The organism is Lysobacter capsici, assembly GCF_014779555.2.
Classification (GTDB): domain Bacteria; phylum Pseudomonadota; class Gammaproteobacteria; order Xanthomonadales; family Xanthomonadaceae; genus Lysobacter; species Lysobacter capsici.
Map to the genome: position 1 here is coordinate 1,382,558 of NZ_CP094357.1, position 115,343 is coordinate 1,497,900.

A 115,343-nucleotide genomic window follows, 5' to 3' on the forward strand; every position below is an offset into this window, starting at 1 on the left:
GGGACATGGACTGCGCGCGCCCGGCAAAACTGTCAGGCGGGCGTCAGTGCGGGGTCAGGTCACTGTCAGGATAGAGTCATCGGCCGCCAGGACGGTGCGTCGGGGGAGAGGAAAGCCGGATGCTGCGATCGCTGTTATGCGCCTGCCTGGGCCTGTGCGCCGCCTTCGCGGCCACCGGCGCCGTGCCCGAGGCGCCGCGCGCGCGCATCATCGGCGTGGCCGACGGGCTGCCGTCGAGCAAGGTCAACGGCATGGCTTTCGACCATGCCGGCTATCTGTGGCTGGCCACCACCGACGGCCTGGCGCGCTACGACGGCATCGGCATGAAGGTGTGGCGGCACACGCCCGGCGATCCGGGTTCGCTGCCCGGCAACGACCTGACCCTGGTCACGGTCGACGACCGCGACCGCATCTGGGTCTCGGCCGAGGGCCGCGGCCTGAGCATGATGGACGCGCGCCGCGCCGGTTTCGTGCATTACCGCCGCGCCGAGCAGCCGCGGATCGGCAGCGACGACACCTTCGCCGTCGCCAGCCGCAACGGCGAGGTCTGGTTCGGCACTTACGGCGGCGGCCTGCACCGGCTCGACCGCAACGGCCGCATCCACCGCTACATGCCCAAGGACGGCGACCCGCACAGCCTGCCGTCGCCGACCGTGCTGTCGCTGAGCTTCGACGACCACGGCGACCTGTGGATCGGCACCTTCAAGGGCCTGGCGCGCTGGACCGGCAACGATTTCGAACGCATCGCCGTGCCCGGCCCGGACCCGACCCCGTGGGTGATGTCGGTTACGCCGGTCGGCGATCAACTGTGGGTCGGCGCCAAGACCGGCCTGTACCGGCGCGAGCGCGACGGCCGCTGGACCGATCCGGACTACTCGGTGATGTTCGGCAATCTCAACGCGGTGCTGACCCTGGCGCCGGACCGCGACGGCAATTTCTGGCTCGGCACCCAGCGCAGCATCTGGCGCGCGGCGCCGGGCGCGGTGCCGTTGCCGGTGGCGCTCGGGCCGTCGCGACCGGCGCGTCCGGTGCAGCAGATCGTCGGCCAGGACGACGGTTCGTTCTGGTTCCCGCTGGCCGGCGTCGGCGTGGGCTATCTGCGTTCGGACTGGCGCCGCATCGCCCAGTACTCGCGCGAGCGCGGCACCTTGTCGAGCGAGCTGTACACCGCGGTGACGCCGTCCTCGCGCGGCGGCTTCTGGCTGATCGGCGCGCGCGGCGAGATCGAGCGGCTGGGCCTGGACGGCGTGGTCGAACCGGTCACCGACGGCCCGCACGACGCGATGGGCAAGGGCGGCATTCCCAATGCCGCGGTCGAGGACCGCAAGGGCCGGCTGTGGATCGCGACCAGCCGCAATAATCTGGTGCGGATCGATCCGTCGGGGATCTGGCGCGACTGGACCGTCGACACGCCCGAACCGGTGCTCGGCGGCGAGCCCGACCGGATGGTGATCGCGCCCGACGGCACGTTGTGGATTTCCTACCTCACCCAAGGCCTGCAACAGCGCGACACCGACAGCGGTCAGGTGCTGGCTTCGATCCTGGTCGGCAGCCAGCAGGGCATCGGCAGCGGCGATCTGGATTCGATGGCGTTCGCGCCCGACGGCGTGCTGTGGATCGCCTCCGGCCAGGGCCTGCTGCGCCGCGACGCGGCCGGCAACATCATGCGCCCGGTGCCCGGACTGCCGGCCGACCGGGTATTCGGTTTCGTGTTCGAAAGCGCGTCCAGCCTGTGGCTGCAGCGCTTGAACGGGCTGGAGCACTACACCCTCGACAGCCGCGGCCGCTGGCAGCTGGAATCGCGCGCCGGGGTCGAGGACGGCATTCCCGCGGTCGAAGGCACCGGCCTGTTTCGCGATCGCGGCGGCAAGATCTGGTTGCCGACCTCGCGCGGCCTGTTCCGCTGGGACCCGCTGCGCCGGCACCTGCGCCGCTTCGGCGTGCAAGACGGCATGAGCAGCCAGGAATTCCTGCGCCGCACCTCGGTGCTGACCCGCGACGGCGTGCTGGCCGCATCGTTGTCCGACGGCAGCGTGGTGTTGATCGACACCGCCTTGCCCGATCCGCCGCCGCGCCAGCCGCGCCTGCAATGGCATCAGCTCGACGTGCGCCGGCATGGGCGCTGGGTGCCGCTGCCGTTGCAGAACCCGGCGCGCGCGTCTGGCTCCGAGCGCGCCTCGCGCTACGAATCGATGCCGTCGCTGGCGCCGGACGATCGCGAGATGCGCGTGCAGATGCGCCTGCTGTCGTTCGACGATCCGCAGGGCAATCGCTATTACACCCGCCTGGACGGTTACGACAACGACTGGGTCTCGGTCGGCGAAACCGGCGAGCGCATCTTCGCCGGACTGCCGTCGGGCAATTACCTGCTGCATGCGCGCGCGGTCGACGCCAACGGCAACGTCGCCGAGGAACGCACGCTCGAATTCAACGTGCGCCCGCCGTGGTGGCGCACGCCGCCGGCGTTGGCGGCGTTGATCGGACTGATCGCGCTGGCGGTGTGGTCGGGCGCGGCGGCGTGGCGCCGCAGGCTCAAGCGGCGCTTGTCGTGGCAACGCGCCGAACACGAGCGCGAGGTGGCCAAGCAGGCGTCGTTGGCGAAGACGCGGTTTTTGGCGACGCTCGGGCATGAGGTGCGCACGCCGATGACGGGTGTGTTGGGGATGAGCGAGTTGTTGCTCGACACGCAACTGGACGAAAGGCAGCGCGGCTATACGCAATCCATTCGACGAGCTGGCGAACATTTGCTGCGGCTAGTCAACGATGCGCTGGATCTGGCGCGGATCGAGTCGGGCAAGCTGGAACTCGCCGACGAAGCCTTCGATCTGCGCGCGCTGGTCGATCAGGCCGCCGAGTTGATGCGGCCGCTGGCGCAGCAGCGCGGCTTGAGCTTCGAGGTCAAGGTCGCCGCGAGCGCGCCGCAGGGCCTGCGCGGCGATCCGAGCCGGGTTTGCCAGGTGCTGATGAACCTGCTGGGCAACGCGATCAAGTTCACCGAAGTCGGGCGGGTCGGGCTGGTGGTCGAGGCGCTGTCGCCGCGGGGCGTGCGTTTCGAAGTGGCCGACACCGGGCCGGGCTTGAACGAAGAACAGAAGGCGCGGCTGTTCCGCCGCTTCGAACAGGCCGAAGGCGCGCGCACCGCGGCGCGTTACGGCGGCAGCGGGTTGGGGCTGGCGATCTGCCAGGAACTGGCCGCGGCGATGGAAGGGCAGATCGCGGTGTACAGCGAGCCGGGGCAGGGGGCGCGGTTCGTGTTCGATTTGCCGTTGGCTGAGGTGGAACCGCCGCGGGTGGTCGGGAATTCAACGCCGGAGCCTTCTTTGCGTGGCTTGCAGGTGGGGCCGTTGGCTTTGCTTTTGGTCGAAGACGATCCGACCGTCGCCGAGGTGATCGCCGGTCTGCTGCGCGTGCAGGGCCATCGCGTGACTCATGTCGCCAACGGTCTGGCGGCGCTGGCCGAAGTGGCGACCGCGAATTTCGATCTGGCCTTGCTCGATCTCGATCTGCCCGGCATCAACGGGCTCGATCTCGCGCGCCAGTTCCGCGCCCAGGGCTTCGCCCAGCCGCTGATCGCGGTGACCGCGCGCGCCGATGCCGACGCCGAACCGCAGGCCAGCGCGGCCGGTTTCGACCGCTTCCTGCGCAAACCGGTGACCGGCGCGATGCTGGCCGATGCCTTGCGCGCGGTGTTGCAGCCGAGCGCGGAGCCGGCGGCCGACGAATAAGCCGGCGCGGCGATTCGATCGTTGAAAGACGCAGCTAAGCCTGCGCGACGTGAATCCGACGCTCATTTCGGTTCGCCGGATCGGCTCGCGTCAGGTTCCAGAGCGTCGCGACTCGAACCGCTGCAAGCGACTTCGCGACAACCCAGCGCGGCCTCGCGGCCGCCGTTTCGGCGCAGAACCGTGACGTCGCGCGTCTTTAGCCACGACTCGGCACGAATCCACGCCCCGCCCCGTGGCCCTGCGCGGCTGCGCGCTTGCGCCCGACCGGGGCCGTTGCGACGATAGCCTACCGGCCTTACCGGGAGAGAATCGCTCGCGGTCCAGGAGGAGTCCGTGTTGGGACGTAGTCTGTGTCTGCTCCTGCTGTTGTTGTTCGGCGCTCAGTTCGCCATGCAGGCGCAGGCTCGCCTTCCGGAAACCCCGCGCTTCCGCCGCTTCGGCCAGGAGCAGGGGCTGCCCAAGTCGGTGCTGGCGATGGAGCTCGATCAACAGGGCTATCTGTGGATCGCCACCGAGGACGGTCTGGCGCGTTACGACGGCGTCGCCTTCAGCACCTGGCGCCACACCATCGGCCTGTCCGGCTCGTTGCCGGACAACATGCTCGAAGACCTGTACATCGACGGGCGCGACCGGATCTGGGTCGCCAGCCGCGACGGCCTGGCCTGGCTCGGCAGCGATCGCAAGGAATTCGTCCGCGTCGCATTCCGCGGCGCCGATGCTTCGTGCAGCGACGATGTGTCCTATCTGACCGGCACGCCCGACGGCGCGATCTGGACCGCGACCTACGCCGGCCACATGTGCCGCATCGCCCCGGACGGCCGCAGCGTGCAGCGCTTCGTGCCCGGCGTCGGCGCCGGCGCGCGTCTGCCGTCCGGGCCGATCACCGCCTTGCTCGCCGATGCGCGCGGCCGCCTGCTGGTCGGCACCTTGCACGGCCTGACCCGCTTCGAAAACGAGCGCTTCGCACCGATCGGCCGCGACGAAACCGCCGGCGTGCGCATCGGCGAGTTGTCGCAGGACGTCGACGGCGCGATCTGGGTCGGCAGCCAGCGCGGTCTGTTCCGGCTCGACGCCGACGACCGCATGACCCCGGCGCCGTGGCAACTGGGCGAGGAAGCGGCCAACGCGATCGTGATCGGCGATCTCACCGGCGGCCGCTGGATCGGCACCACCGCCGGCCTGTACCGGGTCGACGCCGACAACAACGTGCGGCTGTTGCAGGACGATGCCGGCGACGGGCTGTGGGATCGCCGCAGCGGCCTGATGCAGATGCTGCGCGACAACGAAGGCGGGATCTGGTTCGTCACCTATTCGCAAGGATTGGTGTACCTGCCGCCGGACTGGAACCGTTTCGCCTCGATCACCTCGGTCGGCAGCAGCCAGATCGACCGGCTCGACGCGCGCGACATCGCGCCCGACGGCGACGGCGGCTTCTGGCTGCTGACCGCGACCGATCTGTACCGATTGCGCCGCGGCAGCGGCGTACTGGAAACCGTCGCCGACAGCCGCGGCCTCGGGCTGAAGTGGATGCACACGCTGTTCCTGCGTCCCGACGGCACGCTGTGGATCGGTCATTCCACCGGCCTGAGCCTGTTCGATCCAACCACGCGCCAGGCGCGGGCCTGGCCGTTCGCGGCTTCGCCGTCGGCCGCATCGCAAGACCTCGGCGCGACCGTGTGGTTTCTGCACGAATTGCCCGACGGCGGTCTTTGGCTGTGGTTCTCGGACGGCTCGGTGCATCGCTACCGCGCCGACGGCACCGCGCTGCCGCCGGGCGAGGCCGAACGCGTGCTCGCGAGCAGCGGTTTCGTGACCGGCGCGGGCACCTTCGTGCAAGGTCCCGACGGCCAGCCCTGGTTCGCCGGCGTCACCGGACTCAAGCGCTGGGACGGCCAGCGTTTCGTCGCCGTCGCCGGCGGCGACATCGACGACATCCAGGTGATGAGCTTCGCCGGCCCGCAGCGCCTGTGGCTGGCGCGCAGGGGCGCGCTGGAGGCCTACCGCTGGCAGGACGGCCGCCTGCAGCCGGAACTGCGCATCGACAACAATGCCGGCTATCCCGACACCAATGTCTCGGGCCTGCTGGTCAGCCGCAACGGCACGGTCTGGGCGACCACCGCGCGCGGTTTGCTGATGATGTCGCCCGACGCCAAGCGGTTGCGCCTGTTCGGCCTGGGCGACGGCATCCCCAATGTCGAACTGACCCGCACCTCGCCGCATCGCGGCGCCGACGGCGTGGCCGCGGCGCTGTCGCTGGACGGGCTGGTGTTGTTCGATCTGGACACGCCGTTCCCGGCCGCGCGACCGCCGCGCCTGACTCTGGAAAGCATCAGCGCGCGACGCGAGGAAGACGAATGGTCGCTGCCGGTCGATCGCGGCAGGATCCAACTGGAATCCGACGATCGCGACCTGCGCGTCGTCGCGCGGCTGATGTCGTTTCTCGATCCGCGTTCGCACGTGTATCGCTTCAAGCTGGAAGGCTACGACCCGGACTGGATCGAACAGCGCGCCAACGGCGAGCGGGTGTTCTCGCGCCTGGAACCGGGCGACTACCGTCTGCTGGTCAAGGCCGCGGGCGCCGACGGCATCTGGTCGGAACCGGTCGGATTTTCGCTGCACGTCAAGCCGCCGTGGTGGCGCGCGACCTGGGCGCAGATCGTGTTCGTGCTGATCGCGCTGGCGTTGCTGGCGATCGGCGCGATCGCCTATCGCCGCCGCCTGGGCCGGCGCAGCGATTGGCAACTGGCCGTGCACAAACGCGAAGTCGCCGAGCAGGCGTCCGAGGCGAAGACCCGCTTCCTGGCCACGCTGGGGCATGAGGTGCGCACGCCGATGACGGGGGTGCTGGGGATGAGCGAGTTGTTGCTCGATACGCCGCTGGATGAGAAGCAGCGCAGTTACACGCAATCGATCAGACGCGCCGGCGAACACCTCTTGCGCTTGGTCAACGACGCGCTGGATCTGGCCCGGATCGAATCGGGCAAGCTGCAACTCGAAGACCGCGCGTTCGACCTGCGCGCGATGGTCGAGGAAGCCACCGAACTGATGAAGCCGCTCGCGCGCCAGCGCGGGCTGGCGTTCCGCATCGACATCGCCGACAGCGCGCCGCAGGGCCTGCGCGGCGATCCGAGCCGGGTCCGGCAGATATTGATGAACCTGCTCGGCAACGCGATCAAGTTCACCGAGCAAGGCACGGTAAGCCTGCGGGTGGAGGCGCTGGCGCCGCGCGGCGTGCGTTTCGAAGTCGCCGACACCGGGCCGGGCTTGAACGAAGAACAAAAGGCGCGATTGTTCCGCCGCTTCGAACAGGCCGAAGGCGCGCGCACCGCGGCGCGTTACGGCGGCAGCGGACTGGGCCTGGCGATCTGCCAGGAACTGGCCGCGGCGATGGACGGGCAGGTGGCGGTGGTCAGCGAGGCGGGGCAGGGGGCGCGGTTCGTGCTGGATTTGCCGTTGCTCGAGGCGGAGGTGCCGGCGCCGGTTGCAGGTTCAACGCCGGAGCCTTCCTTGCGTGGCTTTCAGGTCGGCGCGCTGGCTTTGCTTTTGGTCGAAGACGACGCCACCGTCGCCGAAGTCATCGCCGGCCTGCTGCGCGCGCAAGGGCATCGAGTCAGTCACGTGCCCAACGGCCTGGCCGCGCTGGCCGAGTTGGCGACGGCGAATTTCGACATGGCCTTGCTCGATCTGGACCTGCCCGGCATCAACGGACTCGACCTTGCGCGCCAGTTCCGCGCCCAGGGCTTCGCCCGGCCGCTGATCGCGGTGACCGCGCGCGCCGACGCCGAGGCCGAACCGCAGGCGCTGGCGGCCGGCTTCGGCGTATTCCTGCGCAAGCCGGTGACCGGCGCCATGCTGGCCGAGGCGATCACCACGGTGCTTGCGCGCGCGGACGGCGATTGAATGATTGCACTGGGTTGCATGCCGCATGGATGCGTCGAACCGCAATGGACAGCCACCGACACGCGACCGGCATCGGTCCGCGTGCATGGCCTGCGCTGGGCGTGGCTGTTGCTGGTCGCGCTCGCGTCGGTGCTCGCATCGGTGTGCGCGCCGGTGTTCGCCGGTCTGCCGGAAACGCCGCGCCCGCGCCAGTTGACCGTCGCCGACGGCCTGCCGTCGAACACCATCAGCCGCATCGCCGAGGACCGCTTCGGCTATCTGTGGATCGCCACCAGCGAAGGCCTGGCGCGTTACGACGGCATTTCCTATCAGGTCTGGCGGCGCGAACAGGGCCTGCGCGACAACTACCTGTGGGCGGTGCATGTCGACGCCCACAACCGGGTCTGGATCGGCACCGGCCAATCGGGCCTGGCGATGCTCGACACCGACCGCAAGACCTTCCGCTATTACAACCGCGCCAACACCGCGGGCATGGGCGACGACACGGTCTGGTCGATCGCGTCCACGCCCGACGGCGCGCTGTGGTTCGGCACCCAGCACGGCGGCCTGCATCGCATGGCCAGCGACGGTTCGGTCACCCGCTACATGCCGCGCGAAGGCGATCCGCGCAGTCTGCCCAGCGACGGCATTTCCAATCTCGCCGTCGCGCCCGACGGCAATCTGTGGATCAGCACCCTGGCCGGCGCGGCGCGCTGGACCGGACGCGATTTCGAACGCGTGCCCGAGCACGCGCTCAGTTCCGATCTGGTCAACACGATCAGTTTCGAAGCCGACGGCACCGCCTGGTTCGGCACTCCGCACGGCGTCGGCGTGCGCCGCCCCGACGGGCGTTACGAGGCCAAGCCGTGGGCGCAGGTCGCGCCGAGCATGAACGTGCTCGACGTGTTGCGCCGCGATCGCACCGGCCAGTACTGGTTCGATCTGCCGCAAGGCCTCGGCATCGGCAGCGTCGACGGAATCAGCGTGGTGCCGTTGTTCAGCACCGCCAGCCAGGGCCTGGTGCGGCCGAGCTGGTCGGGCGCGTACGAAGATCGCGAAGGCGGTCTGTGGTTCGCCAGCAATGGCCACGGCCTGTGGTATCTGCCGCCGAACTGGCGCCAGTTCTCGGTGTTGACCCGCAGGCTGGAGGATCCGACCAGCTTGTCGAATGCGCACGTGCGCGGCATCGCGCCGGCGCGCGGCGGCGACATGTGGCTGGTCGGCAGCGGCGGCGTGCTCGACCGGCTCGATCCGGAAAGCGGAAAGATCACCCACGTCGCCAAGGATTTCAGCGGCAACCTCGGCCTGGAACGGGTGCTGGAGGATCGCCACGGCATGGTCTGGGTGACTTACTACGGCGGCCTGGCGCGGATCGATCCGGCCACCGGCGCGCACCGCAACTGGAGCGACAGCGATCGCCGCGATCCCGCGCCCGGCGGCACCAGCGAACTGGTCGAAAGCCAGGGCCTGCTGTGGGTGGTCGGCAGCGACGGCGAACTGCAGGCGCGCGACGCCGACGGCCATGTGGTCGATGCGTTCAAGTTCGGCGAGCGCGGCCTGCCCGAGTATCTGACTTTGGAACTGGCCGGCAACGGTCTGGACGACGAGCTGTGGATCAACGGCTCGCAGGGGCTGTGGCGTTTCAACGGCAACACGCGCCGGTTCGAACGCGTCGCCGGTTCGCCGCAAGTGCAGATCGATGCGTTCGCGCTGGAAGGCCGGCAGCGGGTGTGGATCGCGAGCTTCGGCGAACTGACCGCATACCGCTGGGACGGCCTGCGCCTGCGCCGCGAATTCAGCCTGGGCACGCGCCAAGGGATGCCGTTGACCGATGCGCGCGGGCTCACCGTCGACAGCGCCGGACGCTTGTGGATGACCACCACGCGCGGTCTGGTGCGGGTCGATCCGCAGGCGCGTTCGGTGCGCGTGTACGGGGTCAAGGACGGTCTGCCGAGCCAGGAATTCGCCGGCAAACCGGTGCCGCGCCCGGGCGACGGCCGCATTCTGATCGGCAGCCCGGAAGGCCTGGTCCTGTTCGATCCGGCGGTGGTGCGGCCGGCGCGGCAGGCGCCGCCGCTGGTGATCGAAACCATCGAAGTGCGGCGCGGCAATCAGCGCGTCGCGTTCGCGACCAACGCCGGCGTGGCCGCGAACGCGCCGGCCGATGCCGACGCGCGCGCGGGCGCCGGCCGCGCCACCGCCGATGCGATCGCCGCGGCGGGCGCCGCGCGTCGTTCCTCGGTGCCGGCGGTGCACATCGCCGACGGCGATCGCGATCTGCGCATCATCGCGCGGCTGCTGTCGTTCAACAACGCGCAGACCAATCGCTACCGCTTCCGTCTGAGCAATTACGACCCGGGCTGGGTCGATGCCGGCGCCAACGGCGAGCGCCTGTTCTCGCAGCTGCCGCCGGGCGATTACCGGCTCGAGATCATGGCCAAGACCGCCGACAACGTGTGGACGCCGGCGCAGGTGATCGATCTGCACGTCGATTCGCCGTGGTGGTGGAGCTGGTGGGCGCTGGCCGGGGCATTGGCGCTGTGCGCGCTGCTGATGCTGTGGGTGTTGCTGGCGCATCGCAATCGCCTGCAGCGGCGTTTGTCGTGGCAGCGCGCCGAGCACGAGCGCGAAGTGGCCAAGCAGGCGTCGTTGGCGAAGACCCGGTTTTTGGCGACGCTCGGACATGAGGTGCGCACGCCGATGACGGGTGTGTTGGGCATGAGCGAGTTGTTGCTCGATACGCAGCTGGATCAGAAGCAGCGTAGTTACACCCAGTCGATTCGCAGCGCTGGCGAACACCTGTTGCGGTTGGTCAACGATGCGCTGGATCTGGCCCGGATCGAATCGGGCAAGCTGGAACTGGCCGACGAACCGTTCGATCTGCGCGCGCTGGTCGACGAGGCCAGCAAGCTGATGGCGCCGCTCGCGCAGCAGCGCCGTCTCGCCTTCGACGTCATCGTGGCGGCGAACGCGCCGCGCGGGCTGCGCGGCGATTCCAGCCGGGTCTGCCAGGTGCTGATGAATCTGCTCGGCAACGCGATCAAGTTCACCGAGCAAGGCACGGTCAGTCTGCGGGTCGAGGCGCTGACGCCGCACGGCGTGCGTTTCGAAGTCGCCGACACCGGGCCGGGCTTGAACGAAGAACAAAAGGCGCGACTGTTCCGCCGCTTCGAACAGGCCGAGGGCGCGCGCACCGCGGCGCGTTACGGCGGCAGCGGTTTGGGATTGGCGATTTGCCAGGAACTGGCCGCGGCGATGGAAGGGCATATCAGCGTTTATAGCGAGCCGGGGCAGGGGGCGCGGTTCGTGTTTGATTTGCCTTTGGCTGAAGTAGAGCCGCCGCGGGTGGTTGGGGGTTCAACGCCGGAGCCTTCCTTGGGTGGCTTTCAGGTAGGCGCGCTTGCTTTGCTTTTGGTCGAAGACGATCCGACCGTGGCCGAAGTGATCGCCGGCCTGCTGCGCGTGCAGGGCCATCGCGTGACTCATGTCGCCAACGGTCTGGCCGCGCTGGCCGAAGTGGCGACCGCCAACTTCGACATGGCGCTGCTCGATCTGGACCTGCCCGGCATCAACGGACTCGACCTGGCCCGGCAACTGCGCGCGCAAGGCTTCGCCCAGCCGTTGATCGCGGTGACCGCGCGCGCCGATGCCGACGCCGAACCGCAGGCCAGCGCGGCCGGTTTCGACCGCTTCCTGCGCAAACCGGTGACCGGCGCGCTGCTCGGCGAAGCGATCGATGCGATGCGCGCGAAGCTGGCGCCGCGACCGGGTTGAGCGCGGCGTCGGGCGCATGCGCGCCGATTTGCCCGTCCACGCCGTGCGTTCGACGAGGCCCGACCTTCCACGCCGCATGAGCGCCGTTTCGCGCCGGCCCGATCCGGTTTCGTCGTCGCCCGCTTGACAATCGCCGGGTGTCTGCACTGTACTAGATCACATAGTACAGATGGCGAGCCGCCCATGAGCCGTACCCAAGCCCTGACGATCCAGATCGCCACCGGCGATTCGCGTCCTATCGCCAGGCAGATCGTCGACGCGGTGCGCATGAAGGTCGCCACCGGCGAACTCGATGCCGGCCATCAACTGCCCAGCGTGCGCGGTCTGGCCCAGCAACTGACCATCAATCCCAACACCGTCGCCAAGGCCTACGCCGAACTGGTCGCCGAAGGCTGGCTGGAAGCGCGCCAGGGCCTGGGCCTGTACGTCGCCCCGCAGCGTCAGCGGCTGAGCCAGGGCGAGCGCGAGCGACGCCTCACCGACGCGATCGCGCGCTTCGTCAACGAAGTGGCGGCGCTGGATTACCGCAACGCCGAAGTGCTGGCGCGGCTGCGCCAGGAACTGCAGGCGCTCAAGCCGCGCAAAGCCGGCTGATCGGCGCGTTTCGATCCGCATACCCCTTCACCGCTGCCTGCAAGGATCCGGGCCATGGCCGTCATCGCGCCGCATATCGCCGCACCGTATGTAATCACCGCCAACGACGACGGCGAGTACGTGATCGAAACCCGCGCGCTGAGCAAGCGCTACGGACGCAAGCTCGCGCTCGATGGACTGGACCTGCGCGTCCCGCGCGGCCGTATTCACGCCATCGTCGGCGCCAACGGCGCCGGCAAGTCGACCCTGTTCCGGCTGCTGCTCGGTTTTCTCGCGCCCAGCAGCGGCAGCGCGCGGATCCTCGGCCGCGACAGCCAGCGGCTGACCCCGGACGATCGCGGCCGCATCGGTTTCGTCAACGAAGAACACACCCTGCCCGAATGGATGAGCGTGGCCGCGGTGATCGCGATGCAGCGGCATCACTACCCGCGCTGGAACCAGGCCACCTACGACAGCGTCGCCGGCAACTACCACCTGCTGCCGGAACAGAAGGTCGGGCAACTCTCGCGCGGCGAACGCGCCGGTTTCAACCTCGCGCTGGCCATGGCGCAGAGCCCGGAACTACTGATCCTCGACGAACCCACGCTCGGCCTGGACGTGGTCGCCAAGCGCGCGTTTCTCGAATCGCTGCTGCACACCAACCTGAGCGAGCGTTGCACGGTGATCTATTGCTCGCACCAGATGGAGGAGATCGAACGGGTCGCCGACAACCTGATCGTTCTCGAACGCGGCCGCCTGCGCAACATGTCGCCGCCCGACGAATTCTGCGCGCGGGTCTGCCACTGGATCGCCGAATTCCCGTTCCGCGCGCCCGAGGCCGCGCTGGTGCCGGGGTTGCTGCAGGTCCAGCAGATCGACGGCCTGCATCACTACCTGGTGCTCGACCAAGGGCCGGATTTCGAACATTTCCTCTACGCCGCCGGCGCGCGCAGCGCGCATGGCATGCCGGTGAGCCTGGACCGCGCGGTCAACGGCCTGCTGGCTCAGAACCACATCGGCGCCGGCCGCGGTTGAGCCGCGAGGCATTCGGGAGTTTGCTCATGATCGATCTGTTCAAGGCGCAGCTGATCCGCTTTCGCTGGTGGCTGGCGGCGTTCGGCTTCGCCCATCTGGGTGTGCTCGCCTTCGTCAGCCGGATGATGGATCCGCTGCAACAGCGCTCGGGTTTGTACAACCTGATCGGCGTGCTGTATTTCGTGCTCGGCCTGCTGTTCGGGCTGTATCAGCTCGGCGGCTATCGGCGGCCGAACGCCTGGCTGAACCTGATGCACCGACCGCTGCCGCGGCGCGCGATCGGCGCGGGGGTGTTCGGCGCCGGCGCGTTCCTGCTCGCGCTGGCGGTCGCGCTGCCGGTGCTGGCGATCGTCGCCGGCCAGTACGCCTGGACCGCGCGGGTGGTGGATACGCGCCATTGGTGGTTGCCGGTGGCGGCGTGGTGCGTGGCGATGGCCGGCTATCTGTTCGGCGCCTACTGCATGATCGCGGCGCGCCGTTACGCGGTGCTGGTGCTGTCCTTGCCGCTGTTGCCGCTGTACAGCGACGCCGCGGGCGGCGCGATGATGGTGATCCATGCGGCGGTGTTGATCTGGCTGACGGTCCTGGTCGCGATCGCGTTCAAGCCCGACCTGAGCGCGCCGCCGCGCGGCCTCGCCGCCAACCTGGCGGTTGCGTTGCCGGTGCAGGCGATGATCTATGTGCTGTTGTGCGTCGCGATCAATCTGGGGTTCCAACTGGGCTGGATCGCGATCGGTTCCGATCCGCTCAACAGCGGCGCGCCGCCGAAGGGCGGCTTGATCGAGTCCGATCGCGCCAAGGGCCCGGAGTTGATCATCGCCGGGCTGGCCGCCAGCGCCGATGCCGATGCGAGGCTGTGGCGCGAACAGGCGCGTATCTCCGAGGTCTATCGGATCGGCCCACGGCGCCAGCCGTTGCCGACCCGCGGCGAATTGGTCACGGCCGAGCCGCAGATCATCGGCGATGCGTCGCGCAATCTTCTGTGGAGCTACAGCGACGACAGCGGCTACTTCCACGGACGCGACACCCTGACCCGGCGCGCCGCCGGCACGCTCGGCGTCAGCATCGTCGGCGACGACGCGCAGCGGCCGCTGCCGTCGCCGCCGCTGCCGGTCGGCGACGGCTATGTGTTGACCGAACACGCGGTCTACCAATACGACCCGCACGATGCGCGGCTGCGCTTGCGCATGGCCTTGCCGGGCAACGAAATCCCGGTGGCCGCGCCCGAGCCCGCCGGCGACAGCACCTTGCTGCTCAGCGATCGCGCGCTGTACTTCTTCGACTTGCGCGGCTTCGCCGAAAACGTCGATGCGCCCGCGCCGTTGCCGCGTCAGCGCATCGATCTGGCCGGACCGGTCGGCAACCTCAGCGGCGTCGACGTGCTCGAAATCGGCGACGGTTATCTGGTTTCGATGACCTACGGTTCGCGCAATTTCCAGACCCTGGGCGACGGCTACCAAGTCGTGTTCAAACTCGGCGAGGACGGTCGCGTGGCGCAGGTCGCGCGGCGCGAACTCAGTCCGGATTTCCCGGCGCTGTTGCGCTACCGGCTGTACTGGCTGTCGCCGGCGATGCAGGCGCTGGAACACGCGGCGGTCGGGTTTCTCGCCAGACCGCAGCCGTTGTACGCGGTCGAACCGCCGCCGGTGCCGGACAACATCAGGATGCATGCCTTGGTGCTGTGCGTGTTGTCGTTTTTCCTCGCCTGGAACTGGAGCGCGCGCATGCGCCTGAGCCGCGCCGAGCGCTGGGCCTGGATAATCGGCTGCGGCTTGGTCGGCATCCCCGCGCTGCTGAGCCTGCGGCTGATCCACCCGCTGTCGCCGCGGCGCGAACCGGCGATGCAGGCCGTACCGATCGCGGCGCCCGCCTGACACAGGCTTCGAACGACGGCGCGGTGTTTCGCGCCGCACCCAATGCCGCGTTTCGAAGGCTTTGCGTCGAACCCGGCACCGAATCCATCACCGGCCACGCGCCGGTTTCCCAGGAGTTCGCCATGCATTCGTCCCCGCGCCGGTGGGTGGCGCCGTCCCGTCGTGCGTCGTTGTTCGCCTCGTTGTGGCTTTGCTGCATCGCGTTACCGGTTTGCGCGGCATCACCGGTTGCGCGTCAGGCCGGCGGATGGAACGAGGCTGCCGTCGCCGTTGCCATCGCGGCCGAACATCAACGAGCGATGGCGCGAACCCATCCGCGCGCCGATTTTCTTGCCGAACCGGTGATTCGCTCGGTCGCCCTGTCCGCCGATGGCCGCGTCTTGGCCTGGTTGCGCGAACGTGGCCGCAAGCGCGAATTGTGGGTGGCGCCGGTCGAAGCGCTGAGCGCGAACGGCGCGGTCGGCGCGGCGCCGGCGCGCCGGCTGCTCGCCCACACCGAGGCCGAGCGCGTGCTGTGGCTGGCGGATCGGCGCCATCTGCTGCTGGAGTCGCCGCGCCAGTTATGGGCCCTGGATGCGATCGGCCGCAACGGTATGCGCTTGCTCAGCGAGCTGGGCGAGCGCGAGCGTCGCGAGTTGCGCGCGATCGACAGCGCAGCGCGCGCAAGCGTGGTGATCGGCGAACGGCTGGATGCGCCGCGCCGCTATCGCCTGCTGCGGATCGGCCTGGATGGACGCACCCGAGTGCTGTACGAAAGCGGCGACGAAGTGCTGGGCTTCGCCCTGGACCCGCAAGGACGCGTCGCCTTCGTCTCGCATGCGCGCGAGGAACAGCACGTCGTGTTCCGGGTCGATCGCGCCGGCGGCCTGCGCGATGTTCTGCGGTGCCGCCAGTTGCAACGCTGCGGCCCGCTGTCGACCACGCCGGACGGACGCGGCCTGTGGTTGCTGGGCGATGTCGGCGGCGATCTGCGCGGTTTGCAGCGCCTCGATCCCGATGGCCGATTGCTGACCGTGCACAGCGATCCGCGCGGCATCGCCGATATCGACGAGGCCGCGCTCGATCCGGTCGACGAACAACCCTTGTTCGCGCTGTACGACAGCGTGGATGCATCGATCGCGGCGACCGATCCGGCGCTGCGCGAGCCGGTCGAAGCGCTGGCCCGTCGTTTCCAGGGCCGGCGCATCGACCTGAGCATCGGCCGCGGCACCGATGCGCGCTGGCTCGTGCGCGAAAGCGGCAGCCAACTGCAGGCGCCGCGCTGGCATCTGTACGATCCGCGCAGCGGACGCGTCGATGAGATCCTGCGTGACGACAGCGCGCCGCGCATCGGCGAGGCCGAGCTGGCGCGCAAGATCGCCTTCAGCTACCGGGCCAGCGACGGATTTCTCCTGCGCGGTTTCGTATCCTTGCCGCCCGGCGCCGATCCCGCGCGCACGCCGCTGATCGCATCGATCCACGGTGGGCCGTGGAATCACGAACGGCCCGGCTACGACGCGCATACCCAGTTCCTGGTCAATCGCGGCTACGCCGTGTTCGAGCCGAATTTCCGCGGTTCCACCGGCCACGGCCGCGCCTATCAATTCGCTCCGCAGGGCGATTACGGCAACGGCCGGGTGCAGCGCGATATCGTCGATGGCGTGCGTTATCTGCTCGGTCGCGGCATCGGCGACGCCGACCGCGTCGGCATCGTCGGCGCTTCGTTCGGCGGCTATTCGGCGTTGCTGGGCGCGACCTTCGAACCGGATCTGTTCAAGGTCGCGGTGGCGGCGGTGCCGTGCGTCGACTTCGGCCGCAATGCGCGCGATATCGCGCTGCATCCCGAGCTGGGCCTGATGTCGGGCATTCCCCTGCAGACCAGTTTGCGTTTGTTGCGGATCGATATCGAGGACCACGCGACGATGAACCGCCTGCATGCGCAATCGCCGCTGGCGAACCTCGCCCGGCTGCGTCGTCCGGTATTGCTGCTGGCCGGCGCCAAGGACCAGAAAGTAACCTTGCGCAGCATTACCGACTACGCCGCGCGCCTGCGCCTGGCCGGTCGCGATGTCGGTCTGCTGGTCGATCCCGACGCAGGCCATTCGACCCGCGCGCCGATCGCGCGCGAAGCGCAGATGTATCTGAGCGAACGCCTGCTGCATGCGCGGCTCGGCGGCGTATCGGCCGCGCCGCCGAGCGCCGCGCTGCGCGACTACCTGCAGCGCAATCTGCGTCTGGCCAACGGCGAGCTTCGCGATCTGCGGCCGCGCAGCGCACCCGATCCGGATCGGGTCGCGACCGGTTCGCGTTGATTGCGGAAAAAAGAAAGCCGGCGCAATGCCGGCTTTCTTCGCTACGACCGCGGCTGACTCAGCGCGCGCTCAACTCATGCACCGCCTGCACCAGCACGCCGACGTGGTCGGGATTCATGTCCGGCGACATGCCGTGGCCGAGGTTGAACACGTGGCCTTCGCGCGAGCCGGCATTGCCGTCGCGGTAATCGTCCAGGGCGATGCGCACTTCGTTGCGGATCGCCTCGGGCGTGGCGTACAGGGTGACCGGATCGAGATTGCCCTGCAGCGCGACGCGCGCGTCGATGCGGCGCGCGGCTTCGCCCAGGCCGATGGTCCAGTCCACGCCGACCGCTTCGGCGCCGCTGGTCGCGAGTTCTTCCAGGTAAGGATCGTTGCCCTTGCCGAACAGGATCAGCGGCGCGCGGTCCTCGGCTTCGCCGCGCGGCAGTTCGGCGGCGATGCGCTGCAGATAGCGCAGCGAGAATTCGCGGTACATCGCCGGCGACAGCACGCCGCCCCAGGTGTCGAACACCTGCAGCGCCTGCGCCCCGGCGAGGTGCTGGGCCTTGAGGTATTCGATCACCGCGTCGGTGACCACGCTCAGCAGTTGGTGCATCGCCGCCGGATCGTTGAGCGCGAGCGATTTGACCTTGGAATAGTTGTCGCTGCCGCCGCCTTCGATCATGTAGCAGGCCAAGGTCCACGGGCTGCCGGAGAAACCGATCAGCGGCACCGAGTTGTCGAGTTCGCGGCGGATCGTGCGCACCGCGTCCATCACGTAGCGCAGTTCGGTTTCCATGTCCGGCACGGCGAGCCTGGCGATGTCGTCGGCGCTGCGGATCGGGCGTTCGAACTTCGGACCTTCGCCGTCGGCGAAGTACAGGCCCAGGCCCATCGCGTCGGGCACGGTGAGGATGTCGGAGAACAGGATCGCCGCGTCGAGCGGAAACCGGCGCAGCGGCTGCAGGGTGACTTCGCAGGCCAGTTCCGGGTTCTTGGCCAGATTGAGGAAGCTGCCGGCCTGGGCGCGGGTGGCGCGGTACTCCGGCAGATAGCGGCCGGCTTGGCGCATCAGCCACACCGGGGTGCGGTCGACGGGTTGGCGGCGCAGTGCGCGCAGGAAGCGATCGTTGGTGGGGGCTTGGCTGGTCATTGGGTCGGGCGGGGCCGGTTGTTCGGAAAGGTGTGGGGTGGGTGCGGGGGCGCTTGTGGAACAAAAGCGAATCCCCCCTGGCCCCCCTTTTACAAAGGGGGGAACCCGGTAGGTGGGGTCGTTAGTGCGGAAGGCTTCGCGGGTGTGTCGGAGTGCGGGAGTGCAGCGATTGCGGCGCGGTACGAATCCATCCGAGGCGCCGCGACTACGAAAGCCGCGCCCCACCCAGAACGATTCCCCCCTTTAAAAAAGGGGGGGCAGGGGGGATTTGCTCTTCCCACCCGACCGATTCGACCCCACACCTGCATCATCGCGGCGCTTCGGCGCCCTGACTGAACATCAACTGGAACCCGCGCTTGAGCTGCTGATCGCGCGCCTGTTCCAGCGCCTTCAAGGCGCCGTCGTGGTCGAGGAACACCTCGCGCCGGACCGTGCTGCGGCCGCCGATCTGGCCGGTCTCGCGCACCAGGGTCCAGCCGCCGAGTAAGTCGGGCTGAAGCATCAGTTGCACGAAGCGCGGGGCTTCGCGGCCGTCGGGCCGTTGTTGAAGGAGTAGGCGCACCGGCCGATTGTAGCGGCTGCGGGGCGGCCTCCGGGTGGGCAGGGTGTCGCGGTCCCCGCGTGGCTGCGTTGCAGCCATGGCGCGATCGGCCGCGGCGCCCCCCCCCCGCGCCGCCGGTCTTCACACCCCGCGAAAGCCGCGCCGGTACGCCGACGGCGAGGTCCCCAGCCGCGCGGCGAAATGCTGGCGCAGCGAGGCCGCGGTGCCGAAACCGGTTTGCGCGGCGATCGCGTCCAGCCCGTGCTCGCTGGTTTCCAGCAGCCGCTGCGCGCGCGCCAGGCGTTGCCCGGCCAGCCATTCGCCGACGGTGGTGCCGGTGGCGTCGCGAAAATGCCGGGTGAAACTGCGCCGGCTCATCAACGCGCGTTGCGCCAGCGCATCCAGGCTATGGGCCTGATCCAGATGCGCCAGCGCCCAGGCCAGCACCGCCGCCAGTCGGTCGTCCTGGGCCGAGGCCGGCAACGGTTGCTCGATGTATTGCGCCTGCCCGCCCTGGCGGTGCGGCGCGACCACCAGCCGGCGCGCGACCCGATTGGCGATCTCGGCGCCGTGCCGGCGCCGCAACAGGTGCAGGCAGCAGTCCAGCGCGGCGGCGGTGCCGGCCGAGGTGGTGATGCGGCCGTCGTCGACATACAGCACGTCGCGTTGCAGTTCGACCCGCGGGTAGCGCGCGGCGAAGTGTTCGCTCCAGCCCCAGTGAGTGGTCGCGCGGCGGCCGTCGAGCAGGTCGGCCTCGGCCAGCACATAAGCGCCCAGGCACAGGCCGACGATATGCGCGCCGCGCTCGTGCGCGCGCCGCAGCGCCTTGAGCAAGGCCTCGGGCGGACGCTCCTCGCCGTCGCGCCAGGACGGCACGATCACCGTATCGGCCCAGTCGAGCGACTTGAGCCCATGCCGGGTCGCGATGTCGAAACCGGCGCGGGTGCGCAGCGGCGCCGGTTCGGCCGCGCATACGCGCAAGTCGAAGGGCGGCAGATCGCCCTCGCCGCGGTTTTCGAACACCAGGCAGGGCACGGACAGGTGGAACGGGCTGATCCGGTCGAAGGCGACCACGGCCAGGCGGCTCATCGCGATGTCGGTATTCATGGCCCGATTCTATCGAATATTGTCGTTCGGGCCACTATCGGGTCGGGCGGCGCGAGCGAACAATGAGCGCCACTTCCTTCCTCTTCTTCTTCGGAGCACGGCCATGAGCATCGAAACCCGCAAGCGCGCCCTCGTCGTCATCGACGTACAGAACGACTACTTCGCCGACGGCCTGCCGATCGAATACCCGCCGGTCGAACGCACCCTGCCCAACATCGGCCGGGCGATGGACGCCGCGCGCGCCGCCGGCATCCCGGTGGTCGTCGTGCAGAACACCGCGCCGGCCGGTACGCCGGTGTTCGACAAGGCCTTGCCGGGCTGGCAGCTCAACGAAGTCGTCGCCAGCCGTCCGCGCGATCACTACATCGAAAAGAACCTGCCCAGCGTGTTCGCCGGCACCGACTTCCAGGACTGGCTGCAGGCCAACAGCATCGACACGATCAGCGTGATCGGCTACATGACCCACAACTGCGACGCCTCGACCGTGTTCGAGGCCGCCCATCTTGGTTATCACGTCGAATTCCTGCACGACGCCTCGGGTTCGCTGTCGTACGAAAACAGCGCCGGCTTCGTCAGCGCTGAGGAAATCCACCGGGTGTTTTCGGTCGTGTTCCAAAGCCGTTTCGCCGCGGTGGCGAGCACCGACGAATGGATCGACGCGGTGCGCGGCGGCGCGAGCCTGCAGGTCGATAATCCGTATGCGTCGAATCAGCGGGCTCGCGCGCGCAACAAGATCGCGGCTTGATTGGGTGGGTTGTTCGACGGATTGAGTAAAACGAAGAAGCCTCGCGCAAGCGAGGCTTCTTCATTATCTGTGGATAGAAGGCGACAGCGGCGGCGCCGAAGCGACGGCTTTTCAGTTCTGCGCCAAAACGCCCAACACCGCCTCGTCCGCCACGCCCGAGACGATCCGCGCCGCGCCGGCCGCGTCCCACAGGATGAAGCGCAGGCCGGTGGCGTCGGCTTTCTTGTCCAGGCGCATGCGCGCGAGCAGGGCCTGCGGATCCAGGCCGGCCGGAATCGCGGTCGGCAGGCCCAGGCGTTCGAGCAGGCGCTGCAGGCGATCGGCATCGGCCGAACCGGCGCGGCCCAGCGCGGTCGACAGCCGCGCCGCCAGCACCATGCCGACCGCGACCGCTTCGCCGTGATTCAAGCCGTCGCCGGTGGTGCCGGCATAGCCTTGCTCGGTTTCGATCGCATGGCCGAAGGTGTGGCCGAAATTGAGCATGGCGCGGTCGCCGCGTTCGAACGGATCGCGCGCGACCACTTCGGCCTTGTAGCCGCAACTGCGCGCGATCGCCTCGGCCAGCGCCTCGTCGTCGCGCGCCAGCAGCGCGTCGGCCTGCTGTTCCAGCCACACCAGGAAACTCGCGTCGAAGATCGCGCCGTACTTGACCACTTCGGCCAGGCCCGCGCGCAGTTCGCGCTCGGGCAGGGTGCGCAGCGCGGCGGTATCGGCGATCACCGCGCGCGGCGGATGGAACGCGCCGACCAAGTTCTTGCCGGACGGCAAGTCGACCGCCGTTTTTCCGCCGACCGACGAATCGACCATCGCCAGCAACGTGGTCGGCAATTGCACGCAGTCGATGCCGCGCATCCAGCAGGCCGCGGCGAACCCGGCCAGATCGCCGACCACGCCGCCGCCGAGCGCGATCACGGTCGCGTCGCGGGTCGCGCCCAACTCGGCCAGCGCGTGCAGGCATTCGCCGAAACGGGCCAGGGTTTTCTCGTGCTCGCCCGAGGGGATCACGAAGCTCGCCACGCTCAGCTGCGGCTTGGCCGCGGTCAAACTGGCGTAGACGCGCTCGAGATAGAGCGGGGCGACATTGCGATCGCTGACGATCAGCGCATGCCGTCCGCGCAGCGGTTTGGCCAGGCACGCGCCGTCGTCGAGCAGGCCGGGGGCGATCTCGATGCTGTAGCTGTTGTCGCCTGCGACTTCGACCTTGCGGACCGCGCTCATGCATTGACCTCGGAAACGGATGGGGACGGCGGCGCGGCGATGCGGCGCCAATGACGATCGAGCGCGACCGCGAGCTGGGTGGCGGCTTCGGTCGCGGTCATCGCGGCGGTGTCGAAACGCAGGTCGGCGACTTGCGCGTAGTAAGGCGCGCGCGCCTGGGCCAGATCGCGCAGCACCTGTTCGCGGTCGCCGCGCGCGAGCAACGGCCGGCTGCGGTCGGCGGCGAGGCGTTCGAGCTGCTGCTCGACGCTGACCTGCAACTGCACCACGAAACCGCGCTCGCGCAGCAGGCGGCGGTTGTCGGCGGCGAGCACCGCGCCGCCGCCGGTCGCCAGCAGCAGGCCGTCGGCCTGCAGTAGCTCGGTCAGCACCGCGCTTTCGCGGGCGCGAAACCCGGCCTCGCCCTCGTGTTCGAAGATCGCGGTCACGCTGGCGCCGGTGCGCTGCTCGATTTCGCGGTCGGCGTCGGCCAGGCGCAGGCCGTAGCGCTCGGCCAGGCGCTTGCCGATGCAGGTTTTGCCGGCGCCCATGGGGCCGACCAGGATCAGATTGCTCGCCGGATTCATGCCGCGATTGTAGGCCAGCCCGGCCCGCGCTTGCGTGGCCTTAACGCAGGTCGGCCTAGGCTCTGCGTTCCGTCGCCGCCCCGCGCGCGCGGCGGCCGCGTCGACCCAATCGTTTCATCCATAACCGATTCCAGGAGAAAGCCCATGTCGGTCGCCAAGGTCATCGAACTCAACAGTTCCTCCACGCTCGGCATCGAGGACGCGGTCAAGACCGGCCTGGCCAAGTGCGCCGAATCGGTCAAGGACATCCAGGGCGCCTGGATCAACGACATCAAGGTCGTCACCGACGCTGCCGGCAACGTGCAGGAATGGCGGGTCAATCTGAAGGTTACGTTCGTGGTGAAGTAAGTCGCGGTGACGCGAGCTGTCGCGCGGTCTTCGCGCGGATCGGCCTTCGGGCCGGAACGATGACCCCGGGGTCCCGCAGCGTGGGGCGTCGGGGTTTTGTTTGGCGGGGTTGGTTTTGTTCGTAGGCCCGCGAAGTCTCGCCACATCTCTTTTTGCTCGTCATTCCCGCGAAGGCGGGAATCCAGGGCTCTACCTAATCTGAGGCGCGATGTCTGGCTACACCGCTTTTGCTCGTCATTCCCGCGAACGCGGGAATCCAGCGACTTGAACGTAGGTCAGGCAGGCGTCGTCGTTACCGTTGTCGCGCCAAAGTCACTGGATTCCCGCCTTCGCGGGAATGACGGTAGGAGAGGGCGCGGTTATCGCAGCATTGTGGGCAGGGAAGAAATGCTGATTGAGTCTGAACAGCAGCCTTTTTTACGCTATTTCCATCAAACCCCACGCACCCATCAAACCACCCGCCGCCCCTCATCCAACCTCACCGTCCAATCCGCGATCCCCGGCAACTCAGCCAACGCTTGCCGGCTGACCCGCTCGAACAGGCTCACGAACCCTTCGACCTGCTCCCGCGTCATCGCCCGTCGCCGCGGCCGTTTCGCCTGCATCGCCTGTTCCTGCTGCCAGCGCCAGTCGGCGACGATCTCGAACCCCGGCGGTTGCAGAAACAGCAGCCGGTCCAGGCGCGACCACAGCGCCGGATAGGCCTGCGCCAGCGCCTGGTTGCAATACGCGCGCCACACGCCGTCGCGATCGTGCTCGCGTTCCAGCGCGTTGATCGGAGCCGACAAGGCAGCTGCATCCTGCGCCGGCGTTTTCAGGAACCAGCCCTCGAATACGGTCAGATCAACTGGCCCGACGCGGCGCCAGCGCGACGGCGACACGCGCGTATCGCGCAACTTGTCGAAACGCGGCAAACGCGTGGGCTCGCCCGCGCGCAGGCGGTCGAGCACTTCGCAGCCCAAGACGAGATCGTGGGTGCCCGGCGGCCCGCGCGTGGCCAGCAAGGGATGCACCGCGCGGCCCAGGCGCAGGCGTTCGCCGCGACCCAGATAGAAATCGTCGATCGACAACACCGAGGCGGACAGCCCGCGCCGCCGCGCCAACGCCGCCACCTGCCCGGCCAGCGTCGATTTGCCGCTGCCCTGCAGGCCGCAGATCGCATAGATTCGCGCCTCCGCCGCCAGCGCATCGTCCAGCACCGCGGCGACCAGCGCGGCATCGAAACCCGCGTCGGCGGGGCCGTTTTCGACGGACGGATGCAGGCGCGGCGACATGCGATCACAATAGCGCAATGACCACGACCCACGACCTGCTCAACGAAGCCCTCGCCACCTTCGACACCTTGTTCGAAGAAGCCCGCGTCGCCGGCGAGCCCGACCCCACCGCGATGACCGTCGCGACCGCGTCGCTCGACGGCCGTCCGTCCGCGCGCACCGTGTTGCTCAAGGCGCACGACGCGCGCGGTTTCGTCTTCTACACCCATCTCGACGGCCGCAAGGGCCGCGAATTGCAGGCCAATCCGCACGCGGCGCTGCTGTTCCACTGGCCGCGGGTGCGGCACGCGGTGCAGGTGCGGATCGAGGGCGCGGTGGAAATCGTCGGCGACGCCGAGGCCGATGCGTATTTCGCCACCCGCGCGCGCGGCAGCCAGCTCGGCGCCTGGGCGTCGAAACAATCGGAAACCCTGGAAGGCCGCGACACCTTCGAACAACGCCTGGCTCAGGTCGAGCAACAGTTCGAAGGCCGCGAGATTCCGCGGCCGCCGCGCTGGACTGGGCTGCGCGTGCGCGCCGAGAAGATCGAGTTTTGGTACGGCGCCGATTTCCGCCTGCACGAGCGCTGGCTGTACGAATCCGATCGCGCCGGCGAGTGGTCCAAGCGGATGCTGTATCCGTGAAAGCCGGTTGGCGCGTGCGTCGCGCCGAAGCGGCGGATCTGGCCGCGTGGTCGCTATTGCGCGAAGCGTTGTGGCCGCAGGAAGACGCCTCGCGCCACGCCGACGATATCGGTCGGATGCTGTCGCGTCCGCACAACGCGGCGGCGTTTCTCGCCTTCGACGCCGACGGGGTCGCGCGCGGCTTCGCCGAGGCGTCGCTGCGCGGCGATTACGTCAACGGCACCGACGGCTCGCCGGTCGGTTTTCTCGAAGGCTGGTACGTGCAGCCTGAGTTCCAGCGCGAAGGCGTGGGCCGGGCCTTGATCGAAGCGGTGGAGCGCTGGACCGTGCAATGCGGCTGCAGCGAACTGGCCTCCGACGCGTTGCTCGACAACCTCGATTCGCATCGCGCGCACGAGGCCTGTGGCCTGCGCGAGACCGAACGCGTGGTGTACTTCCGCAAGCGTTTGCGCGACGACGGCTGAGCGGCCGCCTCAGCGTGATCAGCGCTCGCGCTTGTACCAGAACGCTTGGTCGATGCGCGCCATGCCGGCGCGTTCGTAAAACCCCACCGCCTCGGGCACCGAGGCCAGGATCAGGCTCACGGTCGGGCCGAGCTGGCGGCGGGTTTCGTCGAGCAGACCCTTGCCGATGCCCAGGCCTTGCGCCGAGTGCGACACGGCGAGTTCGGACAGATAGCACGACCACGAGAAGTCGGTGAAACAACGGGCCACGCCGATCAATTCGCCTTGCGCGTGATCGCGGCGCGCGGTCACGATCAGGTTGGCGTGGTCGAGCATGCTCTGCAGACGCGGCGTGTCGTCGACCGGGCGGATCGCGCCGAGGCCGGAGTCGACCAGCACGCGGCGGAAATCGGCGACATCGATGGTGGCTGCGCGGGCGTAGACGATGGCGGACGATTGGCTCATGCGCGGCAAGATCGCATCGGGGCGAGGGCGGGGCAACTGAGCTTCGTCATGTTCGGGATTCGGGATCGGGAACCCGTGGCTTTTGGCTTGGGATCAAGATCGAGATCGGGGTTTGGGATTCGCGACTGGCTGCGAACCCCGCAGCTTCGAATCGAGCTCCGAGGTTTTTTGTGGGCGGGATTGAAACCCATCCCACAAAAGACTTCGCAGACCTTTCAGGTTTTGAACGACTGGCGGAAGAAGCGACCGAGATTCGGCAAGCGGGGATAGCGCCCTCAGCCGGCCCTTCGCTTAGCCCACCCCTGAATCACCTCGCTCAACGCATCCAACCCCGCGGTCAGCGCCGCCGGTCCGGGCTGCAGGATGATCGGCGACTTGATCTCGTGCAGTTCGCCGTCGCGCACCGCCGGCACCTCGCTCCAGCCTTCGCGCGCGGTCACTTGCTCGGGGCGGAATTTCTTGCCGCACCAACTGCCCAGGATCAGCTCCGGCGCGCGGCGCACCACTTCCAGCGGATCGGCCAGGATGCGGTCGCGCGCGAGCGACATCGCCGCGTGCTCGGGAAACACATCGTCGCCGCCGGCGATGCCGACCAGTTCCGACACCCAACGGATACCGGTGATCTGCGGCGTATCCCATTCCTCGAAATACACCTTCGGCCTCCGCGGCAGCGCGGCGGCGCGTTCGCGCGCGTCGGCGATGCGCTGTTCCAACTGCGCGACCAGCGCGCCGGCGCGGTCGCTCGCGCCGACCAGCGCGCCGAGCCGATGCACGTAGTCGACAATGCCCTCGACGCTGCGGTGATTGCTGATCCACACCTCGATGCCGTGCTTGATCAGCGCGCTGGCGATGTCGGCCTGGATATCGGAAAACCCGATCACGAAATCCGGGCGCAGCTTGAGGATTTCGCCGATCTTGGCGCTGGTGAAGGCGCTGACCTTGGGTTTTTCCTTGCGCGCGATCGCCGGGCGCACGGTGAAGCCGCTGATGCCGACGATCCGGTCCTGCTCGCCGAGCAGGTACAGGGTTTCGGTGGGTTCCTCGGTGAGGCAGACGATGCGTTGCGGGCCCATGCGGCCTTTGCGGTGACGAAGGAAGCGCGATTGTCGGTCAGCGCGGGATTTGGCGCGAGGTCGCGGCCTGGCTCGCGGCAGGGCCGTGCTGCGAAACCGCGCAATTTGGCTGCACTGCAGCAATTAATCCGCACAAAGCCCGCCGCATTCAGCCCAATCCCGCCCGTTCATCACAATTCACCCCCGTATGGTGCGCTGCGGCGTGCCAGAACCATACCCATTCGTACAGTCGGCTCGTCAGTACCGCTGACGTCCACACACGATCGGGAGGGATCATGTCGCGACTCCGTTTAGGCCGCCTGCTCGGCGCGCCGTTGCTTTGGGCCGGGCTGTTGCTGGCCAGTGCGTTTCCGGCCGCGGCCGACGACTACACCAAGACCCGCTACCCGGTGGTGCTGGTGCACGGCCTGTTCGGTTTCGATTCCATCGCCGGGATCTACGGCTACTGGTTCGGCATTCCGCAGGCCCTGAGTTCCGGCGGCGCCAAGGTGCATGTCGCCCAGGTCACCGCGGCGCAGTCCAACGAAGTGCGCGGCGAGGAGTTGATCGATCAGCTCGAAACTCTGCAGGCGCTGCACGGCTACAGCAAGTTCAATCTGATCGGCCACAGCCAGGGCGGCCCGACCGCGCGTTACGTCGCCGCGGTGCGTCCGGACCTGGTCGCGTCGATGACTTCGATCGGTTCGCCGCACGCCGGCAGCAAGGTCGCCGATTTCGTCGGCACCGCCTTGCCCGAAGGCTCGCCGTTGCGCCCGCTGGTGGCGTCGTTCGTCAACGCCTTCGCCGATCTGATCGGACTGGTGTCGGGCAGCAACACGCCGCAGGACTCGCTGGCCGCGTTGAAGGCGCTCGACAGCGCCGGCTCGGCGCGGTTCAACGCGCGCTATCCGCAGGGCAAGCCGAGCACCGCCTGCGGCGCGGGCGCGGCCAAGGTCAACGGCATCGGCTACTACTCGATGGGCGGCACCTCGCGTTCGACCAACGTGTTCGACGGATCGGACGTGGCGATGGTCGCCGGCGGCCTGTTGTTCAGCGGCGAAGCCAACGACGGTCTGGTCGGCCGTTGCTCCTCGCATTGGGGCCAGGTGCTGCGCGACGACTACGACTGGAATCACCTCGACGAGGTCAATCAGATCGCAGGTTTGCGCGGGGTGTTCAGTTCGAGCCCGACCAGCGTGTACCGCGCTCATCTCAACCGCCTCAAGAACGCCGGTCTGTAATCGATGCGGCCGAAGGCGCTCACGATCGCGGCGGGCCTTGCGCTCGCCGCGGTCGTTTCGGCGTGGTGGTGGGGCTCGGCCCCGTGGATCGGTTCCAAGCCGCTGGTCAGCGAGGTCGATGCCGGTCCGATCAGCGATCCGGGCGAATCCGCGCCGCAGGACGAACGCACCGCGATTGCGTCCGCGACCGCGCTGTCGTCCGGCGATTCGCTGCGCGATACCGAAGTCGATGGCGCGCTGCGCCTGGACGCCGGCGGCCAGCCCTTGCCCGATCGCGAACTGCGCCGCTTGTTCGATTATTTCCTGGCCCGCAGTGGCGAGCAGTCGCCCGAAGCGATCCGTTCGGCCTTGCTCGGGTATTTGCAGGGACACGCGCCAGCGCCGGGATTGCGACCCGAAGCGCTGGCGACGGTGCTGGCCTGGTTCGACGCCTATGTCGCCCTGGAACGCGACTCGATCAGCATCGCGCAGCGCGAAACCGAGCCGGCGGCGGCGATGGCGCGGGTGCGTGCCTTGCGTCGCGAACGTCTGGGTCAGGTGCTCGCGGACAACTGGTACGCGCAGGAAGAACGCGACTACGACCGCGCCGATGCGCGGCGCAAGCTGTGGGCCGATCGCAGCCTCGCCCCGGCTATCCGCGAACGCCGCCTGGCCGAACTCGACGCCGATCTGGACCCGCAACAGCGCGAACTGTAGGCGCAGAGCGCGCAACTGGACGTGGCGATGCAGCAAAGCCGCGAGTTCGAACGCAATCGCACCGATGCGGGTACGCGTTTCGTCGAGCGCGAAGCGCTGTATGGCCGCGAGGCCGCGCAACGTCTGGCCGAGCTCGATCAACGCAAGGCGCGGTGGAACGACCGCGTGCGCAGTTACGCCGCGCAACGCCAGCGGGTGCTGGCCGATGTCGGCCTCAGCGATGCGCAGCGTCAGCAGCGCTTGTCCGGCTTGATGCAGGGATTCGATCCGAACGAACGTCGGCGGGTGGATGCGCTGACGCGTAACGGGATGTTGCCGGGGCAGTGAGGTCGGGCGATTGGTTTCGTGGGTGTTGCTTGCGCCGTTGGTGAAATGGCGTGGTCGCGGCTCGCGCCGCTCCTACAGGGAGCCCATGTAGGAGCGGCGCGAGCCGCGACCGCGAAACTACGCATGCATCGATGCCCTGAGGTCGTAGCGACGGCTAAGAAAATAAGGTCTATTCGAGCCGCGCCGCGATGCAACCTCAGAAAAAATCGCGATTGAACTTCAACACATGCCGCTTGCCGTCCTCGCCCAACACCGTCACCTCGAAGCGCAGCGTATCGGGCGGCGACACCGTCGCCACCCCGACGTAGTCGAGCAGCTCGCCATCGCGCATTTCGCGCACGACCACCTGCTGCTTGCGGCCGAGCAGGTCGCCGACATCGATGGTGACCTTCGCCGGCAACGACACCGAGGTCGCGTCGTCGCCCTTGCGCAGCGACACCACCACCAGCACGGTGCGCGCGTCGTGGGCGGCGCCGTAACGCTGGGCGATGGCCGGCGACAACTGCCCGGTCTGGATCGCGCTGGCGCGAATGCTGACATCGCCCGCGCGCACCACTTCCTCGCTACGCGCGGCGTTGCCGTCGGGCTGCCGGGCCGAGGGCTCGCGCCCGCAGCTCGCGAGCATCGCCACTACGCAAGCGGCGATGAAATATCGGGCGACGCGGTTCATTCGTTGGCCGCCGACAGTTCGCGTCCGCGCCGGGTCGCCGCGGCGATGGCGCTATCGACCAGATCGCGGAAACCGCCCGCTTCGAACGTCTCGATCGCGGCCTGAGTGGTGCCGCCGGGCGAGGTCACGCGCGCGCGCAAGACTTCGGCGGGTTCTTCGCTTTGGGTGAGCATGGTCGCCGCGCCGAGCAAGGTCTGCCGCACCAGCGCGCGCGCCGCGTCGGCCGACAGGCCTTGCGCCTGGCCCGCCTGCTGCATCGCTTCGGCGAGCAGAAATACGTAAGCCGGACCGCTGCCGGAGACCGCGGTGACCGCGTCCATCTGGGTTTCTTCATCGATGCGCACGGTCGGCCCGACCGCGTCGAGCAGGCCGGCGGCCTGATCGAACCGCGGCGCGGCGGCGGCATTGGCGTACAGGCCGGTGATGCCCACGCCGAGCAAGGCCGGCGTGTTCGGCATCGCCCGCACAACCGCGACCTCGCCGCCGAGCCAGCGGTCGAGCTGACTGGCGGTGATGCCGGCGGCGATCGAAATCGCCAGCGGCCGTTGCGCGCGCGCCTGTTCGGCCAGGGACGCGCAGACTTCGCGCATCACCTGCGGCTTGACCGCCAGCAACCATACCGACGCGCCCTCGGCCGCGGCCTGGGCGTTGTCGAAACAGGCCACGCCGAAATCGCGCTGCAGCGCTTCGCGCAAGGCCGCGACCGGCTCGGCCACGCGGATGTCGCCCGCCGCCACGCCGCGCGCGACCAGGCCGCCGATCAGGCTGCGCGCCATATTGCCGCCGCCGATGAAGGCGACCGGGCCGATGGGAAGGGATGAGGGTTCGGACATGAGCGACCACGCGGTTGAAGAATCCGGCTCAGGATAACAACCGCGGTGGCTGTCCGCGGCTGCTTGGCCCGTGATCGCCGCGCTGTGCATGCGTTGGCGAATGCGGCGATCGACAGGCGTTCGAGCCGGCGCGGGCGTGCGCGGGCCACGCCTATCCGTCGGGTCTGTTCGATCAGCGCGGCGACGCGGACGAATCGAGCGCTGTCCGCATGCCGAAGCCGGTCGAGCGCACGGTGCTAACCTGCCTGCAGACGATCGATCCTCTCATCCCACCGTTTCAGGTCACCGCCGCCATCAGCATCAGCCTCTACTACGACGCGAAACGGGACTGTCGCTTGAACGACGCCGAAAACCGGCGACTGGATGCGATCGTCGCCGAATTCGGCAAGTCCGCCGAGATCGAGCGCCATGAGGCGTCAGGCAAGGGCCTCAACTGGGAAAGTTTCACCCTGTACGACGCGGACGGACTGCGCGACGGCAAGGTGCTGGCCGGCGCGACCAAGCTGCCCGACAACAAGGCGTTCGCGGTCCATCAGGGCGCGCGCCACTGGGTCGATTGCCTCAACCGGATCCGCCGCGAGGTATTGGCCGACGCGGTCTGGAGCGTGCAGATCGACGACAAGGCGCTGCTGTGGACGACAAGCGCGGCTGGCACGACGAGGCCTCCGACGGACTCGCCTCGTTGTGGCTGGGCTGCCTGCTGAGCGCCCCGTTCCGGCTGTTCGCTCGCTGAGCGACGTCACTGGCCGCATCCGGGACGCGCCGGCAGCATTTGCCGATTCCCGATTCCCGATTCCCGATTCCCGATTCCCGATTCCCGAATCCCGAATCCCGAATCACCCCGCCGCCCGAACCCGCGCCCCGAACAAGGCCGTGCCGATCCGCACCATCGTCGCGCCCTCGGCGATGGCGATCGCATAGTCGTCGCTCATGCCCATCGACAAGGTATCCACCGCCGCGCCGTGCTCGGCCGCGAGCGCGTCGAACAGCGCCCTGGCCTTGGCGAACGCCGGCCGCCGCAGCGCCGGGTCGTCGTGCGGGGTCGGGATCACCATCAGCCCGCGCAGCCGCAGCCGCGGTTCGGCCGCGATCGCCGCCGCCAGGGCCGGCGCGTCCTCGGGCCGGCAGCCGTGCTTGCTGGCCTCGTCGTCGATATTGACCTGGATCAGCACGTTCAAGGGCGCCGCCCGCGGATCGCGATGGCGGGCCAGGGCGGCCACCAGCTTGGCCCGGTCGACGGTCTGCACCCAATCGAACAGCGCCGCCGCCTGCGCGGCCTTGTTCGACTGCAGATGGCCGATCAGGTGCCACTCCAGCGCCAGACCGGCCGCGGCGGTGCCGGCCAGGGCCGCGTGCTTGGCCGCGGCCTCCTGGACGTAGTTCTCGCCAAACGCCGTTTGCCCCATCAAGGCCAGATTCGCGACCGCGGTCTCACCTTGGGTCTTACTGACCGCAAGCAATCGAGGAACCGGCCTGCCGGCGTCATGCGCCGCGCGCTGCAACTGATGCAAGATATCGTGCAAGACGTGCTCAGGCACGAGGGGAATCCTGTGATGAAGGGGCTGGATCGGCCATGCCGTTCGGGGGCTATACTGCCTCTTGGGGGTGGTTTGGTTCCAGCTTAGAGTTGCATCTGACCACAAAGCGGCTGGGCCCAATGTGGCTGGCTTTAACGGACCCGGCTGACGGGTCCCTGCAGTGCGGGGAGCACGCATGGATATCGCCGAACTACTGGCGTTCTCGGTTAAGAACAAAGCATCCGACTTGCATCTGTCCGCGGGCCTGCCGCCGATGATCCGGGTCGATGGCGACGTGCGCCGGATCAACATCCCGGCCCTGGACCACAAACAGGTCCATGCGCTGGTCTACGACATCATGTCGGACAAGCAGCGGCGCGACTTCGAAGAATTCCTCGAGGTCGACTTCTCCTTCGAAATCCCCGGCCTGGCGCGCTTCCGCGTCAACGCCTTCAACCAGAACCGCGGCGCCGGCGCCGTGTTCCGTACCATTCCCTCCGAAGTGCTGACCCTGGAAGACCTCGGCTGCCCGCCGATCTTCCGTCAGCTCATCGAACAGCCGCAGGGCCTGATCCTGGTGACCGGGCCGACCGGCTCGGGCAAGTCGACCACGCTCGCGGCGATGATCGACCACATCAACAAGAACGAGTACGCGCACATCCTGTCGGTGGAAGACCCGATCGAGTTCGTGCACACCTCGCAGAAGTGTCTGATCAACCAGCGCGAAATCCACCGCGACACCCACGGGTTCAACGAGGCCTTGCGCTCGGCGTTGCGCGAAGACCCCGACTACATCCTGGTCGGCGAGTTGCGCGACCTGGAAACCATCCGCCTGGCGCTGACCGCGGCGGAAACCGGCCACTTGGTGTTCGGCACCCTGCACACCTCGTCGGCGGCCAAGACCGTCGACCGCATCATCGACGTGTTCCCCGCCGGCGAAAAGCCGATGGTGCGCTCGATGCTGTCGGAATCGCTGCGCGCGGTGATTTCGCAGGCGCTGCTCAAGAAGGTCGGCGGCGGCCGTACCGCGGCCTGGGAAATCATGGTCGGCATCCCGGCAATCCGAAACCTCATCCGCGAGGACAAGGTCGCGCAGATGTATTCGGCCATCCAGACCGGCCAGGGCTACGGCATGATGACGCTCGATCAGCATCTGCAGGACCTGGTCAAGCGCGGCATGATCCTGCGCCCGCAGGCGCGCGAGTACGCGAAGGACAAGCGCCTGTTCGACTGATCGCGCGCGCCGGCGCCGCGCTGCGCGCGCCGGCTCGAGCCCTCGGACGAATCGGCCTTGGCACGATTCCCCCTTTAGCTCCAGACCTCCCGAGGAGGTAGCCCCATGAATACCCCGGCCCCGACCAACCCGACCACCGCCTCCGGCGCGATCGATTTCACCTCCTTCCTCAAGCTGATGGCGCACCAGCGCGCCTCGGACTTGTTCATCACCTCGGGCATGCCGCCGTCGATGAAGGTCCACGGCAAGATCAGCCCGATCACCCAGAACCCGTTGACGCCGCAGCAAAGCCGCGACCTCGTGCTCAACGTGATGAACCCGCAGCAGCGCGAAGAGTTCGAAAAGACCCACGAGTGCAACTTCGCCATCGGCGTGACCGGCATCGGCCGCTTCCGCGTGAGCTGCTTCTACCAGCGCAACCAGGTCGGCATGGTGTTGCGCCGGATCGAGACCAAGATCCCGACCGTCGAAGAACTGAACCTGCCGCCGATCATCAAGACGCTGGCGATGACCAAGCGCGGCATCATCTTGTTCGTCGGCGCGACCGGCACCGGCAAGTCCACCTCGCTCGCGGCGATGATCGGCTACCGCAATCTGAACTCGACCGGCCACATTATCACCATCGAAGACCCGATCGAATTCGTGCATCGCCACGAAGGCTGCATCATCACCCAGCGCGAAGTCGGCATCGACACCGACAGCTGGGAAGCCGCGCTCAAGAACACCCTGCGCCAGGCGCCGGACGTGATCATGATCGGCGAGGTGCGCACCCGCGAAGGCATGGACCACGCCATCGCCTTCGCCGAAACCGGCCACCTGGTGCTGTGCACGCTGCACGCCAACAACGCCAACCAGGCGATGGACCGCATCATCAACTTCTTCCCGGAAGACCGTCGCAACCAGTTGCTGATGGACTTGTCGTTGAACCTCAAGGGCGTGGTCGCGCAGCAGCTGATCCCGACCCCCGACGGCAAGGGCCGCCGCGTCGCCATGGAAATCCTGCTCGGCACCCCGCTGGCCCAGGACTACATCCGCGACGGCGAAATCCACAAGCTCAAAGAGCTGATGAAGGACTCCGTGCAGCTCGGCATGAAGACCTTCGACCAGGCCCTGTTCGAGCTGTACCAGGCCGGCGAGATCAGCTACGAAGACGCCCTGCGCTACGCCGACTCGCAAAACGAAGTGCGCCTGCGCATCAAGCTGGCGCAAGGCGGCGATGCGCGGACTTTGTCGCAGGGGTTGGATGGGGTTGAGGTGGCTGAGGTTAGGTGAAATCAGCTTGTTCACGAAGAAGCCCGGCAATGCCGGGCTTTTTTGTGGCTCCCGTCAATGTCGCGAGCTTTGAGACAGTGGTATGTGACTGTTTGCAATACGTAAGGCTCGTGTCTTGAAAGTTTGCATACGCGACTGTGATCATCTGTCTGGGACTTCTCCAGACCATGGTCTGGCCGCGATTCCTCGACATGCTTGGCCGACAGCGCATGCACAACCACGGATGTTCCGCCCTTCCCCGCGGATCTCTTCACCGGATGAATGACATGGTTTCCAGCGTTTCTACCCGCGCTCTGCTGCTGGCTTGTCTGGCTTTGGCGGCAACACTTGTGCCCAATCTGTCCCAGGCGGCCGATCGGTACTGCGCCAATCGCTACATGCCGGTGAGCCAGGAGTCGGCCTGCTTCAAGACCAAGGCCGAAGCGGAACAGTTCATTCGTACCGAGCCGGCCACACCCAGTGGTAACTCGCTGTTGGAGTTGAAGTCGACGACAGCGGGCGGTGGGAATTTCTCGGAAACCTACGCCGTAAAACCGGTGGCTCCCACGTTCTATGGAGATTATTACGTAGCCGACGACGAGTGGGGCAAGGGGCTCGGTTGTAGCTCGAACGGTGTGTTGCAACCGAATGGTCAGGTCGCTTGTGACGACGAAGATAAATTGGCGGCTGACATCAACGCCTCGTATACCGTCCCTGTCGTGGATCACTATTACGAGGGTTCTTACTATCTAGAGAATGGACCGGGTTGGGGAAACAGCGGGCAGTACGTTTATCTGCGACGCGACTATCCCTCGAACAATCCGAGCGCGCGCAAGTACTTTGCAAGGCTGTCCGCCAATGCTCTTAGATCTTGGCGTGTTCGACGCACGGATTGGTTCAAGTGCCCGGAATTATTCAAGGGAACATGGGCAAACCCCAGCGTCGACAAATGGCCCTACGCCTGCGCCAACACTTCGCGCGGCGAAATCTATTGGAAATCCGCTCAGCACGACTCATGCTGCAAAGATGGCAATCCCGCGGTCGCCGCAACCGGCAATAAGGAATATCGCGAATCCGATTTCGACTGGGAAGGCGGGGCATTCTCGCGCGCCTACAACTCGATCAACGACTTGGTTCTGCAGTCCGGCCTGACCGATAGCTGGGCGCATTCGTTTTCCACTCGGCTCATGATGTCCGCCGGCGCGCCGCAGATATGGATCACACCCGAAGGTTATCTCGAAGCGCTGAAGTTCAATTCGACCACCTCGTCCTACGCATCGACCAATCGACCCGGCGTTGTCCTGATCAAAGAGTCCGATGAGGTCGCCGCACAGCGTGGCCGCTGGCGTCTTTCCGCGGCTTCGCAGGGCTTGCAATGGTTTAACGACAGTGGGCGCCTGGTCAGCTTCGATCGCGCCGGTCGAGCTTTCTTTCTCGATTACTGCACCGATAGCGATGTCCAGTCCGGAACCTGTTTGGCTGCCGGCGATCTTCTCAGGGTCAGGAGCCCGTCAGGCCGCTCACTCAGCTTCGTCTATGCCGCCGCGATTGCGCCGCAACTCGATGACAACGGCATCCGTCTCGCGCGAATCACTGCCGATGGCGTGGTTCTGGCTGAGTATGTTTACGATGGTTTGGGGAGACTGACGCATGCCAGCAAGGCGGGCGACAGCGCAGGCGAGGGCAGGGAATATCTCTACGCCGAGGTTGGCCATCTGTGCCGCAACGCCGCCGGCACCACGGTGCCGGGATGCAATGTCGGCAATTTCAGCCATCACCTGACCGGTGTAATCGACGAGAACGGACAGCGCTACGCGACTTACGATTACGATGAATTTGGTCGAGTCGTGGTCAGCGATCACGCGGATGGCGCCGGCAAGGTCACGCTGACCTACGATGCTTCTGGCGGGACCACCGTGACGCTGCCGACGGGATCGGCCAAGGCTTACACCTTCTCCACGGAAATTTTTCGTCAGCCGACCAAGGTCGCTATGTCCGTCACCGACGGCTCGGTGGCCGGAACGGACACCGCGTTCTATAGCGGAAACCGGCGGCAGTGGAGCGAAGACGCACGTGGCATGCGGACCCAGTATACCTACGATCATTTTCACGAGCTTACGCGTAAGACCGGACTGGCTTCCGGAAACGGCAATGTAACGGCGTTTACCCGCACCACACAGACGGACTGGGTTCCGTCCTATTCGCTGCCGAGCGAACGACGCATTCTGGACAACGCTAATGCGTTGGTCGCCAAGTCGAAGTGGACCTACAACGATCGCGGCCAGGCCCTGACGTCCACGCAGGTCGATCCGGCCACCGCAATCGAGCGAACCGTAACCACGGCGTACTGCGATCCCAGCGACGTGACGGCCGGCATCTGCCCGGTCGTGGGGGCGGTCAAGTCGGTCGATGGTCCTCGCTCCGACGTAAACGATGTCGCCAGCTATACCTACTACGCGAACGATGACGCCGCGTGCGCCACGTCGCCGGCGACCTGCGCCTACCGCAAGGGCGATCTGTGGAAGATCACCAACTCGCTGGGACACGTTACCGAGTTCCTGCGTTATGACTACAGCGGCCGTTTGCTGTCGAGCAAGGACGCCAACGGTGTCGTCACCGATATGGAGTACCTGCCGCGCGGTTGGCTGGCCAGCACGAAGGTGCGGGGCACGAATGCAAGCTCCGAAACCGATGACGTGATCACCCGCTACGAATACGACCTGATCGGGCAGGTCAAGAAAGTCATCCAGCCCGACGGTGCCTTCATTCGCTACGAGTACGACGCGGCGCATCGCCTGACCGATATCTACGACAACGCCGGCAACCGCATCCACTACACGCTCGATGCCGCCGGCGCACGTACCAAGGAGGACACCAGCGACAGCACCGGCGCGCTGAAGCGCACGTTGTCGCGGATTTACAACCAGCTCGGCCAGCTGAAAACCGCGAAGACGGCCTACGATCATCCGACCGGCTTCACCTACGACGCCAGCGGTAACGGCGATGTCACCACCGATGCCCTGGGCCGCAAGGTCGACAACGATTACGACCCGCTCAACCGTCTGGCCAAGACGCTGCAGGACGTCGGCGGCATCAACGCCAAGACCGAATTCAAGTACGACGCGCTGGACCGGCTAACCAAGGTCACCGACCCGAAGAATCTCGATACCACATACTCCTACAACGGCTTCGGCGATCAGGTGCAGCTGACCAGTCCCGACACCGGCGTATCGACCTACACCTACGACAGCGCCGGCAATCGCAAGACCGAAACCGACGCGCGCAACATCACGCGTACCTACAGCTACGACGCGCTCAACCGCCCGACCGCCGTCGCTTACCCGACCACCAGCCTCAATGTCGGTTACGAGTACGATGCCGTGCCCACCGTTTGCGCGGTGGGCGAGACCTTCGCCAAGGGCCGCCTGTCGCTGATCACCGATGCGAGCGGCAGCACCCAGTACTGCTACGACCGCTTCGGCCGCATGGTTCGCAAGGTGCAGACCACCAACGGCAAAGTGTTCGTGGTGCGCTATGCGTACACACTGGCGGGGCAGCTGAGCAGCCTGACCTATCCCGACGGCGCGGTCGTAACGTATCAGCGCGACGCGCAAGGCCGCATCAGCCAGATCGACACCAAGCGCGCGGTTGCCGGCCAGACGACCGAAGTGCTATTGAGCCAGGCCACGTATCACCCGTTCGGCCCGACTGCGGGCTGGACCTACGGCAACGGCCGAACCTTCGCGCGACCGGTCGACCTGGATTACCGCACCATGGCCGTCATCGACCCGTCTGCCGGCGGCCTCTCGGTCGGCTTCGGCTTCGACGCGGTCGGCAATATCGACAAGCTAACGCCGGCGGGCGCGACCAATGCGCTGTTGACCTTCGGCTACGACGCGCTGAATCGATTGACTGCATTGCGCGATGGGCCGACCAACACGGCGATCGAGGCGTATACCTACGACGCCACCGGCAACCGACAGAGCGTCACTACGGCTAGCGGCACCAAGACGTATACGTATCCGGTCGACAGCCATCGTCTGATTCAGGCTGGTCCGGATAGTCCGCGTAGTTACGACGCCAGTGGCAATTCCATCCAGATCGGCGGCAACAGCTTTGTCTACAACGATGCCGGTCGTAGTAGCGAACTCAAACAAGGGGCCACCCTTGTTCAGACCTATGTCTATAACGGTAAGGGTGAGCAGGTTCGCAAGTATACCGCGGCCGATAATCGTTACACGGTCTATGACGAAACCGGCCATTGGCTGGGCGACTACGATGGAAGCGGGAACGTGATTCAGCAGGCGATCTGGATGGACTTGCTGCCTGTTGGCTTGCTGGATGGAGCTCAGTCGCAACAGATGCTTTATTACGTGGAGTCTGACCACTTAAGCACGCCGCGTAGTGTCATCAACCCCGCTTCGAACGTAGCGGTTTGGCATTGGGATTTGAAGGGCGAGGTATTTGGAGGGAGTCAACCCAGTCAAGATGCCGATCAGGATGGCAAGGCGTTCGTTTTAGACATGCGTTTTCCCGGTCAATTTATTAACTCGATATCTGGGCTCAGCTATAATTACTATCGCAATTATGATCCTGCTTCTGGGCGTTATGTTGAAAGTGATCCTGTTGGCCTCGCTGGCGGATTCAGTACGTACTCTTATGTATTTGGACGTCCCTTGCAGTTCATTGACCCGCGAGGTTTGGAGTCACAATGCGTCAATGGCGAAAACGCCATACGCGAATACAATATTGTTACAGGTAAAATCGAGAATATGGGTTATCGAGCGGCTGTATTTTGCAATGGCGGCGGTGGGTCGTGTAAGTACGCCTGCGTGAATGATAAGGCGAGGTGCGATACCCAAGTGGCTCTTTATCCATATGCCGCCGCTGCTGCGTGTGTCCTAATAAGTGGCGGGCGAAGTGGTGGGGTGGCTGGTTATAGAGCAAGCACGGCGTGTGGTTTTTTTACCGCGTCTATTGATTCCAGTAAGCTTCCGGATGCTTGTCGCTATATTTACCGCCAGTGTGTTGATCGATGCGATAATTGCGTGAAAGACTAGTTTTTGGACTAAGAGAATGAATTTATTTAAGACTTTTTTTTGTCTGGCGACTTCACTGATTCCTGTGGTTGGGGTTTTGCTCTTAGTAGGGGGCGAGCGGTTGTTCGCATCGGCGGAGGGGCGGGCAATATTTTTCTTGTCGCTGATAGTTGGAGTTATAATTCCGAAGGCTTTGAATGGCCGGAGTGGTGGCGGCTAGAAAATTTGTTTAGTTCGCTCCCGGCGACGTTCTCCAAGACGCTCTGCACGAGATCTTGGATAACGGAATAGGGGCGAAGTGGACTTTCGGAAATATTCTCTCTCGCTCCTGTTCGCTCGCCGAAGCGGACCGTCGATCTCAGACCACAAAGGTGGTGAAGACAAGAAGGTCGGGATCAGGCTGAGTTTCGCGACAGCGCCATGTCAATCGCCGCGACGATCAATCAAAACTTGATCCCGGCCCGCGCCCCAACATACCCGGTGACATCCCCGGTATTCGTATCCACGCTTACACGCCCCGTCAGCCCCACCGAGGTGGCGCCCTGGTTGAAATTCAGGCCGGTCTCGCCGGTGACATTGCTGACCCCATCGCGGCCGAAGCCCACGGTCCCTCGCGCATAGCCGCTGAGGTTTTCGGAGAAGTCGCGGGTCAGGCCCAGGCTCACGTTGCCGTTCTGGAAGCCCTGGGCGTTGAAGTTCGCGGTGCCACTGAAATCGAAGGCGTTGAGGTTGCCCAGGTCGAGGCTGCCCTTGACGGTCGCGCCGTAGTTCGGGGTCGCCTCGGGGCCGAACGGGCCGGCGGTGGCGCTGAGGTTGAAGCTGCGCAGGTCGTTGCTGTAGCCGATACTCCCGCTCACGGTGACGTTGGCCGGGTCCAGGCCGAAGCGGGCGTTCATGGTCGCGTCGAGCGAGCCGGTGTAGTTCAGGCCGACGTTGATGCCGACGTTGCTGATATCGGTGTTGGCGATGTCGGCGGCGTTGAAGCCGTCGATGCTGAAGGTCGGCGAGAAGGCGTTGAATTCTTCCACCGTCGGCGGTGCCGGGTTCGCGATCGCGGAAAGGGCGACATCGGCGTAGGTGGCGTTGGTCGGAACGCCGCCCAGCGTCGTCAGCGAGGAGAAGTCGAGCGCGGGTGTGTTGATCTGCATCGCGTTGAGTTGCGACAGCGCGCTCATCGGCACGCTCAGGTCGACCGGCGCGGCTTCGACCGTGGTCAGCGCGGGCGTCGGCGTGGCGTTTACCGCCGAGGCGGCCGCAGCGGCTTCGGCCGCGCGTTGCGCTTCGGCGGCTTCGTTGGCGGCCTGGCTTTGTTGAGCGGAGGCGGCGGAATCGTGCGAGGAGCCCGAGACTCCGGAACTTGCGTCTGCCATGAGAGTGCTCCTTGGGATGGGTCCCGTGAGAATCAGCCCTGATGAAAACGGTTTCAGTCAGCTCACCGTAGCAAGTCCCGCGGGTTGCAGAAACCTGGGGGCTGCCCTAGCCGCGGCGCGATCGGGGCGATGCGGGTTTTGGCTGGCGGCGACGCGAGGTCGGTCGCGGTCCTGCAACTGTCGTCCGAACCCGGGTGGTCGAATGCGTAATAGTTCGCTCGGTCGCTATCGGGCGCTATTCCGACGGCATCGCGCGCGAACCGGACGCCTCATAAGGATCAAGCCGAAAGCCCTGCGTCTGACGTGATCGCCGATCCGCGCGAAGCGCCCCGACGCCCGAGACACGCGGCAACCGCGACCGCTCGCCCCGATCGGCAATCCGCCGCCGTGCCCGCCACGTTCCCTTTGCCCGGGCGGTGATGCCTAATAACCGTGTTACCACGAAGACACCGCAACGCGAGAGGACAACGACGTCGGCGCATCGCCGGATCGAACGACGCATGGCCAAGGTACTCATATTGGGCCCCCGAGCCCCTGCGGCGTTGGAGCTTGCGCGTCGCTTCGATCGCGCGGGATGGAGCGCCCATGTCGCCGACAGCGTGTCCTGCCGCTTGAGCGCGTGGTCGCGCTCGGTGGCGCGCGCGCATCGCTTGCCGCCGCCGCGTTCGCAAGCCGGCGAGTTCGTCGCGGCGTTGGCGCGCATCGTCGCCGCTGAAGGCATCGATCTGATCGTGCCGACCTGCGAGGAAGTGTTCTTCCTTTCGCGCTATCGCTCGGCCTTGCCCGATGGCGTGCGGGTGCTGGTCGACGACTTCGAAACCTTGCGCGCGCTGCACAGCAAGCGACACTTCCTCGAACTGGCGCGCGACTGCGGCGCCAATGTGCCCGACAGCGCGATCGTGACCCACATCGACGAAGCGCGCGCATGGGCCGCCGGTGGGTCGCTGGTGCTCAAGCCCGAGTACTCGCGGTTCGGCGTGCATGTGCGGTTGTATCCGCGGGGCATGCCGGCCGATGCAGCGCCGTTGGGGCTGGCGCAGGACTGGGTGGCGCAGCGCTATTACCAGGGCACCGAGCTGTGCTCGTACAGCGTCGCCGATCGTGGCCGCTTGCTCGCGCATTCGGTGTACCGGCCGAGCTACCGATTGCGGCGCAGTTCGAGTTTCTATTTCGAACCCAGCCCTAATGCGGCGATTCGCGAATTCGTCGAGCGCTTTGTGGCCAAGATCGGTTTCACCGGACAGATCTCCTTCGACTGGATCGTCGGCGATGACGGTCTGACCACCGTGCTGGAGTGCAATCCACGCGCGACCAGCGGGGTCCATCTGTTCGCTGACGACGACGCGCTACCAGCGGCGCTGATGGGCGAAACCATGGAGTGCATCGAGCCCAGTCGGCCTCAGCCGAAGATGCTGGCCGGGGTGATGGTCAGCGCGGGTTTGCTGCAGGCGATCGCGCAGGGCAACGTGAGGACGTGGTGGCGCGATTACCGGCGCGCCGACGATGTGCTGGCGGTGGCCGGCGATCGACGCCCGCCGCTCGGCGGCCTGGTCGACATGGGTTCGTACGCGGCAACCGCTTTGCGCCAGGGCTGCAATCTGCGCGAGGCGGCGACGCGCGATATCGAGTGGGACGGCGAGCCATTGCCGGAGCTATGAAGTCCTCGGCGTCCAGCGAGATCGGGTCGTTCAACGCACGCGCGCAAGCGTTCGCGCGGATCCACGCGGAGACGTCATCGGCTGCGTTCGCCGCCAACTTGCACACCCAGGTCGAGACGTTAATCGCGGGTGAGGTGATGTTCCCGGTCACGGTGAACGATGCGCAGGCCGGCAATGCCTGGGTCTGTTCGCCGCACACGACCTACGGCGATTACGCGCTCGAAGAGGCGATCCGCTACGCGCCGCGTTGGCTGTCGCCGGCGTTGAACCTGCTGGGTCGCGGCAGCAAGGCCTGGCTGCGATCGGCGCGGATCGATCGCGCCGTGGCGATCAACAACTGGCTTTTGTCGACCAATCTGTATCCGCCCTTGCCATCCGTGCCGCTGGCGAACCTGTTGCAGCAGGCGCTGGCGCGTTGGCCCGGGCATGCGATCTGGCTGCGTTCGCTCAACGATCTCGAACATCACGATTGGCTAACCGAGTGCGAACGGCTGGGCTTCGCGCTGATCCCGAGCCGGCAGGTGTATCTGTTCCACGACGTCGCGCGCTTGGCGCGCGAGCGACACAATCTCAAGGTCGATCTGAAACTGGCCGCGAAACAACCCGGCCGCGCGCGCGACGGCGATATCGTCGATGCCGACTATCCGCGCATCGCCGAGTTGTACGAACGGCTGTACATGGACAAGTACTCGCGCTGCAACCCGCACTACAACGCGCAGTTCATGCGTCAATGGCATCGGGCCGGTCTGCTGGAATTCGACGGCTATCGCGACGAGGCCGGCCGTCTGCTGTGCATCGCCGGCCAGTTTCGCCAGGGCCACACCCTGACCACGCCGATCGTCGGTTACGACACCGCCTTGCCGCAGCGCATGGGCTTGTATCGCCTGCTGACGGCCTGCACGTTCGAACACGCGATCGCTGGCGGCTTCGGCATCAATTTCAGCGCGGGCGCGGCGGGGTTCAAGCGTCTGCGCGGTGGGGTGCCGAGCATCGAGTACAGCGCGGTGTATATGCGCCATCTGCCTCGCCCGACGCGACGGGTTCTGACGATCATCTCGGCGCTGACACGGCGAGCCGGCGTGCCGATCATGCGCAGGTTCGAGTTGTGAGGGCGGTTTATCGCCCCAAGCCCACGCAAACTGGGCGGACGATATGCGCGGTGACGGCAAATCGCGGGATAATCCAGGCATGACAACCTGGCATGCCTCGCACTACGCACGCTGGTTTCCCGCGCTGTGCACGGACCGCCTCGGCCATAAACCGGCGGCGGTCACCGTGCTCGATCGACCGATCGTGCTCGGCCGCGCGCGCGATGGGCGGTTGTTCGCGTTGGAAGACCGCTGCCCGCATCGGCATGCGCCGCTGTCGGTGGGGACGCTCACTGAGTCGGGCATTGCGTGTCCGTACCACGGCTGGCGCTTCGATGCTGACGGCCGCTTGTGCGAAATTCCCGGTATGCCGGCGGACTGTCCTTTGCCGCAGGTACGTGTACGCAACATCGCGGTGCGCGAACAGGATGGCCTGATCTGGCTGCGCCTGGACGGGCGCGACGAAGGCGCGTTGCCGCGCATGTTGAACGAGAACTCCGCAGGTTCGCGGCGGTTCCTGTGGCAGACGCAATGGCAGGCGCATGTCGTCGATGCGATCGAGAATTTTCTCGATCCGATGCACACACATTGGATTCACCCCGGCCTGGTGCGCAGCGGCGGCGAACGGCAGCCGATGACGGCGCGATTCGAACCCGACGATGCCGGGTTCAAGGTGATCTATCGCGATCAGCCGCGGCAGTCGGGTCTGTTGTACCGCCTGTTCGAATCGCCGCGCGAAAGCGAGCAGGCCATCTTCGACGCACCGGGCAGCGCGCAGATCGAGTACCGCTACGTCAACGGCGGGATCGTTCGCATCAGCCTGCATTTCACCCCGCAGACCCGCGACATCACCTCGGTGTTCGCGAGCTTGCACGTGGAAAACCGTTGGGCGCCGGCGTGGCTGGTACGTCGTCTGGTGTGGCCGTTCCTCAAGCGCGTCAACGATCAGGACGCGCGCATGCTGGCGATGCAGTCGGCCAATCTGCAGCGCTTTCCGGGCGTGCGCGGCGCATCGACCCAGCTCGATCTGGTGCGGCCGTGGGTCGAGACGTTCTGGCAGACCGGCGAGGCACCGGCCGATGAGCAGGCCCACGAGGCGCGGATCCTGCTGTAAGGCCGATGCCGGGGCTCAGTTCAGTGCGAGTCCGGCGTTGGCTTCTTGTCCGCCGCGACCGCCGCGGAGGTCTTGTCCGACTTCATCGCCAGCCGCGTCTTCGCGCGTTCTTCCTCAGAATCCATTTCGAACTGCACCAGCTTGCCGTCGTCGCCGAACTGGAAGTCCGACCAGCGGCGCGGCACCGCCTTGACTTGCCCCGCGCGCATCGCCGGGGCGACGGTTTCGGCGCGATCGCCGAGATAGCTGCGGCCGATCTTGTCCCACAGGCCGTCTTCCAGGCTATAGACGAAGCAGGTCGCACCGTATTGCACGGTGTTGCACAACAGGTAGTCGTTGCGGCCGTTGTGGTCGAGGTCCGGCGTCATCAGCACGCATTGCGAATCGGCATTCAGACAGTCCGGCGTGGGCAGCCGTTGGGCGATCAGGGCCTGCAGCCACACCGTATCGGGTTGATCGGCGCCCGGCGCGATCTGGATATGTCGCAGCGCCGCAGCGACGGTGTCGGCCTGGGCCTGGACGCGATCGTCCATGCTGTATTCCCACGGATTTTTCATTTTGAGCACGCGTTCGAGCTTGGCGCTTTGCTTGTCGCCGGCGAATCGCGGATCGCTGCGCAGGCCCTGCAAGGCTTCGTAGCCGCGCCGGCCGTTCTGGAAACGCAGGTGGCTGAGGTCGAATTCTTCCGCCGGGGTGCGGCCTTCGCGCAGACGCGCGAGTTGATCGTTGACGGTGAGGCGGTGCGGGTCGAGCACCAGCGAGTTTGCCGCGACCGCGAACGCCATGGCCACCAGCGAGACGATCACGTTGACCCGCATCAGCCCGTGCAGCCAGCCCAGGCGCGGTCGCAATGCGGCCCAGGCGTAACCGAACGCGTACGCGGTCAGCACGACCGAGGCGATCACCGCCCACAGGCGTTCGGCGGTCCAGCCGTACTGGCCGATGCGCAAGGCCAGCGCGTACAACCCCAGCATCGCGTAAATCGGCAGGATCAGCAGCGCCGCTTCGACCACTCGCCGCAGCCAGCGCGGATACGGCGGCTCGCCGTTGCCGTCCTGGTACACCGCGTTGACGAACAGCACCATCACCGCGATCAGGCACATCAGGATCAAGGTCGCCGAGCGGGTCCGCCACAGCGCGTCCAGGCCGGTGAACGGCAGGCTGATCACGAACAAGATCGCGATCACCGCGACCAGCGGCAGCAGCCCTTTGAAGATCGCGAACAGAATCTGCCGCGCGACCTGCACCGGCCGCTGCTGGGTGCGGCCGACCAGCACGCCCAGGCCGATCATGATCCCGCTGGCGAGATGGATGAAGCTGCGCATGGTGAACAGATCGGCGAAGAACTGGATGCCGATCAGCTTGAACAGCACCGCGCACAGGCCGAGCACCGCCCAGCAGATGCCGACGAACACCGCGGTCAACAGCAAGGTCAGCGCGTTCTGCCAGCCGTGCTCGAACAGTTGATCGTAGGACGCGCGCCAGCGGCCGCTGTCCAGGCGGCATTGCAGATAGGGCAGGGCGATGAACAAGGCGATCGCCAGGCTCGCGCCGAACGGCCACAGCACCGCGCTGGCGCTGATGTCGGGCGCGCCGGTCGCGCTCCAGCCGGCCCACCACGCCAGCAGCAGATAAATCGCGCCGATGCCGACCGCGTGTTGCCAGAAGCGCGCGTCATTCAGGCGCTGCACCGACAGTATCATCATCGTCGGCACCGACAACACGATGACGTAGCCGCACACTTCCAGGCCGCTGTTGGCGAACGGGCCGATCCGCAGCAGATACAGCAGCAAGCCCTGCAACAGCGCGACCAGGACGATGAACGAGCGCGTGGCGGCGGACAGGGTGGAGGGCGAGGTCATGCGGAATCCTTTGCGATCAGCTTGGTAAGCGGCGCATCGCGCGGCGCGCGCCGGGGCGGCGCGCATCGCGATGTCGTCCATGACGATGGGGCGGGCGTGACGGTCAGCGGGTCTTCTTCGCCGCGGGCTTGGCGCTCGCGGTTTTCTTTGCGACGGGTTTCTTGCTTGCCGCTGGTTTGGCGGCTGCTTTCTTGGCCGGCGCCGGCTTGCCGACGCTCTTCTTGGCGACAGTTTTATCGACGGCCTTGGCGGGCGCGGCCTTTGCGTCGCCGGCTTTCCGCGCTGTGGATCCGGCGGACTTCGAAGCGGGCTTCAGTGCCGCGGCTTGTTCGCGCGCTCGCCGCCAGTACGGCTTGAGCTTGTCGATGCGCTGATAGGCCGGGCAGCTTTCGCGATGCGCGCCGGGCAGGTAGCTCAGACTCATCAGGAATTCGTTGGTGATCTCGCCGCCGGTGAAGCGGAAGGTCTTCTTGAACAATTTGATCCAGTCGGCTTTCTCGCGCGGCCGGCCGTCGAGCATTTGATGCGCATCTAGCCATTGGGCAAAGCCGCCGTGGCTGGCGCGCAGGCTCTGGATCACCTGGGCGTTGTGGATCGCCGCATCGACCTTGAGCCGGTTGCGGATGATGCCGGCGTCCTCGAGCAGGCGCAGGCGCTCGGCCTGTCCGTACGCGGCGACCTTGTCGACCACGAAACCGTCGTAGGCGCGGCGGAAGCCCTCGCGCTTGCGCAGGATGGTTTCCCAGCTCAGCCCGGCCTGGTTGATTTCCAGGATCAGGCGCTCGAACAGGTCCGATTCGTCGCGTTGCGGGAAGCCGTACTCGCGGTCGTGGTACTCGCCATGGACGGGATGGTTTGGGGCGATATTGCAGTAGCCCGACATGAAAGCCTCGAAGGAGCGCGCTCGAACCGGCGCGGCACTGGATTGTCGGCGCGCCGCCTGGGCGAATCCAGTGGCGGCGCGGATCGGTGGGCCGCGGACCGCCGCCGGGGGCGGGCGCCGGCGGCTCACGCCGGCTCACGCGCCGCTCGGGCGCGGTCTATCAAGGTTTGGGCGGGATTCGACCGGGTCGGGCCGGAGCCCGCCCCGGGCGGACATCGGCCCGCGGCCGAACCCGAAGCTGCGCGCCAGCACCCGTTTTCGCGGCCCGCAGCCGCGCCCGGCACGTTAGAATGGGCCATGCCCGTGATGCCGACACCCCTTGCCAATCAGGTCCTGATCGCGCTGTCCGCGCTGGCCGATACCAATTTTTCGCGCAGCGTCGCCTTGATCTGCCAACACGACGACGACGGTGCCATGGGCATCGTGGTCAATCGTCCGTCGGAATACACGCTCGGCGAAGTGTTCGGACAGATGGGCGTGGACGGCGGCGACGAATCGCTGCGCGCGCAGGTCGTGCTGGCCGGCGGCCCGGTTCATCCCGAGCGCGGCTTCGTGCTGCACGACGGCGGTACCCGCTGGGATTCGACCCTGGTCATCGGCAGCGGCCTGTACCTGACCACCTCGCGCGACATCCTCGAGGCCATGGCCGCGGGCGAAGGCCCGGACAACGCCGTGGTCGCGCTGGGTTGCGCCGGCTGGGGTTCGGGCCAGCTCGAACACGAAATCACCGAGAACGATTGGCTGACCGCGCCGGCCGACGCCGAGCTGCTGTTCGAACTGCCGCTGGACGCGCGCTGGCAGGCCGCGGCCGGGCGCATCGGCGTCGATCTCGCCCATCTGGCCGATTACGCCGGGCACGCATGAGCTCGGAAGCGAGCCATTCGACCATCCGCAGCGACGGCACCGTGCTCGGATTCGATGTCGGTTCGCGCCGGATCGGGGTCGCGGTCGGCAGCGCGTTCGGCTATGGCGCGCGCGCGCTGGCGGTGATCGACGTGCACGGCGGCGGCCCGGACTGGGGCGCGATCGATCGCGTGCTCAAGGAATGGCGCCCCGATGGTTTGATCGTCGGCGACCCGATGACGCTCGAAGGCGGCGACCAGCCCGCGCGCGTGCGCGCGCTGAGCTTCGCGCGGCAATTGCGTCAGCGTTACAAATTGCCGGTGGTGATGGTCGACGAGCGTTCCAGCTCGGTCGAGGCCGCGCACCGTTTCGCCGCCGATCGCGCCGAAGGCCGCAAGCGCCGCCGCGACGCCGAAGCCCTCGATGCGGTGGCCGCGGCGGTGATCGTCGAACGCTGGGCGGCGTCTCCCGGCGACGCCACCGATATCGACCTGATTCCGCCCTGACTTACCCGCCCGCTCTCATCAGTCCGCTCCCATGAATTCCTCCGTTTCCCCCGCTGGTTCGCGCCATCTGCTGAGCCTGCGCGACAGCACGCGCGCATCGCTCGACGCCTTGTTGATCCGCGCGCAGGCCTTCGCCGAAGGCCACTACGACAGTCGCGCGCTGGCCGGCATCGCGGTGTGCACGTTGTTTTTCGAGCCGTCCACGCGCACCCGTTTGAGTTTTCAGCTGGCCGCGCAGCAGCTCGGCGCGCATGTGCTGAACTTCGACGCGTCCACTTCGTCGACCAGCAAGGGCGAGACCGCGCTGGACACGCTCAAGAACATCGAGGCGATGGGCGTGCGCGGTTTCGTCATCCGCCATCGCGAGGACGGCGCGGTCGCCGCGCTCGCCGAGCAGGCGCGCGAAGGCACTTGCCTGATCAATGCCGGCGATGGACGCAGCGCGCACCCGACCCAGGGCCTGCTCGACATGCTGACCCTGCGCCAGGCCAAGGGCGCGGATTTTTCCGCGTTGCGCGTGGCCTTGATCGGCGACGTCAAGCATTCGCGCGTGGCGCGCTCGGACCTGCAGGCGCTGCGCGCGCTGGGCGCCGGCGAGATCCGCGTATGCGGCCCGGCCTCGCTGTTGCCCGACGACGGCACCTTGGACGGCTGCGTGGTCACCCAGGATTTCGATGCCGCGCTGGACGGCGTGGACGCGGTAATGATGCTGCGTCTGCAGCGCGAACGCATGGAAGAAGGCCTGGTCGCATCGCTGGACGATTATCACCGCGATTACGGCCTGACCGCGACGCGCCTGCGCCGCGCCGCCGCCGATGCGGTGGTGATGCATCCCGGCCCGATGAACCGCGGGGTCGAGATCACCGACGAAGTGGCCGATGGTCCGCAGTCGCTGATTTTGACTCAGGTCGCCAACGGCGTGGCGGTGCGCATGGCGGTGCTGGAAACCCTGCTGAAGGGCTGACTTTCGCCGCGTCGGGTTGATGCGGCGGCTTACCTGGATATCGACATGATCGTGAAAGACAGCAACGGCACCGTGCTCGCCGATGGCGATTCGGTGCTGCTGATCAAGGACCTGAAAGTGAAAGGCACCTCGGTGACGCTCAAGCGCGGCACCTTGTGCAAGAACATCCGCCTGACCGACGAGGAAGACGAGATCGAGTGCAACGTCGACAAGGTCAAGGGGCTGGTGTTGCGGACTGAGTTTTTGAAGAAGGCGTAATCGCGCGGGGAGAGAAAATCCCCGCTATCGCTTGAAAGGCGGAAGACAGGCGGTGACGCCGAAGATGCATGTCGTCGCCGGCAGCTGATTGCCGGTATGCGCGTTCCCAGGTAGCGGGTATTCGCGCTTGTCTCCGCCTGGTTTTTTCGACGGCAGGCAGGCTCATCGCCGCTTCGCCTCCTGGCGATAATGCACGAAGCTGCCCACGCAAGCGCCATCGAGCGCATTGGGATAGATCGTCGTAAAACTTCCCGGCGGATGCGCCTCGTATACGACGGCCTGATCTTGCCTGGGGAACGCGCGTGCACCGGTACGGGTGGCCGCCCGGTCAATCGGGAAACACGGTTTCGCCGCCAGGGTCAGGCTGATCCCGAAAATCTTGCCGCCCGCGGAATGCGAACGAAGCCGGAGCAGTTGGGCGTCGCCGACGGCTTTGTCCGCCGCGTCCAATCCGGCGGTGCGCGCCTGTTCCAGTTCGGCCGAGGCCTTTTGCAGATCGGCGGGCTCGCTCGATAAAAGCAGATCCAGCACGCGCGAAAAGGCGACGCGACCGGAGGCTCGCTCGGCCTCGTCGGATTGCGATTCGGCGGGCGTGGCGCGGTCGAGACTCAGATGCCCCAGGCAAGCCCTGTCATGGCCCTGAGCCGAGAACCCGCCGCGCACACCGATCGCTTCGAAAGCGAAACCGTCATCGTGCGCGAACGCAAGCCTCGCATAGGTCTTGGCTACGACCTCGCTCAGGGCGATGCAGTCCGATGGCGCAACCATCAGCGTCAGACCGGTGACGCTGCCGTTTCGCTCGTGGATTGCCCACTTGGTTAGCCGGGTGCCGTCCGCCAGCGTGACGGGGGCGTCGCTGGCCTTCAGCTCGCCGTTCTTGCGCAAGACTTTGACGATGTCATCGAAGCCGTCGCCGCGCTGGGTCGTGATCGAGGTCAGAGCATCGAGCAACAAGCCGTTGTCTGGAGTCCGGGAGGCTGGCTGCGTGTTTGCGCACGAAGATAATGCGCAGGGCAGTATCGCCAGGCCGCTCACCTTGAGTGCGTCGACGCTCATTGCATCCATCTTCGCTAACAGCGCTGTGCGGTGCCTGATGAAAGAATGTTCACGGCCGATGTTGCGCGAACACCCATGGCCACAACTCCGCCGTCGCATACGCCGGGTCCCAGGAGTTATGGTCGGCGTCGGGAAATTCGGTGTAGCGCACGTCGGCGCCGGCGCGCTTGAGCGCGGCGCTCATGTCGCGCGAGTAACGCGGCGGAACCACGTCGTCCTGCGCGCCATGGAAAATCCAGAACGGGATGCCGCGCAGCTTGCGCGCGGCGGCGTCCAGGTCCAAGGCTCCGCCCAGCGCGGCGATGCGCTCGGCGTCGTAGGCCTTCGGCGGGTCGTAGCCTCCGCAGATCGGCACCACCGCGGCGAAGCGGTCGGGTTGCATCAGGGCCAGTTCGTAGCTCGCATAACCGCCCATCGACAGGCCGGTCAGCACGATGCGCTTGGGATCGGCGTTGAATTCGGCCTGGGCGCGGTCGAGAATTTTCAGCGCGGTGCCGGCGAAACGGTCGGCATCGATCTGGTCGGTGTGCATCTGCGGGAACACTACGATCGCCGGGAAGTCGTCCATGCGTTCGCGGATGATCGGGCCGAGCCCGACCTCGACCTGCTTGCGGTTGTCGTCGCCGCGTTCGCCCGAGCCGTGCAGGAACACGATCAGCGCGGGCCGTTCGCCGCCGGCCTTGAGCGAGGGCACGAACACTTGATAGCGATGCACGACACCGTGGTCGAGCACCAGTTCGCGGCTCAGGAAACGGCCGTGTTCGCGTGAATCGGTCATGGCGGAGGACTCCGGAGGCGGGGTTCGCGGCGACGGCGCATGGCTGCACGCGGCGATCAGCGCGATCGAAGCGGACCACAACAGCGCGGCGGCGAATCGCAGCGGGCGGCAACGGCGCATCGGCATCCTCCGGGGCGGGATATCCGCATCATCGGTTGCGGCCGTCAACGATTCAAGCGCGTGCCGGTTGACTGTCGCTGACGAATCGCGGCGATGGGCCACGATCCGCAAGGGGCGGCCGATTCAGGCCCGCGCGGCCAGACGTTCATGCAGCAACCGCTGCGCCGCCAGGATCGCTTCGGCGCTGAGTTGGAACTTGCGCTTCGGCCCGCTGTTCGCGGTCCACGCGAAGCGGCGCCACAGCGCCAGCGGCACGCCGTTTTCCACGCTCCAGCCTTGCAGACGGCGCAGCAGGGTTTCGGTGTAGGCGTACAGCGCCAGCGCTTCGCGCAGGTCGGCGTCGCGCATCAGCGCGCTCACTTCGGATTCTTCGAGCAGGCGTTCGTGTTCAAGCGCCAGGGCATCGAGGCAGTCGCGCATGCGGCGGTCGGCGCGGCGCTGGTCGCCGTTGCTGAGCGGGCGCGAGCGCAGGCTCGGTGCGTGGATGAACCAGCTGCACATCTGGCAGAAGCAGTGCGCATCCGGTGAATACCGGCGCAGGCCCGGCTCGGCGACCAGACGATGGCCGTCGCTCAAGTAACTGGCGAACAGATTGCAGAATTCGCTCAGATGCTCGCGCTGCGGGCGCGCGTCGGGCGGAAATTCGCCGTAGTGGCGTTCGATCCATGCGGCGGCGGCGCGGGGATCGTCGGCGTAGGCGTGGGCGGCGTCGAATGCGATGAAGCCGCGCTGGATGCCGTCGGCCATCCATCGCAACAGCGCGTAGCTGCGTGCCTGCAGGCCGACTGCGTGTTCGAGAGCGTCAGGTTGGAACATGCGCGCAAGCTTAGTGCGCGGGTTTGCGAGGGGCGATGCCGCTGGTCAGGGTACGGGCGGCTGGGGCAGAGGCGTGGCGTTATGGTTCGCCGGCTCTCACTACTGTCATCCCCGCGAAGGCGGGGATCCAGAAATTTCACAGTCATGCCTGGATGAAGCCCTGGATCCCCGCCTTCGCGGGGATGACGAGCTTGAAGATGACGAGCGGGATGACAAACTGGATGACAAGCGGATGACGAGCGTATGCGGTCATGCGAGCGCATGCGGCGCGCCGTGCCGATCGAACCCGACGATTTCAATTCAACAAGATCACCGTCGCCAACCCCAGGAAGCTCAGGAAGCCCATCACGTCGGTCAGCGTGGTCAGCATGACGCCGCCGGCCAGCGCCGGATCGAAGCCCAGGCGCTTGAGGGTGATCGGCACCAGCACGCCGCCGGCGGCGGCGGTCAGCATGTTGATGGTCAGCGCGGCGCCGATCACCAGCGACAGGCCGGGCTGGCGGAACCAGATCAGCACGATCACGCCCAGGATGATGCCGAGCACCAGGCCGTTGATCAGCGCGACCGCCAGTTCCTTGCGCAGCAGCACGCCGAGGTTGGAGGCGCCGATCTGGCCCAGGGCGAGGCCGCGGATCATCAGCGCGAGCACCTGGGTGCCGGCGTTGCCGCCCATGCCGGCGACGATCGGCATCAGCGCGGCCAGCGCGACCAGTTTGGCGATGGAGTCTTCGAACTGGCCGACCACGCTCGCGGCCAGGAACGCGGTGCACAGATTGATCGACAGCCAGATCAGGCGACGGCGGAACGCGCGCCGCACCGGGCTGAACAGGTCTTCGTCCTCGTCCAGGCCGGCCGCGCTCAAGGCCTGGTGTTCGGCTTCTTCGCGGATGATGTCGACCACGTCATCGATGGTGATGCGGCCGAGCAGGATGTTGTTGTCGTCGACGACCGGGGCGCTGATCCAGTCGTGATCGGAGAACTGGCGCGCGACTTCGCCGGCGGTTTCGCCGACGTCGATCGCGGGCTGTTCGTCGTCGATCAGTTTGTTGATCGCGGTGCCGGGCTCGTGGGTGAGCAGCGCGGCCAGGGCGATGCGGCCCAGGTATTGATGGCGGCGGCTGACCACGTACAGGTGATCGGTGTGCTCGGGCAGTTCGCCGCGCAGGCGCAGATAGCGCAGCACCACGTCGATGGTGGTGTCGGCGCGCACCGTCACCACGTCCGGGTTCATCAGGCGGCCGGCGGTGTCTTCCGGATAGGACAGGACCTGTTCGAGCCGCTCGCGGTTCTCGCGGTCCATCGACTTGAGCACTTCGTCGATGACCGTGTCGGGCAGGTCTTCGACCAGGTCGGCCAAGTCGTCGATGTCGAGGTCTTCGACCGCGGCGACGATTTCGTCGGTGTCCATGTCCGCGAGCAGGCTCTCGCGCACTTCCTCGCCGACGTGGACCAGGACCTCGCCGTCGTCCTCCGGATCGACCAGGCCCCAGACGATGACGCGCTTGCCCGGCGGCAGCGATTCGAGCAGGTTGCCGATCTCGGCCGGCGACAGCGTGTTGACCAGCCGCCGCACCGGACCCAGCCGCCCGCTGTCGAGCGCGTCGGAAAGCAGGCGCAGCTGACGTGCGGTCTTGTCGTGGCGGACGGCTTCGGCCAATGCGGTACTTCCTGGCGGGTGACGGACGCGGCCACGAAGCCGGCGGGGGTCAAACGATCACCCCGCCATTATCTCTTGTGGCGCTGTCAAAGCCCAGACTAGAAGCCGGGCGCGCTAGGCAGGGTGACGACGCGGCCGCGTGCCGTTGCGCCACGCGCGCGGGGCGGCCGCGTCGAGCGCTTCGGGCCGCATGCGCGATCCAGGCCGGCCGGCCTGTCGACGCCGAACGCCGACATCCGCTGCGATCGCATGGCCATGCCGGCGCGCGTCGAGCGATCGCATGCGCGGGCCGACGCCTCAGGCGAAAAAAACGGCCAGAACGATGAGCCGATCCGCTCCCCTTTTCCGAGTCATGTCAGGCAGCCCAGATGCGCGCCGCCGATGAGGCCTTGCCCGGGAGGGACCCGCCCAGTTGCCCACCGTCATTGAAGACACCTGCTCATCCATTTCGATCGGCCGTTCGCCGATTCGAATCACTGCCTAAGGACGATGTCATGAACAAGCTTTTGTTGATCGCCGCCGCTTTGCTGGTCGGGGCTCCGCTGCTCGCCTCGGCGACGGCGTATGTGCCGCGGCCGTCGTATGCCGGGGTGTACCAGACCTACAACCCCACGATCACCGATTATTTCTATACGACCAATTACCCCGAGTCCTATGCCTCGCTGTCCAACGGCTACAGCAGCCAGGGCGTGCCGTTCTACATCGAACAAACCCCGCAGGCGCATACGATCCCGCTGCATCGCTACTGGAAGGGCGCGCCCAGCACCGAGCACGTCTACATCACGCCCGACCAATACCCGCAGGACCTGGTCAACGTCACCAATGCCGGCTACACCTATCAGGGCATCGCCGGCTACATCTATCCCAAGTCGCTGGTCGACAATCTGGCGCCGCAGTTGCTCGGCGGGATGGTGCCGCTGTATCGCCTGGCCAAGTTCAATGGCAACAACAACGATCTGCAGCACAAGTTCACCATCTCCGAGACCGAGAAGAACACGTTGATGGCCGATGGCTGGAGCTTCGATCACGTCGAAGGCTACGTGCCCCGGTGGACGGTCAACGCGCAGTTCCTCGGCGGCTATCCGGCCTTCACCGGTGGTCACGTCATGACCCGGCGCTGCGGCCCCAGCGGTCCGTGCCCGGGCGGCGCGTCGTTCCGCAACGGCTACAACGGCTACAAGTTCGTCAACTCGACCAGCAAGCCGGCCGGCAAGACCACCCAGGTCATGACCTTCGATCTGTTCACCCCGGACTATTTCGCCGCCGGCCAGAGCGATCACATCGCGATCGGCCTGCACGGGCACTGGAACATCGACCTGAGCAATATCGACAACAGTTCGAACCCGGCCAACAACCACCATGCGCTGGGCGTCATCATCGGCGCCTCGTCGTGCGGCATCAACGTGCGGGTCGAAGCGTTCTGGCCCACCGGCAACAACCTGTCGGCCTGCAACGGTCAGGGCAATCTGCTCAACAACCAGACCTACCGCTTCCGCATCGCGGTCACCGACGCCGGCATGATCAGCTACACCGTGCACAGCATCAGCCCCAGCGGCATGGTGATCGCCCAGGTCGCCAGCGACGTGGTCAACGGCAACAGCTTGTTCACCGCGCCGGGCTACGGCTTCCCGGCCGCCGACACCGGTTATTTCATGGTCCAGGCTACGATGGACCAGGCCGATTACTCGGTCTACTTCAGCAACCTCAACGTGACCTGGCAGTAAGCGCCAACGCACGCAATGCGGCGGAAACGGGCCTTCGGGCCCGTTTTCGTTCGCGGCGGTTGTCGTGCGTGACGCGAGGGCCACGCGCAGTGCGTGGCGGTGGGCTCAGGTCTTGTTGAGCCAGGCTTCGATGCCGGCGCGGTCCTTGGCCCGCAACAGCGCCGGTGCGCGCTTGCGCAGCGATTCCAGGTCGAGGCCGCGGATCGCCCGGCGCAGTTCCAGCAAGGTCGCCGGATGCAGGCTGAATTCCTCCAGCCCCAATGCCAGCAACAGCGGCGCGAAATTGGAATCGCCGGCCATTTCGCCGCACACCGCGACCGGTTTGCCGCGCGCCTTGGCCAGCCGGATCACGTCGCGGATCACCCGCAGCACCGCCGGATGCAGCGGGGTGTACAGATCGCTGAGCGCTTCGTTGTTGCGATCGACCGCGAGCAGGTACTGGACCAGATCGTTGGTGCCGATCGACAGGAAATCGATCAGGCCGATGAAGCCGGGCAGGGCGATCGCCGCGGCCGGCACTTCGATCATCGCGCCCAGCGGGGTGTGCTCGGCGATCTCGTGGCCCTGCTTGCGCAGGTCGGCGGCGACTTTCTTGAGCAGCTTGCGGACCGTGCTGACTTCCTCGGTCGAGCTGATCATCGGCACCAGCACCCGCACCGGGCCGTAGCCCGAGGCGCGCAGGATCGCGCGCAACTGGGTTTCGAGCAGGCCCTCGCGCGCCATCGACAGGCGCACGCCGCGCACGCCCAGCGCCGGGTTGGGTTCGTCGCGCAGCGCCAGGCCGGTCTTGTCGGCCTTGTCGGCGCCCAGATCGAGGGTGCGGATGGTGACGGTGCGGCCGGTCATGCCGAGCACGACGTCGCGGTAGACGCGGAACTGTTCGTCCTCGTCGGGCAATTCGTTGCGCTGCAGGAACAGGAATTCGGTGCGGTACAGGCCCACGCCGGCCGCGCCGAGCGCATGCGCCTCGGCCACGTCCTCGCGCGATTCGGCGTTGGCGTACAGCTTGATGTCGACGCCGTCGAGGGTGCGGGTGGGCTCGCGGCGCAGGCGGTGCAGTTGCTTGCGTTCGCGCGCCAGCTCGCGGGTGCGCGCGCGGTGCGCGCGCAGGTCCTCGGCATTGGGTTCCAGGATCACCGTGCCGGTGCCGCCGTCGACCACCAGCGCATCGCCGTCGTTGATCTTAAGCAGCGCATGCGCGGTGCCGACGATAAGCGGCAGGTGCAGGCTGCGCGCCAGGATCGCGCTGTGCGACAGGGTGCTGCCGGCGGCGGTGACGATCGCCATGACCCCTTGCGCCTGCAGCTGCGCCAGTTCGGCCGGGGCGACGTTGTCGGTGACCAAGATCTCGCCCGCGACTCCGGACGTGTCGTGATCGCGGCGATGCAGCGCGGCATGGATGCGCCCGATCACCTGATCGATATCGTCCACGCGGCTGCGGAAATACGCATCGTCCATCGCTTCGAACACCGAGGCGATGCGGTCGCGTTGCAGGCGCAGGGCGTAGTCGGCGGCGTAGTGGCCGGTGCGGATCAGTTCGTCCAGGCCCTGCAGCAGTTCGGGGTCGTCGAGCAGCAGTGTGTGCAGGTCGAGGAATTCGCCGACTTCGTGGGCGAGCGCGCCGTGCAGGCGGTCGCGCAGCGCGTGCATCTCGCTGCGCACGATGTCGATGGCGGTGTGCAGGCGCGCGAGTTCGGTTTCGACCTGGCCGGCGCCGATGCGCTCCTCGGCGACTTCCAGCGCGTGCGGCAGGCGGACCCGGGCGCGACCGAGCGCGCTGCCTCTGGATGCGCCGTGACCTTGGAATAGCTGCCGCATGCGCGCCTCCGGCTCAGCTGTCTTCGTCGAAGCGACGATCGAACAGCGCCGTGACCGCCTCGGCGGCGTTGGCTTCGTCCTCGCCCTCGACCCGCAGCTTGACGTGGGTGCCCTGGCCGGCGGCGAGCAGCATCACGCCCATGATGCTCTTGGCGTTGACCTCGCGGCCCTTGGCGGTGAGCGTGGCGTTGCTGCGGAAACCCGACAGCACCTGCACCAGCTTGGCGGTGGCGCGGGCGTGCAGGCCCAGTCGGTTGGAAACGGTGAGTTCGCGTTCGATCATGTCGGGGTCCTCAGGCAATGGTCAAACGCAGCGTGCGTGGCGGTGCGGGTGTGCGTTGGTGCGGTCGCGTCATGCGGTTTCAGGTTTTCCAAACAGGGGCTTCCAGCGGTGTGGTGATCGGGGGCTTGCGCTCAGGCATCGTCGAGTATCACACCGTTGCGGGCGCCGGCCGCGGCGACCGCGGGCAATTGGTCCAGTTCGAGCTCGGCGTAGTTCATCACCCGCAGCAGCATCGGCAGATTCAAGGCCGACACGCGGCGTACCGGCGTGCCCAGGCGCGCGACCCGCGCGGCCAGGTTGTTCGGCGAGGCGCCGTACAGATCGGTGAGCACCAGCACGCCGTCGCCGTCGTCGACCCGGCGCAGGGCCGCGCTCGCCGCCGGCAGCAGGCTGTCCAGATCGGCATCGAACGGCACCTCCAGCGCTTCGGTGCGCAGCGGCAGCGGATTCAACAGACGTTGGGCCACCGACAGCAGTGCGCTGCCGATTCCGGAATGAGTGATGAGCAGGACGCCGACGGACATGGCTCCAACTTAGCAGAGCACGGTGACAGGCCGGAAGCTCCCCGTGCGGTGTTTGCGCGTCCGGCCGCGTTCTCGTCCGGGCGTCGGTCCGGTGAATGCGCCGTGGCGCCTGGCGATGGCTGGATTGCCGCTCGCGCCGGCGGCGTCGTTGCGCCACTGGAACAGCGTGTCGGATGCATGCCGGCTGGATGCGCGAGTCCAGGCATGCGGTCGGCCGCCCCGTCCGTGCGGCTTTCGGCAGGGTCGTGGGGCGAGCACAAAAAACGGGCAGCCATATGGCTGCCCGTCGGGTGGATCGAACCGCCGCTTACTGCTTGGGCGGGGTCTGGCTGTCGGCCGGCGGCGGTGCGGTCGGATCGTTGGGCTGCGGGTTCGCCGGCGGCATGTCGTTGGGCGGCGTGTCGGCCGGCGGCGGCAGTTCGCCCGGCGGCGTGGTGTCGGCGGGCGGCGTGGTGGCCGGAGCGGTGGTGTCGCTCGGCGCGGTCGCGGCGGGGCCGGCGGCGGTCGGCTCGGTGGGCTTGTTGCAGGCGCTCAGCAGGCCGGCGGCGAGCAGCGCGCTCAGGATCGCGGCGAGCGGACGCGGACGGGGCAGGGGAATGTTCATCGGAATCCTTTGCTGATCGGATCAGCGCTGTGTGGGAGATGGGGCGTCGCGACGCAAGTGCGACGCGGATTATTTTTCGTCGACCACCTTGCCGCGCTCGGTCGGCTTGTTCTGCCCGGCCTGATATTCCGTCGACGACAGCGCGCCGTCGCCGTCGAGGTCGTGGATCGAGAAATTGGCCGCCAGTCGCGCGTCGAGCGCGGCTTCGTCGCGGCTGATCCTGCCGTCGCCGTTGGCGTCGAGTTCGGCGAAGGTGGCCGGGCCGATCGCATCGTTCGGCGCGGGCGGGGTGCGGCTGTCGCCGCGCTGGTCGTTGACCGGCGGTTCGGTGCGCTGCATCGAGGTGTCGGGCGAGGTGCTCGGGTTTTGCGGCCTGTGTTGCGCGAGCGCGGTCGAACTCAGGCTCACGGTTGCAAGCGCGAGCAGGCACGCGCTCGTCAGCGGTCTCAGTGTCTGGCTGAGGCTGCGGGTCATGGGGTTCATGTCGCGGCTCCGTAGCGGGGAAGGCCGGAGACTCGTCTCCGTGCGATTCGACCCTACGTGGACGCATGCAAGCATCGCGGCACGGCGATGGGAAAATTTCGTAAGACGACGCGCGCAGCTGGCGAACGGCTCATGGGCGATTCAGTCCGGCGTGATCTTCGTGCATGACCGCGCGCATCGCCGCGCAGGCGATGCTTATGCGCCCGGTTAAGCGATATGGCTGCGCGATTGCGACAGCACGCGCGCTTTCACTTAATCCAATTCGCGATGATGCACCGCGACTTCGTTCCAGCCGCGCGTGCGCGCGTGCTCGGCCAGGCGTTCGGCCAGATACACCGAACGATGGCGGCCGCCGGTGCAGCCGAAGGCGATGGTCGCGTAGCTGCGGGTGCTGTCGGCCTGCAAGCGCGGCAGCCAGGTGTCGAGGAACTGGCTGATCTGCTCGACGTACAGATTCACGTCGGCCTGCGCTTCCATGTAGTCGCGCACGCCGCCGTCGCGGCCCGACAGCGGGCGCAGCGCCGGGTTCCAGTGCGGGTTGGGCAATGCGCGCGCGTCGAACACGAAGTCCGCGTCGGCCGGCACGCCGCGGCGATAGGCGAAGGATTCGAACAACAGCGACATGCCCGCTTCGCCGCCCAGGCCGAATTCGGTGATGACGTGGCGGCGCAGCTGGTGGATGTTGAGCTCGCTGGTGTCGACGATCGCATCGGCGATCTGGCGCAGCGGCTTGAGCACCTGGCGTTCGAGCGAAATCGCATCGGCCAGGGCCAGTCCGAACTGGCTCAACGGATGGCGTCGGCGGGTGTCTGCGTAGCGCTTGAGCAGCACCGCGTCGCTGGATTCGAAATACACCAGCTTCGGGTCGGCACCGAGCGCGCCGACTGCCGACAACCACTCCGGGATGTTGGCCAGATCGCTATGGCGATTGCGCACGTCGATGCCGACCGCGAGCTTGGTCGGCATGCCGTCCTCGGCCTTGATCACGTTCTGCACGAACTGCGGCAGCAACTCGGCCGGCAGATTGTCGACGCAGTAGAAGCCCAGGTCTTCGAAGGTGTTGAGCGCCACCGACTTGCCCGAGCCGGACATGCCGCTGACGATCACCAGGGTGAACATGCTCGGTTCGAGCAGGCTGGGTTCGAGCGCGGGCGCGGTGTTCGGGCCGGGGGCTTGGGGGGATGTCGTGCTCACGATTCGCCGCGCTCCAGGAAATTGCTGTGCCGGGCGATGAAGGCCGCGGCCGGGTCGAGCCCTTTCATGCGCAGGCTGTGCAGGCGCGTGGCCGCTTCGGTCAGCACCGCGAGATTGCGGCCGGGCATGACCGGCAGGGTGATCATCGGCACGTCGAGATCGAGCACCCGGCGCAGGCCGCTGTCGCCGGTGAGGCGTTCCATGCCGGCCGGCTTGGGTTCGCTCATCGGCTTGGTCAGATGCACGATCAGGCGCAGGTACTTGTTGTTCTTCACCGCGGTGTCGCCGAACATCTGGCGGATATTGAGCACGCCCAGGCCGCGCACTTCCAGCAGGTCCTGCAGCATGTCCGGGCAGGTGCCGTCGAGCACGTCGGGGGCGATCTGGGTGAATTCGGGCGCGTCGTCGGCGACCAACCGATGCCCGCGCGTCACCAATTCGAGCGCCAGTTCGCTCTTGCCTGATCCCGATTCGCCGGTGATCAACACCCCGATCGAATAGATCTCCATGAACACCCCGTGCAGGGTGATCTGCGGCGCCAGCGCGCGCGCCAGGTGGTATTGCAGGTGATTGAGCAGCTCGTGCCCGCGCCGCGGCGACACCCACAGCGGCGTGTCGGTTTCCTCCGCGGCGATGCGCAGATCCTCGGGGCAGGGTTGGTCCTTGCTGATGACCAGCGCCAGCGGCCGGAACTGGATGATCTTCTCGATCGTTTCCCAGCGCAGCCGCGAATCCAGGCCGTCGAGCCAGGTCAGTTCCTCGGTGCCGAGGATCTGGACCTTGTTCGGGTAGATCGCATTGAGATACCCGGCCAGCGACGGCCGTCGCGCGACCGTATTGACCGCCTCGACCAGCCGCCCGTCGCCGCGTTGACCGGCCAGCCAGCGCAGCGCCAGGCGGTCGCGCTGCTGTTCGAACAGTTCGCCTGCACGGATGCTTTTGCTCATGGGGCAAGTTTACGAGCAAAGGGCGGTGGTGTCGCATCGGGGGCGCGCTCCGTGCGCGATAACCATGCCCACTTTGTAAAAGGGGGCGAGCGCCCGGCGCGGGTTCGAGGTTGGGTCAATAGCTCAGCGCGGGGATTCGCTTTTGCTTTCGGGGGAGTTGTGGAGCAAGAGCAAAAGCGAATCCCCCCTGCCCCCCCTTTTACAAAGGGGGGAACAGCCAAACCAGGAAGGGGAACGGGTAAGTCATGTCGCGCTGAGATGCGCGACATCGACTCGCTCTTCGTGCGCGCTACCCATGCCCACTTTGTAAAAGGGGGCGAGCGCCCGGCGCGGGCTCGAGGTTGGGTCGATAGCTCAGCGCGGGGGATTCGCTTTTGCTCTTGGTCGAGTTGCTGAGCAAAAAAAAGCGAATCCCCCCTGGCCCCCCTTTTACAAAGGGGGGAATCGGTAGGTTGGGATAAGGAGATCTGGATGAGGTTGGAGGCGGGGCGTCGAGTCGCCCGAAACTCAAGCCGCGCTACGCCGACAATAATCCAGCAACCGATAACTCAACTCGGCCTCGTTCGGCGCGCCGCGCAAACGTTCGCGAAAGGCCTCGTCGGCGAAGCGCTCGGCCAGTTCGGCCAGCAGTTGCAGATGCTGCTGCACGTGATGCTCGGGCACCGCCATCGCCAGCACCAGATCCACCGGCTGGCCGTCGGCCGCGCCGAAATCCACCGGTTGCGCGAGCCGCAAAAAGGCCGCACGGCTGTGTTCGAACAGCGGCGTGCGGCCGTGTGGGATGGCCACGCCATGGCCGATCGCGGTACTGGCCAAGGTTTCGCGTTCCTGCAGGCCTTTGCTGAGCGCGGCGGTCATCCGTAGATGGCCTTCGCAAAGCAGATGGGCAGCGGTATCAAGCACTGCGTTGCGATCGCCGGGGTGTTCCAGGATGACAACGCGCTGTGCGCTCAACAATTCGTAAAGCGGCATGGCGGTGTGCTTGAGTGGCTGGCGGAAAGCGGGCGCGGAAGGACGGGAGGGGTCAGCCGAATTCGCCGCTGCGGGCGAGGCTTTCGCCGCGATGATGATCGACCTGCTTGCTCTTGTGCTTCATCAATGCGCGGTCGAGCTTGTCGGCGAGCAGATCGATGGCGGCGTACATGTCGATGGTGGCGGCGTCGCAGTGCAGGGTGCGTCCGGCGATCAGGACGGTGGCTTCGGCTCGATGGTCGGGCTTGTCGAGGCTGAGCTGGATTCGCACGTCGAAGGGTTGGTCGTAGTGGCGTTGCAGACGGGCCAGCTTGGTTTCAACGTAATCACGCAGCGGAGCGGTGACTTCAATCTGCTGGCCGTGGGTTTCGATACGCATCGGGGACCTCCTTCACGTCGCGGGTGAATGCAGAAACGTGTTCCGACCGGTCTTGCCGGACCGAAACGGAACCGGGTGACGCCCTGGCCGCGAATAACCGACCAGGGAGTCCAGCATCGCATGCTGAGCCTGCGGCGCAAGAGGCCGGCGTAGCCCTTTGGTCTTATCCCGGGCGGAAATGCTTGATCGGCCAAGCGTTTTCAAAGGATGTAAAAGTTTTGAAATGGCTCGACTCGGCAAGGTCGGGCGTTTGCGCGGGGCCGGTGAGATCGGGTGAGTCGGCGCTGCAGCCCTTGGCGGATAAAGATTGCGCAGTTTTCCGGGCGCGTGACCGCGGCCCGGCGCGGCGGGCGCGGGGCAGTGACGGGTCCGATGAGCCGATGTTACGGCCGTGCGAAACGGCCGCGCATGCCTCGGCTTCAGGCCATGCGCACGCGATCTTGCGAGGACGGAATGCTCATCGCTTCGCGGTACTTGGCGACGGTGCGGCGCGCGACCGGCACGCCGGTGGCCTTCAAGGTTTCGGCCAGGCGCGCATCCGACAGCGGCTTGCGCGGATTTTCCGCTTCGATCAGGCGCCGGATCATCGCCTGGATCGCGGTGCTGGACGCTTCGCCGCCGGCGCCGGTGTCGATGCCCGAGGCGAAGAACGCGCGCAGCGGCATCGTGCCGCGCGGGGTGCGCGCGTACTTGCGCGCGATCGCGCGCGAGACCGTGGATTCGTGCAGGCCGACTTCGGTGGCGACTTCGCGCAAGGTCAGCGGTCGCAGCGCGCTGTCGCCGAATTCGAGGAACGCGGCTTGTTGCTTGAGCAGGCAGCGCGCCACTTTCAACAAGGTATCGCCGCGCGCTTCCAGACTCTTGAGCAGCCAGCGCGCCTCCTGCAGATGGCCGCGCAGATAACTCGCGTCGGACGCGCTGGCGTGGCGGATCATGCCTTCGTAGCCGCGATGGATCGAAATACGCGGACGCATCGATTCCGACAACGCGACCCGCCACAGGCCTTGCTGACGCCAGATCACCACGTCGGGCGTGACGTAGGTGTCGGTGGAAATCGCGCCCATCTGCGCGCCCGGACGCGGGTCGAGTGAGCGCAGCAATTGCACCGCGGTGTCGACCTGGGCGGTGTCGAGCTTGAGTTCGTTGGCCAACCCGGCCACGCCGACGCGCGGCAGGCGTTCGAGCGGGCCGCTGGCGATCTGCGCGGCCAGCGCCTTGCCCGGGGTGTCGTCGGGCAAGGTGCCCAGTTGCAGGTTGAGGCATTCGCCGAGCGAACGCGCGGCCACGCCGACCGGATCGAAGCGCTGCACCTGATGCAGCACGGTGGCCACTTCGTCTTCGCCGACGGTGAGTTCCGGCGCGAGCGAGGCGGCGATCGCGTCCAACGGTTCGCGCAGGTAACCGTCGTCGTCGATCGCCTCGATCAGGGCCACGCCGATGCTGCGGTCGCGCTGCGACAGCGGGCTCAGGTGCAATTGCCACAACAGGTGATCGAGCAGGGTCTCGGCATCGGCGACCTGTTCGGCCGCGGGCGAGTCTTCGTCGTGGTCGGAGGGGCCGACCCGTTCGTACCAGGTCTCGCCGTCGTCCATGGTCCACTCGGGCTCGGCGACCGGCGCTTCGGTGCTGCTGCCGGCCTCGCTGCCGCCGCCTTCCTCGCCGCTGGGCACGACCACGCGCGGCTCGTCCTCGGCCGCGGACGGTTCGGTCCAGTCGAGCAGCGGATTGCTTTCGACGGCGGTCGCGAGCTCGGCTTCCAGTTCCACCGCCGACAACTGCAGCAGGCGAATCGCCTGACGCAATTGCGGCGTCATCACCAGCTGTTGTCCGAGTGAGGCTTGGAGGCGGGGCTTCATCATCGATTGCAGACGCGACCTGAATAGGCGACCTGAGACGGCGGCCGAGTCGCGCGTCGCGGGCGTCGTTACGCGCCCGGCAACCCACAGGTTACAAGCGGAACGTTTCGCCCAGGTAGACGCGACGGACATCGGGATTGGCCAGCAGCGCGTCCGGAGCCCCCTGCGCGAGCACGCCGCCGTCGTTCAGGATATACGCACGATCGCAAATGCCCAAGGTTTCGCGCACGTTGTGGTCGGTGATGAGGACACCGATCCCGCGATTCTTGAGGTGGCGCACGATTCGCTGGATCTCGCCGACCGAGATGGGGTCGACACCGGCGAAGGGTTCGTCCAGCAGCATCAGGCGCGGGCGTGCAGCCAAAGCGCGTGCGATTTCCACACGACGGCGTTCGCCGCCGGACAGGCTGGCGCCGAGCTGATCGGCGACGTGGGTCACCTGCAGTTCGTCCATCAGGCTGCCCAGCTCGCGTTCGATGCCGGCGCGGTCGAGGTCGTCGCGCAGTTCCAGCACCAGGCGCAGGTTGTCGGCGACGCTGAGCTTGCGGAAGACCGAAGGTTCCTGCGGCAGATAGCCCACGCCGTACTTGGCGCGCGCGTACATCGGCTCGGCGGTGATGTCCTTGCCGTCGAGCACGATCGAGCCGGCGTCGGCCGGCACCAGGCCGACGATCATGTAGAAGCAGGTGGTCTTGCCGGCGCCGTTGGGGCCGAGCAGGCCGACCACTTCGCCGGCGTCGAGGGTCAGGCCGAAGTCGCGCACGACTTCGCGCTGGCGGTAGGCCTTGCGCAGGCCTTGAGCGACCAGCATCAGCCGCCTCCCTTGGCCGGCGCGGCGGTCTTGCTCTTGGGCTGCAGGCGCATGTTGACGCGGCCGCCGGTGCCGCCGCTCTCGATCTGGCCGGTCTTGGAGTTGTAGACGATGCGTTCGCTCTTGATCGTGTCGCCGGCTTTGTCGACGAAGGCGTTGCCGGTCAGGATGATGATTTCCTTCGGCATGTCGTAGTCGACCTTGTTGGCGCGGCCGGCGAACGGCGAGCCGTCGTCGAGTTGTTGCTTGATGGTGACCTGCGAGCCGGTCATGGTCACGTAGGTGACCTCGCCGTTGCTGCGCTTGAGGTCGGCCTTGGCGGCGTTGATGACCAGGGTGCCCTGGACGATCTTGACGTTGCCGGTCATCACGCACGGCGCGGTGTCGTTGCTGACCGAGCAGTTGCTGCTGTCGGCGTCGATGTCGGTGGGCTGATTGCGATCCGAGGAGCGCGCGAGCACGGCCGCCGGCGCCAGTGCAACGGCGACCAGGCACAGCGCGAGCAAATTAGCGAGCTTTCGCTTCATAGCGGACCTTGACGTTGGGAATGATGACGTTCTTGGTTTCGAGATCGGCCTGCAATCCCGAGCCGTTCATTGTAATACCGGGCTGTATCATCTTGACCGGAACGGCCGAAGTGGCCTTGTTCGCGTCGGGGAACACGTTCAGTTCCTCGCTGGTGATGTTGATCGGCTTGCCTTCGGCGTTGGTGCTGTCGGCATGGACCTGGCCGCGCAGGCGCACCTCGTCGGCCTCGGCGCTGACCCAGCCGCGCTGCGATTTCACTTCCCACGGGCCGCCGTTGGCGCCGGGCTTGGCCGGGATCAGGAACACCGGGGTGGTGATGTCCATGGTCTTGACGTTGGGGTCGCGGGTCAGCTTGGGCGCGCGCAGGGTGAACGATTCCTTGCCCTGCTTGTCGAGCACGACCGCTTCGAAGTCGTTGAGCACGTAATCCGGACGCGTGCTGGTCGGGCCGGAGACCGGCTTTTCGCGCTGCGACCACAGCGCCCAGCCGCTGAGCGCGGCGGCGGCGAGCAGGATCAGGGTGAGCATGCCGCGCCAGCTCATCCCAGCGCTCCGGCCAGGGCGTCTTCGGCGTGGCCTTGCGCGGCCAGCAGCAGATCGCACAGTTCGCGCGCCGCGCCTTCGCCGCCGCGCGCCACCGTGCGCCAGTGCACCCGCTCGCGCACCCACGGGTGCGCGTTGGCCGGCGCGACCGCCAGGCCGACGTGCGGCAGGATCCGCAGGTCGGCGAGGTCGTCGCCCATGAAGGCGACCTGTTCCAGGGTGAGCCCCAGACTTTCGGCGATCAGCTTGACGCAGACCAGCTTGTCCTTGACCTCGCCGTGCGAGGTCGCGCCGAGTTCGGCGGCGCGGTGGGCGGCGATGGTGCCGCCGCGCGCGGTCACGAAATGCACGGCGATGCCGACCTTGCGCAGCAGCGCCAGGCCCTGGCCGTCCTGGACATGGAAGCTCTTGTACTCGCGCCCGGTGCTGTCGAAGGTCAGCCGCCCGTCGGTCAAGGTGCCGTCGACGTCGAAGCAGGCCAGCCGGATGCGCGCGGCGCGTTCGCGGATGGCGGCGGGGTAGTCGTTTAGGTGGCTGTAGGGCACTGGGTTCGGGAATAGGGAATGGGGAATTGGGAATCGGAAAGCGTTTGCCCGGCGAGCGGAGAGATCGCGAGGAACCGCTTTCCGATTCCCAATTCCCGATTCCCCAATCCCGGCCGTTAAACCACTCTGGCCCGCAACAAGTCGTGAATGTTCAGGGCACCGACCACGCGGCGTTCAGTGTCCACGACCAGCAGGCCGCTGATCTTGTGCGTTTCCATGAGCTGCGCGGCTTCCACCGCGAGCGCGTCGGCGCCGATGGTCTTGGGCGAGCGGGTCATGACCTCTTTGATCTGGGTCGAGCGCAGGTCCACGCCGGGGTCGTCGAGGGTGCGGCGCAAGTCGCCGTCGGTGTACAGGCCGATCAGGCGCCGCGCGTCGTCGACCACCGCGGTCATGCCCAGGCGCTTGCGGCTCATCTCGACCAGGGCTTCGCTGACGCTGGCGTCGGCGCCGACCGTGGGCACCTCGTCGCCGGCATGCATGATGTCGGTGATGTGCAGCAGCAGGCGCCGGCCGAGCGCGCCGGCCGGGTGCGAACGGGCGAAGTCGTCGGCGGTGAAGCCGCGCGCCTCGAGCAGCGCGACCGCGATCGCGTCGCCCATCGCCAGCGAGGCGGTGGTGCTGGAGGTCGGCGCCAGCGCCAGCGGGCAGGCCTCGGCCGGCACGCTGACGTCGAGGTGGACGTCGGATTCGCGGGCCAGGGTCGATTGCGGCCGTCCGGTCATGCCGATCACCGCATTGCCCTGGCGCTTGAGCACCGGCAGCAGCATCAGCACTTCGTCGCTTTCGCCCGAGTAGGACAGGGCCAGGACCACGTCGGTGTCGGTGATCATGCCCAGGTCGCCGTGGCCGGCCTCGCCCGGGTGAACGTAGAACGAGGGCGTGCCGGTCGAGGCCAGGGTCGCGGCGATCTTGCGCGCGATGTGGCCCGACTTGCCCATTCCGGTGCAGACCACGCGGCCCTGGGCGCGCAGAATCAGCTTGCAGGCGGCGGTGAAGTCGCCGTCGATACGCGCGGCGACCGCGGCCAGGGCCTGCCCCTCGATCTCGAACACGCGCCGGCCGCTGGTGGCCAGGCCGGCCTCGGTGGCGCCGCTGGGATCGAGCAGGGACGGTGCGGGACTGATCATAGAAATCGCCGTTTCGAAGGTCGCCATTTCGGACCGGAGGGCTTTCCGCTAGGCTAATCCGTCAATTCTAAGCGGTTCGCCCGTCCAGCGCCGTGCCCCGCGGCAGATCCGCGCCGGACCGGGGCATCGCCCATTCAGCCGGCTTCCGTCCCGTCCAGCGCGTCTGGGCCGGCCCGGTCGCCGCTCCGTCCACCGTCCGGCCCCGCCGGTCCGTCAGTTCAAAGGCTCCCGATACGTGAACGCCGAAACCATCCGCACCCTGATCGAAAACGGCCTGCCTGGCGCGCAAGCGCGGGTCCAGGGCGACGACGGCGTCCATTTCGAGGCCACGGTCGTGGCCGAAGCCTTCCGCGGCAAGCTGCCGCTGGCGCGCCACCGCCTGGTCTACGCGACCCTGGGCGAGCGCATGGGCGGCGAGATCCATGCCTTGGCGTTGAAGACGTTGACGCCGGAAGAAGCCGGGAATCGGGAATAGGGAAACGGGAATCGGAGAGCCGCTTTGTCGCTTCTCCGACTTCACCGCGACCTCATTCAACCTGATCGATCCGCTTTTACCATTCCCGATTCTCCACTCCCTATTCCCGGCTCCCAAACAATGCAAAAAATCGTGGTCGAAGGCGGCCAGCCGCTCAACGGCGAAGTCCAGATTTCCGGTGCCAAGAACGCCGTCCTGCCGATTCTGTGCGCGACCTTGCTGGCCGACGCGCCGGTGACGATCCGCAACGTGCCGCGCCTGCACGACGTGCTGACCACGGCCAAGCTGCTGGGCGAGCTCGGCGCCGGGGTGAGCAGCGAGGGCGCGACGATCACGGTCGATCCGACCACGGTCAACAGCCATGTCGCCCCGTACGAACTGGTCAAGACCATGCGCGCCTCGGTGCTGGTGCTCGGCCCGCTGCTGGCCAAGTACGGCCAGGCCGAAGTGTCGCTGCCCGGCGGCTGCGCGATCGGTTCGCGTCCGGTCGACCAGCACATCAAGGGCCTGCAGGCGCTCGGCGCCGAGATCTCGGTCGAGAACGGCTACATCAAGGCCCATCGCAACGGCCGCCTGAAGGGCGCGCGCTTCGTCTTCGACGTGGTGAGCGTGACCGGCACCGAGAACGTGCTCATGGCCGCGGCATTGGCCGAAGGCACCAGCGTGATCGAGAACGCGGCGATGGAGCCGGAGGTCGTCGATCTGGCCGATTGCCTCAACGCGCTCGGCGCGAACATCGAGCATGCCGGCAGCGGCCGGATCATCGTCCACGGCGTCGAGAAACTGCACGGCGGCAGCCACGACGTGCTGCCCGACCGCATCGAAACCGGCACCTTCCTGGTCGCCGCGGCGATGACCGGCGGCCGCGTCACCACCACCCGCAGCCGCGCCGACACGCTCGATTCGGTGTTGGACAAGCTGCGCGACGCGGGCGCGACGATCGAAGTCGACGGCGACCGCATCACCCTGGACATGGGCGGCCGCCGCGTGCGCGCCGTCGATCTGGTGACCGCGCCGTACCCGGCGTTCCCGACCGACATGCAGGCGCAGTTCATGGCGCTCAACTGCATCGCCGAGGGCGTGGGCGTGATCAACGAGACGATCTTCGAAAACCGCTTCATGCACGTCAACGAACTGCTGCGTCTGGGCGCCGACATCCGCGTCGACGGCCACACCGCGGTGATCCGCGGCGCCGCCAGGCTCAGCGGCGCGCCGGTGATGGCGACCGACCTGCGCGCCTCGGCCTCGCTGATTTTGGCCGGCCTGGTGGCGCAGGGCGAGACCACGATCGATCGCATCTACCACCTCGATCGTGGCTACGAGAACATCGAGGAGAAGCTGTCGGGGTTGGGCGCGAAGATTCGGCGCGTGGGGTGATACCTCGCATGGCGTGCGGCGAATGGATCGCGGCGCGTGGATCGCGGGGAGAGTGGGTTGCGGCGCGTGGGTTGATGCGGCTCGTTAACGACACCTAGTGCGTAGCATTCCCTCTCCCGCTTGCGGGAGAGGGCCAGGGTGAGGGCGCTTCTGCTCTTTGTTCAAACAGCAACGGCATTCGCGTCTGCGGCGCTTATTCCCTCACCCCAACCCTCTCCCGCAAGCGGGAGAGGGAGCCTGTTGCTCGCTTGCTCGGGCGAACGCTTGAGGCGGTCGGACTGGTGTCTGCAGCAACAAAAAAGCCCCGCGATCGCGGGGCTTTTTGTTGCTCGCATGCATCGGTTACTCGCCGCGACAAGCGCCGATCAACGCACCGCCTGCACCCGCAGATCGATCGCATCGCTGCCGTTCTCGCGCTGCAGAATGCGCGCCGGCACCGGCATGCCCGGCACGACCCAGGCGATGGTTTCCTTGTCGCCGTTCTTGCTCGAGACCTTGGTCGCCTGCTGCGACTTGCCGCCGACCGTGATCGCTTCCTTGCCGACCACCGTGTAGCTCAGTTGCTTGACCCGGCCGTCCTCGACCATGCGGTAGCTCATCGGCTTGCCGGCGTTGGCGTCGCGGACCAGGGCCAGGTTGACCAGCAACGCGTCGAGGTCGCCGCTCTGCAATTTGATCGGGCCGGCGCGCTCGGGCTTGATGTCGCCGGTCCAGGTGGCGACGCTGCGCGACCAGTCGTAGGCGGCGTTGACCGACTTCTTCTTGGTCAGCACCTTGCTCGAATCGCTGCCGCTGACCGGGCGCAACTGGCCGTTGCTGTCCTCGAACACGGTCGACTGCTGCAGATCGGCCAGCGGGCTGGTGATCGACAGGCTGTACTTCCAGCGGTTGCCCTCGGCGGCGACGGTCATGCGGCCGTTGCCCTGCATGCCCATGTAGCTGGCCGAGTAGTCGGCGCTGAACGGCTTGACCGCGAGCGCGGGCGCGCTGACGACGGCCAGGGCCGCGGCGAGCACGGCCAGGCCGGTCTTGAAGGTGCGGACCGTTACGGTGCGGTCGGTGGTGTGGCTCATGATCCGTTGACTCCTTTGTATTCGACCAGGCGCAAATCGTAGGTGTCCTGGCCATCTTCGCGCTGCAGGATGCGCACGGGGGTGGGAACGCCGTCGACCACCCAAATGGATGTTTCCTCGTTGCCGCTCTGCACGCGGTTGACGCGCATCGCGTTGAAGCTCATATCGTCGACCTTGACGCCTTCCAGGTCCTGGCTCACCAGGTATTGATGGGGGCGCAGGCGGCCGGAATCCACAAACCGGTAATTCAGGGTCTTGCCGGGCTGGGCGTCGCGGACCACCGCCAAGTTGATCAGCAGCCCGCTCATGTCGCCGTCCTGCAGCGCGATCGGCTTGCGCCGGTGCTCCTTGATGTCGCCGGTCCATTGCGCGGCATGCTGGGCCCAGTCGTAGGTGCCGGTGATGATCCGCTTGGAGAACAACACCTTGCGCACCATGGTCTGGCTCAACGGCCGGTAGGTCTCACCGACCAGGTCGAACAGCGTGCTCTGCTGCGCGGCCGCGCCGGTCAGGCCCATCATGCCGTGCTCGGCGCGGATGTCGAGGTCGATGCGCCAGTGGCCGCCCTCGGGCTTGACCTGCATGGTCGCGTCGCCGAGCGCCTTGCCGCCGTTGAAGACCTGGTAATTGGCCACGAACGGCTCCAGCGCGAACGCGCTGCCGGGGAGGGCCGCGCCGGTCAGCGTGGCCAGGATCAGGGGCAGGAGGGACTTCATGACGACGCGGGCGAGTCCTGGGGCGCGCACAGGCGCAGGGATTAGGAATGCGTTGTGGAACCCGACGTATTCGGCGCACGGGCCGCGGCGTTCAGGCCGCGATGCCGGTCGCCGGATGGGTCAATCGGCCGGCGAAATCTAAACGCAGCGGCGTAAATAGCGGATGACCGTCGAGGGCCACGGTTGCGCCGTGTTCAGCCAGGCGGCCATCGACGGCCAGTCTCATCACCGCCAGCAACAACGGGTGCTCCACATCGAGTACGCGCGCGGCCAGGGATTCGGGTGTATCTCCGGCATCGATCGCGACCACGGCGTGTGCGATCACGCCACCGGCGTCGAGCTCGGGGATCACGAAATGCACGCTTGCGCCGTGTTCGCGTTCGCCCTCCTCGATCGCCCGCGCATGGGTGTGCAGGCCGCGGAACTTGGGCAGCAGCGAGGGATGGATGTTGATCGTGCGGCCGCGGAAGCGGTCGACGAAGGCGCTGCCGAGGATGCGCAGGTAGCCGGCGCACAAGATCCAGTCCGGACGCACGGCCGCGACCGCTTGCGCGAGATCGGCGTCGAAGGCCTCGCGGCTTGGGTAATTCTTGGGGCTGGCCGACCAGCGCAGCGGCTGCGCGACGCGTTGCAGCGCGGCCGCGGCGGGTTTGTCGGAGAACACGCCGACCACCTCGGCCGTCAGGGTGCCGGCGGCGATGGCGTCGAGCACGGCCTGCAGGTTGCTGCCGCGGCCCGATGCGAGGACGGCGATGCGGGGGAGCGGCTGGGGCATGCGGGCCGGGCGATGGGGCGGGGCTGCATTTTAGGCGATATGGGCGGTGCCGATGGCGGCCCTCGCGCCGGCCCTCACCCCAACCCCTCTCCCGCAGGCGGGAGAGGGACCTAAGCGGGGGCATCGGGTTTTGGTTGTTTTCCCTCTCCCGCTTGCGGCGACCGAAGGAAGTGCAGAGCTGAGAGGGTTAGGGTGAGGGCCGCCCCGTCAGAACTTCGCCTCCACCGAAACGAACCACTGCCGCGGCGCGCCGGTCAGCAAGGTCTGGAACGTGCCCCGCGGGTCGTAATCGCGAAACCCGTTGCTGCCGAGCGTGGCGATGTAGGTCTTGTCGAGCAGGTTGTAGACATTGAGCCCGACCCGCAGCGATTGAATCTGGCCGACATCCTTGCGCTGCCAGCTCACCCCCGCGTCCCACAGCCAGAACGCGTCGGTGCCGGCGTCGTTGCTGTAGGTGTAGTAACGCCGGCCGGTGTACTTGCCGCCCAGGCGCAGTTCGACCTCGCCCACGCCATAGCTGACTTCGGTCGCGAACAACTGCTTGGGCGTATCCACCATCTGCTTGCCGCGTACCTCGACCAGCTTGCCGCTGCTCAGATAATTCGAGCGGTACTGCGAATCGTTGTAGGCGTAACTCGCGAGCCAGCGGAACTGCGCGGTCGGCGTCCACACGAAGGCGAACTCGCCGCCGAGCGTGCGCGCCTTGCCGACATTGGCGAACTGGTTCGGACAGCTGACCACGCCGGGGCAGGGCACGATCACCAGTTGGCGATCGTCGAAATTGACGCCGTACAAGGTGGTCGACAGCTGGTAATGGTCGTCGCCGTAACGCCAACCCAGTTCCAGGGTCTTGGACTGTTCGGGTTTGGCGCTGGCGCGGCTGAGGTCGAACGAAGCCTGAGTCAGCGACCACGCGCCGTTGACCCCGGGCCGGAACGCAGCCTGATTTTCGGCGTAATTGGCGAACACGTCGCTGTGTTCGTTCAAGCTCCAGGCCACGCCGAGCTGCGGCAGGAAGTTGTCGCGCGCGCGCAGCCGTCCGCCGGCGCGGCCGGCGACCACGACGGTGCCGTCGGTAACCACGTCCTGGCCCTTGAAGCCGGCGCTGACGGTCAGGCGATCGTCGAACCAGCGCATCGTGTCCTGCACGAACCACTGGCGGGTGCGGGTGTCGAAGCGCTGGCGGAACAGGCGCTGGGCGAATTCGCTCTGATCGAAGAAGCGCTGGTCGTCGATCGGCCCGGCGATGTTGACGAAACTGCGGCCGGCGCCGTGCACGCTGTCTTCGAACCACACGCCGCCTTCGAGCGTGTGATGCTCCAGTTGGTAACTCGCGCGCGCGTTCAAACCGCTGCGTTCGATGTCGTAACTGGTGATGCGCAGCGCCATCGGGATCGTCGGCGAACTGATGTACGGCGTGAACCAGTGGCCCTGGCCTTCGTTGCGATGGTAATAAGCGGTCGCGTCCACGCGCAGTTTTTCGCTGAGGTCGAATTCGCCCGAGATGCTGGCCAGATCGTCATTGCGGAGGCCGCGCGCGAGGTAGTACGCATCGTCCTTGGTGGTCACGCAGCCGCTGAACTTGCCGTTGGCCGCGGCCAGCGCGCGCTGCCAGTCGGGCGCGTAGTTGTCCCAGTCGTAGCCGCAGCGGCGGATCAGGTCGAGCGACAGGTCCGGATCGTCGGTCTCGTTGCGGCGCGAGGTCGACAACCACGCCGCGATGCGGCCGTTGTCCCATTGATACACGGCCTTGCCGTTGAACTGCCGCTGCTCCTGCACGCCGGCGCCCTTCCAGCGGTCGGCCTGATTGTTCATGCCCGACACGTAGGCGCTGAAGCCGTTGTGCTCGCCGGTGTCGACGCGGACGAAGGCGCGCATCGTCGCGTTGTCGCCGTAGGCGAAGTTGGCGCGCGCGCCGAACTGGCTCTGCGGGTCGGCCGAATGCAGCAGCAACGCGCCGCCGAGATTGCTGGTCGAGGGAATGCGCAACGCGCCCGCGCCCTGGGCGAGTTCGAGTTCGGCGATGTTTTCCGGCAGGATCGCGCGATTGGGCGACAGGCCGTTGTTGTTGGCGTAGCTGTTGTCGCCGAGCGGGATGTCGTCGAGCGCATAGCCCAGTTGGTTCTGGGCGAAGCCGCGGATCGCGATGCGGTTGGACCATTCGTAACTGCCCCACGGATCGGACGATACGAAATGCACGCCGGGCAGTTTCTCCAGCACCTTGACCGGGTTGGTGCCGAGTGCGACGGCCTGCAGTTCGGCCTTGCCGATGCGCTGCACCTGACGGGTTTCGCGATGGCCGACCACCGAGATCGTGTCGAGGGTGGCCGGATCGCCGGCGCCGCTGTCGAGCGGCGCGCCGCTGGCGGCGAGGCTGGCGGTCGCGTGGGTGTCGCCGGCATGGGGCGCGGTAGCGTCGGTGCTGGCGGCCGGCGCGGTTTCGGCGCGCGCGGTCGGCGCGAGCGTCGTCATCGACAGCGCGGCGAGCAAGGCCAGCGCCAGGGGCGTGCGGATCGGGGTAATCATCGGGGTCTCGTGCATTGCGCGCCACGGTGCGGCGTGATGGCGGCATTACAACGGTCGCAGATGAAGGCTTGCGCGCGCGGGACGGACCGCGTGGCGTACCTGTCTAGTGGCTCGTTCGGGGAGGCGGGTTCAGGTTGTTTCGAATGCCTCGATTGGTTCCCTCGACACGCTATGTTCCCTCTCCCGCTTGCGGGAGAGGGTTAGGGTGAGGGTGTGCGAGTTGCGATGTGTGCATCGATAGCTCTTGCCCTCACCCCGGCCCTCTCCCGCAAGCGGGAGAGGGAGATGAGCGAGGCAGCGCGGGCCGTGGCGGATCTCAATACCGCCGCTCACCCCGCACCCAAACCGCCTCGACCTGCGGCAATCCGTCGACCACGCGTACACGCAGCAGATCCGCGCGCAGCCCCGTAGCAATCTCGCCGCGATCGCGATAGCCGATCGCGCGCGCGGGCGTACGCGTGACCATCGCCACCGCGCGCGCCAGGCCGATCGATTCCCAGCCGCCGAGCTGGAACGCCGCCAGCAACAAACTGCCGGGCACGTAATCCGACGACAGCGCATCGAGCACGCCGGCGCGGGCGAGGTCGGCGGCGGCGACGTTGCCGCTATGCGAACCGCCGCGCACCAGGTTCGGTGCGCCGGCCAACACCTGCAACCCGGCCGCGTGCGCGGCGACCGCGGTGGCGAGGTTGACCGGGAATTCGGCGATGCAGGCGTTGGCTTCGACCGCTTCGGCGATGTGGATCAATTCCGAATCGTCGTGGCTCGCCAGCGGCAATCCCAGTTCCAGCGCCAAGGCGATCACCCGTTGCCGATTGGCATCGGCGTGACGGCGTTGCAAATCCTGCAGATGGCGCACGCGCGCATCGAACTGGTCGTCGTCGCGGGCGTTGCCGTGACGCGCGCTGTAGGCGCGGTAACGCTCCAGATCGTGGAACTGGCGCTGGCCCGGGGTGTGATCCATCAACGACAACAGCCGCAGCGCGGGCGTCGCGAGCAAGGGCTGCAGACGCTGCGCCAGATCGGGGCAGGGCAGTTCGCAGCGCAGATGCACGGCGTGTTCGATGCGCAGGCTGTGCGCGGCGCGCGCATCGGCCAGCGCGCTCAGCACCTGTTGCGGATCGACCGCTTCCTCGGCGTCCTCTTCGCCGACCGAGATCGCGTTGAGCGCGGTGGTGATGCCGGCGGCAAGCAGTTGCGCATCGTGCGCGCGCAGCGCGGCGGCGGCCGGCCAATGCGCGCCCGGACGCGGCAGCAGGTGCTTTTCCAGGTTGTCGGTGTGCAGCTCGACCAGGCCGGGCAGCAGGTAATCGCCGTCGCAGTCGATCGCCGCGGCGTGCGCGATCCGGCCTTCGCCGATCTGCGCGATCGCGCCGTCGGCGATGCGCAGGTGGCCGTGCGCGATCGTGTCGGGCAGGACCAGGCGGGCGTTGTCGAGCAGCAGATCGGGCATCGCGGTGGGCGTCCGGTGGCGGAAGGGCGGAATTTGTCATGGCCGTGCAACGCGCACGCGCTCTCATGGCCACGGGTGCGGTACTCGACCTGTCTAGTCAAGCAAGCGCAGATGGAGGTTGTGTGACAGCCACTGGGTCCAAACACACCGGGTTAAAGCAGGCCGGTCTCAAACAGGCGCGCCCGATCAAGGCGGGCGACGCTGCGACTGCGTCCGTCGATTCGGCCGATGCCGAGTCGGCGCCCGCCGCGCCCGCCGAGAACCTGACCCAGCGCGACGCCGCGCAACCGCTGTGGCAGCAGATCGAAACCGCCCTGCTCAAGCAGATCCGCTCCGGCGCGCTCAGCGAAGGCGACCGGCTGCCGTCGGCGTTCGATCTGGCCAAGCGTTTCGGGGTCAACCGCCACACCGTGCGGCGCGCGATCGAAGCGCTGGAGGAACGCGGCTTCCTGCGCACCGAAACCGGGCGCGGCAGTTTCGTCCAGGAGCATCCGTATCACTACCCGATCGGCCGCCGTACGCGGTTCGGCAAGGCGATGCACGATCTCAATGTCGAAAGCCGCTACCGCCTGATCGAAACCGGCCTGCAGACGCCGCCGCGCCAGGTCGCGCGCTCGCTGGGATTGATCTCGGGCGAACGCGTGCATCGCGTGGTCTATTCCAGCGAAGTCGAGGGCCGTACCGTCGATCACAGCGAGGCGTGGTTTCCCGCGTCGCGTTTTCCCGGTCTGGACCGCGTATTCGCCGAGCAGTTGTCGGTGACCCGCACCCTGGCCGAATTCGGCGTTCACGATTATCTGCGCAAACACACCTCAGTGATGGCGCGCTTGCCCGGCGCCGAAGTCGCGCGCGTGCTCGGGCAATCGACCCGGCGACCGGTGCTGTGCGTGCATTCGCTCAATGTCGATGCGCAGGGCGTGCCGGTGCAGTTCGGGGTGACTTCGTTCGCCGGCGATTGGGTCCAGTTGATGGTGATGACCGAAACGTGACAGGTAGCGGCCCGGCCGCGCGCGTTGCGCGGTTTGGGTCACATGCGCGCGCGCAGACGTGGCCTAGGCTCGCGGCTCCTTTCACCGCAGGAGCCTCGCAATGTCCCGTCGCAGTTTGCGTTTCACCACTCTGGCCCTGGCTTGCGCGCTCGCTGCGCCGGCCCTGGCGAAAACGCCGAAGGTGTTGTTCATCGGCACCGACGGTTTTCGCGGCGATGTCTACGGCACGATCGCCACGCCGAATCTCGATGCGCTGGTTGCCGACGGTTACCTCGGTCGCGAAGGCCTCACCGCCGATACCGCGATCAGCGGCACGGGTTGGTCGTCGCTGTTCACCGGCGTGGAGCGCGACAAGCACGGCGTCTACGACAACAGTTTCAGCGGCAAGAACTACGCCGACTGGCCGGACGTGCTCAGCCGGATCGAGCGCGTCGCGCCGAGCAAGAACACCGCGGTCGCGCTGGCGTGGTCGCCGCTGGCGACGCAACTGCTGTGGACCGGCGTGGACACGGTCTACGACGCCGGCAGCGACGCCAATGTGTTGAGCAAGGCCTTGCAACTGCTCGGCCAGGCCGCCGGTCCGGACGTGCTGTTGCTCGACTTCAACGAACCCGACGGCGCCGGCCATGCCGGCACTTATTTCAATCGCGATGCGAGCGGCTACACCGACGCGATCCGCGGCGTCGATGCATCGATCGGCAAGCTGATGACCGCGCTGCGCGCGCGGCCCAACTATGCCAACGAAGACTGGCTGGTGATCGTCGGCACCGATCACGGCGGTTCGATCCACCATGGTCACAACACGCCGGAGGATCGCAAGACCCTGATCGCCTTCAGCGGCGAATCGGTGCCCAAGCTCGGTCTGGAGCCGCTGCGCTTGGCGCCGCGTCAAGTCGATGTCGCGCCGAGCATCCTCGCCCATCTGGGATTGGTGATTCCCGCGGGCCTGGACGGACGGCCGATGCAGCGGCCCGCGCGCGAGGCCGCGCCGGCGTTCGGGGCCAATCTGCTCGCCAACGGCGATGCGGAGTATTCGGTCGGTCGCAGCGATCGCGGCTACGACAGCGACGTGCCGGGCTGGCGCAAGGGCCGCGGCGGGCAGGTGGTCGAGTACGCGCGCTATACGTGGTTGCCGGCGCCGCTGGCCGGCGGCGGGCGCAATCTGTTTATCGGTCGCGATACCGGCAAGAGCAATACGCTGAGTCAGCGCGTCGATCTGCGCGGTCTGGATCTTACCCAAGCACGCTTCAAGCTGTCGGCCGACCTCGGCGCCGCCAGCGGCCATCGCGCTCGCGTGCTGCTGCGCTTCTACGATCTGCGCGGGATGGCGAGTTTCGGCGCCGGCGGCAGCGGGCATGTGTTCCGCGGCGGCGACTACTACAAATATGACATCGCCGCCGATCGCGTGGTCAGCGGTTATCCGCAGCCGATCGCGACGCAATGGCCGGGCCTGGATCGGTTCGCCGGTGGCGCGCGCGATCTCGACGCGGCGTTCGAGGCCGGCAACGGCAAGGTGTATTTCTTCAAGGACGCGCAGTACCTGCGTTACGACCTCGCCGCGGGCGCGGCCGATCCGGGTTATCCCTTGGCGATCGCCGGCAATTGGCCGGGCCTGGAGAAATTCGCCGGCGGCGCGCGCGATCTAGACGCGGCGATGTTCGTCAGCCGAAGCAAGCTGTATTTCTTCAAGGGCGATCAATACATCCGCTACAACCTCGACAACGATCGCGCCGATGCCTATTACCCGGCGTATCTGTCGGAAAGCACCTGGCCGGGCACGGGTTACTGGCCGGCGTACTGGTCGGGCGCGCTGAACTTCGCCAGCGGCAAGTCGTATCTGTTCAAGCCCGGCGAGTATCTGCGTTACGACCGCGTGCTCGATCGCGCCGACGCCGGCTATCCGGCCGCGATCAACGCATCGAACTGGCCGGGCCTGCAGGCGCTGTACGCCGGCAGCGCGTTCGAACTCGCGCCCACCGGCGGCAGTGGCGCGCTGCGCAACTACGAGCTCACTGGCGCGGTGCCGAAGGATGCGCAATGGGCTGAGGTCGAAATCCGTTTCGAGCATGCCAATGCGAACGGCGACGCGTACGCCGATCGGGTGCATCTGAGCTTGGAGCGCTGAGCCCGCAACCGGTCTGGATCGGCTCGATCCGGGCCGCCCGCGCAGGCCGTCGCGACTGTGACGGCCTGCGCGGATTGGTCGGTCGAGAGAGGCGGACAGCGCTGAACCAGCGCAACCCTCGCTTTCGCTCCGCGCCAGGATCGGCAAAGCTGCGCTCTGCGGCAGCCGGGAGCGGGGCGTGGGCGAACACAGGGCGAAGCGTTGGGTGGGTGCGGTGTGGGCGGGAAGTTGGTCGTTGGCGGTGGCGGCGATGGGCCCCGCGGCGGGTACGGACATGGCGGCGCAAGGCGCCGGTGTCGCCGCGCCCGTCGATTCGCCGTCGCGCTGCCAAGCGGCGCCCGCCGCCGCGCTGCCCGCGCCGGCGCAATGCCTGCGGCGTTTCGGTATCGAGCCCGGCGGCAGCGAGGCCTCGGTCCTGGAAGCGCTGTACGCGCGCAGCATCGAATTTCAGCATCGCAGCGATTTCGTCCAGGCCTCGGCGGCGCTGGACTGCGCCCAGGCGAGCGCCGGCGATCGCGCCGGCGGCGCGCTCGAATACGAGTTGCTGCGGCGTCGCGGCGTGATCGACTACCGCAACGAATGCCAGGTCGAGGCGCTGGCCAAGTTCAAGCAGGCGCTGCAACTGGCCCAGCACCGCGAAGACCGCCCGGCGCAGTCGAAGATCTGGAACAACATCGGCTCGACCCTGCGCCGGCTCGGCGACTACCGCGGCGCGCTGCAGGCGCTGATGTCCAGCCTGGAACTGCAGCGCAGCCTGCCCGAACGCGATTCGGGCCCGGCCTTGAACAACATCGCCGACCTGTACCGCGACTTCGGCGACACCGCCGCCGCGGTGCGTCATTACGACCAGGCCCGCGCCGAATTCCTGCGCGCCGGCAACCGCATCGAAGCCGCGCACGTGCTGGCCAGCCAGGGCGTGCTGGCGCTCGACGCCGGCCAGATCGGCCGCGGCCAGGCCTTGCTGGAACAGGCGCGCGGCGAACTCGACAAGGCCGGCGACCGCACCTATGTGCTGCGCGTCCACGCCGAACTCGGCCGCGCCGCGATCGCCCGCGGCGATCTGGTCCAGGCCAAGCGCTGGACCGACAGCGGCCTGGCGATCGCCGCGCAGGCCGGCACCGCGGTGCCGGCGCCGCTGCAATTGCAGGCCGCGCGCGGCGACCGCCTGCGCGGGCAGGCGCGCGCCGCGCAGTTGCGGGTGCAGACCGCGCTGGCCGCGCTGGCGCCGCAGGACAGCGACCGGCCCGCCTTGCTGACCGAACTGGCCGACGATTTCGAGGCCCAGGGCGAATGGCCGCGCGCGCTGGCCGCGCTGCGCGACTCCGAAGCCGCCGCGCGCGCCTTGCGCGAGGCGCGTTACGACCGCGAGATGAAGTGGCTGCAACTGCGCTTCGAGACCGCCGAGCGCGACCGCACCATCGCCGCGCTGGCCACCGAGAATCAGGTCCGCGCGCTGAGCCTGAAGCAGCGCACCCTGGCGCTGTGGCTGACCGTGGTCTCGGCGCTGGCGGCCTTGCTCGGGCTGACCGTGTTCTTCCTGCGCCGCCAGCATCGGGTGCGGGTGGCCGAAGCGGCGCGGCGCGCGCGTCTGGCCGAGGAGGTCGAGTACTACCGCCGCGCCGCCGCCGATCTCGGCGTCGACCGCGCGCGTCTGCAGGCCGCGTTGGACAGCCGCGACGACGCGGTGCTGATCCTGGACGTCGCCGGGCATGTGCTCGCGGCCAACCGCAGCGCCGGCGAATTGCTTCAGCACCCGGGTGCCAGCGCATTGTCGGGACGCGCGTTCGGCGAATTGCTCGACGAAGCGGGCGCGCACCGTTTCGCCCAGGCGCTGGAACGGCTGGACGAATCCTCGGCTCCGCAGCGTTTCGATTTCCGCCTCGGCGCCCGGCGCGACGCCTTGAGCGCCCAGCTCAGCGAAAGCGGGCAGGGCGAGGGCCTGATCGTGCTCGGTCTCAAACCGGCCGCCTCGGCCAGCGGCGTCGCCCCGGCCGTGGCCGACGGCACCGAGCACGAACCGCTGAGCGTGGAAACGCCGGCGCTGGCCGACGACGACGAATTGCGCCAGTCGTTCCGGCGCGCGTTGGTCGAGCTGATGCTCGCGGTGGTCGAGGCCTGGGAACGCAGCACCGGCCAGGGTCGGCTGGAGCTGGCCGAGAAGAGCCGGATCTGGCGGGTCACTGTCGACGACGGCCGCCTGCGCGCGCGCGCTATGGAACGCTATCTGAGCCTGTCCAAGCTGCCGCGCCAACCGCGTTGGCGCGACGTGCTGCGTTCGGGCTACTACGTGCTGGCCGAATGCAGCCTGGACGAATCGGTGCGCGGCGAACTGCAGCGTCATGTCGACGCCGTGCTGGCCTATACGCGACGCCACGCGCTGGTGTGAGCGTTCCCTGCCCTGACAGCGGTTGAGCCACCAGCGGGCGGCGGCGCGGTTTACTCGGTGGTTGCCGTGTCGATCGACATCCGGTTACGGGCTGCGCGCCGGCAACTTGATCGGCGTGCTCGGCGACGGCAGCCGGCAGATCAGGCAGACGCCCTGCAGATCGGGCGTGCCCGGGCCGAAGCTGTAGGCGGTGTGGTGCAGCTGCGGATCGTTGTAACTGGTCGGCGAGGTCACCTGGGCCACGCTGCCGGGCACGATCTGTTCGCAGTAGTCGAACGCGCGCTTGGTCGCGACCGACCAATGATCGTCGACGATGCCGCAGCTCTTGGGCGTGCACACGCCGCCGCCGGCCTGGCTTTGTTCGGCGTAGGCCATCAGGTCGCGCGAAGTGAATCTGAACGATCCGACCACCACCATCTGCGCGCCTTCCACGCCGCAGGTGCCGTCGGTGTTGTGCGCGCTCGCGCTGCCGCAGACCAATGCCGCGGCCAGAACCAAACTCTTGAGTGTCGTACGCATGATCGCCCCCTGTGGCGAGTGCATCAGGAGCGGCCAGCCTACGAACCGCGCGCCACCGGGTCCAAGCAATTCACGGGCACAAAGCGGGAACGTTTCGGCCCGAATCCGACGCAGGCCCGATCGGTGTGTGATCGGGTTGGCGATCGGTCGCGACGACCGGGCCGCGGCGCGGCGAAATCTTCCCGCCGTGTCCCGATTCCGTCCCGGATCGTTCCTCGCAAATCCGCGCGCCAGGGCGGTAAATGGAATGCGTTCCCGCCGCACCGTTCGCCGCCCCTGGCCCCTCCCGGCCGCCGCGACGGACACGCTGGCGGGGCATCGTCGACAGGGGCGCGTCGGCGCGCAGGGGCCTTGAGCACCTGCGCCGGCCGACGCGGTCGATCCATCTCACGAGGGCGCCGTTGCGACGCATCGAACAGTTCAACCGCGAGCAGGAACTGCTGATCGAGACCATCGAGGCCATGCCCGGCGCGATCGTCGAAGGTCAAGGCGGCGGCCGCTAGCCGCCGGAGATTTCCACCGCATCGCGCCACGAACGGCACGCTCCCGGTCGTGGCGCGGTGCGGCGGATCCGCGGACCCGGCGGCGCGCCGTCGCTGAGGTCGGCAACGAGGTTCAGGTCCGTCGGACCAGGCGCAGGCATTCCGTGGCTCCCCTGTGGGCCTCACGGACGGAGGCCGGGCGCCAGTGCGACGGACCGGTAAAGGCATAGGGAAATGCCGCCCGCCCCGCATCGACACGGACGTCGAGGCGGTCGGTAGCGCCGCGCCATGCGCGGCCGCTGGCGGGGAGCGGCTGGTCCGGTTGGGGGAGCCAGCGGACCGGGCGCAGCGGGCTATGGCGGATCAGGACGCCATAGCCCGCGTTGGATTTTTTTGGAGCCGGGAATCGGGAGTCGGGAATCGGTTGAAGCTGGAGCCGAGGCGTTCGAGTTCCGACGCTTCCTTCCGGTTACCGGCGAACCGCTTTTCCGATTCCCCATTCCCCATTCCCGGGCCGCGACTAGCGTCCTTACGCCGCGCGACGCATCGCACCATAGCGGCCCTCAACAATCTCCTCGGCCAGACCGAAACTCAACGTCATCCCCAGCCCGCCGCCGCCGACCGCGTTGACGATGGTCACGCCGGGCGCCGCTTCGGCGACGAATTCGCTGCTGCCGTCGGTCAGCTTGGGATAGATGCCGTGCCAGGTCTGGATCACGCGTGGGTCGGGCAGGCGCGCGAAGCGGGCCAGATAATCGAGCACTTTGGCGTTGATGGCGTGCTCGTCGAACGGGTCGTGGGTATGCGCGTAGGCGTGCGAGTCGCCGATGGTGATCTCGCCGCGGCCGTTCTGCGCCGCCATCACGTGGATGCCCAGTTCGATCAGGTCGCCGAATTGCGCCTCGTAGCGCGCGCGCAGCGGCGCCACGTCGGCGGCTTGCTGGAAACCGGCGTAATGCACCAGCGACAGGCCGCCGCATAGCGCGGCGCCGAGGCGGAAGCCGTCGGGTTGCGGCGCCAGACGCATCATCTGCAGCTTGCAGCGGGTCAGCGGCGCGGCGGCATACAACTGCGGATAGAGCTGTTCGAACTCCGGGCCGCTGCACACGAACACCTGATCGGCGTCGAAACGCCGCGTGCCCGACCAGGCGCGACCGGTTTCGACTGCGGTCACCGGCACGCGCCAGTGAAACTCGACGCCGTAGCGTTCGTGCAGATACGCCGGGATCGTGCGCAGCGCTTCGCGCGGATCGACGATCATTTCATCTTGGTTGAACAGCGCGCCGCGCAATCCTTCGCTGACCAAGGCCGGCGAACGCGCCAGCGCCGCGTCGCGATCGAGCAGGCTGCACGGCCGCATCGCGCGATTGGCGTGTTCGTACTGTTCCAGCACGTCCCACTCGTCCTGCGCATAGGCCAGATGCAGCGAGCCGCAGGGGTCGTGCCACAGCCGCGCATCCTCGATCAGCTCGCGCCAGATCGCGCGCGAACGCAACGCGCGTTCGTAGGCCGCGCCGTTGGGTACGCCGATCGGCCAGATCATGCCGAAGTTGCGTACCGATGCGCCGACCGCGCGGTCAAAGCGCTCCAGCACGGTGACGCGGTGGCCGCGCACGGCGAGCGCGCGGGCGATGGACAGGCCGACGATGCCGGCGCCGATGACGAGAGCGGAAGGAGCGTTCATGCGATGGTTTCGAAAGACTCAGACGGGCGCGAGCGCCGCCGCGGCGACGCGACGGGTGACGCGATGGTGGAAGTACAGCGCCGAAGCGATCAGGCATGCGCCGCCGATCATCGCCAGCGTCAGCACGATCTGGGCGAAGAACTGGGTCCACGACAGCTGCACGCCGGAAAATTCCTTGGTCAGCAGCACCGCGACGCTGCCCAGATAGCCGAAGGCATCCGACAGGTACATCAGGAAGCCGACGTTGCCGGCAACGCGGAAGGTCGCGATCAGGCGCTCGTAGAACACGCAGTTGAACGGCACATAGGCCAGATACAGACCGAAGCCGACCAGGGCCAGCCACCACAGCGGCGGCAGCGCGCCGGCGCGGAACGCGAGCGTGCTGATGCCCGCCACCGCCAGGCCGGCGAACATCAGCCCGTGCAAGGCCATCAGGCCGCGCAGATTGTCGCGGAACCACGTCAGTCCCGCGGTCAAGGCGAGCACCGCCAACGCGATCGGCGTTTCGATCAGCGCGAACACGCCGGCATTGCCGCCATAGCCCAGATCGGCGAACAACTCGGCTTCGAAGTTGTCGCGAAAATCGCGCACCACGGTCAACGCGACATAGCAGCCGATCATCAGCACCAGCCCCGGCAGGAAGCCGCGCACGAAGGCCATGCGTTCGGCGCGGCTCATCGGCTGGCGTTCGCTGCGTTCGCGCCGGTCGTCGGCGTCGGGCTCGGGCACGCGTTCGAGAAAATGCACCGCGATCAGCAACAGCGGCAGAAACAGCAGGCCGGTCACGAACGGCATCCAGAACTCATCGACGCCCGACAGCAGCAGCCATTTGCCGACGCTTTTGACCACGCCGGAGGCCATGATGAAACTCGAAGCGAGGATCGCGCCCATCGCCTCGGTGGTGCGGCGGCCTTCCAGGTAACTGAACACCAGGCCCCAGACCATGCCCAGCGGCAGGCCGTTGAGGAACAGGAACGGGATGTTCCAGGGCGCCGGCGTCAGCGCGAACCCCAGCAGCGCCAGCCAGGCGATGCCGATCAGGCTCAGCAGCAAACGCGCGCGGTGTTCGCGGCGCAACCCGCCGATCACGCCGATACCGACGAACTTGCTGCACATATAGCCCAGGATCTGCGCGACCACCAGCCAGACTTTGTAGTCGACGCCGAACAGCGGATGCCCGGCGAACGACGCGGCGGCGAACGGTTTGCGGAACGCGTACATGCAGGCATAGGTGACCAGCGCCGCGCCGCCGGCGAGCAGGGTCACCTGCCACTGGCGCGCGCGTTCGCTGGTCGGGGCGCGCAACGCGTTCATGCGGCGGCGTGGCGCGCGTCGCGGTCGGACGCATCCAGCCCCAGCAGGGCCGGCAGTTCGAACAGGCCATCGATGATGCGGTCGGGCGCGTAGGGCTCGAGTTCGGCACGGGTGAACGCGCCGGTGGTGACCGCCACCACCAGGCCGACCCGGGCCGCGCGGCCTTCGCCGATATCGACCTCGGTGTCGCCGATCTTGATCACCTGGGCCGGATCGTCGATCCGCAGGCGTTGCATCAGCGCGTGGATCATGTCCGGCGCCGGCCGGCCCTGCGCGACTTCGTCGCTGGCGATCAGCGCGTCGATGCGTTGCGACCACTGCAGGCGCTCGACGATGGCGTCGGCGATGTCGCGCGAAAACCCGGTGTTCAGCGCGACCTGGATGCCGTTCGCGCGCAGTACCGCGAACACCGATTCGGCGCCGGGCAACGGCTCGATGCCGGGCCATTCGCGATAGCACACCAGCATGCGCTGGACGAAGTCGGCATGGATCGCGGCGATCCGCGGGTCATCGGCCTGTGTACCGAGCAGCCGCGCGATCGCCAGCGGCTTGGGATAGCCCATCAGCGGCCGGCAGGCCTCGTGGTCGATCGGGTGGCCGGCGGCGCTCATCGCGCCGACGAAGGCCTGGGCGACGAAGCCGGGGTCCGACACGGTGGTGCCGGCGATATCGAACAGGGCAAGGCGGAAGGTCATCGCGGCGGGACGCACTGGGGAACAGGCGTCCAGCATGGGCGGCGTGCGCAACCCGGTTATTACAGCGCGGGGACAAGTGGGTGAACCTGTCTAGTGCGTCGGAGCGGGGCAGTAGCCGACCCGAGCGGGCGGGCGAGGCCCGATCCGGCCAGGCGGATCCGGTATCAGCCCTCGCCGCGCGACAGGGCGCCAAACCGCGGCAAATCGTAGAGATCGGACGTGGCGCTGGCTCGCAGGCATGCGCTTACCACCGGCGCCAGCCACAGCCCGTCGTGATCGTCGTCCAGCACGCTGGGCTGGAAGCGCTGCATCAAGCCGCTCGCCACTTCCAACGCCAAGCGTGCATTCTCGCCGTGACGGGAGGACAGGCAAAAGGCGCTACGTGGCGTAGCGCCGAGCAAGGCGACCAGCGCTTCGCGTTCGGCGGGTTCGTACTCGGCAAGCTGTTCCTGTTCCGAGTAACGTTCGAAATAGCAATATCGTTCACCCGAGCGGATGGTTTCGCTGGAGCCGTCGCGATTGAATTCGAAGGCCCGGACCGCCGCTTCGATCTGTTCGGAGTCGGCCTGGCCGAAATACAGGATCACTGAGTCCATTGACGGCTCCGTTTTCTGGCCGGGATCACCGTGCGGTCCGTTTCGCGGCCGCCGCAAAACTACTTCGTCCGATCGAAAAGCGTCGGCGCCGAAAGCCCCGTCCCCAAAAGACCTCTAGTTCCGTGATAGCCACGACGAAATCGGGCATCGACGATGCCCGTCGCATCAAAACGCCAAACGCGCCCGCAGCTGCGTTACATCGTCGGTCCATGCCGCGTAGTCGTCGCTTTCTTCCCACAGCGCGCGCAGTTCCGAGTGCGGGCCGAGGATGCGATCGATCGCGCTGAGCGCGTCGGCGATCAGCGCCGCATCGGGCGAGGGCCGCATCTTCGAGATCCAGATCATCAGTTCTTCCTGCTTGCGCGCCGCGCCCGAGGGCCGGCCGATCGCGGCGGCGATCAGTTCGCTCGCGGCCAGCGCCGCGGACGCCAGGGGCGCGTCCACTTCTTCATCCGGCTCGACCTCCAGCACCGCGGCGATGGTTTCGCGCACCAGCGCCAGGCTCTGGTGATCGCTCAGTTCGTCCAGCCAGTCGGCCGCGTCGTCGTTGTCGAATGTGGTGAAACCCCAAGCGCCCATCGTGTAATCCTCTTTTTGAATAATGCATTCCGCCCTCGGCGGAAGGTGAAACGGTGATCTTCCCGGGCTCAGGTCCGCCCCGCGAACATCGCTTTCACCGACGGTCGGTTTAACACGATCAGGGTGAATACGCCCAGCGCGGTGCCGAATGGAATCTGCATGCACGACACCGCGGCCACGACGATGCACAAGGTGAGACTGCGCCGCTGGCTCAGACGGCGCGCGGCCATCAAGGTCAGGATGCCGCCGACGATTCCGATGAACATCATCGCCGCGGCCAGGCCCAGCAGCACCCAGCCCGATGCGGTGTCCTGGGTCGCGGTATCGGCCGGCAGCGTGCCGTTGAGCAGGCCCAAGCCCATGAACGCGTACAGCGCGCCGATCAGCAGCGGCAGCAGATTGAAGCTGGAGAAAACGTAATACAGGATGCTCAGCGTCCTCAGGTACGACGCGTCGCGCGGATCTTCCGTCGTCATCGGTTCGTGGCTCGTGTGGATCGGAACGTTCATCGCGGGCGGCGGGTCGCTGTCGATGCGCGGCATCAGCCGGCACCGCGCAGATACGCCTGCAGGAAATCGACCAGCGCGGCGACGTCGCGATCCGACAGCTCGACCGGATCGCCCGCTCCGCTCAGCGCCTTGATATGGATCGCGTTGTCCTGCTCCACCCAGGCGCGCAACTGCCCGTCGGACAATGCGATGGCGACGGGCGCGCCGTCGCTCATCAGGCCCGCTCGCCGAACAAGGCGCGCACCGACGGACGATTGAGCACGATCAGGGTGAACACGCCCAGCGCGGTGCCGAACGGAATCGACAGGCAGGTCACCGCCGCGACGATCTGGCAGAACTTGAACCCGCGGCGTTGGCGCAGGCGCTGGCCGACCATGAAGTGCAGCGCCGCGAACAGCAGGCATAGCAGGGTGAAGAAGACGAAAAAGCCGATGATCATCGGCAGCGCGGCATCCATGTCGGCGTTGGGGCCGCTTTCGGGCGCGGCGCTGAACACCGCGCCCATCAGCACGCCGTAGAACCCCATCAGCAGCACCGAAAACGCGTTCAGGCCGGCGAACACGTAGTAGAAGATCGCCAGAATCTGCAGATGCGAGGCATCGTCGGGATTGGCGGCGGGCGGCGGCGAGTGCGGTTGCGATGAAACGGGCGGGTAGTCGGACATCACGGGATCCCCCTGGGTTGGATGCGGCGGTTGAAATGTCGGAAGCGTTCGCGCCGCCGATCGGAAGTTACTTCGCGTCGGCGGGCGCGGATTCGAACACGGCCCTGATCGGCGCCTTGGTCAGCACGACCAGGGCGAACACGCCCAGCGCGGTGCCGAACGGCATCGACAGGCAGCTCACGGCGCTGGCGACCACGCAGAACATATAGCCGCGACGTTGCCGCAGCCTGCGCGCGACCATCACGAACAGCGCCGTCAGGATCATGCCGAAGCCGATCAGCGACACCGCCACGCCGACGAACAACCAACCGACCAGCGCGGCGTCGTGCGCCGGCTGTCCAGGCTGCGCCGGAAGCATGAGGATGCCGATGCCGGCGATCAGATGGATCACCGGAAACAGCGCGAACAGCGCGGTGATGCCGGCGAGGACGTAATAAAGGATCCCGATCGTGTCGAGATGAGCGAGGTCCTGCGCGGACGGCTCGGCGGCGACCGATGCCGTCGCCGGAAGGGCGGGCGGCTCGGCTGGAATAGGGGCGTGGTCCATGACGCGGTGGATCTCCTGTGTGGCGCGTTGCGGGCGCGCGGGCCGGGCCTGGGGCCGGACCGCGCACGACTCGCGGCCATGCTGCGCCAAGCCGCGGCGTGCGTCGAGTCAGGCCGGCGCGGCCGGCGTGTTCAGCGGCGGCCGCGCGGCCATGCCGCCAGCGAACCCAGCGTGGCCAGGAACATGTCGGTGTGCGCGTCCCAGATGTCGCCCTGCTGGCCGTTGTAGGACTCCGCGTCCTCCGGCGACATGGTCAGCGCGATGGCCCATTCGATCCATTCGTAGATCAGGCTGGTGCACATGATCGCGGCGACCGCGAGCGTGAAGGCCTGACGCGCCGACAGCGCCGGCCAGCGTTGCCGGAAGTACTCGCGCACCGCCGGCGCGAAGCACACGCCATAGAGGAAATGGATCAGCCGGTCGAAGTGATTGCGTTCGAAGCCGAACGCCTTGTCCAGCGACCAGCCGCCGGTCAGCCACTGGATCCACTGATCGTAGGGCACGTACGAATACAGCCAGCGCGCGGCGATGCAGTGCGCGGTCATGAACACGCAGATCGCGACGAAATGGCCGTCGCGCAGCGGCCAGCGGCGGTCGTGCCGCCACAGCCACAGCAGGCCGACCACGGTCAGCACGCTGTGCATGGCTTGTTCGAACGGGCTCTTGGGCGCGATCCAGCTGACGGCGAAAACCGTCAGCGTTACGGCGAGGGCGAGCTTTTTCGCAGCAGTGAGTCTGGAGGAGTGAGAAACGAGTGAAGCGGTTGCGTCGCCAGCGCTTTTACTCACTTTTCACTCCTGTGAACTCGTTTTTGCTTCAAAGGTTTAGCCAATGTGGACGCGCTCGCCTTCGCCGGCGTGGGCGACGACTTCACCGATGCGCCAATGCGACAGGCCCAGGCGGGCGAGGTCGGCCTGAGTCGCGGCGACCGCGTCCTCGGGCACCACCAGCACGAAGCCGATGCCGCAGTTGAAGGTGCGCCACATTTCCTCGCGCGGCACCGCGCCTTCGCGCTGCAGCCAGTCGAACACAGGCGGCAGTTGCCAGGTGGCGGTGCGGATGTCCAGGCCGAGCCCGGCCGGGATCACCCGGATGATGTTCTCGGTCAGGCCGCCGCCGGTGATGTGGGCCATCGCGTGGATGCGGTGCTCGCCGCCGTTGGCGCGCAGCAGTTCCAGGATCGGCTTGACGTACAGCGCGGTCGGCTCCATCAGCGCGTCGATCAGGCGCACGCCGCCGACGGCGACGTCGCCAGGGCGGCCGGCGCGGTCGAAGATCCGGCGGATCAGCGAGTAACCGTTGGAATGCGGGCCGCTGGAGGCGATGCCGATCAGCACGTCGCCCTTCCGCACGCGCGCGCCGTCGAGGATCTGCGACTTCTCGACCGCGCCGACGGTGAAGCCGGCCAGGTCGTATTCGCCCGGCGGGTACATGTCGGGCATCTCGGCGGTTTCGCCGCCGATCAGCGCGCAGCCGGCCAGTTCGCAGCCGCGCGCGATGCCGCCGACCACGGCGACCGTGGTGTCCACGTCGAGCTTGCCGGTGGCGAAGTAATCCAGGAAGAACAGCGGCTCGGCGCCCTGCACCAGCACGTCGTTGACGCACATGCCGACCAGGTCGATGCCGATGGTGTCGTGGCGATTGAGCTGCTGGGCCAGCTTGAGCTTGGTGCCGACGCCGTCGGTGCCCGACACCAGCACCGGCTCGCGGTACTTGCCGGACAGGTCGAACAGGGCGCCGAAGCCGCCCAGGCCGCCCATCACCTCGGGCCGGAAGCTGCGCTTGACCAGCGGCTTGATGCGTTCGACCACCTCGTTGCCGGCGTCGATATCGACGCCCGCGTCGCGGTAGGTCAGCGGCTTGGGGGGGGTGTCGGAAGAAGATGCGGTCACGGCGGCCCCGGCGGTCGCGGAAGGAAACGAGAGATTTTAGCAGGCAACCGAAGCCCGGCCGTCACACCCGCCCGGTCGTTTCAGCAATCACTCCCGATCCGGACCTCACGATCGGACCGGCAGGGCCCCGCCGGCTTTGCCGATCTTCGTTCATACGCAGCTTTTCCGTGGATGCCATGGGGACCGAGCCAGGCGCCATCGCACGGGCGAGGATCCGGATTTCGCGCAATCGCGCCCCCATCGCCGCGCCCGCGCGCCGCCCATTAGGCCGTTCAGGCATGCGAATGGACGCGCCGACGCCACTGCGGCACCATTTCGAACCTTGAGCACCGTCGGCGCCGCGCATGCGTGGCCGCCGGACCGACGCAGGACGCGGCGGCGGAGCGGGGACGATCGCATTGACGGCGGTCACCGCATCCGGTGACGGGTGGGCAACGCACGCGGACGGTCCGCGCCGTGGCCGACCCGCGACCTGGGACGCGGGCGGGATGCGCGCTTTTCAACAACAGTTAGGGATGGCGATGGGCAAGGCAATCCGGGTTTTGATGGTCGCAACGTTGCTGCTGGCGAGTTTCGCCGCGGCCGCCCAGCGGGTCGAGGGCGATCGCGCCCAGGCCGACGGCGCCTACTCGGCCGAAGTGCCGGTGGCCGGGCAGGGCGAGGCCGAGCGCAACGGCGCCATGGCGCGCGCGCTGGCCCAGGTGCTGGGCAAGCTGTCGGGCGACCGCGCCGCGGCCGGCCGGCCGGGCGTCGGCCAGGAACTGCGCCGGGCCAAGGACTACGTCACCGGTTACGACTACCGCCAGGACGAGGGCGTGTCCCAGTCCACCGGCGCGCCGACCTTCCAGACCACCTTGATCGTCAATTTCGATCAGGCCAAGGTCGAAGGCCTGGCCTCGACCCTCGGCCTGCCGATCTGGCCGCAGCCGCGGCCCAAGCCGGTGCTGTGGATGGCGATCGACGACGGCAGCGGCCCGCGCCTGGTCGGCCTGGCCCAGGCCAACGCCGCGCGCGCCGCGCTCAATCGCGCGATCGAACGCGGTTACAAGCTCGGCCTGCCGACCGGCAATGCCGCCGAACAGGCCAGCGTCGGCGCGATCTGGCGCGGCGACGCCGCTGCGGTCGCGCGCGTCTCGTCCCGCTACAGCCCGCCGATGCAGCTGATCGGCAAGATCTACCGGGTCAAGACCGGCGGCTGGAAAGGCGACTGGAGCTTCGTCGACGGCGGCAAGGTGCTGGGCAGCTGGTCCAACAGCGACCCCGACGCGCGCAAGGTCATGAGCGGCGGCGCCGACGGCGCGGCCGATGCGCTGATGAAGCGTTACGCCAAGCGCAGCGTGGCCGGTCCGCCGGGCACCTACCGCGTGGTGTTCAGCGGCGTGCGCAGCGCCGACGACTACATCCGCCTGGCCGGCTACCTGCAAGGCCTGGCGGTGATCCGCAAGATCACCCCGATCCGCGCCACCCCGGACACCCTGGAGTACGACCTGGAACTGCTGTCCGGCCTGCCCGGCCTCAAGCGCATGACCGACGCCGGCGACACCCTGGTGCAGCTGGACGGCCTGGAAGGCCAGCCGCCCGTGTTCCAGTTGCACTGACCATGGACCGCACCCCGCTGGAAGACATCGCGCTGTTCCTGCGCCGCCTGCAATGGACGGCGCTCGGCGTCGGCGCGTGCTGGCTGCTGTGGGTGCTGGCCCCGGTGCTGACGCCGTTCGTGATCGCCGCGATGCTCGGCTGGCTCGGCGACCCGCTGGTCGACCGGCTCGAACGCACCGGCCGTTCGCGCAACACCTCGGTGATCCTGGTGTTCACCCTGATGGCGCTGCTGGTGGTGCTGGTGCTGCTGATCCTGGTGCCGCTGATCGAGCGCCAGATCACCACCCTGATCGTGTCGCTGCCCAGTTACCGCGACTGGTTCACCGGCACCGCGATCCCGTGGCTGGAGCAGCGCACCGGTTTCGAGATCAGCGCCTGGCTCGACCTCAACCACCTGATCGAACTGGTGCGCAGCAATTGGGAGCGCGCCGGCGGCGTGGCGACCACGATGCTGGGCTATCTGTCGCGTTCGGGCTTCGCGGTGATGGCGATGATCGCCAACATCGCGCTGCTGCCGGTGCTGACGTTCTTCTTCCTGCGCGACTGGGACGTGCTGGTCGACCGCGTGGCCTCGCTGATCCCGCGCGATCATCTGGCCACCGCGAGCCGTCTGGCGAAGGCCTCCAGCGACGTGCTCGGCGCGTTCCTGCGTGGCCAGTTCCTGGTGATGATCACCCTCGGCGTGATGTACGGCATCGGCCTGTGGGCGGTCGGCCTGGACCTGGGCATCCTGATCGGCATCATCGCCGGCCTGCTGACCTTCGTGCCTTACCTCGGCCCGGCCAGCGGCATCATCCTCGGCGTGGTCGCCGCGCTGGTGCAGTACGGCGACTGGAAATACGTGGCTGGCGTGCTCGCCGTGTTCGGCGTGGGCCAGGTGATCGAAAGCTATTGGCTGACCCCGAAGCTGGTCGGCGACCGCATCGGCCTGCATCCGGTCGCGGTGATCTTCGCCGTGCTCGCCGGCGGCACCTTGTTCGGTTTCCTCGGCATGCTGCTGGCGCTGCCGGTGGCGGCGGTGGCCAACGTGCTGCTGCGCTATGCGCAGGAGCGCTACACCCACAGCCGCCTGTACGCCGGCGATCATCCGACCATCCTGCTCGACCCGGCCTCCAATCCGGTGTCGCCGCAGGCCGAGGGCACCCGCGCCGCGCCCGCCGCCGACGTGTCCACGGAGCGCGCGCCGCAGTGAGCGTTCCGCAGTTGCCGCTGACCTTGCGTTATCCGCCGGATCAGAGCCTGGACACCTATGTGGATGCGCCCGCGGGCGCGATCGCGCAATTGCGCGCGCTGGCGACGCACACCCACGAAACCGCCGGTTATGCCGATCCGACCGGCGCCGACTGGGTGTACCTGGCCGGTCCGGCCGGCGTCGGCAAGACCCATCTGCTGCTCGGCGCCTGCGCCGCGGCCGAAACGGCCGGACGCCGCGCCGCCTATGTGCCGCTGGCCGCCGCGGCCGGGCGCTTGCGCGAAGCGCTGCACGCGCTGGAGGGCAACGACCTGCTGGCGCTGGACGGCATCGAAGCGATCGCGGGCGACCGCGACGACGAAGTCGCCTTGTTCGACACCCACAACCGCGCGCGTCAGGCCGGCATCGCGATCATCTACGCGGCGCGCGAGAATCCCGACGAACTCGCATTGGTCCTGCCCGACCTGCGTTCGCGCCTGTCGCAGTGCACGCGCATCGTGCTGAGCCCGCTGAACGACGCCGGTCGCGGCGAGGTGTTGCGTCAGCGCGCGCAGCGGCGCGGTCTGGCGCTGGAAGAGGCGGCGCTGGACTGGATGCTCAAGCGGGTCGACCGGGATCTGGGCGGCTTGACCGCGCTGCTGGACAAGCTCGATCGCGCTTCGCTCGCGGCGCAGCGGCGGATCACGGTGCCGTTTTTGCGGCAGACGCTGGAACTCGATAACTGACGGTTGGTCTGGTTTTCGCTTGGCGCGGGAATTTCGCGTTGATGCGCCGGATGTGTCGGCATCGATGGCGTATGCGCGTATCGGGTTGATTCCTGAGCTCTGCTTGTTGAGCTGGTCGCTTACGGACTTACGACGAGTTTTCGTCTGTGTTGACGCGCGTGTTGTGGTTTGCGTGCCGAGCTGAGCTTTCGCTCCGAGCTGGGGAATGTCGCATAGCGACTCGTGTTGCTGTCTGCTTGCGGCGCTCGTGCTCAAGTTGACGATGCCTCCCAGCATCACGCCGCACTGGCATTCGAGTCGATTGTGATTGCTGCCGAACCTCGGCCTCAGCCCTTTGCTTCGGCTCTTTGGTTTGGCCTTTGTTTCGGTTCTTGCTTCAGCCTTTGCTTTGGTCCTTTGCTTGGGCTTTTAGCTTTGGCCCGGCGCGGCTTGTAACTCGCGATGCAATAGCAGGCCCGAAGGGCGGCACGCATGGATGCGTGCCGTAGGCCACCCAGGACATGGATGTCCTGTGTGGCCTACCCCCGCGTATGCATCGCACTTGCGGGCTCTTGATTCGAAACAGGAACGCCTTTTTCTTTGGTTACTTTCTTTTGTGGCTTTGGACAAAAGAAAGTTACCCGCCGCTTTAGCGGCGGAAGCTTTTGATGTTGCTTCAAGCTTTGAAGCTCTAGAGCTTTTGAAGCCAGAAGCCAGATCAACAGCTTTCGTCCGCAAGCGGCCGAGTTACTTTCTTTTGTCTAAAGCAACAAAAGAAAGGTAACCAAAGAAAAATGCTTTTTTGTGAATCAAGGGCCTGCACGATCGGTGCTTACGCGGGCATGCGCCACACGGGACATCCTGTCCCGGTGGCGCACGGCGCACATCCTTGTGCGCCGCCCTTCGGGTGTGCTGTTGTTCTCGCGAGTTCCAAGCTTCGCAGCGCTGGATGAACTGCTCGGCTTCAATCATTGGGTCAAGGCCAAGGCCAAGGCCGAAGCAAAAGCAAAAGCCAAATTTGAAGCGGGAGCCGGGGAAAGCCGCAGCTGAAACAGGCGGAAACTGAGTTCGGGTCGAATCATTGGGCGTTTGCAAAAGTCGCCGCGACATGCCGCGACCGTGGCCCGAACGCGATAACGCGTTCTCAATCGCAACCGCACACTAAGCCAACAACTCCCGATAAACCGCCAGATCGGCCTCGGAAAAACAACAGAACACCACCTCGTCGATCGAGCCGTCGCGCTGCGCGAAATCGTGCGTCGTCGCCACCGCGATCTCGGCCGCCGCCCGCGGCGGATAACCGAAAATACCCGTGCTGATGCAAGGAAACGCGATACGCCTGAGCCCGCGCTTTGCCGCGATCTCCAAAGACTGTCGATAGCAAGAAGCCAACAACGCCGGCTCGCCCTGATCGCCGCCGCGCCAGACCGGGCCGACGGTGTGGATCACGTACTGCGACGGCAGGCGATAACCGCGCGTCAGCTTGGCCTCGCCGGTCTTGCAGCCGCCGAGCAAGCGGCATTCGGACACCAAGTCCGGCCCGGCCGCGCGATGGATCGCGCCGTCCACGCCGCCGCCGCCGAGCAGCGAGGAATTGGCCGCGTTGACGATCGCATCGAGGGCCAGCTTGGTGATGTCGCCTTGGATCGCGCGCAGTTGCATTGATCCCGTCCTGTATCAGTCGTGTTCCGGCCAATCGATGAATTCGGCCGCGACCGCATCGGTCAGCCACACGCCGTTGGCGGACTGATAGAAGCTCAGCCCGCGCGCATGCATATCGCCGGCGCGGATGGTCAGCACCAGGGCCTTGCCGTGGCGGCTGCCGACCTTGATCGCGGTGGCTTGATCCGACGACAGATGCACGTGCTGGCGGCTTTGCTTGACCAGTCCGAGCTTGCGGATCGATTTGGCGAAGCGGGTCGCGGTGCCGTGGTACAGCGTGGCCGGCGGCGGCAGCGGCGCCAGTTCCAGGTCGACCTCGATCGAATGGCCCTGGTTGGCGCGGATGCGCGCGCCGTCTTCGCTGATCGCGAAGCGCTGCTTGTCGCTGTCGCGCACGACCTGTTCGATCAGTTCGCGGGTCACCGGCTTGCCGTCGGCGTTGGCCAGGCGGACCAGTTCGTCGAGGTCGGCCCAGCCGTTCGCGTCGAGGGTCAGGCCGATCGCTTCGGGTTCGTGGCGCAGCACGAGGCTGAGGAATTTGCTGGTCTTGGTGAGGTTGACGGAGCTCATGTGCGTTCCAATTCGGTAGGGGCGGCGGCGCGATCCGGCGCTGTGGCCGGTCGCGTCGCGCGAAGCAAGAAGTAAGGCGATGCTCAGCCGTTCGCCGCGGCGGCCAGCGCCGCGTCGAGCTGTTGCAATCGTTCCGGGGTGCCGACATCGGTCCAGCGGCCGCGATGGTGTTCGCCGTGCAGGCGGCCGCGCGCGGCGGCGGCGCGCAGCAGCGGCACGGTGCTGAAGCGCGGCGGTTGCAACTGCGCGCCGGGCGCGTCGCCGAGCAGGTCGCGCCAGCCGTCGAACAGGCTCGCGCGGTACAGGCCGATGCCGGAGTAGGTGAGTCGCGACGGGCCGTCGTTGTGCAGCAAGCCGCCGTCATCGAGTTGGAAATCGCCGCGCGGATGCTGCGAAGGATTGTCCACCAGCACCAGATACGCATCGCCGTCGAATTCGCGCGGCAGCGCGGCGAAGTCGTAATCGGTCCAGATATCGCCGTTGGCGACGAGGAACGGCGCGTTCGGATCGGCGCCGTCGAGCAGCATCGGCAGAGCGTTCAGCAGGCCGCCGCCGGTTTCCAGCGGGGTGGTACCTTCGTAGGAATAGCGCAGGCGCAGGCCCCAGCGCGCGCCGTCGCCGAGGGTGTCGGCGAACTGCGGCGCGAGCCACGATGTGTTGACGATCACCTCGCTCACGCCGATGGCGGCGAGTTTTTCCAGATGCCATTCGATCAGGCGCTTGCCGCCGACCGCGAGCAGCGGCTTGGGCGTGTGCAGGGTCAGCGGGCGCATGCGCTCGCCCAGGCCGGCGGCGAAGATCAGCGCCCTCATGCCGGCTGGGTCGCGGTGGTGGAGGTCAGCGCCGGGCGCACGTAGCGCTCGACGATCCGCGCCAGCGGCGCCAGTTCGGAATACCGCGGCAACACCACGTCGAGGTAGCCGAGGAAACGCGGCGCATCGGCCAGATACTTCGGCTTGCCGTCGCGGTGATGCAGGCGCGCGAACAGGCCGATGATCTTGATGTGGCGCTGCAGGCCGGCGTAGTCGGCGTCGCGGCGGAAACGGGCGAAGTCCGGCAGCGGGATGCCGGCGGCGATCGCGCGGGCGTGGTAGCGCGCGAGCCAGCCGTCGATGCGCGGCTCCGGCCAGCTGACGAAGGCGTCGCGGAACAGGCTGATCGGGTCGTAGGCGATCGGCCCGCGCAGCGCGCCCTGGAAATCGATCACCGCCACGCCGCCGTCGACCGGCATCAGATTGCGCGGCATGTAGTCGCGGTGCACGAACACTTGGCGCTGGGCGAGCACGTTGTCGAGGATGCGGCGATAGGCCAGGTCGAGGTTTTCCAGGTCGTCGCAATCCAGGCTCAGGCCCAGATGGCGGCCGAGGAACCATTCGTCGAACAGGCGCAGCTCGCGCGCCAGGAAGGCCTCGTCGTAGGGCTGCAGGTCGTCGGGGCAGGGCAGGGCCTGGATCTTGAGCAACTGGTCGAAGGCGGCGTCGAACAGCGCGTCGGCGTCGGCGTCGCCGGCCTCGAAGGCCTGCAGGAAGGTCTGCTGGCCGAGGTCCTCGAGCAGCAGGAAACCCAGCTCCATGTCCTGCGCATGCACCTGCGGGACCCGCACGCCGCCGGCCAGCAGCATCTCGCGGATGCGCAGCCACGGCCGGGCGTCTTCGAGCTCGGGCGGGGAATCCATGACGATGACGCTGCGCTCGGCCGCGCCGCCGGCGTCGGCCAAGCCGCGCCAATAGCTGCGGAAACCGGCGTCGAACGAGGCGCGGGTCAGGTCGAGGCGGGCGTCGCCGGTCGCCGCGCGCGCCCAGGCCAGGCGGGCGTTGTCGCGGTCGGTAGGGTGCGGCTGGGTCATGCGTGCTCCATGCGGCCGGGGCGGCCGCAGGTGCACAGGGTAAACGTCCGTGGGCCACGGGTGAATGTTCGGCGGCCGAAGGCCCTTCATCCGCCCTTCGGGCACCTTCTCCCGCTAGCGGGAGAAGGGGGCAAGCCAAGCTCTCCCACTCGCGTGGGAGTGAGCGACAAGGGAAGCCCACTCACTCGTGTGGGAGAGGGGGCAAGAGAAGCCCACTCACTCGTATGGGAGAGGGGGCAAGAGAAGCCCTCTCCCGCGCGCGGGAGAGGGTGGGGTGAGGGCAGACACGCTCGCATCGCGCTGCCGGGTCTCACGGATAGATAGAAGTAGGGCGGAGCCCTCGCCGCAGATTCCTCCAACGCAGTCGCCACCGCTGCCTTCGGATTTCCTGCGCCGAGAACCCCGCCCTACAGGTACAGCTGCATCACTCAAAACCGCTCAAGGAGAACAACTCAAGGAGAACACTCAAGGAGAACAACTACGTCTTTCAACATCGACTGCTTTGCAAGCAACAACCTAGGGACAAGCAACCACACAAAAAACGATCACATCCAATGGAAGCGCGGGGCGAGGCCGGCGCGGCGCCGGTTTCCGCGTAGCGGCACGTGTACGCGGTTCCGTCGCGCACGGCCTCGCCCCGCCTGTTGCTAGGCCGCGACCGGCTCCTCGGTCTTGTCCAGAGAGGCCAGCCATTCGTCGTCCGATCCGTCCGCCACGCCTTCGAACAGGAACGTCGACAGATAGCGCTCGCCGGTGTCGGGCAGCATCGCCAGCAGCACCGAACCTTCCGGCGCGCTTTCCGCGACCTGCAGCGCGGCGGCCACGGTCGCGCCGGCGGAGATGCCGACGAACAAACCCTCCTCCGACGCGAGCCGGCGCGCGGTGTCGCGCGCGGTGACGTCGTCGACCGGGCGGATTTCGTCGGCGACGCCGCGATCGAGCACGCCGGGGACGAAGTCCGGGGTCCAGCCCTGGATCTTGTGCGGCTGCCAGCTGGCGCCGCTGAGCAGGGACGCGCCGGCCGGTTCGGAGGTGATGATCTTCAGATCCGGACGCGCGACTTTCAGCACCTGGCCGGCGCCGGTCAGGGTGCCGCCGGTGCCCCAGCCGGTGACGAAGAAATCGAGCCGCTTGCCGGCGAAATCGCGCAGGATTTCCGGGCCGGTGGTGCTGCGGTGATAAGCCGGATTGGCCGGATTCTCGAATTGCTGAGCGAGGAACCAGCCGTGCTTCTCGGCCAGTTCGGCGGCCTTGCGGACCATGCCGGTGCCGCGTTCGGCGGCCGGGGTCAGGATCACTTTCGCGCCGTAGGCGCGCATCAGCTTGCGTCGTTCGATCGAGAAGGTTTCGGTCATCACCGCGACGAAGGGATAGCCGCGCGCGGCGGCGACCAGGGCCAGCGCGATGCCGGTATTGCCCGAGGTCGCTTCCACGATCGTCTGGCCGGGCTTGAGCGCGCCGCTGCGTTCGGCGTCGAGCACGATCGCCAGGGCGAGACGGTCCTTGACCGAGCCGCCGGGATTGAACGATTCGACTTTCGCGTACAGCGACACGTGCTTGGGCGCGATGCGATGCAGTTTGACGATCGGGGTGTTGCCGATGGTGTCGAGGATGCTGTCGTACAAAGGCATTGGAAGGTCTCCCGTGGCGTGGGTGATGAGGTCAGGCGGCCGCGGCGAACGCGGTGTCGCTGGAAATTTCGAAGGTGTGCGTATCGAATGCGGGAACGTCGGTCAACGGCGCAGCACCGAACCAGTGCAGGCGCGCGGCGAGCGCGGCGACTTCGCCGACGATCAACAAGGCCGGCGACTGCACGTCGTGACCGCGCGCGCGCTCGGCCAGATCGGCGAGGGTGCCGGTGACCACGCGTTGTTCGCGACGCGAACCGTTTTCGATCAATGCGAACTGGGTGCTGGCGGAGCGGCCGTGTTCGATCAGCTTGTCGCGCAGCACGTCCAGGCCGGACACGCCCATGTACACCGCGAGGGTCTGTTTTTCCTGGGCCAGCGACTGCCAGTCGAGCGCGTCGGCGGAATCCTTCAAGTGCGCGGTAACCACCCGCAGCGACTGAGCATGCTCGCGATGGGTCAGCGGAATGCCGGCGTAGGCGGCACACGCCAGCGCGGCGGTGATGCCCGGCACCACTTCGAAGGCGATGCCGGCATCGGCCAGCACTTCGAGCTCTTCGCCGCCGCGGCCGAACACGAACGGATCGCCGCCCTTGAGCCGCACCACGCGCTTGCCGGCGCGGGCATGTTCGAGCATCAACTCGTGGATGCGATCCTGGGTGGTGTGGTGATTGCCGGCCTGCTTGCCGACTTCGATCAGTTCGGCGTCGCGGCGCGCGAGCCGCAGCACGTCGGCGCTGACCAAGCGGTCATGCAAAATTACGTCGGCTTCGTTGAGCACGCGCAAACCGCGCAAGGTCATCAATCCCGCATCGCCCGGGCCGGCACCGACCAGCGCGACCGTGCCGGCCTGCGGCGTGGCGGGCTTGTCGTCGATCAAGGCCACGCCGAACGCGCGCTGGGCCTCGTCGAGGCGGCCTTCGCGCAGCAGCGACGGAATCGGCCCGGACAGCACGCGGTCGAAGAAACGACGGCGCAGGCCCATGTCGGGGTAGTGCTTGCGAATGCGCGCGCGTTCGCGCGTCAGCAGGTGCGCGAGCGCGCCGAGCGATTCGTCGAATTGGGTTTCCAGGGTTTCGCGCAGATGGCGCGCGAGCATCGGCGCGCCGCCGCCGCTGGAGATCGCGATCTGCACCGGGCCGCGTTCGACCCGCGCCGGGACGTGGAAGCTGGAGGCGTCCACATCGTCGACCACGTTGACCCAGACCCGCTGCGCCAGACCGGCGTCGGCGACGGCGCGGTTGACCGCGGCATCGTCGGTCGCGGCGATCGCGAGCCAGGCGCCTTCGAGCCACTCGGGGGCGAATGATCCGCTGAGGTGTTCGATCCGGCCTTGTCCGGCCCAGGCCGCGAGCGTGGCCGACAGTTCCGGCGCCCCGACCCGCACCCGCGCCCCGGCCTCCAGCAGCGCCGCGGCCTTGCGCTGCGCCACCGCGCCACCGCCGACCACCAGCACGAGACGCTCGCGCAGGTCGGCAAACAGCGGGAACAGGAGGCTGGTCATGGCGGCGTGGACTGGATCCGGGGACGATGGAACGACCCTAAGGCCGCCGCCGGGCGACCGGAAATGACGCCGCCGCCTTTGCTCATGCCGTCACGTAATGAGTCGCAGCGTTGCGGCGCGGATACTGGACAAAGCCACCATACGCCAGCTAGCCTATAAATCCCTTTATCCGAATAGAGCGATAAATACGTGGACGCGACCCGTCAGCGAATGTCCCGCGCACCGGCTTCGGCCCCGGTCGTCCGGAAACGGAACGACGCGGGTTGTTGTCGCCCGTGCCGACAGCGCGCTGCCCATCGCCTCCACCGCGGTCCTCTTTTACGGATAGTTTCGCCATGACCCTGACTCAGCTGCGTTATCTGGTCGCCATCGCCGATTCCGGCCTCAACATCACCTTGGCCGCCGAGCGCGTCCACGCCACCCAGCCCGGTCTGTCCAAGCAGCTCAAGCAGCTGGAGGACGAGCTGGGTTTTCTGTTGTTCGTGCGCAAGGGCCGCAGTCTGGAAGCGATCGCGCCGGCCGGCGAGCGCGTGCTCGAACACGCGCGCCGCATTCTCGAAGAGGCCGGCAATATCCGCGCCTACGCCGCCAACGAGCGCGGCCAGCATGCCGGTCGCCTGGTGCTGTCGACCACGCATACCCAGGCGCGTTATGTGTTGCCGCCGATCATCGCCCAGGTCAAGCGCGACTTCCCGCAGGTCAGCGTGCATCTGCAGGCCGCGGCCGACGGCGAGGTGCTGTCGCATCTGTCGCACGGCAACGCCGATCTGGCGGTGATCAGCACCGCCGGCGCCGCGCCCGAAGGCGGGTTGGCGGTGCCGTTGTTCCGCTGGCGCCGGGTGGTGCTGGTGCCGCGCACGCATGCGCTGGCCAAGCTCGATCGCGCGCCGACCCTGGCCGATCTGGCCGGGCAGCCGTTGATCAGTTACGAATCCTCGACCCGGCCGGAATCCTCGTTGCGCCGCGCGTTCGCCGCCGGCGGACACGAACCGCAGCTGGCCATGACCGCGCGCGACGCGGATCTGATCAAGACCTATGTGCGCGCCGGATTGGGCGTGGGCGTGCTGGCCGAGATGGCGGTGACCTCGCGCGACGAAGACCTCAAGTCGCTGGTCGCGCCGGATGCGTTCCCCGAGTGCATCACCTGGGCGGTGATCCCGCGCGCGCGCGTGTTGCGCGATTACGCGCTGGAGTTGCTGCACGGGTTGGCGCCGCAGATCGACCGGCGCGATCTGCGCCGGGTGCTGGAAGGCAATCTGGAGCCGCAATGGCCGACGGCGCCGACCTGGGTTGAGTTGACCCAGCCGATCAGTTCCTGATCGCGCTGGCTGTCGTTCCTTTTCCTGCTCGCTTTCACTCCTTTTGCTTTCGCTCCCTCTCCCGCTTGCGGGAGAGGGCTGGGGTGAGGGCGCGCGAATCCACGGCCGCTGTTGTTGCCCCAGGGCCCTGAGTCGAATCCGCGACAAACCTTCACGATGATCGGTTCGCCCGCGCGCCCTCATCCGGCCCTTCGGGCCACCTTCTCCCGCTGCGCGGGAGAAGGATTCGTCATCGAAGTTTTCGAGTCGCCTTCCGAAATCTTCAAGCCGCCTTGTTCTCCGCAGCCGGCTCGCTATCGAAATGCAGCCCGCATTCGCGCTTGAGCCCGAAGAACCGGGTGTCCTCCTCGCGCATGCCCGGTTCCAGACGACGCGTCGTGTGGATGTCGCCGATCGACACATAACCGTCGTGCCACAACGGGTGATACGGCAGATCGTGGGCCTGCAGGTATTGCCAGACTTCGCGGTCGCTCCAGTCGGCCAGCGGATGCAGTTTCCAGCGGCCGTCCTTGATCTGCAGGAAATCCAGGTTGGCGCGGCTGCCCGACTGGCTGCGGCGCAGGCCGGCGATCCAGGTGCGCACGCCCAGTTCGTTCAAGGCGCGCTGCATCGGCTCGACCTTGCGCATCCGGTTGTAGCGCTCGATGCCTTCCAGCCCTTGTTCCCACAGGCGGCCGAACTTCGCTTCCATCCAGGCCACGCCGATCTGCGGGCGATACACCTTGAGGTTGAGCTTGAGCCGGTCGCCGAGTTCGTCGATGAAGCGGTAGGTCTCGGGAAACAGATAGCCGGTATCGACCACAATCACCGGGATCCGCGGCGCTTGCGCCGTGACCATGTGCAGCGACACCGCCGACTGCGCGCCGAAACTCGACGACAGCGCGTGCTCGCCTGCGGTGTTTTCCAGCGCCCAGGCGACGCGCTGTTCGGCCGACTGCGTGCCCAGCCAGGCGTTGAGTTCGGCCAGCGCGCGCGGCGACTCGGCGGCGGTGACGGGATCGGTGGGAGCGCTCATGCGTGGGCCTCGGTGACCAGGACCACCGGAATGCCGGTGGGAGTGGGATAGGGGACGGATACGACGTCGCGGCGGACCAGGTAATCGCCGAAACCTTCCTCGCCGTCGCGCTCGCTGGCGTAGCCGGCGAACAGCGGATCGAGCGCGGCCAGGATCTCGGGTTCGGCGATGTTTTCGCGGTACAGCGTGTTCAGGCGCTGGCCGCGATGGTCGGCGCCGAGCATCAGGTTGTAGCGGCCCGGCGCCTTGCCGACCAGGGCGATCTCGCCCAGGTACGGACGCGAGCAACCGTTCGGGCAACCGCTGATGCGCAGGTTGATCGAGGCATCGGGGATCGCGTGCTTGGCCAGCAGTTTTTCGACCTCGCCGACGAAATCGGGTAGATAACGTTCGGCTTCGGCCATGGCCAGGCCGCAGGTCGGCAGCGCCACGCAGGCCAGCGCATTGCGCCGCACCGCGCTGGCCCGCACATGCCCGTCCAGGCCGTGTTGCGCGACCAGCGCATCGACCTGCGCGCGCAGCGCCGCCGGCACGCCGGCGATGACCAGGTTCTGATTCGGGGTCATGCGGAATTCGGCGCCGTCGTGTCCGTCGAGCAGTTGCGCGATCTCGCGCAGGCCGCTCAGATGCGTGACCGCTTCGCCCAGGCCGTCGAGCGCGCCGTCGACGATGCGTCCGGCCGGGATACGCAGGGTCAGATGGGCGACACCGCCATGGTCCGCATCGCCGTCGCTGTCGACCCAGCCGAACCGGTCGCCGTTATGGCGGAAGCCGAACGCGCGCGCCGGAAGGAGAGGGAAACCGGCGCGGCGTTCGACTTCCGCCTTGAACCACTCGAGCCCGCGATCGTCGATGGTGTACTTCAGCCGCGCGCGCTTGCGCACCGCGCGATTGCCGAAATCGCGCTGCGCGGTCACCACCGCCACGCCGATGTCGATCACCTGATCGGGGGTCACGAAACCGATCACGTCGGCGACCCGCGGATAGGTTTCCGCATCGCCATGGGTCGCGCCCATGCCGCCGCCGATGGTGACGTTGTAGCCCAGCAGTTCGCCGTCTTCGATGATCGCGATATAGCCCAGATCCTGGGCGAACACGTCGACGTCGTTGTACGGCGGAATCGCGAAACCGATCTTGAATTTGCGCGGCAGGTAGGCGTTGCCGTAGATCGGCTCGTCCTCGCTGCCGCTGCCGTCGACTCTTTCCTCGTCGAGCCAGATCTCGTAATAGGCGCGGGTGTTCGGCAGCAGATGCTCCGACAAGGCCGCGGCCTGGGCGAACACCTGCGCGTGCGAGGCCGAGACCTGCGGATTGGCGGCGACCGCGACGTTGCGGTTGACGTCGCCGCAGGCGGCCAGGGTGTCGATCAGGGCGGCATTGATCGCCTGCATGGTCGACTTGAGTTCGGTCTTGATCACGCCGTGGAACTGGAACGCCTGGCGGGTGGTGATGCGCAGGCCGCGTTCGGCATAGGTCGTCGCGATCGCGTCGAGCTTGAGCCACTGCCGCGGCGACACCACGCCGCCCGGGGTGCGGGTGCGGATCATGAAGCTGTAGGCCGGTTCCAGCAGCGCCTGACGGCGTTCTTCGCGGACGTCGCGATCGTCCTGCTGGTAGCTGCCGTGGTACTTGATCAGGGTCTGATCGTCGTCGTTGAGCGCGCCGGTGACCTGATTGGCCAGGCTCTCCAGCAGCGTGCCGCGCAGGCGCGCGCTGTTGTGCTTGATGTCCTCGACCGAGTGCGCGCTCATGCGCGCGCTCCGCGCGGCGACCGACGTAGACCGAACGGATGCAGCCCGAACAGAACGCGGCCCGCCGACGATGCCGCGCTCTTGCCGGCGCGTGCGGTCGAGGCAGTGTCGTTTCCGCGTTCCATCCGGACTGCCGGGGCAACTGGCGTTCCGTCGCGATCAGTAGACACGAACATGCACACGGCGACTTGCGACGCGCGGCCCGATTCGATGAAGTGCCGTTGCGAACGGCGATGGCCTTGCGCGTGCATCAGTAAACGTCCCGGGCGTAGCGGCCCTGTTGCTGCAAATCGTTCAGATACTCTTCGGCGGCTTCGGGGCTCTTGCCGCCGTGTTCGGCGATCACCGCCAGCAACGCGGCGTGCACGTCCTTGGCCATGCGGGTGGCATCGCCGCACACGTACAGATGCGCGCCGCCTTGCAGCCAGTCGTACAGGTCGCGGCTGTGTTCGCGCAGGCGATGCTGGACGTAGATCTTCCGCGCCTGATCGCGCGAGAACGCCAGGTCCAGGCGATGCAGCTGGCCGGCTTTCAACGCCGCCTGCCATTCGACTTGATAAAGGAAGTCGCTGCGGAAATGCGGGTTGCCGAACAGCAGCCAGTTGCGGCCGGCGGCGCCGTCGGCGGCGCGGTCCTGGACGAAACCGCGGAACGGCGCGACGCCGGTGCCCGGGCCGATCATGACGATGTCGCGAGTGGAATCGCTCGGCAGACGGAAGCGGTCGTTGTGTTCGATGAACACCGGCAGGCGCTCGCCTTCCTCGGCCACGGCGAGCAGATGCGAAGCCGCGCCCCAGCGCAGGCCGGCCTGCGTCGCGTACTCCAGGTGAGCGACGGTGAGGTGGGCTTCCTCGCCGACCGCCTTCTGGCTGGAGGCGATCGAATACAGGCGCGGGGTCAGCGGGCGCAACGCGGCGACCAGTTCCTCGGCCGACCAATCGCCGTCATAGCGCTGCAGCAGGTCGATGACCTGGGTGCGCGACAGCAGTTCGGCCAGCTGCGCGTTCTGATCGGGCGCCAGCAGGCGATTGAGTTCCTCGCTGCGCGCATGCGCGGCATGGCTGGCGACGAACGGCCGCGCCAGCTTGGTCAGTTCGCGCTTCTCGCTGAGCCATTGGCGCAGCGGCAGATGCTGGCCGTTGTGGCCGACATCGGCCTCGCCGTCGAGTTGCAGGGTGTCGAGCACCGCCTGTACCAGCGCGGGCGGATTGCGCGGCCACAGGCCGAGCGCGTCGCCGGGCTGGTAGTGCAGGCCGGAGCCTTCCAGCGACAGTTCGATATGGCGGATGTCCTTGTCGAAGCCGACCGCGCCGGCGGCGCTGGAACCGCGCGCGATCAGGCGGCGGTTGGCGATCAGCTCGGCCGCGAACGGCGCGTCGCGATGGAAGGCCGGCGCGGCCTGCAGCGGACGCAGCGGCGTGACCGTGGCCAGATGCGCGGTGGTCGGCTTGAGCGCGTCGCGGGCGTGGCCCAGCGCCTGCTGCAGCCACGGCGTCGACACGGTTTCGAAATCCAGATCGGCTTCGCCGCGCGCGAACAAACGGGTCGCGCCGAGTTCGGCCAGGCGCGCATCGAGCCTGGCGCCGATCGCGCAGAACTGCGGATAGCTCGAATCGCCCAGGCCCAGCACGGCGAAGCTCAGACCCTTGAGTTCGGGCGCGCGCTTGCCGGCGATGAACTCGACCAGGCCGCGCGCGTCGTCCGGCGGATCGCCGTCGCCCTGGGTGCTGATGACGATATAAAGCAGCCGCTCGGTCTTGAGTTCGCGGGTCGGGTAGGCGTCGGCGCGGACCAGCCGCACCGACAGCCCGGCCGCTTCGGCCTGGCCGGCGAGCTGTTCGGCCAGGCGCTTGGCGTTGCCGGTCTGGCTGCCGTAGACGATGCTCAGGCGCTCGCCGGTCTTGCTCTCGGCCGCGGGCGCGGCGGCGGCGGGCGCCAGGGCGGCGCCGGAGCGGGCCAGCCCGGCGGCATAGCCCGACAACCACCACAGACTGTTGTTGTCGAGGCCGTCGGTCAGGCGGGCGAGCGAATCGAGCCGGTCCGCGGGCAGCGGGCTGGCGAGCAGAGCGGGGGCGGCGAGCGTGGTGGCGGCGGCGGGCACGGCGGTCGGCGTCTGGCTTGGGAGACTGCAGGCTACGAGCCGGGTGGGCCACTGCGGAAAGGATGCTCGGTTATGCGTTCATGACCTGCGCTCATTTCTCCCCGAATCCGGGGGGATTTCTAATGGCCCCATCGAACGGCCGGTCCGGATGTGGTTCGATGGACGTCCGCGGGGCCTTCCAGCAAGGGTCCGCACGGTGCTCCAGCCGCGTTGCAAGGACCGGGTTCACCGCTTCCGACTGGACGCCGCCGCGTCGTCCAGCCTGCCCTGGATACGCGGCCCTGCACCGAGTCCGTTGCCCGATGAGTGCGTCACCCGAACTGAGTCCGCTGTTCGACCCCGCCGCCGATGCGCCGCCGCCGCCCGCGGGGCCGCTGTCGGCGCGGGCGTTGAGCCACCTCGACCGGCTCGAGGCCGAGAGCATCCACATCCTGCGCGAGGTCGCCGCCGAGTTCGCCAACCCGGTGATGCTGTATTCGGTCGGCAAGGACAGCTCGGTGCTGCTGCACTTGTTGTTGAAGGCGTTCTACCCGGCGCGACCGCCGATCCCGCTGCTGCACGTCGACACCGGCTGGAAGTTCGGCGAGATGATCGCGTTCCGCGACCAGCGCGCGCGCGAGACCGGCGTCGACCTGCGCGTCCACATCAACCCCGACGGCCTGGCCCAGGGCATCGGCCCGGTCACTCACGGCGCGGCGGTGCATACCGACGTGATGAAGACCCAGGGCCTCAAGCAGGCGCTGGACTGGAACAAATTCGACGCCGCGATCGGCGGCGCGCGCCGCGACGAGGAAAAGTCGCGGGCCAAGGAACGCATCTTTTCGTTCCGCAACCCGCAGCACCGCTGGGACCCGAAGAACCAGCGGCCGGAACTGTGGAGCCTGTACAACACCCGCATCCACAGCGGCGAAAGCGTGCGCGTGTTTCCGATCTCGAACTGGACCGAGCTGGACGTGTGGCTGTACATCTACCGCGAGAAGATCCCGGTGCCGTCGCTGTACTTCGCCGCCGAACGTCCGGTGGTCGAGCGCGAGGGCAGCTTGATCCTGGTCGACGACGAGCGCCTGCCGCTGCGCGACGGCGAGACCCCGCAAACCCGCAAGGTCCGCTTCCGCACCCTGGGCTGCTATCCCTTGACCGGCGCGATCGAATCGCAGGCCGACACGCTGGAGGCGATCATCGCCGAGATGCTGGTCGCCACCACCTCCGAACGCCAGGGCCGGGTGATCGATCACGATCCGGGTGCTTCGATGGAACGCAAGAAGCAGGAGGGATACTTCTGATGGGCGCGGGAATCGCGAGTGGTGTAGCGGGAGTCGGGAATCGGGAATCGGGAATCGAAACAGCGGAGCGCGACAACGTGGGTCATTCGAAGGGCAATGCAAGTGCCGTGCTCGCCTTCAGCAAGGCCGATTCCCCATTCCCGATTCCCGATTCCCGGCCATCGGCCGTCGCCAGCTACCTGCAGCAGCATGAACACAAAAGCCAACTGCGCTTCATCACCTGCGGCAGCGTCGACGACGGCAAGAGCACGCTGATCGGGCGGTTGCTGCACGACACCCAATTGTTGTTCGCCGATCAGCTGGCCGCGCTCGACGCCGACAGCCGCCGTCACGGCACGCGCAATGGCGAGGTCGATTTCGCTTTGTTGGTCGACGGCCTGGCGGCCGAGCGGGAGCAGGGCATCACCATCGACGTGGCCTACCGTTTCTTCGGCACCGAAAAGCGCAAGTTCATCGTCGCCGACTGCCCGGGTCACGAGCAGTACACCCGCAACATGGCGACCGGCGCATCGACCGCCGACCTCGCGGTGGTGCTGGTCGATGCGCGCAAGGGTCTGCTGACCCAGACTCGCCGGCACAGCTACATCGTGTCGCTGCTCGGCATCCGCCATGTGCTGTTGGCGGTCAACAAGATGGATCTGGTCGATTTCGATCAGGCCGTGTTCGAGCGCATCGTCGGCGAATACCGCGAACTCGCCGAAAAGCTCGGCATCGAGCACGTGCAGGCGATCCCGCTGTCGGCGCTCAACGGCGACAACCTCATCGCCGCGTCGACGGCGACGCCGTGGTATCGCGGGCCGAGCGTGCTCGAACACCTCGAAACGGTCGATGTCGCGCGCGATGCGTCCGCGCTCGGCCTGCGCTTGCCGGTGCAGTGGGTGAACCGTCCGCATCAGGATTTCCGCGGCTTCGCCGGCACCATCGCGGCCGGTTCGGTGCGGCCCGGCGACGAGATCGTCGCGCTGCCCTCGGGGCGGCGTTCGCGGGTGCAGCGCATCGTCAGCGCCGACGGCGATCTGGCCCAGGCGGCCGCGGGTCAGGCGATCACCCTGACCTTGAACGATGAACTCGACATCAGCCGCGGCGACATCATCGCTGGCGCGGCGCAGCCGCCCGAAGTGGCCGATCAGTTCGCCGCGCACCTGCTGTGGATGGACAGCAAGCCGCTGCTGCCGGGCCGCTTCTACTGGCTGAAGATCGGCGCGCGCACGGTCAGCGCGAGCATCACCGAGATCAAGCACAAGATCGACGTCAACACACAGGCGCAGCTGGCGGCCAAGCAGCTCGAACTCAACGAAGTCGCGTACTGCAACCTCGGCCTGGATCAGCCGATCGCATTCGAGGCCTATCGCGACAACCGCGAGCTGGGCAGCTTCATCCTGATCGACCGGCAAACCAACGCCACCGTCGCCGCCGGCACCCTCGACTTCGCCTTGCGCCGCGCCGCCAACATCCATTGGCAGGCGGTCGACGTCGACAAGGCCGCGCGTGCGCGCAGCAAGCAGCAGCGACCGCGTTGCGTGTGGTTCACCGGCCTGTCGGGTTCGGGCAAGTCGACCATCGCCAATCTGGTCGACGCGCAGTTGCATGCGCTGGGCCACCACAGCTTCATCCTCGACGGCGACAACGTGCGCCATGGCCTCAACAAGGACCTGGGCTTCACCGACGGCGACCGGGTCGAGAACATCCGCCGTGTCGCCGAAGTGGCCAAGCTGATGACCGACGCCGGCCTGATCGTGCTGGTGAGCTTCATCTCGCCGTTCCGCGCCGAGCGCCAGCTCGCCCGCGAGCTGTTCGAGGACGGCGAATTCGTCGAAGTCCACGTCGACACGCCGCTGGCCGAAGCCGAGCGCCGCGACGTCAAGGGCCTGTACGCGAAGGCGCGCGCGGGCAAGATCCCGAACTTCACCGGCATCGATTCGCCGTACGAAGCGCCGCAGGCGCCGGAGTTGCGGCTGGCTACGCTGGACGAAGACGCGCAGGCCCTGGCCCAGCGGGTGATCGATTACCTGCGCGATTGAGTCGGCAACCCGCATGGCCTACCTGTAGGAGCGGCGCAAGCCGCGACCGCGAACCGCCAACTCGCGGCGCCGTCCTCATTTCATCGTATTCGCTCGGGCATTCGCCGCGCGCCGGAAACCTCGGGCCTGGCTGGGTTGTACGCATGGCGTCTTTGCGAATAACTCGCGATCGAGCTTGCGCGGCAATTGAAGCTGCGCGGTCGCGGCTCGCGCCGCTCCTACAGGTAGGCCATGGTGGTCGCGACAAGGCCGCAAAAACAAAAACGCCCCGGCCTGGGCCGGGGCGTCCGCTTATCCGTCGTCCGAACCCGGACGATCCGCGCGCGAGGAAACTGACTAACCCTTCGCCGTCTTGCTGCGGATCATCTCGTACAGGAACAACAGCACGATGGCGCAGGCCACCGAGATGATGATCCCCATGAAACCGCCGCCGGCATAGAACAGGCTGCCGATGTAGGCGCCGGCGATGCCGAGCAGGATCGTGAGGATCCAGCCCATCGGGTCGGCGCCGGGTTTGAAGAAGCGCGCGAGGATGCCGATGACCGCGCCGATGATGATCGTATAGATGATGCCGCCGGGCATGGTGTTGTCCTCCTGAGGGACGGGGTGTTGGTGCGGCTGGATCATGTGAGCGCGGGCGTCGCCGCCGCGTGAGGGCCGGCGGCGGACGCTGGTCCGCGGTTAAGCCGCGCGCGCCGCCGACGCAGGCGGGGTGCGACGGCGCGTCGGTCCGGAATGTTTCGCGGGCGATACGCCGCTCGTCAGGGCGATGCTTTTTCCGGCCATTGCTGCGGCACTTTGCGCAGCCCCTCGAGCGAATAGCCCAGTTCGCGCAGGCGTTCGAGATGGGCGTCGTAATCGGCCTGAGGGATGCTCGGCGTGCGGGCCATGATCCACGCATAGTCGCGCTTGCTGCGCCCGACGATGGTCTGCTGATACGCCGGGTCGACATGGACGATCACGTACTCGGCCTTGATCGGCCAGACGAACTGCATGCCCCAGATCGCGTTGTGGGTATCCGGGCGCACGTAGCCGACCGGGTGCATGGTCTTGACCGGCTCGTCGAAGCCGCCTTTGCGATAGCGGAAGGTGGTGCGGATGCGGCCGCGTTCGTCGAGCTTGTACGATTCGATCGCGTTGAACGCCTCGCGTTCCGGACGCGAGGGAATATGCGCGATCACGTACCAGTCGCCCATGAAGCGCGGCAGGTCGACCTGCGCCACCGGCGCGATGGGCCGCGCGTTGCCGGCGCAGCTAAGCAAGGGCAACGCGAGCAGCAGCGACAGACGTTTCAGCAGCATGGCCGTTCTCCAGCGGATTGCGACGCGAAAACAGATAGTGGGCGACGCCCCATTGCTGGCCGTCGTCGTAGCCGAACATCTCGGCGCAAGCCATCCAGAACATGCGCCAGCGCTGGAACCACAACGGCGCGGCGGCCTCGCCGTAGGCCGCTTCCAAAGTGTCCATCACCACGTCGCGGTTGCTGTCCTGGCGCGCCAGCCAGTGATCGGCGGTGCGTTGGTAATGGCGTCCGTCCAGCAACCAGCGCTGTTCCAGCGACAGGTGGCGCTGGAAACACAGCAAGGTATCGGCCGAGGGCATCAGCCCGCCGGTGAAGAAGTGCCGGCCCATCCAGTCGTCCTGACCGTCGACTTCGAACGGATACATCAGGTCTCGGTGGCAGAACACATGCACGAATAGCTTGCCGTCCGGACGCAGCCAGCCGGCGATACGGCCCAGCAAGGTGTCGTAGTTGCGCATGTGCTCGAACATCTCGACCGAAACGCAGCGATCGAAGCGCATCGGATCGAGGTTCAGGCGATTGACGTCCTCGGTCAGCACCAGCACGTTGCGCAGGCCGCGCTGGGCGCATTGGGCCTGGATGTGCTCGCGCTGCGGCCGCGAGTTGGACACCGCCACGATCTGCGCATTGGGATAGCGCTCGGCCATCCACAAGGTCAGCGAGCCCCAGCCGCAGCCCAGTTCGAGAATGTATTGGCCGTCGGCCAGTTCGGCGCGCTGCGCGTACAGCGCGAGCATCGCCTCTTCGGCCTGGTCCAGGGTTTCGTCGCCGCGCGGGTAGTAGCAGCACGAATACTTGAGCCGCGCGCCGAGGCAATCGAGGAAGAACTGCGCGGGCAATTCGTAATGCTGACGGTTGGCCGCGTCGGTGTGGATCGCGACCGGGCTTTCGCGCAGTTCCTCGATGCGCTGGCGATGACGCTCGTACTGCGCCTGCACGCCGCCGGCGCGTTCTTCGCGCAGCCGCTGCGCGCACAGGCGGCGGATGCCCAGGCGCACGATCGCGTCCGGCAGCGAGCCGCGTTCGGCCAGGCCGAGCAGGCCGGGCGCGGCGGATTCGGGCGGCTTCGAGCGGCTCGGATCGGAGTGGTCCACGGCGGTGTTCATGACGAAGTCTCGGTTCGGGAAGGCGAGCGGGGAAACCACGGAAACAGCATCGGCGTGCTGCGCTGGTAGTCGCGGTAATCCTCGCCGCGGCTGCGCAGGGCTTGCGCTTCGGTGTAGGGAATGCCGCTGATCCAGCGCAGGAACACGTACATCACCACCGGCCCGGCCCAGGCCCAGCCGAACAGCGGCGAGCCGACCGCGAAGCAGACGTAGGCGAACCAGTGGGTCCACTCGAAGAAATAATTCGGGTGCCGCGAATAGCGCCACAGTCCCTCGCGGCAGGTACGGCCGCGATGGGCCGGATCGGCGCGAAAGCGCGCGAGCTGACGATCGGCCAGGCTTTCGCCGGCCACGCTGAGCAGCCAGATCGCCACGCCGGCCGCCAGCCACATCGGCGCGAGCCGGCCGTTGAACGCCACCGCGAGGAACGGCAGCGCGAACAGCACGATCAGCGCGGCCTGGAACTGGAAGAACAAAAAGAACTTGCCCTGATGGCCGTGCCAGTGCGAACGCAGATGCCGGTAGCGGCCATCCTCGGGCTCGCCGCGCACACGACGCCACAGGTGCAGCGCC

The 115,343-nt window shown here is 67.2% G+C and carries 97 protein-coding genes and 3 pseudogenes (1 of these 100 cut by a window edge); 37 read left to right on the top strand and 63 right to left on the bottom strand.

Annotation, left to right across the window (positions count from 1 at the left end):
• Positions 1–119 precede the first annotated feature (119 nt).
• The 7 genes from IEQ11_RS05575 to IEQ11_RS05605 all read left to right on the top strand — a co-directional run bounded on the left by IEQ11_RS05575 (position 120) and on the right by IEQ11_RS05605 (position 17,151).
• Positions 120–3,725 carry a hybrid sensor histidine kinase/response regulator gene (locus IEQ11_RS05575; RefSeq protein ID WP_191823504.1) on the top strand — a complete coding sequence of 1,202 codons (3,606 nt, stop codon included), beginning with the start codon at positions 120–122 and terminating at the stop codon, positions 3,723–3,725.
• Positions 3,726–4,058: 333 nt separating this feature from the next.
• Complete coding sequence (locus tag IEQ11_RS05580; protein WP_191823503.1) at positions 4,059–7,625, top strand: hybrid sensor histidine kinase/response regulator; 3,567 nt, start codon at positions 4,059–4,061, stop codon at positions 7,623–7,625.
• Positions 7,626–11,378: an ATP-binding protein gene (locus tag IEQ11_RS05585; RefSeq protein ID WP_191823502.1), complete on the top strand. Its 3,753-nt coding sequence runs from the start codon at positions 7,626–7,628 to the stop codon at positions 11,376–11,378.
• Positions 11,379–11,561: 183 nt separating this feature from the next.
• Entirely contained in the window at positions 11,562–11,972 is a 411-nt protein-coding gene (locus tag IEQ11_RS05590) for a GntR family transcriptional regulator (protein WP_036109116.1), read from the top strand.
• A 54-nt stretch (positions 11,973–12,026) separates the two neighbouring features.
• Positions 12,027–12,986 (top strand): ABC transporter ATP-binding protein, encoded by a 960-nt coding sequence (locus tag IEQ11_RS05595; protein WP_191823501.1) that lies wholly within the window; start codon positions 12,027–12,029, stop codon positions 12,984–12,986.
• Between the two features lie 26 nt (positions 12,987–13,012).
• The gene (locus tag IEQ11_RS05600) at positions 13,013–14,860 is read left to right on the top strand and encodes a hypothetical protein (protein ID WP_191823500.1); all 1,848 of its coding nucleotides are present in this window, start codon (positions 13,013–13,015) and stop codon (positions 14,858–14,860) included.
• Positions 14,861–15,159: 299 nt separating this feature from the next.
• On the top strand, positions 15,160–17,151 hold the full coding sequence (locus IEQ11_RS05605; protein ID WP_191823499.1) for a S9 family peptidase: 1,992 nt from the start codon (positions 15,160–15,162) through the stop codon (positions 17,149–17,151).
• A 58-nt stretch (positions 17,152–17,209) separates the two neighbouring features.
• Here IEQ11_RS05605 and hemE read toward each other — a convergent pair whose 3' ends face one another.
• The 3 genes from hemE to IEQ11_RS05620 form a co-directional block, all read right to left on the bottom strand.
• Complete coding sequence (hemE, locus tag IEQ11_RS05610) at positions 17,210–18,286, bottom strand: uroporphyrinogen decarboxylase (protein ID WP_191823498.1); 1,077 nt, start codon at positions 18,284–18,286, stop codon at positions 17,210–17,212.
• 307 nt (positions 18,287–18,593) lie between these two features.
• On the bottom strand, positions 18,594–18,848 hold the full coding sequence (locus tag IEQ11_RS05615; RefSeq protein WP_036109104.1) for a WGR domain-containing protein: 255 nt from the start codon (positions 18,846–18,848) through the stop codon (positions 18,594–18,596).
• Positions 18,849–18,968: 120 nt separating this feature from the next.
• Positions 18,969–19,934 (bottom strand): GlxA family transcriptional regulator, encoded by a 966-nt coding sequence (locus IEQ11_RS05620; RefSeq protein WP_191823497.1) that lies wholly within the window; start codon positions 19,932–19,934, stop codon positions 18,969–18,971.
• 103 nt (positions 19,935–20,037) lie between these two features.
• Between IEQ11_RS05620 and IEQ11_RS05625 the strand changes: the two genes are divergently transcribed.
• Positions 20,038–20,679 carry a cysteine hydrolase family protein gene (locus IEQ11_RS05625; protein WP_057920919.1) on the top strand — a complete coding sequence of 214 codons (642 nt, stop codon included), beginning with the start codon at positions 20,038–20,040 and terminating at the stop codon, positions 20,677–20,679.
• A gap of 111 nt (positions 20,680–20,790) precedes the next feature.
• Here the strand turns inward: IEQ11_RS05625 and aroB are convergent, their stop codons facing one another.
• Both aroB and IEQ11_RS05635 read right to left on the bottom strand, forming a co-directional pair.
• Complete coding sequence (aroB, locus tag IEQ11_RS05630) at positions 20,791–21,897, bottom strand: 3-dehydroquinate synthase (RefSeq protein WP_191823496.1); 1,107 nt, start codon at positions 21,895–21,897, stop codon at positions 20,791–20,793.
• On the bottom strand, positions 21,894–22,463 hold the full coding sequence (locus IEQ11_RS05635) for a shikimate kinase (RefSeq protein WP_191823495.1): 570 nt from the start codon (positions 22,461–22,463) through the stop codon (positions 21,894–21,896). Before IEQ11_RS05635 ends, aroB begins: the two co-directional genes overlap by 4 nt.
• A 144-nt stretch (positions 22,464–22,607) precedes the next feature.
• Between IEQ11_RS05635 and IEQ11_RS05640 the strand changes: the two genes are divergently transcribed.
• Positions 22,608–22,811: a dodecin family protein gene (locus IEQ11_RS05640; protein ID WP_191823494.1), complete on the top strand. Its 204-nt coding sequence runs from the start codon at positions 22,608–22,610 to the stop codon at positions 22,809–22,811.
• A 449-nt stretch (positions 22,812–23,260) separates the two neighbouring features.
• Here the strand turns inward: IEQ11_RS05640 and IEQ11_RS05645 are convergent, their stop codons facing one another.
• Positions 23,261–24,085, bottom strand: a complete 825-nt coding sequence (locus IEQ11_RS05645; RefSeq protein WP_228465003.1) for a kinase — start codon at positions 24,083–24,085, stop codon at positions 23,261–23,263.
• A gap of 17 nt (positions 24,086–24,102) precedes the next feature.
• On the opposite strand from IEQ11_RS05645, the gene pdxH reads away from it, so the two are divergent.
• Both pdxH and aac(6') read left to right on the top strand, forming a co-directional pair.
• A complete protein-coding gene (pdxH, locus tag IEQ11_RS05650) occupies positions 24,103–24,708 on the top strand; it encodes a pyridoxamine 5'-phosphate oxidase (RefSeq protein ID WP_046655737.1) in 606 nt (201 codons plus the stop codon).
• On the top strand, positions 24,705–25,172 hold the full coding sequence (gene aac(6'), locus IEQ11_RS05655; protein ID WP_191823493.1) for an aminoglycoside 6'-N-acetyltransferase: 468 nt from the start codon (positions 24,705–24,707) through the stop codon (positions 25,170–25,172). Before pdxH ends, aac(6') begins: the two co-directional genes overlap by 4 nt.
• Positions 25,173–25,190: 18 nt before the next feature.
• Here the strand turns inward: aac(6') and IEQ11_RS05660 are convergent, their stop codons facing one another.
• Both IEQ11_RS05660 and IEQ11_RS05665 read right to left on the bottom strand, forming a co-directional pair.
• A complete protein-coding gene (locus tag IEQ11_RS05660; RefSeq protein ID WP_191823492.1) occupies positions 25,191–25,616 on the bottom strand; it encodes a GNAT family N-acetyltransferase in 426 nt (141 codons plus the stop codon).
• Between the two features lie 275 nt (positions 25,617–25,891).
• Complete coding sequence (locus IEQ11_RS05665) at positions 25,892–26,689, bottom strand: cobalamin-binding protein (RefSeq protein ID WP_191823491.1); 798 nt, start codon at positions 26,687–26,689, stop codon at positions 25,892–25,894.
• 275 nt (positions 26,690–26,964) lie between these two features.
• On the opposite strand from IEQ11_RS05665, the gene IEQ11_RS05670 reads away from it, so the two are divergent.
• Both IEQ11_RS05670 and IEQ11_RS05675 read left to right on the top strand, forming a co-directional pair.
• Entirely contained in the window at positions 26,965–27,909 is a 945-nt protein-coding gene (locus tag IEQ11_RS05670) for a lipase family alpha/beta hydrolase (protein WP_191823490.1), read from the top strand.
• Between the two features lie 3 nt (positions 27,910–27,912).
• Positions 27,913–28,932: pseudogene (locus IEQ11_RS05675) on the top strand (lipase secretion chaperone).
• Between the two features lie 196 nt (positions 28,933–29,128).
• On the opposite strand, the gene IEQ11_RS05680 reads toward IEQ11_RS05675, so the two are convergent.
• Complete coding sequence (locus tag IEQ11_RS05680) at positions 29,129–29,602, bottom strand: DUF4426 domain-containing protein (protein WP_082124157.1); 474 nt, start codon at positions 29,600–29,602, stop codon at positions 29,129–29,131.
• On the bottom strand, positions 29,599–30,435 hold the full coding sequence (gene proC, locus IEQ11_RS05685) for a pyrroline-5-carboxylate reductase (RefSeq protein WP_057920929.1): 837 nt from the start codon (positions 30,433–30,435) through the stop codon (positions 29,599–29,601). Before proC ends, IEQ11_RS05680 begins: the two co-directional genes overlap by 4 nt.
• Positions 30,436–30,644: 209 nt before the next feature.
• On the opposite strand from proC, the gene IEQ11_RS05690 reads away from it, so the two are divergent.
• Complete coding sequence (locus IEQ11_RS05690; protein WP_191823487.1) at positions 30,645–31,139, top strand: hypothetical protein; 495 nt, start codon at positions 30,645–30,647, stop codon at positions 31,137–31,139.
• Positions 31,140–31,271: 132 nt separating this feature from the next.
• On the opposite strand, the gene IEQ11_RS05695 is transcribed toward IEQ11_RS05690, so the two are convergent.
• Complete coding sequence (locus tag IEQ11_RS05695) at positions 31,272–31,973, bottom strand: YggS family pyridoxal phosphate-dependent enzyme (protein WP_247024731.1); 702 nt, start codon at positions 31,971–31,973, stop codon at positions 31,272–31,274.
• A gap of 175 nt (positions 31,974–32,148) precedes the next feature.
• On the opposite strand from IEQ11_RS05695, the gene IEQ11_RS05700 reads away from it, so the two are divergent.
• From IEQ11_RS05700 to IEQ11_RS05710, 3 genes are all read left to right on the top strand, one after another.
• Positions 32,149–33,186: a type IV pilus twitching motility protein PilT gene (locus IEQ11_RS05700; RefSeq protein ID WP_036109068.1), complete on the top strand. Its 1,038-nt coding sequence runs from the start codon at positions 32,149–32,151 to the stop codon at positions 33,184–33,186.
• A 105-nt stretch (positions 33,187–33,291) separates the two neighbouring features.
• Positions 33,292–34,458 (top strand): PilT/PilU family type 4a pilus ATPase, encoded by a 1,167-nt coding sequence (locus IEQ11_RS05705; RefSeq protein ID WP_046655750.1) that lies wholly within the window; start codon positions 33,292–33,294, stop codon positions 34,456–34,458.
• Positions 34,459–34,724: 266 nt separating this feature from the next.
• Positions 34,725–39,497: an RHS repeat-associated core domain-containing protein gene (locus IEQ11_RS05710; RefSeq protein WP_228464928.1), complete on the top strand. Its 4,773-nt coding sequence runs from the start codon at positions 34,725–34,727 to the stop codon at positions 39,495–39,497.
• A gap of 422 nt (positions 39,498–39,919) precedes the next feature.
• Here IEQ11_RS05710 and IEQ11_RS05715 read toward each other — a convergent pair whose 3' ends face one another.
• A complete protein-coding gene (locus IEQ11_RS05715; RefSeq protein WP_191823039.1) occupies positions 39,920–40,846 on the bottom strand; it encodes a hypothetical protein in 927 nt (308 codons plus the stop codon).
• 500 nt (positions 40,847–41,346) lie between these two features.
• Here IEQ11_RS05715 and IEQ11_RS05720 point away from each other — a divergent pair, with 500 nt between their 5' ends.
• The 3 genes from IEQ11_RS05720 (at position 41,347) to IEQ11_RS05730 (ending at position 44,706) form a co-directional block, all read left to right on the top strand.
• Positions 41,347–42,504, top strand: a complete 1,158-nt coding sequence (locus IEQ11_RS05720; protein ID WP_191823040.1) for an ATP-grasp domain-containing protein — start codon at positions 41,347–41,349, stop codon at positions 42,502–42,504.
• Positions 42,501–43,613, top strand: a complete 1,113-nt coding sequence (locus IEQ11_RS05725) for a GNAT family N-acetyltransferase (RefSeq protein WP_191823041.1) — start codon at positions 42,501–42,503, stop codon at positions 43,611–43,613. The genes IEQ11_RS05720 and IEQ11_RS05725 overlap by 4 nt, the downstream gene beginning before the upstream one ends.
• A gap of 79 nt (positions 43,614–43,692) precedes the next feature.
• Positions 43,693–44,706: an aromatic ring-hydroxylating oxygenase subunit alpha gene (locus IEQ11_RS05730; RefSeq protein ID WP_191823042.1), complete on the top strand. Its 1,014-nt coding sequence runs from the start codon at positions 43,693–43,695 to the stop codon at positions 44,704–44,706.
• 20 nt (positions 44,707–44,726) lie between these two features.
• Here the strand turns inward: IEQ11_RS05730 and IEQ11_RS05735 are convergent, their stop codons facing one another.
• The gene (locus IEQ11_RS05735) at positions 44,727–46,568 is read right to left on the bottom strand and encodes a DUF4153 domain-containing protein (protein WP_191823043.1); all 1,842 of its coding nucleotides are present in this window, start codon (positions 46,566–46,568) and stop codon (positions 44,727–44,729) included.
• 322 nt (positions 46,569–46,890) lie between these two features.
• Positions 46,891–47,451: pseudogene (locus IEQ11_RS05740) on the bottom strand (DNA-3-methyladenine glycosylase I); the annotation flags it as partial.
• 297 nt (positions 47,452–47,748) lie between these two features.
• Here IEQ11_RS05740 and IEQ11_RS05745 point away from each other — a divergent pair.
• The 4 genes and pseudogenes from IEQ11_RS05745 to IEQ11_RS05760 all read left to right on the top strand — a co-directional run.
• Positions 47,749–48,315: a YqgE/AlgH family protein gene (locus tag IEQ11_RS05745; RefSeq protein ID WP_036102347.1), complete on the top strand. Its 567-nt coding sequence runs from the start codon at positions 47,749–47,751 to the stop codon at positions 48,313–48,315.
• Positions 48,312–48,800, top strand: coding sequence for a Holliday junction resolvase RuvX (gene ruvX, locus IEQ11_RS05750; protein WP_046655760.1), 489 nt, complete (start codon positions 48,312–48,314; stop codon positions 48,798–48,800). Before IEQ11_RS05745 ends, ruvX begins: the two co-directional genes overlap by 4 nt.
• Positions 48,801–48,831: 31 nt before the next feature.
• Positions 48,832–49,764, top strand: a complete 933-nt coding sequence (locus IEQ11_RS05755; protein WP_191823045.1) for an aspartate carbamoyltransferase catalytic subunit — start codon at positions 48,832–48,834, stop codon at positions 49,762–49,764.
• Positions 49,765–49,812: 48 nt separating this feature from the next.
• Positions 49,813–50,022 (top strand): annotated as a pseudogene (locus IEQ11_RS05760) (alkylphosphonate utilization protein); the annotation flags it as partial.
• Positions 50,023–50,184: 162 nt separating this feature from the next.
• Here IEQ11_RS05760 and IEQ11_RS05765 read toward each other — a convergent pair.
• From IEQ11_RS05765 to mgtE, 4 genes are all read right to left on the bottom strand, one after another.
• The gene (locus IEQ11_RS05765; RefSeq protein WP_191823046.1) at positions 50,185–51,078 is read right to left on the bottom strand and encodes a hypothetical protein; all 894 of its coding nucleotides are present in this window, start codon (positions 51,076–51,078) and stop codon (positions 50,185–50,187) included.
• 49 nt (positions 51,079–51,127) lie between these two features.
• Positions 51,128–51,856 (bottom strand): carboxylesterase family protein, encoded by a 729-nt coding sequence (locus IEQ11_RS05770; RefSeq protein WP_228464930.1) that lies wholly within the window; start codon positions 51,854–51,856, stop codon positions 51,128–51,130.
• A gap of 243 nt (positions 51,857–52,099) precedes the next feature.
• Positions 52,100–52,792 (bottom strand): hypothetical protein, encoded by a 693-nt coding sequence (locus IEQ11_RS05775; RefSeq protein ID WP_191823047.1) that lies wholly within the window; start codon positions 52,790–52,792, stop codon positions 52,100–52,102.
• Between the two features lie 295 nt (positions 52,793–53,087).
• Entirely contained in the window at positions 53,088–54,449 is a 1,362-nt protein-coding gene (gene mgtE, locus IEQ11_RS05780) for a magnesium transporter (protein ID WP_036102337.1), read from the bottom strand.
• A 494-nt stretch (positions 54,450–54,943) separates the two neighbouring features.
• Here mgtE and IEQ11_RS05785 point away from each other — a divergent pair, with 494 nt between their 5' ends.
• Positions 54,944–56,173: a hypothetical protein gene (locus IEQ11_RS05785; RefSeq protein ID WP_191823048.1), complete on the top strand. Its 1,230-nt coding sequence runs from the start codon at positions 54,944–54,946 to the stop codon at positions 56,171–56,173.
• Between the two features lie 105 nt (positions 56,174–56,278).
• Here the strand turns inward: IEQ11_RS05785 and ptsP are convergent, their stop codons facing one another.
• The 15 genes from ptsP to IEQ11_RS05860 all read right to left on the bottom strand — a co-directional run bounded on the left by ptsP (position 56,279) and on the right by IEQ11_RS05860 (position 68,790).
• Positions 56,279–57,991: a phosphoenolpyruvate--protein phosphotransferase gene (ptsP, locus tag IEQ11_RS05790; protein ID WP_191823049.1), complete on the bottom strand. Its 1,713-nt coding sequence runs from the start codon at positions 57,989–57,991 to the stop codon at positions 56,279–56,281.
• Positions 57,992–58,004: 13 nt separating this feature from the next.
• Positions 58,005–58,274 (bottom strand): HPr family phosphocarrier protein, encoded by a 270-nt coding sequence (locus tag IEQ11_RS05795; protein WP_036102321.1) that lies wholly within the window; start codon positions 58,272–58,274, stop codon positions 58,005–58,007.
• Positions 58,275–58,405: 131 nt separating this feature from the next.
• The gene (locus tag IEQ11_RS05800) at positions 58,406–58,798 is read right to left on the bottom strand and encodes a PTS sugar transporter subunit IIA (protein ID WP_036102319.1); all 393 of its coding nucleotides are present in this window, start codon (positions 58,796–58,798) and stop codon (positions 58,406–58,408) included.
• Positions 58,799–59,105: 307 nt separating this feature from the next.
• The gene (locus IEQ11_RS05805) at positions 59,106–59,402 is read right to left on the bottom strand and encodes a hypothetical protein (RefSeq protein ID WP_036102316.1); all 297 of its coding nucleotides are present in this window, start codon (positions 59,400–59,402) and stop codon (positions 59,106–59,108) included.
• Between the two features lie 69 nt (positions 59,403–59,471).
• The gene (locus tag IEQ11_RS05810) at positions 59,472–59,885 is read right to left on the bottom strand and encodes an EF-hand domain-containing protein (RefSeq protein ID WP_191823050.1); all 414 of its coding nucleotides are present in this window, start codon (positions 59,883–59,885) and stop codon (positions 59,472–59,474) included.
• Between the two features lie 252 nt (positions 59,886–60,137).
• Complete coding sequence (rapZ, locus tag IEQ11_RS05815; protein WP_036102735.1) at positions 60,138–61,004, bottom strand: RNase adapter RapZ; 867 nt, start codon at positions 61,002–61,004, stop codon at positions 60,138–60,140.
• 71 nt (positions 61,005–61,075) lie between these two features.
• Positions 61,076–62,026: an HPr(Ser) kinase/phosphatase gene (hprK, locus tag IEQ11_RS05820; protein WP_036102310.1), complete on the bottom strand. Its 951-nt coding sequence runs from the start codon at positions 62,024–62,026 to the stop codon at positions 61,076–61,078.
• A gap of 507 nt (positions 62,027–62,533) precedes the next feature.
• The gene (locus IEQ11_RS05825; protein ID WP_191823051.1) at positions 62,534–62,998 is read right to left on the bottom strand and encodes a PTS sugar transporter subunit IIA; all 465 of its coding nucleotides are present in this window, start codon (positions 62,996–62,998) and stop codon (positions 62,534–62,536) included.
• A gap of 52 nt (positions 62,999–63,050) precedes the next feature.
• Positions 63,051–63,377, bottom strand: coding sequence for a ribosome hibernation-promoting factor, HPF/YfiA family (gene hpf, locus IEQ11_RS05830; RefSeq protein ID WP_036102305.1), 327 nt, complete (start codon positions 63,375–63,377; stop codon positions 63,051–63,053).
• 419 nt (positions 63,378–63,796) lie between these two features.
• Positions 63,797–65,233: an RNA polymerase factor sigma-54 gene (locus tag IEQ11_RS05835; protein ID WP_036102302.1), complete on the bottom strand. Its 1,437-nt coding sequence runs from the start codon at positions 65,231–65,233 to the stop codon at positions 63,797–63,799.
• 91 nt (positions 65,234–65,324) lie between these two features.
• Positions 65,325–66,044 (bottom strand): LPS export ABC transporter ATP-binding protein, encoded by a 720-nt coding sequence (gene lptB, locus IEQ11_RS05840; RefSeq protein WP_036102299.1) that lies wholly within the window; start codon positions 66,042–66,044, stop codon positions 65,325–65,327.
• Positions 66,044–66,571 carry a lipopolysaccharide transport periplasmic protein LptA gene (lptA, locus tag IEQ11_RS05845; RefSeq protein WP_046655774.1) on the bottom strand — a complete coding sequence of 176 codons (528 nt, stop codon included), beginning with the start codon at positions 66,569–66,571 and terminating at the stop codon, positions 66,044–66,046. Before lptA ends, lptB begins: the two co-directional genes overlap by 1 nt.
• The gene (gene lptC, locus IEQ11_RS05850) at positions 66,552–67,115 is read right to left on the bottom strand and encodes an LPS export ABC transporter periplasmic protein LptC (protein WP_036102293.1); all 564 of its coding nucleotides are present in this window, start codon (positions 67,113–67,115) and stop codon (positions 66,552–66,554) included. Before lptC ends, lptA begins: the two co-directional genes overlap by 20 nt.
• Positions 67,112–67,660 carry a KdsC family phosphatase gene (locus tag IEQ11_RS05855; RefSeq protein WP_036102291.1) on the bottom strand — a complete coding sequence of 183 codons (549 nt, stop codon included), beginning with the start codon at positions 67,658–67,660 and terminating at the stop codon, positions 67,112–67,114. The genes lptC and IEQ11_RS05855 overlap by 4 nt, the downstream gene beginning before the upstream one ends.
• Before the next feature lie 116 nt (positions 67,661–67,776).
• Positions 67,777–68,790, bottom strand: a complete 1,014-nt coding sequence (locus IEQ11_RS05860) for a KpsF/GutQ family sugar-phosphate isomerase (protein WP_191823052.1) — start codon at positions 68,788–68,790, stop codon at positions 67,777–67,779.
• 235 nt (positions 68,791–69,025) lie between these two features.
• On the opposite strand from IEQ11_RS05860, the gene IEQ11_RS05865 reads away from it, so the two are divergent.
• Both IEQ11_RS05865 and murA read left to right on the top strand, forming a co-directional pair.
• Complete coding sequence (locus IEQ11_RS05865; RefSeq protein ID WP_046655778.1) at positions 69,026–69,265, top strand: BolA family protein; 240 nt, start codon at positions 69,026–69,028, stop codon at positions 69,263–69,265.
• A 120-nt stretch (positions 69,266–69,385) separates the two neighbouring features.
• Complete coding sequence (murA, locus tag IEQ11_RS05870; protein ID WP_191823053.1) at positions 69,386–70,642, top strand: UDP-N-acetylglucosamine 1-carboxyvinyltransferase; 1,257 nt, start codon at positions 69,386–69,388, stop codon at positions 70,640–70,642.
• A 365-nt stretch (positions 70,643–71,007) separates the two neighbouring features.
• Here murA and IEQ11_RS05875 read toward each other — a convergent pair whose 3' ends face one another.
• The 5 genes from IEQ11_RS05875 to IEQ11_RS05895 all read right to left on the bottom strand — a co-directional run bounded on the left by IEQ11_RS05875 (position 71,008) and on the right by IEQ11_RS05895 (position 77,185).
• Positions 71,008–71,715 (bottom strand): DUF3108 domain-containing protein, encoded by a 708-nt coding sequence (locus tag IEQ11_RS05875; RefSeq protein ID WP_046655781.1) that lies wholly within the window; start codon positions 71,713–71,715, stop codon positions 71,008–71,010.
• Positions 71,712–72,431, bottom strand: a complete 720-nt coding sequence (locus tag IEQ11_RS05880) for a DUF3108 domain-containing protein (protein WP_096413823.1) — start codon at positions 72,429–72,431, stop codon at positions 71,712–71,714. The genes IEQ11_RS05875 and IEQ11_RS05880 overlap by 4 nt, the downstream gene beginning before the upstream one ends.
• 91 nt (positions 72,432–72,522) lie before the next feature.
• Positions 72,523–73,206, bottom strand: coding sequence for a phosphoribosylglycinamide formyltransferase (gene purN / locus IEQ11_RS05885; RefSeq protein WP_096413824.1), 684 nt, complete (start codon positions 73,204–73,206; stop codon positions 72,523–72,525).
• Between the two features lie 207 nt (positions 73,207–73,413).
• Positions 73,414–75,732, bottom strand: coding sequence for a TonB-dependent receptor (locus IEQ11_RS05890; RefSeq protein ID WP_191823054.1), 2,319 nt, complete (start codon positions 75,730–75,732; stop codon positions 73,414–73,416).
• Between the two features lie 316 nt (positions 75,733–76,048).
• A complete protein-coding gene (locus IEQ11_RS05895; RefSeq protein WP_191823055.1) occupies positions 76,049–77,185 on the bottom strand; it encodes an alpha-D-ribose 1-methylphosphonate 5-triphosphate diphosphatase in 1,137 nt (378 codons plus the stop codon).
• A 122-nt stretch (positions 77,186–77,307) separates the two neighbouring features.
• Here IEQ11_RS05895 and phnF point away from each other — a divergent pair, with 122 nt between their 5' ends.
• From phnF to IEQ11_RS05910, 3 genes are all read left to right on the top strand, one after another.
• Complete coding sequence (gene phnF, locus IEQ11_RS05900) at positions 77,308–78,174, top strand: phosphonate metabolism transcriptional regulator PhnF (protein WP_191823056.1); 867 nt, start codon at positions 77,308–77,310, stop codon at positions 78,172–78,174.
• A gap of 100 nt (positions 78,175–78,274) precedes the next feature.
• The gene (locus IEQ11_RS05905) at positions 78,275–80,299 is read left to right on the top strand and encodes a hemopexin repeat-containing protein (RefSeq protein WP_191823057.1); all 2,025 of its coding nucleotides are present in this window, start codon (positions 78,275–78,277) and stop codon (positions 80,297–80,299) included.
• Positions 80,300–80,573: 274 nt separating this feature from the next.
• Complete coding sequence (locus IEQ11_RS05910) at positions 80,574–82,685, top strand: tetratricopeptide repeat protein (RefSeq protein ID WP_191823058.1); 2,112 nt, start codon at positions 80,574–80,576, stop codon at positions 82,683–82,685.
• Positions 82,686–82,769: 84 nt separating this feature from the next.
• Here IEQ11_RS05910 and IEQ11_RS05915 read toward each other — a convergent pair whose 3' ends face one another.
• The 12 genes from IEQ11_RS05915 to purM form a co-directional block, all read right to left on the bottom strand.
• Positions 82,770–83,204, bottom strand: coding sequence for a hypothetical protein (locus IEQ11_RS05915; RefSeq protein ID WP_191823059.1), 435 nt, complete (start codon positions 83,202–83,204; stop codon positions 82,770–82,772).
• A gap of 1,011 nt (positions 83,205–84,215) precedes the next feature.
• Positions 84,216–85,370: a TIGR03364 family FAD-dependent oxidoreductase gene (locus IEQ11_RS05920; protein WP_191823060.1), complete on the bottom strand. Its 1,155-nt coding sequence runs from the start codon at positions 85,368–85,370 to the stop codon at positions 84,216–84,218.
• 18 nt (positions 85,371–85,388) lie between these two features.
• Complete coding sequence (locus IEQ11_RS05925; protein ID WP_191823061.1) at positions 85,389–86,684, bottom strand: DUF5690 family protein; 1,296 nt, start codon at positions 86,682–86,684, stop codon at positions 85,389–85,391.
• The gene (locus tag IEQ11_RS05930; protein WP_036102263.1) at positions 86,681–87,379 is read right to left on the bottom strand and encodes an HAD family hydrolase; all 699 of its coding nucleotides are present in this window, start codon (positions 87,377–87,379) and stop codon (positions 86,681–86,683) included. The genes IEQ11_RS05925 and IEQ11_RS05930 overlap by 4 nt, the downstream gene beginning before the upstream one ends.
• A gap of 164 nt (positions 87,380–87,543) precedes the next feature.
• Positions 87,544–87,975 (bottom strand): hypothetical protein, encoded by a 432-nt coding sequence (locus IEQ11_RS05935; protein ID WP_036102262.1) that lies wholly within the window; start codon positions 87,973–87,975, stop codon positions 87,544–87,546.
• Between the two features lie 165 nt (positions 87,976–88,140).
• The gene (locus tag IEQ11_RS05940; RefSeq protein ID WP_046655795.1) at positions 88,141–88,554 is read right to left on the bottom strand and encodes a DUF4259 domain-containing protein; all 414 of its coding nucleotides are present in this window, start codon (positions 88,552–88,554) and stop codon (positions 88,141–88,143) included.
• 68 nt (positions 88,555–88,622) lie between these two features.
• The gene (locus IEQ11_RS05945) at positions 88,623–89,030 is read right to left on the bottom strand and encodes a hypothetical protein (RefSeq protein WP_191823062.1); all 408 of its coding nucleotides are present in this window, start codon (positions 89,028–89,030) and stop codon (positions 88,623–88,625) included.
• A gap of 65 nt (positions 89,031–89,095) precedes the next feature.
• Positions 89,096–89,278 (bottom strand): hypothetical protein, encoded by a 183-nt coding sequence (locus IEQ11_RS05950; RefSeq protein ID WP_057920955.1) that lies wholly within the window; start codon positions 89,276–89,278, stop codon positions 89,096–89,098.
• Positions 89,278–89,727: a hypothetical protein gene (locus IEQ11_RS05955; protein ID WP_191823063.1), complete on the bottom strand. Its 450-nt coding sequence runs from the start codon at positions 89,725–89,727 to the stop codon at positions 89,278–89,280. The genes IEQ11_RS05950 and IEQ11_RS05955 overlap by 1 nt, the downstream gene beginning before the upstream one ends.
• 67 nt (positions 89,728–89,794) lie before the next feature.
• Positions 89,795–90,364 carry a hypothetical protein gene (locus tag IEQ11_RS05960; RefSeq protein ID WP_191823064.1) on the bottom strand — a complete coding sequence of 190 codons (570 nt, stop codon included), beginning with the start codon at positions 90,362–90,364 and terminating at the stop codon, positions 89,795–89,797.
• Between the two features lie 41 nt (positions 90,365–90,405).
• Positions 90,406–91,062, bottom strand: a complete 657-nt coding sequence (locus IEQ11_RS05965) for a DUF2238 domain-containing protein (protein WP_425494663.1) — start codon at positions 91,060–91,062, stop codon at positions 90,406–90,408.
• Between the two features lie 36 nt (positions 91,063–91,098).
• The gene (gene purM, locus IEQ11_RS05970; protein ID WP_191823066.1) at positions 91,099–92,166 is read right to left on the bottom strand and encodes a phosphoribosylformylglycinamidine cyclo-ligase; all 1,068 of its coding nucleotides are present in this window, start codon (positions 92,164–92,166) and stop codon (positions 91,099–91,101) included.
• A gap of 521 nt (positions 92,167–92,687) precedes the next feature.
• On the opposite strand from purM, the gene IEQ11_RS05975 reads away from it, so the two are divergent.
• From IEQ11_RS05975 to IEQ11_RS05990, 4 genes are all read left to right on the top strand, one after another.
• Complete coding sequence (locus IEQ11_RS05975) at positions 92,688–93,764, top strand: DUF2066 domain-containing protein (protein ID WP_051546804.1); 1,077 nt, start codon at positions 92,688–92,690, stop codon at positions 93,762–93,764.
• A 2-nt stretch (positions 93,765–93,766) separates the two neighbouring features.
• A complete protein-coding gene (locus IEQ11_RS05980; RefSeq protein ID WP_191823067.1) occupies positions 93,767–94,957 on the top strand; it encodes an AI-2E family transporter in 1,191 nt (396 codons plus the stop codon).
• Positions 94,954–95,682 carry a DnaA regulatory inactivator Hda gene (gene hda / locus IEQ11_RS05985; protein ID WP_036102248.1) on the top strand — a complete coding sequence of 243 codons (729 nt, stop codon included), beginning with the start codon at positions 94,954–94,956 and terminating at the stop codon, positions 95,680–95,682. The genes IEQ11_RS05980 and hda overlap by 4 nt, the downstream gene beginning before the upstream one ends.
• A gap of 870 nt (positions 95,683–96,552) precedes the next feature.
• The gene (locus tag IEQ11_RS05990; protein WP_191822370.1) at positions 96,553–96,711 is read left to right on the top strand and encodes a hypothetical protein; all 159 of its coding nucleotides are present in this window, start codon (positions 96,553–96,555) and stop codon (positions 96,709–96,711) included.
• 111 nt (positions 96,712–96,822) lie between these two features.
• Here IEQ11_RS05990 and IEQ11_RS05995 read toward each other — a convergent pair whose 3' ends face one another.
• From IEQ11_RS05995 to cysG, 6 genes are all read right to left on the bottom strand, one after another.
• Complete coding sequence (locus tag IEQ11_RS05995; protein WP_191822371.1) at positions 96,823–97,323, bottom strand: O-acetyl-ADP-ribose deacetylase; 501 nt, start codon at positions 97,321–97,323, stop codon at positions 96,823–96,825.
• Positions 97,324–97,338: 15 nt separating this feature from the next.
• Complete coding sequence (locus IEQ11_RS06000) at positions 97,339–97,893, bottom strand: RNA 2'-phosphotransferase (RefSeq protein ID WP_191822372.1); 555 nt, start codon at positions 97,891–97,893, stop codon at positions 97,339–97,341.
• 83 nt (positions 97,894–97,976) lie between these two features.
• Entirely contained in the window at positions 97,977–98,705 is a 729-nt protein-coding gene (gene murU, locus IEQ11_RS06005) for an N-acetylmuramate alpha-1-phosphate uridylyltransferase MurU (RefSeq protein WP_191822373.1), read from the bottom strand.
• Positions 98,702–99,739, bottom strand: coding sequence for an aminoglycoside phosphotransferase family protein (locus tag IEQ11_RS06010; protein ID WP_191822374.1), 1,038 nt, complete (start codon positions 99,737–99,739; stop codon positions 98,702–98,704). The genes murU and IEQ11_RS06010 overlap by 4 nt, the downstream gene beginning before the upstream one ends.
• 647 nt (positions 99,740–100,386) lie before the next feature.
• Positions 100,387–101,370, bottom strand: coding sequence for a cysteine synthase A (gene cysK, locus IEQ11_RS06015; RefSeq protein ID WP_057920961.1), 984 nt, complete (start codon positions 101,368–101,370; stop codon positions 100,387–100,389).
• A 31-nt stretch (positions 101,371–101,401) separates the two neighbouring features.
• On the bottom strand, positions 101,402–102,871 hold the full coding sequence (cysG, locus tag IEQ11_RS06020) for a siroheme synthase CysG (RefSeq protein WP_191822375.1): 1,470 nt from the start codon (positions 102,869–102,871) through the stop codon (positions 101,402–101,404).
• 335 nt (positions 102,872–103,206) lie between these two features.
• On the opposite strand from cysG, the gene IEQ11_RS06025 reads away from it, so the two are divergent.
• A complete protein-coding gene (locus IEQ11_RS06025; protein WP_036110444.1) occupies positions 103,207–104,190 on the top strand; it encodes a LysR family transcriptional regulator in 984 nt (327 codons plus the stop codon).
• A gap of 262 nt (positions 104,191–104,452) precedes the next feature.
• Here IEQ11_RS06025 and IEQ11_RS06030 read toward each other — a convergent pair whose 3' ends face one another.
• The 3 genes from IEQ11_RS06030 to IEQ11_RS06040 form a co-directional block, all read right to left on the bottom strand.
• On the bottom strand, positions 104,453–105,205 hold the full coding sequence (locus IEQ11_RS06030) for a phosphoadenylyl-sulfate reductase (RefSeq protein WP_191822376.1): 753 nt from the start codon (positions 105,203–105,205) through the stop codon (positions 104,453–104,455).
• On the bottom strand, positions 105,202–106,956 hold the full coding sequence (gene cysI / locus IEQ11_RS06035) for an assimilatory sulfite reductase (NADPH) hemoprotein subunit (protein ID WP_191822377.1): 1,755 nt from the start codon (positions 106,954–106,956) through the stop codon (positions 105,202–105,204). The genes IEQ11_RS06030 and cysI overlap by 4 nt, the downstream gene beginning before the upstream one ends.
• 250 nt (positions 106,957–107,206) lie before the next feature.
• Positions 107,207–109,057 carry an assimilatory sulfite reductase (NADPH) flavoprotein subunit gene (locus IEQ11_RS06040; protein ID WP_191822378.1) on the bottom strand — a complete coding sequence of 617 codons (1,851 nt, stop codon included), beginning with the start codon at positions 109,055–109,057 and terminating at the stop codon, positions 107,207–107,209.
• Between the two features lie 302 nt (positions 109,058–109,359).
• Between IEQ11_RS06040 and cysD the strand changes: the two genes are divergently transcribed.
• Positions 109,360–110,340 carry a sulfate adenylyltransferase subunit CysD gene (gene cysD, locus IEQ11_RS06045; protein WP_425477281.1) on the top strand — a complete coding sequence of 327 codons (981 nt, stop codon included), beginning with the start codon at positions 109,360–109,362 and terminating at the stop codon, positions 110,338–110,340.
• Positions 110,340–112,361 carry a sulfate adenylyltransferase subunit CysN gene (gene cysN, locus IEQ11_RS06050; RefSeq protein WP_191822379.1) on the top strand — a complete coding sequence of 674 codons (2,022 nt, stop codon included), beginning with the start codon at positions 110,340–110,342 and terminating at the stop codon, positions 112,359–112,361. The genes cysD and cysN overlap by 1 nt, the downstream gene beginning before the upstream one ends.
• Before the next feature lie 336 nt (positions 112,362–112,697).
• On the opposite strand, the gene IEQ11_RS06055 is transcribed toward cysN, so the two are convergent.
• From IEQ11_RS06055 to IEQ11_RS06070, 4 genes are all read right to left on the bottom strand, one after another.
• Positions 112,698–112,943, bottom strand: coding sequence for a GlsB/YeaQ/YmgE family stress response membrane protein (locus tag IEQ11_RS06055; RefSeq protein WP_191822380.1), 246 nt, complete (start codon positions 112,941–112,943; stop codon positions 112,698–112,700).
• Positions 112,944–113,122: 179 nt separating this feature from the next.
• Positions 113,123–113,662 carry a lipocalin family protein gene (locus IEQ11_RS06060; RefSeq protein WP_191822381.1) on the bottom strand — a complete coding sequence of 180 codons (540 nt, stop codon included), beginning with the start codon at positions 113,660–113,662 and terminating at the stop codon, positions 113,123–113,125.
• Positions 113,616–114,770 (bottom strand): SAM-dependent methyltransferase, encoded by a 1,155-nt coding sequence (locus IEQ11_RS06065; RefSeq protein ID WP_191822382.1) that lies wholly within the window; start codon positions 114,768–114,770, stop codon positions 113,616–113,618. The genes IEQ11_RS06060 and IEQ11_RS06065 overlap by 47 nt, the downstream gene beginning before the upstream one ends.
• On the bottom strand, positions 114,767–115,343 hold the 3' portion of the coding sequence (locus IEQ11_RS06070) for a DUF1295 domain-containing protein (protein WP_096418201.1). The gene runs 206 nt beyond the window's last position; 577 of the gene's 783 nt are visible here — the last part of the coding sequence; its start codon lies off the right edge, out of view — the gene reads right to left on this strand; the stop codon is at positions 114,767–114,769. The genes IEQ11_RS06065 and IEQ11_RS06070 overlap by 4 nt, the downstream gene beginning before the upstream one ends.

Coding starts and splice junctions, on each gene's coding strand:
- IEQ11_RS05575 (WP_191823504.1), top strand. CDS start 120: ATGCTGCGATCGCTGTTATGCGCCTGCCTGGGCCTGTGCGCCGCCTTC.
- IEQ11_RS05585 (WP_191823502.1), top strand. CDS start 7,626: ATGATTGCACTGGGTTGCATGCCGCATGGATGCGTCGAACCGCAATGG.
- IEQ11_RS05590 (WP_036109116.1), top strand. CDS start 11,562: ATGAGCCGTACCCAAGCCCTGACGATCCAGATCGCCACCGGCGATTCG.
- IEQ11_RS05595 (WP_191823501.1), top strand. CDS start 12,027: ATGGCCGTCATCGCGCCGCATATCGCCGCACCGTATGTAATCACCGCC.
- IEQ11_RS05600 (WP_191823500.1), top strand. CDS start 13,013: ATGATCGATCTGTTCAAGGCGCAGCTGATCCGCTTTCGCTGGTGGCTG.
- IEQ11_RS05605 (WP_191823499.1), top strand. CDS start 15,160: ATGGCGCGAACCCATCCGCGCGCCGATTTTCTTGCCGAACCGGTGATT.
- hemE (WP_191823498.1), bottom strand. CDS start 18,286: ATGACCAGCCAAGCCCCCACCAACGATCGCTTCCTGCGCGCACTGCGC.
- IEQ11_RS05620 (WP_191823497.1), bottom strand. CDS start 19,934: ATGAATACCGACATCGCGATGAGCCGCCTGGCCGTGGTCGCCTTCGAC.
- IEQ11_RS05625 (WP_057920919.1), top strand. CDS start 20,038: ATGAGCATCGAAACCCGCAAGCGCGCCCTCGTCGTCATCGACGTACAG.
- aroB (WP_191823496.1), bottom strand. CDS start 21,897: ATGAGCGCGGTCCGCAAGGTCGAAGTCGCAGGCGACAACAGCTACAGC.
- IEQ11_RS05635 (WP_191823495.1), bottom strand. CDS start 22,463: ATGAATCCGGCGAGCAATCTGATCCTGGTCGGCCCCATGGGCGCCGGC.
- IEQ11_RS05640 (WP_191823494.1), top strand. CDS start 22,608: ATGTCGGTCGCCAAGGTCATCGAACTCAACAGTTCCTCCACGCTCGGC.
- IEQ11_RS05645 (WP_228465003.1), bottom strand. CDS start 24,085: ATGTCGCCGCGCCTGCATCCGTCCGTCGAAAACGGCCCCGCCGACGCG.
- pdxH (WP_046655737.1), top strand. CDS start 24,103: ATGACCACGACCCACGACCTGCTCAACGAAGCCCTCGCCACCTTCGAC.
- IEQ11_RS05660 (WP_191823492.1), bottom strand. CDS start 25,616: ATGAGCCAATCGTCCGCCATCGTCTACGCCCGCGCAGCCACCATCGAT.
- IEQ11_RS05665 (WP_191823491.1), bottom strand. CDS start 26,689: ATGGGCCCGCAACGCATCGTCTGCCTCACCGAGGAACCCACCGAAACC.
- IEQ11_RS05670 (WP_191823490.1), top strand. CDS start 26,965: ATGTCGCGACTCCGTTTAGGCCGCCTGCTCGGCGCGCCGTTGCTTTGG.
- IEQ11_RS05680 (WP_082124157.1), bottom strand. CDS start 29,602: ATGAACCGCGTCGCCCGATATTTCATCGCCGCTTGCGTAGTGGCGATG.
- proC (WP_057920929.1), bottom strand. CDS start 30,435: ATGTCCGAACCCTCATCCCTTCCCATCGGCCCGGTCGCCTTCATCGGC.
- IEQ11_RS05690 (WP_191823487.1), top strand. CDS start 30,645: ATGCCGAAGCCGGTCGAGCGCACGGTGCTAACCTGCCTGCAGACGATC.
- IEQ11_RS05700 (WP_036109068.1), top strand. CDS start 32,149: ATGGATATCGCCGAACTACTGGCGTTCTCGGTTAAGAACAAAGCATCC.
- IEQ11_RS05705 (WP_046655750.1), top strand. CDS start 33,292: ATGAATACCCCGGCCCCGACCAACCCGACCACCGCCTCCGGCGCGATC.
- IEQ11_RS05710 (WP_228464928.1), top strand. CDS start 34,725: ATGGTTTCCAGCGTTTCTACCCGCGCTCTGCTGCTGGCTTGTCTGGCT.
- IEQ11_RS05715 (WP_191823039.1), bottom strand. CDS start 40,846: ATGGCAGACGCAAGTTCCGGAGTCTCGGGCTCCTCGCACGATTCCGCC.
- IEQ11_RS05720 (WP_191823040.1), top strand. CDS start 41,347: ATGGCCAAGGTACTCATATTGGGCCCCCGAGCCCCTGCGGCGTTGGAG.
- IEQ11_RS05725 (WP_191823041.1), top strand. CDS start 42,501: ATGAAGTCCTCGGCGTCCAGCGAGATCGGGTCGTTCAACGCACGCGCG.
- IEQ11_RS05730 (WP_191823042.1), top strand. CDS start 43,693: ATGACAACCTGGCATGCCTCGCACTACGCACGCTGGTTTCCCGCGCTG.
- IEQ11_RS05735 (WP_191823043.1), bottom strand. CDS start 46,568: ATGACCTCGCCCTCCACCCTGTCCGCCGCCACGCGCTCGTTCATCGTC.
- IEQ11_RS05745 (WP_036102347.1), top strand. CDS start 47,749: ATGCCCGTGATGCCGACACCCCTTGCCAATCAGGTCCTGATCGCGCTG.
- ruvX (WP_046655760.1), top strand. CDS start 48,312: ATGAGCTCGGAAGCGAGCCATTCGACCATCCGCAGCGACGGCACCGTG.
- IEQ11_RS05755 (WP_191823045.1), top strand. CDS start 48,832: ATGAATTCCTCCGTTTCCCCCGCTGGTTCGCGCCATCTGCTGAGCCTG.
- IEQ11_RS05765 (WP_191823046.1), bottom strand. CDS start 51,078: ATGAGCGTCGACGCACTCAAGGTGAGCGGCCTGGCGATACTGCCCTGC.
- IEQ11_RS05770 (WP_228464930.1), bottom strand. CDS start 51,856: ATGACCGATTCACGCGAACACGGCCGTTTCCTGAGCCGCGAACTGGTG.
- IEQ11_RS05775 (WP_191823047.1), bottom strand. CDS start 52,792: ATGTTCCAACCTGACGCTCTCGAACACGCAGTCGGCCTGCAGGCACGC.
- IEQ11_RS05785 (WP_191823048.1), top strand. CDS start 54,944: ATGAACAAGCTTTTGTTGATCGCCGCCGCTTTGCTGGTCGGGGCTCCG.
- ptsP (WP_191823049.1), bottom strand. CDS start 57,991: ATGCGGCAGCTATTCCAAGGTCACGGCGCATCCAGAGGCAGCGCGCTC.
- IEQ11_RS05795 (WP_036102321.1), bottom strand. CDS start 58,274: ATGATCGAACGCGAACTCACCGTTTCCAACCGACTGGGCCTGCACGCC.
- IEQ11_RS05800 (WP_036102319.1), bottom strand. CDS start 58,798: ATGTCCGTCGGCGTCCTGCTCATCACTCATTCCGGAATCGGCAGCGCA.
- IEQ11_RS05805 (WP_036102316.1), bottom strand. CDS start 59,402: ATGAACATTCCCCTGCCCCGTCCGCGTCCGCTCGCCGCGATCCTGAGC.
- IEQ11_RS05810 (WP_191823050.1), bottom strand. CDS start 59,885: ATGAACCCCATGACCCGCAGCCTCAGCCAGACACTGAGACCGCTGACG.
- rapZ (WP_036102735.1), bottom strand. CDS start 61,004: ATGTTCACCCTGGTGATCGTCAGCGGCATGTCCGGCTCGGGCAAGTCG.
- hprK (WP_036102310.1), bottom strand. CDS start 62,026: ATGAGCAAAAGCATCCGTGCAGGCGAACTGTTCGAACAGCAGCGCGAC.
- IEQ11_RS05825 (WP_191823051.1), bottom strand. CDS start 62,998: ATGCCGCTTTACGAATTGTTGAGCGCACAGCGCGTTGTCATCCTGGAA.
- hpf (WP_036102305.1), bottom strand. CDS start 63,377: ATGCGTATCGAAACCCACGGCCAGCAGATTGAAGTCACCGCTCCGCTG.
- IEQ11_RS05835 (WP_036102302.1), bottom strand. CDS start 65,233: ATGAAGCCCCGCCTCCAAGCCTCACTCGGACAACAGCTGGTGATGACG.
- lptB (WP_036102299.1), bottom strand. CDS start 66,044: ATGCTGGTCGCTCAAGGCCTGCGCAAGGCCTACCGCCAGCGCGAAGTC.
- lptA (WP_046655774.1), bottom strand. CDS start 66,571: ATGAAGCGAAAGCTCGCTAATTTGCTCGCGCTGTGCCTGGTCGCCGTT.
- lptC (WP_036102293.1), bottom strand. CDS start 67,115: ATGAGCTGGCGCGGCATGCTCACCCTGATCCTGCTCGCCGCCGCCGCG.
- IEQ11_RS05860 (WP_191823052.1), bottom strand. CDS start 68,790: ATGATCAGTCCCGCACCGTCCCTGCTCGATCCCAGCGGCGCCACCGAG.
- murA (WP_191823053.1), top strand. CDS start 69,386: ATGCAAAAAATCGTGGTCGAAGGCGGCCAGCCGCTCAACGGCGAAGTC.
- IEQ11_RS05875 (WP_046655781.1), bottom strand. CDS start 71,715: ATGAGCCACACCACCGACCGCACCGTAACGGTCCGCACCTTCAAGACC.
- IEQ11_RS05880 (WP_096413823.1), bottom strand. CDS start 72,431: ATGAAGTCCCTCCTGCCCCTGATCCTGGCCACGCTGACCGGCGCGGCC.
- purN (WP_096413824.1), bottom strand. CDS start 73,206: ATGCCCCAGCCGCTCCCCCGCATCGCCGTCCTCGCATCGGGCCGCGGC.
- IEQ11_RS05890 (WP_191823054.1), bottom strand. CDS start 75,732: ATGATTACCCCGATCCGCACGCCCCTGGCGCTGGCCTTGCTCGCCGCG.
- IEQ11_RS05895 (WP_191823055.1), bottom strand. CDS start 77,185: ATGCCCGATCTGCTGCTCGACAACGCCCGCCTGGTCCTGCCCGACACG.
- IEQ11_RS05905 (WP_191823057.1), top strand. CDS start 78,275: ATGTCCCGTCGCAGTTTGCGTTTCACCACTCTGGCCCTGGCTTGCGCG.
- IEQ11_RS05910 (WP_191823058.1), top strand. CDS start 80,574: ATGGCGGCGCAAGGCGCCGGTGTCGCCGCGCCCGTCGATTCGCCGTCG.
- IEQ11_RS05915 (WP_191823059.1), bottom strand. CDS start 83,204: ATGCGTACGACACTCAAGAGTTTGGTTCTGGCCGCGGCATTGGTCTGC.
- IEQ11_RS05920 (WP_191823060.1), bottom strand. CDS start 85,370: ATGAACGCTCCTTCCGCTCTCGTCATCGGCGCCGGCATCGTCGGCCTG.
- IEQ11_RS05925 (WP_191823061.1), bottom strand. CDS start 86,684: ATGAACGCGTTGCGCGCCCCGACCAGCGAACGCGCGCGCCAGTGGCAG.
- IEQ11_RS05930 (WP_036102263.1), bottom strand. CDS start 87,379: ATGACCTTCCGCCTTGCCCTGTTCGATATCGCCGGCACCACCGTGTCG.
- IEQ11_RS05935 (WP_036102262.1), bottom strand. CDS start 87,975: ATGGACTCAGTGATCCTGTATTTCGGCCAGGCCGACTCCGAACAGATC.
- IEQ11_RS05940 (WP_046655795.1), bottom strand. CDS start 88,554: ATGGGCGCTTGGGGTTTCACCACATTCGACAACGACGACGCGGCCGAC.
- IEQ11_RS05945 (WP_191823062.1), bottom strand. CDS start 89,030: ATGACGACGGAAGATCCGCGCGACGCGTCGTACCTGAGGACGCTGAGC.
- IEQ11_RS05950 (WP_057920955.1), bottom strand. CDS start 89,278: ATGAGCGACGGCGCGCCCGTCGCCATCGCATTGTCCGACGGGCAGTTG.
- IEQ11_RS05955 (WP_191823063.1), bottom strand. CDS start 89,727: ATGTCCGACTACCCGCCCGTTTCATCGCAACCGCACTCGCCGCCGCCC.
- IEQ11_RS05975 (WP_051546804.1), top strand. CDS start 92,688: ATGGGCAAGGCAATCCGGGTTTTGATGGTCGCAACGTTGCTGCTGGCG.
- IEQ11_RS05980 (WP_191823067.1), top strand. CDS start 93,767: ATGGACCGCACCCCGCTGGAAGACATCGCGCTGTTCCTGCGCCGCCTG.
- IEQ11_RS05995 (WP_191822371.1), bottom strand. CDS start 97,323: ATGCAACTGCGCGCGATCCAAGGCGACATCACCAAGCTGGCCCTCGAT.
- IEQ11_RS06000 (WP_191822372.1), bottom strand. CDS start 97,893: ATGAGCTCCGTCAACCTCACCAAGACCAGCAAATTCCTCAGCCTCGTG.
- murU (WP_191822373.1), bottom strand. CDS start 98,705: ATGAGGGCGCTGATCTTCGCCGCCGGCCTGGGCGAGCGCATGCGCCCG.
- IEQ11_RS06010 (WP_191822374.1), bottom strand. CDS start 99,739: ATGACCCAGCCGCACCCTACCGACCGCGACAACGCCCGCCTGGCCTGG.
- cysK (WP_057920961.1), bottom strand. CDS start 101,370: ATGCCTTTGTACGACAGCATCCTCGACACCATCGGCAACACCCCGATC.
- cysG (WP_191822375.1), bottom strand. CDS start 102,871: ATGACCAGCCTCCTGTTCCCGCTGTTTGCCGACCTGCGCGAGCGTCTC.
- IEQ11_RS06025 (WP_036110444.1), top strand. CDS start 103,207: ATGACCCTGACTCAGCTGCGTTATCTGGTCGCCATCGCCGATTCCGGC.
- IEQ11_RS06030 (WP_191822376.1), bottom strand. CDS start 105,205: ATGAGCGCTCCCACCGATCCCGTCACCGCCGCCGAGTCGCCGCGCGCG.
- cysI (WP_191822377.1), bottom strand. CDS start 106,956: ATGAGCGCGCACTCGGTCGAGGACATCAAGCACAACAGCGCGCGCCTG.
- cysD (WP_425477281.1), top strand. CDS start 109,360: ATGAGTGCGTCACCCGAACTGAGTCCGCTGTTCGACCCCGCCGCCGAT.
- cysN (WP_191822379.1), top strand. CDS start 110,340: ATGGGCGCGGGAATCGCGAGTGGTGTAGCGGGAGTCGGGAATCGGGAA.
- IEQ11_RS06055 (WP_191822380.1), bottom strand. CDS start 112,943: ATGCCCGGCGGCATCATCTATACGATCATCATCGGCGCGGTCATCGGC.
- IEQ11_RS06060 (WP_191822381.1), bottom strand. CDS start 113,662: ATGCTGCTGAAACGTCTGTCGCTGCTGCTCGCGTTGCCCTTGCTTAGC.
- IEQ11_RS06065 (WP_191822382.1), bottom strand. CDS start 114,770: ATGAACACCGCCGTGGACCACTCCGATCCGAGCCGCTCGAAGCCGCCC.